The sequence below is a fragment of the Streptomyces sp. NPDC052236 genome, from assembly GCF_044548015.1.
GTDB lineage: Bacteria > Actinomycetota > Actinomycetes > Streptomycetales > Streptomycetaceae > Streptomyces.
This window is the reverse complement of the sequence record NZ_JBIUBL010000026.1, coordinates 1-111,997: the sequence shown is the minus strand read 5'-3', so window position 1 is coordinate 111,997 and position 111,997 is coordinate 1. Positions and strand designations below refer to the sequence as shown.

At 69.7% G+C, this 111,997-nt stretch carries 104 protein-coding genes and 3 pseudogenes (1 of these 107 cut by a window edge); 47 read left to right on the top strand and 60 right to left on the bottom strand.

Annotated elements, in window-relative coordinates:
- Window positions 1–506, top strand: the 3' portion of a protein-coding gene (locus ACIHCQ_RS33875) for a VOC family protein (protein WP_399671209.1). Its footprint begins 226 nt before the window's first position; 506 of the gene's 732 nt are visible here — the last part of the coding sequence; the start codon falls outside the window, past its left edge; it ends in the stop codon at window positions 504–506.
- Between the two features lie 4 nt (window positions 507–510).
- Here the strand turns inward: ACIHCQ_RS33875 and ACIHCQ_RS33870 are convergent, their stop codons facing one another.
- Window positions 511–996, bottom strand: coding sequence for an ATP-binding protein (locus ACIHCQ_RS33870; protein ID WP_399671207.1), 486 nt, complete (start codon window positions 994–996; stop codon window positions 511–513).
- 212 nt (window positions 997–1,208) lie between these two features.
- On the opposite strand from ACIHCQ_RS33870, the gene ACIHCQ_RS33865 reads away from it, so the two are divergent.
- On the top strand, window positions 1,209–1,676 hold the full coding sequence (locus tag ACIHCQ_RS33865) for a Dps family protein (protein WP_399671204.1): 468 nt from the start codon (window positions 1,209–1,211) through the stop codon (window positions 1,674–1,676).
- A gap of 31 nt (window positions 1,677–1,707) precedes the next feature.
- Here the strand turns inward: ACIHCQ_RS33865 and ACIHCQ_RS33860 are convergent, their stop codons facing one another.
- A complete protein-coding gene (locus tag ACIHCQ_RS33860) occupies window positions 1,708–2,139 on the bottom strand; it encodes a CBS domain-containing protein (RefSeq protein ID WP_399671201.1) in 432 nt (143 codons plus the stop codon).
- 69 nt (window positions 2,140–2,208) lie between these two features.
- Window positions 2,209–2,586: a DUF2795 domain-containing protein gene (locus tag ACIHCQ_RS33855; protein WP_399671197.1), complete on the bottom strand. Its 378-nt coding sequence runs from the start codon at window positions 2,584–2,586 to the stop codon at window positions 2,209–2,211.
- Between the two features lie 154 nt (window positions 2,587–2,740).
- Between ACIHCQ_RS33855 and ACIHCQ_RS33850 the strand changes: the two genes are divergently transcribed.
- Window positions 2,741–3,445 (top strand): ANTAR domain-containing response regulator, encoded by a 705-nt coding sequence (locus ACIHCQ_RS33850; RefSeq protein WP_399671195.1) that lies wholly within the window; start codon window positions 2,741–2,743, stop codon window positions 3,443–3,445.
- 43 nt (window positions 3,446–3,488) lie between these two features.
- Here ACIHCQ_RS33850 and ACIHCQ_RS33845 read toward each other — a convergent pair whose 3' ends face one another.
- The 12 genes from ACIHCQ_RS33845 to ACIHCQ_RS33790 form a co-directional block, all read right to left on the bottom strand.
- Entirely contained in the window at window positions 3,489–4,724 is a 1,236-nt protein-coding gene (locus tag ACIHCQ_RS33845; RefSeq protein WP_399671192.1) for an aromatic acid exporter family protein, read from the bottom strand.
- A gap of 3 nt (window positions 4,725–4,727) precedes the next feature.
- On the bottom strand, window positions 4,728–4,979 hold the full coding sequence (locus tag ACIHCQ_RS33840) for a DUF5133 domain-containing protein (RefSeq protein WP_399671189.1): 252 nt from the start codon (window positions 4,977–4,979) through the stop codon (window positions 4,728–4,730).
- Between the two features lie 111 nt (window positions 4,980–5,090).
- On the bottom strand, window positions 5,091–5,408 hold the full coding sequence (locus ACIHCQ_RS33835) for a gas vesicle protein K (RefSeq protein WP_399671186.1): 318 nt from the start codon (window positions 5,406–5,408) through the stop codon (window positions 5,091–5,093).
- Window positions 5,405–5,659, bottom strand: coding sequence for a gas vesicle protein (locus tag ACIHCQ_RS33830; protein WP_399671183.1), 255 nt, complete (start codon window positions 5,657–5,659; stop codon window positions 5,405–5,407). The genes ACIHCQ_RS33835 and ACIHCQ_RS33830 overlap by 4 nt, the downstream gene beginning before the upstream one ends.
- 3 nt (window positions 5,660–5,662) lie before the next feature.
- Window positions 5,663–6,475, bottom strand: a complete 813-nt coding sequence (locus ACIHCQ_RS33825) for a GvpL/GvpF family gas vesicle protein (RefSeq protein WP_399671180.1) — start codon at window positions 6,473–6,475, stop codon at window positions 5,663–5,665.
- Entirely contained in the window at window positions 6,472–6,810 is a 339-nt protein-coding gene (locus ACIHCQ_RS33820) for a gas vesicle protein (RefSeq protein ID WP_399671177.1), read from the bottom strand. The genes ACIHCQ_RS33825 and ACIHCQ_RS33820 overlap by 4 nt, the downstream gene beginning before the upstream one ends.
- Window positions 6,807–7,616: a cyclase gene (locus tag ACIHCQ_RS33815; RefSeq protein ID WP_399671174.1), complete on the bottom strand. Its 810-nt coding sequence runs from the start codon at window positions 7,614–7,616 to the stop codon at window positions 6,807–6,809. The genes ACIHCQ_RS33820 and ACIHCQ_RS33815 overlap by 4 nt, the downstream gene beginning before the upstream one ends.
- Window positions 7,609–7,956, bottom strand: coding sequence for a hypothetical protein (locus tag ACIHCQ_RS33810; RefSeq protein ID WP_399671171.1), 348 nt, complete (start codon window positions 7,954–7,956; stop codon window positions 7,609–7,611). Before ACIHCQ_RS33810 ends, ACIHCQ_RS33815 begins: the two co-directional genes overlap by 8 nt.
- Window positions 7,953–8,210 (bottom strand): gas vesicle protein GvpG, encoded by a 258-nt coding sequence (locus ACIHCQ_RS33805; RefSeq protein ID WP_399671168.1) that lies wholly within the window; start codon window positions 8,208–8,210, stop codon window positions 7,953–7,955. Before ACIHCQ_RS33805 ends, ACIHCQ_RS33810 begins: the two co-directional genes overlap by 4 nt.
- A gap of 5 nt (window positions 8,211–8,215) precedes the next feature.
- Complete coding sequence (locus tag ACIHCQ_RS33800; RefSeq protein ID WP_399671165.1) at window positions 8,216–8,932, bottom strand: GvpL/GvpF family gas vesicle protein; 717 nt, start codon at window positions 8,930–8,932, stop codon at window positions 8,216–8,218.
- Window positions 8,929–9,351 (bottom strand): gas vesicle structural protein GvpA, encoded by a 423-nt coding sequence (locus ACIHCQ_RS33795; RefSeq protein ID WP_399671162.1) that lies wholly within the window; start codon window positions 9,349–9,351, stop codon window positions 8,929–8,931. Before ACIHCQ_RS33795 ends, ACIHCQ_RS33800 begins: the two co-directional genes overlap by 4 nt.
- A 57-nt stretch (window positions 9,352–9,408) precedes the next feature.
- Window positions 9,409–9,768, bottom strand: coding sequence for a gas vesicle protein (locus tag ACIHCQ_RS33790; protein WP_399671330.1), 360 nt, complete (start codon window positions 9,766–9,768; stop codon window positions 9,409–9,411).
- Between the two features lie 116 nt (window positions 9,769–9,884).
- On the opposite strand from ACIHCQ_RS33790, the gene ACIHCQ_RS33785 reads away from it, so the two are divergent.
- The 3 genes and pseudogenes from ACIHCQ_RS33785 to ACIHCQ_RS33775 form a co-directional block, all read left to right on the top strand.
- The gene (locus ACIHCQ_RS33785; RefSeq protein WP_399671159.1) at window positions 9,885–10,910 is read left to right on the top strand and encodes a PHP domain-containing protein; all 1,026 of its coding nucleotides are present in this window, start codon (window positions 9,885–9,887) and stop codon (window positions 10,908–10,910) included.
- Window positions 10,911–11,077: 167 nt separating this feature from the next.
- Window positions 11,078–13,390 carry a SpoIIE family protein phosphatase gene (locus ACIHCQ_RS33780; protein ID WP_399671156.1) on the top strand — a complete coding sequence of 771 codons (2,313 nt, stop codon included), beginning with the start codon at window positions 11,078–11,080 and terminating at the stop codon, window positions 13,388–13,390.
- Between the two features lie 164 nt (window positions 13,391–13,554).
- Window positions 13,555–14,448: pseudogene (locus tag ACIHCQ_RS33775) on the top strand (SigB/SigF/SigG family RNA polymerase sigma factor); the annotation flags it as partial.
- A 64-nt stretch (window positions 14,449–14,512) separates the two neighbouring features.
- Here ACIHCQ_RS33775 and ACIHCQ_RS33770 read toward each other — a convergent pair.
- The gene (locus tag ACIHCQ_RS33770) at window positions 14,513–14,803 is read right to left on the bottom strand and encodes an ATP-binding protein (protein WP_399671327.1); all 291 of its coding nucleotides are present in this window, start codon (window positions 14,801–14,803) and stop codon (window positions 14,513–14,515) included.
- Between ACIHCQ_RS33770 and ACIHCQ_RS33765 the strand changes: the two genes are divergently transcribed.
- Window positions 14,771–14,998, top strand: a complete 228-nt coding sequence (locus ACIHCQ_RS33765; RefSeq protein WP_399671336.1) for a hypothetical protein — start codon at window positions 14,771–14,773, stop codon at window positions 14,996–14,998. The two genes, ACIHCQ_RS33770 and ACIHCQ_RS33765, sit on opposite strands and share 33 nt — an antisense overlap.
- Window positions 14,999–15,006: 8 nt before the next feature.
- Here ACIHCQ_RS33765 and ACIHCQ_RS33760 read toward each other — a convergent pair whose 3' ends face one another.
- The 3 genes from ACIHCQ_RS33760 to ACIHCQ_RS33750 all read right to left on the bottom strand — a co-directional run bounded on the left by ACIHCQ_RS33760 (window position 15,007) and on the right by ACIHCQ_RS33750 (window position 17,565).
- Window positions 15,007–15,261 (bottom strand): STAS domain-containing protein, encoded by a 255-nt coding sequence (locus tag ACIHCQ_RS33760; protein ID WP_399671153.1) that lies wholly within the window; start codon window positions 15,259–15,261, stop codon window positions 15,007–15,009.
- 184 nt (window positions 15,262–15,445) lie between these two features.
- Window positions 15,446–16,408, bottom strand: coding sequence for an LLM class F420-dependent oxidoreductase (locus ACIHCQ_RS33755; RefSeq protein WP_399671150.1), 963 nt, complete (start codon window positions 16,406–16,408; stop codon window positions 15,446–15,448).
- Entirely contained in the window at window positions 16,405–17,565 is a 1,161-nt protein-coding gene (locus ACIHCQ_RS33750) for a Vms1/Ankzf1 family peptidyl-tRNA hydrolase (RefSeq protein WP_399671147.1), read from the bottom strand. The genes ACIHCQ_RS33755 and ACIHCQ_RS33750 overlap by 4 nt, the downstream gene beginning before the upstream one ends.
- Window positions 17,566–17,804: 239 nt before the next feature.
- Between ACIHCQ_RS33750 and ACIHCQ_RS33745 the strand changes: the two genes are divergently transcribed.
- On the top strand, window positions 17,805–18,068 hold the full coding sequence (locus ACIHCQ_RS33745; protein WP_399671324.1) for a DUF6158 family protein: 264 nt from the start codon (window positions 17,805–17,807) through the stop codon (window positions 18,066–18,068).
- Window positions 18,069–18,100: 32 nt separating this feature from the next.
- Here the strand turns inward: ACIHCQ_RS33745 and ACIHCQ_RS33740 are convergent, their stop codons facing one another.
- Window positions 18,101–20,641: a SpoIIE family protein phosphatase gene (locus tag ACIHCQ_RS33740; RefSeq protein ID WP_399671144.1), complete on the bottom strand. Its 2,541-nt coding sequence runs from the start codon at window positions 20,639–20,641 to the stop codon at window positions 18,101–18,103.
- 105 nt (window positions 20,642–20,746) lie between these two features.
- On the opposite strand from ACIHCQ_RS33740, the gene ACIHCQ_RS33735 reads away from it, so the two are divergent.
- Together ACIHCQ_RS33735 and ACIHCQ_RS33730 are read left to right on the top strand one after the other, a co-directional pair.
- The gene (locus ACIHCQ_RS33735; RefSeq protein WP_399671141.1) at window positions 20,747–20,974 is read left to right on the top strand and encodes a hypothetical protein; all 228 of its coding nucleotides are present in this window, start codon (window positions 20,747–20,749) and stop codon (window positions 20,972–20,974) included.
- 82 nt (window positions 20,975–21,056) lie between these two features.
- A complete protein-coding gene (locus ACIHCQ_RS33730) occupies window positions 21,057–21,281 on the top strand; it encodes a hypothetical protein (RefSeq protein ID WP_399671138.1) in 225 nt (74 codons plus the stop codon).
- 37 nt (window positions 21,282–21,318) lie between these two features.
- On the opposite strand, the gene ACIHCQ_RS33725 is transcribed toward ACIHCQ_RS33730, so the two are convergent.
- Window positions 21,319–21,972, bottom strand: coding sequence for a phosphoribosyltransferase (locus ACIHCQ_RS33725; protein ID WP_399671135.1), 654 nt, complete (start codon window positions 21,970–21,972; stop codon window positions 21,319–21,321).
- A 153-nt stretch (window positions 21,973–22,125) separates the two neighbouring features.
- On the opposite strand from ACIHCQ_RS33725, the gene ACIHCQ_RS33720 reads away from it, so the two are divergent.
- Entirely contained in the window at window positions 22,126–22,851 is a 726-nt protein-coding gene (locus tag ACIHCQ_RS33720; protein WP_399671133.1) for a cinnamyl alcohol dehydrogenase, read from the top strand.
- Window positions 22,852–22,960: 109 nt separating this feature from the next.
- Here ACIHCQ_RS33720 and ACIHCQ_RS33715 read toward each other — a convergent pair.
- Window positions 22,961–23,774: pseudogene (locus ACIHCQ_RS33715) on the bottom strand (SDR family NAD(P)-dependent oxidoreductase).
- Between the two features lie 11 nt (window positions 23,775–23,785).
- The gene (locus ACIHCQ_RS33710) at window positions 23,786–24,970 is read right to left on the bottom strand and encodes an alcohol dehydrogenase catalytic domain-containing protein (protein ID WP_399671130.1); all 1,185 of its coding nucleotides are present in this window, start codon (window positions 24,968–24,970) and stop codon (window positions 23,786–23,788) included.
- Window positions 24,971–25,139: 169 nt separating this feature from the next.
- Here ACIHCQ_RS33710 and ACIHCQ_RS33705 point away from each other — a divergent pair, with 169 nt between their 5' ends.
- Entirely contained in the window at window positions 25,140–26,177 is a 1,038-nt protein-coding gene (locus ACIHCQ_RS33705; RefSeq protein WP_399671127.1) for an SDR family oxidoreductase, read from the top strand.
- A gap of 111 nt (window positions 26,178–26,288) precedes the next feature.
- On the opposite strand, the gene ACIHCQ_RS33700 is transcribed toward ACIHCQ_RS33705, so the two are convergent.
- Window positions 26,289–26,465: a CsbD family protein gene (locus ACIHCQ_RS33700; protein ID WP_399671124.1), complete on the bottom strand. Its 177-nt coding sequence runs from the start codon at window positions 26,463–26,465 to the stop codon at window positions 26,289–26,291.
- A 169-nt stretch (window positions 26,466–26,634) separates the two neighbouring features.
- Here ACIHCQ_RS33700 and ACIHCQ_RS33695 point away from each other — a divergent pair, with 169 nt between their 5' ends.
- Both ACIHCQ_RS33695 and ligD (ACIHCQ_RS33690) read left to right on the top strand, forming a co-directional pair.
- On the top strand, window positions 26,635–27,255 hold the full coding sequence (locus ACIHCQ_RS33695; RefSeq protein WP_399671121.1) for a DNA polymerase ligase N-terminal domain-containing protein: 621 nt from the start codon (window positions 26,635–26,637) through the stop codon (window positions 27,253–27,255).
- Complete coding sequence (ligD, locus tag ACIHCQ_RS33690) at window positions 27,252–28,196, top strand: non-homologous end-joining DNA ligase (RefSeq protein WP_399671118.1); 945 nt, start codon at window positions 27,252–27,254, stop codon at window positions 28,194–28,196. Before ACIHCQ_RS33695 ends, ligD (ACIHCQ_RS33690) begins: the two co-directional genes overlap by 4 nt.
- Before the next feature lie 51 nt (window positions 28,197–28,247).
- Here ligD (ACIHCQ_RS33690) and ligD (ACIHCQ_RS33685) read toward each other — a convergent pair whose 3' ends face one another.
- Together ligD (ACIHCQ_RS33685) and ACIHCQ_RS33680 are read right to left on the bottom strand one after the other, a co-directional pair.
- Window positions 28,248–29,168 (bottom strand): non-homologous end-joining DNA ligase, encoded by a 921-nt coding sequence (ligD, locus tag ACIHCQ_RS33685; RefSeq protein ID WP_399671116.1) that lies wholly within the window; start codon window positions 29,166–29,168, stop codon window positions 28,248–28,250.
- A 7-nt stretch (window positions 29,169–29,175) separates the two neighbouring features.
- A complete protein-coding gene (locus ACIHCQ_RS33680; protein ID WP_399671113.1) occupies window positions 29,176–29,601 on the bottom strand; it encodes a DoxX family protein in 426 nt (141 codons plus the stop codon).
- 232 nt (window positions 29,602–29,833) lie between these two features.
- On the opposite strand from ACIHCQ_RS33680, the gene ACIHCQ_RS33675 reads away from it, so the two are divergent.
- The 5 genes from ACIHCQ_RS33675 to ACIHCQ_RS33655 all read left to right on the top strand — a co-directional run bounded on the left by ACIHCQ_RS33675 (window position 29,834) and on the right by ACIHCQ_RS33655 (window position 34,893).
- Window positions 29,834–32,083: a catalase gene (locus ACIHCQ_RS33675; protein ID WP_399671110.1), complete on the top strand. Its 2,250-nt coding sequence runs from the start codon at window positions 29,834–29,836 to the stop codon at window positions 32,081–32,083.
- An 82-nt stretch (window positions 32,084–32,165) separates the two neighbouring features.
- A complete protein-coding gene (locus ACIHCQ_RS33670; protein ID WP_399671321.1) occupies window positions 32,166–32,873 on the top strand; it encodes a nucleotidyltransferase family protein in 708 nt (235 codons plus the stop codon).
- Window positions 32,874–32,894: 21 nt separating this feature from the next.
- Window positions 32,895–33,149: a hypothetical protein gene (locus tag ACIHCQ_RS33665; RefSeq protein ID WP_399671107.1), complete on the top strand. Its 255-nt coding sequence runs from the start codon at window positions 32,895–32,897 to the stop codon at window positions 33,147–33,149.
- Entirely contained in the window at window positions 33,146–33,928 is a 783-nt protein-coding gene (locus tag ACIHCQ_RS33660; protein WP_399671105.1) for a metallophosphoesterase, read from the top strand. The genes ACIHCQ_RS33665 and ACIHCQ_RS33660 overlap by 4 nt, the downstream gene beginning before the upstream one ends.
- An 80-nt stretch (window positions 33,929–34,008) precedes the next feature.
- On the top strand, window positions 34,009–34,893 hold the full coding sequence (locus ACIHCQ_RS33655) for an alpha/beta fold hydrolase (protein WP_399671103.1): 885 nt from the start codon (window positions 34,009–34,011) through the stop codon (window positions 34,891–34,893).
- 57 nt (window positions 34,894–34,950) lie between these two features.
- On the opposite strand, the gene ACIHCQ_RS33650 is transcribed toward ACIHCQ_RS33655, so the two are convergent.
- Complete coding sequence (locus ACIHCQ_RS33650; protein ID WP_399671100.1) at window positions 34,951–35,682, bottom strand: helix-turn-helix domain-containing protein; 732 nt, start codon at window positions 35,680–35,682, stop codon at window positions 34,951–34,953.
- 381 nt (window positions 35,683–36,063) lie between these two features.
- Between ACIHCQ_RS33650 and ACIHCQ_RS33645 the strand changes: the two genes are divergently transcribed.
- Genes ACIHCQ_RS33645 through ACIHCQ_RS33610 form a run of 8 tightly spaced genes read left to right on the top strand, consistent with a single transcriptional unit; the run spans window position 36,064 to window position 42,418 of the window.
- A complete protein-coding gene (locus ACIHCQ_RS33645; protein WP_399671097.1) occupies window positions 36,064–36,330 on the top strand; it encodes an acyl carrier protein in 267 nt (88 codons plus the stop codon).
- 20 nt (window positions 36,331–36,350) lie between these two features.
- Window positions 36,351–37,121, top strand: coding sequence for an SDR family NAD(P)-dependent oxidoreductase (locus ACIHCQ_RS33640; protein ID WP_399671094.1), 771 nt, complete (start codon window positions 36,351–36,353; stop codon window positions 37,119–37,121).
- Window positions 37,122–37,136: 15 nt separating this feature from the next.
- A complete protein-coding gene (locus ACIHCQ_RS33635; RefSeq protein WP_399671091.1) occupies window positions 37,137–37,643 on the top strand; it encodes a hypothetical protein in 507 nt (168 codons plus the stop codon).
- Complete coding sequence (locus tag ACIHCQ_RS33630; RefSeq protein ID WP_399671088.1) at window positions 37,640–38,479, top strand: SDR family NAD(P)-dependent oxidoreductase; 840 nt, start codon at window positions 37,640–37,642, stop codon at window positions 38,477–38,479. The genes ACIHCQ_RS33635 and ACIHCQ_RS33630 overlap by 4 nt, the downstream gene beginning before the upstream one ends.
- Window positions 38,476–39,726 carry a beta-ketoacyl synthase N-terminal-like domain-containing protein gene (locus ACIHCQ_RS33625; RefSeq protein ID WP_399671085.1) on the top strand — a complete coding sequence of 417 codons (1,251 nt, stop codon included), beginning with the start codon at window positions 38,476–38,478 and terminating at the stop codon, window positions 39,724–39,726. The genes ACIHCQ_RS33630 and ACIHCQ_RS33625 overlap by 4 nt, the downstream gene beginning before the upstream one ends.
- Window positions 39,726–41,042, top strand: a complete 1,317-nt coding sequence (locus ACIHCQ_RS33620) for a beta-ketoacyl-[acyl-carrier-protein] synthase family protein (RefSeq protein ID WP_399671083.1) — start codon at window positions 39,726–39,728, stop codon at window positions 41,040–41,042. The genes ACIHCQ_RS33625 and ACIHCQ_RS33620 overlap by 1 nt, the downstream gene beginning before the upstream one ends.
- A 1-nt stretch (window position 41,043) precedes the next feature.
- A complete protein-coding gene (locus tag ACIHCQ_RS33615) occupies window positions 41,044–41,742 on the top strand; it encodes an alpha/beta hydrolase (RefSeq protein ID WP_399671080.1) in 699 nt (232 codons plus the stop codon).
- Complete coding sequence (locus tag ACIHCQ_RS33610) at window positions 41,663–42,418, top strand: 4'-phosphopantetheinyl transferase family protein (protein WP_399671078.1); 756 nt, start codon at window positions 41,663–41,665, stop codon at window positions 42,416–42,418. The genes ACIHCQ_RS33615 and ACIHCQ_RS33610 overlap by 80 nt, the downstream gene beginning before the upstream one ends.
- Here the strand turns inward: ACIHCQ_RS33610 and ACIHCQ_RS33605 are convergent.
- Window positions 42,366–43,877: an FUSC family protein gene (locus ACIHCQ_RS33605; protein WP_399671318.1), complete on the bottom strand. Its 1,512-nt coding sequence runs from the start codon at window positions 43,875–43,877 to the stop codon at window positions 42,366–42,368. The genes ACIHCQ_RS33610 and ACIHCQ_RS33605 overlap by 53 nt on opposite strands.
- Before the next feature lie 57 nt (window positions 43,878–43,934).
- Here ACIHCQ_RS33605 and ACIHCQ_RS33600 point away from each other — a divergent pair, with 57 nt between their 5' ends.
- Both ACIHCQ_RS33600 and ACIHCQ_RS33595 read left to right on the top strand, forming a co-directional pair.
- Window positions 43,935–44,411, top strand: a complete 477-nt coding sequence (locus tag ACIHCQ_RS33600; protein WP_399671075.1) for a MarR family winged helix-turn-helix transcriptional regulator — start codon at window positions 43,935–43,937, stop codon at window positions 44,409–44,411.
- A gap of 12 nt (window positions 44,412–44,423) precedes the next feature.
- The gene (locus tag ACIHCQ_RS33595; protein ID WP_399671073.1) at window positions 44,424–45,692 is read left to right on the top strand and encodes an alpha-amylase family protein; all 1,269 of its coding nucleotides are present in this window, start codon (window positions 44,424–44,426) and stop codon (window positions 45,690–45,692) included.
- Here the strand turns inward: ACIHCQ_RS33595 and ACIHCQ_RS33590 are convergent.
- The 6 genes from ACIHCQ_RS33590 to ACIHCQ_RS33565 form a co-directional block, all read right to left on the bottom strand.
- On the bottom strand, window positions 45,681–48,083 hold the full coding sequence (locus tag ACIHCQ_RS33590; protein ID WP_399671070.1) for an alpha-xylosidase: 2,403 nt from the start codon (window positions 48,081–48,083) through the stop codon (window positions 45,681–45,683). The genes ACIHCQ_RS33595 and ACIHCQ_RS33590 overlap by 12 nt on opposite strands.
- Before the next feature lie 37 nt (window positions 48,084–48,120).
- Window positions 48,121–48,948, bottom strand: a complete 828-nt coding sequence (locus ACIHCQ_RS33585) for a carbohydrate ABC transporter permease (protein ID WP_399671315.1) — start codon at window positions 48,946–48,948, stop codon at window positions 48,121–48,123.
- Window positions 48,949–48,953: 5 nt separating this feature from the next.
- On the bottom strand, window positions 48,954–49,853 hold the full coding sequence (locus ACIHCQ_RS33580; protein WP_399671068.1) for a carbohydrate ABC transporter permease: 900 nt from the start codon (window positions 49,851–49,853) through the stop codon (window positions 48,954–48,956).
- Window positions 49,850–51,115 carry an ABC transporter substrate-binding protein gene (locus ACIHCQ_RS33575; protein WP_399671066.1) on the bottom strand — a complete coding sequence of 422 codons (1,266 nt, stop codon included), beginning with the start codon at window positions 51,113–51,115 and terminating at the stop codon, window positions 49,850–49,852. Before ACIHCQ_RS33575 ends, ACIHCQ_RS33580 begins: the two co-directional genes overlap by 4 nt.
- A gap of 64 nt (window positions 51,116–51,179) precedes the next feature.
- On the bottom strand, window positions 51,180–52,157 hold the full coding sequence (locus ACIHCQ_RS33570) for a LacI family DNA-binding transcriptional regulator (protein ID WP_399671063.1): 978 nt from the start codon (window positions 52,155–52,157) through the stop codon (window positions 51,180–51,182).
- Between the two features lie 75 nt (window positions 52,158–52,232).
- Complete coding sequence (locus tag ACIHCQ_RS33565; RefSeq protein WP_399671061.1) at window positions 52,233–52,523, bottom strand: DUF3050 domain-containing protein; 291 nt, start codon at window positions 52,521–52,523, stop codon at window positions 52,233–52,235.
- 273 nt (window positions 52,524–52,796) lie between these two features.
- Between ACIHCQ_RS33565 and ACIHCQ_RS33560 the strand changes: the two genes are divergently transcribed.
- From ACIHCQ_RS33560 to ACIHCQ_RS33535, 6 genes are all read left to right on the top strand, one after another.
- Window positions 52,797–53,411 carry an antibiotic biosynthesis monooxygenase gene (locus ACIHCQ_RS33560; protein WP_399671058.1) on the top strand — a complete coding sequence of 205 codons (615 nt, stop codon included), beginning with the start codon at window positions 52,797–52,799 and terminating at the stop codon, window positions 53,409–53,411.
- A 67-nt stretch (window positions 53,412–53,478) separates the two neighbouring features.
- Complete coding sequence (gene pabB / locus ACIHCQ_RS33555) at window positions 53,479–55,701, top strand: aminodeoxychorismate synthase component I (protein WP_399671056.1); 2,223 nt, start codon at window positions 53,479–53,481, stop codon at window positions 55,699–55,701.
- Window positions 55,698–57,299, top strand: coding sequence for an AMP-binding protein (locus tag ACIHCQ_RS33550; protein WP_399671053.1), 1,602 nt, complete (start codon window positions 55,698–55,700; stop codon window positions 57,297–57,299). The genes pabB and ACIHCQ_RS33550 overlap by 4 nt, the downstream gene beginning before the upstream one ends.
- A 23-nt stretch (window positions 57,300–57,322) precedes the next feature.
- On the top strand, window positions 57,323–58,969 hold the full coding sequence (locus ACIHCQ_RS33545; RefSeq protein ID WP_399671050.1) for a class I adenylate-forming enzyme family protein: 1,647 nt from the start codon (window positions 57,323–57,325) through the stop codon (window positions 58,967–58,969).
- Window positions 58,966–60,153: an FAD-dependent monooxygenase gene (locus tag ACIHCQ_RS33540; RefSeq protein ID WP_399671047.1), complete on the top strand. Its 1,188-nt coding sequence runs from the start codon at window positions 58,966–58,968 to the stop codon at window positions 60,151–60,153. The genes ACIHCQ_RS33545 and ACIHCQ_RS33540 overlap by 4 nt, the downstream gene beginning before the upstream one ends.
- Window positions 60,154–60,210: 57 nt before the next feature.
- Window positions 60,211–61,044: an aminotransferase class IV gene (locus ACIHCQ_RS33535; RefSeq protein WP_399671044.1), complete on the top strand. Its 834-nt coding sequence runs from the start codon at window positions 60,211–60,213 to the stop codon at window positions 61,042–61,044.
- Window positions 61,045–61,170: 126 nt separating this feature from the next.
- On the opposite strand, the gene ACIHCQ_RS33530 is transcribed toward ACIHCQ_RS33535, so the two are convergent.
- On the bottom strand, window positions 61,171–61,665 hold the full coding sequence (locus ACIHCQ_RS33530; RefSeq protein ID WP_399671041.1) for a carboxymuconolactone decarboxylase family protein: 495 nt from the start codon (window positions 61,663–61,665) through the stop codon (window positions 61,171–61,173).
- A gap of 212 nt (window positions 61,666–61,877) precedes the next feature.
- Between ACIHCQ_RS33530 and ACIHCQ_RS33525 the strand changes: the two genes are divergently transcribed.
- Window positions 61,878–63,647, top strand: a complete 1,770-nt coding sequence (locus tag ACIHCQ_RS33525) for a hypothetical protein (protein ID WP_399671038.1) — start codon at window positions 61,878–61,880, stop codon at window positions 63,645–63,647.
- A gap of 65 nt (window positions 63,648–63,712) precedes the next feature.
- Here ACIHCQ_RS33525 and ACIHCQ_RS33520 read toward each other — a convergent pair whose 3' ends face one another.
- From ACIHCQ_RS33520 to ACIHCQ_RS33490, 7 genes are all read right to left on the bottom strand, one after another.
- Window positions 63,713–64,291, bottom strand: a complete 579-nt coding sequence (locus ACIHCQ_RS33520; RefSeq protein ID WP_399671313.1) for a cutinase family protein — start codon at window positions 64,289–64,291, stop codon at window positions 63,713–63,715.
- 274 nt (window positions 64,292–64,565) lie between these two features.
- Window positions 64,566–65,801, bottom strand: coding sequence for a PucR family transcriptional regulator (locus ACIHCQ_RS33515; protein WP_399671310.1), 1,236 nt, complete (start codon window positions 65,799–65,801; stop codon window positions 64,566–64,568).
- A gap of 197 nt (window positions 65,802–65,998) precedes the next feature.
- A complete protein-coding gene (locus ACIHCQ_RS33510; RefSeq protein WP_399671035.1) occupies window positions 65,999–66,970 on the bottom strand; it encodes an alpha/beta hydrolase in 972 nt (323 codons plus the stop codon).
- Window positions 66,967–71,070, bottom strand: coding sequence for an alpha/beta fold hydrolase (locus ACIHCQ_RS33505; RefSeq protein WP_399671033.1), 4,104 nt, complete (start codon window positions 71,068–71,070; stop codon window positions 66,967–66,969). Before ACIHCQ_RS33505 ends, ACIHCQ_RS33510 begins: the two co-directional genes overlap by 4 nt.
- Window positions 71,067–72,881 (bottom strand): fatty acyl-AMP ligase, encoded by a 1,815-nt coding sequence (locus tag ACIHCQ_RS33500; protein WP_399671030.1) that lies wholly within the window; start codon window positions 72,879–72,881, stop codon window positions 71,067–71,069. Before ACIHCQ_RS33500 ends, ACIHCQ_RS33505 begins: the two co-directional genes overlap by 4 nt.
- A gap of 41 nt (window positions 72,882–72,922) precedes the next feature.
- The gene (locus tag ACIHCQ_RS33495; protein ID WP_399671027.1) at window positions 72,923–74,482 is read right to left on the bottom strand and encodes an acyl-CoA carboxylase subunit beta; all 1,560 of its coding nucleotides are present in this window, start codon (window positions 74,480–74,482) and stop codon (window positions 72,923–72,925) included.
- 189 nt (window positions 74,483–74,671) lie between these two features.
- Window positions 74,672–75,751 (bottom strand): LacI family DNA-binding transcriptional regulator, encoded by a 1,080-nt coding sequence (locus ACIHCQ_RS33490; RefSeq protein WP_399671024.1) that lies wholly within the window; start codon window positions 75,749–75,751, stop codon window positions 74,672–74,674.
- Window positions 75,752–76,063: 312 nt separating this feature from the next.
- Here ACIHCQ_RS33490 and ACIHCQ_RS33485 point away from each other — a divergent pair, with 312 nt between their 5' ends.
- The 3 genes from ACIHCQ_RS33485 (at window position 76,064) to ACIHCQ_RS33475 (ending at window position 79,166) form a co-directional block, all read left to right on the top strand.
- A complete protein-coding gene (locus ACIHCQ_RS33485) occupies window positions 76,064–77,137 on the top strand; it encodes a LacI family DNA-binding transcriptional regulator (protein ID WP_399671021.1) in 1,074 nt (357 codons plus the stop codon).
- Window positions 77,138–77,272: 135 nt separating this feature from the next.
- Window positions 77,273–78,286 carry an acetylxylan esterase gene (locus ACIHCQ_RS33480; protein ID WP_399671018.1) on the top strand — a complete coding sequence of 338 codons (1,014 nt, stop codon included), beginning with the start codon at window positions 77,273–77,275 and terminating at the stop codon, window positions 78,284–78,286.
- 178 nt (window positions 78,287–78,464) lie between these two features.
- Window positions 78,465–79,166, top strand: a complete 702-nt coding sequence (locus ACIHCQ_RS33475; protein WP_399671016.1) for a CDP-alcohol phosphatidyltransferase family protein — start codon at window positions 78,465–78,467, stop codon at window positions 79,164–79,166.
- Between the two features lie 27 nt (window positions 79,167–79,193).
- On the opposite strand, the pseudogene ACIHCQ_RS33470 reads toward ACIHCQ_RS33475, so the two are convergent.
- From ACIHCQ_RS33470 to ACIHCQ_RS33450, 5 genes and pseudogenes are all read right to left on the bottom strand, one after another.
- A pseudogene (locus ACIHCQ_RS33470) lies at window positions 79,194–79,610 on the bottom strand (adenylyltransferase/cytidyltransferase family protein); the annotation flags it as partial.
- On the bottom strand, window positions 79,610–81,157 hold the full coding sequence (locus ACIHCQ_RS33465; RefSeq protein WP_399671013.1) for a fibronectin type III domain-containing protein: 1,548 nt from the start codon (window positions 81,155–81,157) through the stop codon (window positions 79,610–79,612). The pseudogene ACIHCQ_RS33470 and the gene ACIHCQ_RS33465, both read right to left, overlap by 1 nt.
- A 78-nt stretch (window positions 81,158–81,235) precedes the next feature.
- Entirely contained in the window at window positions 81,236–82,777 is a 1,542-nt protein-coding gene (locus ACIHCQ_RS33460) for an oligosaccharide flippase family protein (RefSeq protein ID WP_399671010.1), read from the bottom strand.
- Window positions 82,774–84,612, bottom strand: coding sequence for a hypothetical protein (locus tag ACIHCQ_RS33455; RefSeq protein WP_399671007.1), 1,839 nt, complete (start codon window positions 84,610–84,612; stop codon window positions 82,774–82,776). Before ACIHCQ_RS33455 ends, ACIHCQ_RS33460 begins: the two co-directional genes overlap by 4 nt.
- Window positions 84,587–85,936 carry a hypothetical protein gene (locus tag ACIHCQ_RS33450; protein WP_399671004.1) on the bottom strand — a complete coding sequence of 450 codons (1,350 nt, stop codon included), beginning with the start codon at window positions 85,934–85,936 and terminating at the stop codon, window positions 84,587–84,589. Before ACIHCQ_RS33450 ends, ACIHCQ_RS33455 begins: the two co-directional genes overlap by 26 nt.
- 270 nt (window positions 85,937–86,206) lie before the next feature.
- Between ACIHCQ_RS33450 and ACIHCQ_RS33445 the strand changes: the two genes are divergently transcribed.
- Window positions 86,207–87,457, top strand: coding sequence for a glycosyltransferase (locus tag ACIHCQ_RS33445; protein WP_399671001.1), 1,251 nt, complete (start codon window positions 86,207–86,209; stop codon window positions 87,455–87,457).
- A gap of 154 nt (window positions 87,458–87,611) precedes the next feature.
- Here the strand turns inward: ACIHCQ_RS33445 and ACIHCQ_RS33440 are convergent, their stop codons facing one another.
- The 4 genes from ACIHCQ_RS33440 to ACIHCQ_RS33425 all read right to left on the bottom strand — a co-directional run bounded on the left by ACIHCQ_RS33440 (window position 87,612) and on the right by ACIHCQ_RS33425 (window position 91,763).
- The gene (locus ACIHCQ_RS33440; RefSeq protein ID WP_399670998.1) at window positions 87,612–88,634 is read right to left on the bottom strand and encodes an NAD-dependent epimerase/dehydratase family protein; all 1,023 of its coding nucleotides are present in this window, start codon (window positions 88,632–88,634) and stop codon (window positions 87,612–87,614) included.
- 74 nt (window positions 88,635–88,708) lie between these two features.
- The gene (locus ACIHCQ_RS33435; protein WP_399670995.1) at window positions 88,709–89,935 is read right to left on the bottom strand and encodes a nucleotide sugar dehydrogenase; all 1,227 of its coding nucleotides are present in this window, start codon (window positions 89,933–89,935) and stop codon (window positions 88,709–88,711) included.
- Between the two features lie 131 nt (window positions 89,936–90,066).
- On the bottom strand, window positions 90,067–91,179 hold the full coding sequence (locus ACIHCQ_RS33430) for a glycosyltransferase (protein WP_399670992.1): 1,113 nt from the start codon (window positions 91,177–91,179) through the stop codon (window positions 90,067–90,069).
- Window positions 91,176–91,763 (bottom strand): putative colanic acid biosynthesis acetyltransferase, encoded by a 588-nt coding sequence (locus ACIHCQ_RS33425; RefSeq protein WP_399670989.1) that lies wholly within the window; start codon window positions 91,761–91,763, stop codon window positions 91,176–91,178. The genes ACIHCQ_RS33430 and ACIHCQ_RS33425 overlap by 4 nt, the downstream gene beginning before the upstream one ends.
- Window positions 91,764–91,869: 106 nt before the next feature.
- On the opposite strand from ACIHCQ_RS33425, the gene ACIHCQ_RS33420 reads away from it, so the two are divergent.
- A complete protein-coding gene (locus tag ACIHCQ_RS33420; RefSeq protein WP_399670987.1) occupies window positions 91,870–92,871 on the top strand; it encodes a GDP-L-fucose synthase family protein in 1,002 nt (333 codons plus the stop codon).
- A 3-nt stretch (window positions 92,872–92,874) separates the two neighbouring features.
- Here the strand turns inward: ACIHCQ_RS33420 and ACIHCQ_RS33415 are convergent, their stop codons facing one another.
- Window positions 92,875–94,353, bottom strand: coding sequence for a sugar transferase (locus ACIHCQ_RS33415; RefSeq protein WP_399670984.1), 1,479 nt, complete (start codon window positions 94,351–94,353; stop codon window positions 92,875–92,877).
- 664 nt (window positions 94,354–95,017) lie between these two features.
- On the opposite strand from ACIHCQ_RS33415, the gene ACIHCQ_RS33410 reads away from it, so the two are divergent.
- The 5 genes from ACIHCQ_RS33410 (at window position 95,018) to ACIHCQ_RS33390 (ending at window position 98,109) form a co-directional block, all read left to right on the top strand.
- Window positions 95,018–95,485: a hypothetical protein gene (locus ACIHCQ_RS33410; RefSeq protein ID WP_399670981.1), complete on the top strand. Its 468-nt coding sequence runs from the start codon at window positions 95,018–95,020 to the stop codon at window positions 95,483–95,485.
- A 203-nt stretch (window positions 95,486–95,688) separates the two neighbouring features.
- On the top strand, window positions 95,689–96,309 hold the full coding sequence (locus ACIHCQ_RS33405; RefSeq protein ID WP_399670978.1) for an L-threonylcarbamoyladenylate synthase: 621 nt from the start codon (window positions 95,689–95,691) through the stop codon (window positions 96,307–96,309).
- Between the two features lie 47 nt (window positions 96,310–96,356).
- Window positions 96,357–97,019 (top strand): C39 family peptidase, encoded by a 663-nt coding sequence (locus ACIHCQ_RS33400; protein ID WP_399670975.1) that lies wholly within the window; start codon window positions 96,357–96,359, stop codon window positions 97,017–97,019.
- Window positions 97,019–97,588 (top strand): dihydrofolate reductase family protein, encoded by a 570-nt coding sequence (locus ACIHCQ_RS33395; protein ID WP_399670972.1) that lies wholly within the window; start codon window positions 97,019–97,021, stop codon window positions 97,586–97,588. The genes ACIHCQ_RS33400 and ACIHCQ_RS33395 overlap by 1 nt, the downstream gene beginning before the upstream one ends.
- Before the next feature lie 155 nt (window positions 97,589–97,743).
- Entirely contained in the window at window positions 97,744–98,109 is a 366-nt protein-coding gene (locus ACIHCQ_RS33390) for a hypothetical protein (protein ID WP_399670969.1), read from the top strand.
- Window positions 98,110–98,127: 18 nt separating this feature from the next.
- Here ACIHCQ_RS33390 and ACIHCQ_RS33385 read toward each other — a convergent pair whose 3' ends face one another.
- From ACIHCQ_RS33385 to ACIHCQ_RS33350, 8 genes are all read right to left on the bottom strand, one after another.
- Window positions 98,128–99,906 carry a DUF2264 domain-containing protein gene (locus ACIHCQ_RS33385; RefSeq protein ID WP_399670966.1) on the bottom strand — a complete coding sequence of 593 codons (1,779 nt, stop codon included), beginning with the start codon at window positions 99,904–99,906 and terminating at the stop codon, window positions 98,128–98,130.
- Window positions 99,903–100,961 carry a rhamnogalacturonan acetylesterase gene (locus ACIHCQ_RS33380; protein WP_399670963.1) on the bottom strand — a complete coding sequence of 353 codons (1,059 nt, stop codon included), beginning with the start codon at window positions 100,959–100,961 and terminating at the stop codon, window positions 99,903–99,905. Before ACIHCQ_RS33380 ends, ACIHCQ_RS33385 begins: the two co-directional genes overlap by 4 nt.
- A gap of 96 nt (window positions 100,962–101,057) precedes the next feature.
- A complete protein-coding gene (locus ACIHCQ_RS33375; RefSeq protein ID WP_399670960.1) occupies window positions 101,058–102,506 on the bottom strand; it encodes an RICIN domain-containing protein in 1,449 nt (482 codons plus the stop codon).
- Window positions 102,507–102,826: 320 nt separating this feature from the next.
- Window positions 102,827–105,289, bottom strand: a complete 2,463-nt coding sequence (locus ACIHCQ_RS33370) for a CBM35 domain-containing protein (protein WP_399671307.1) — start codon at window positions 105,287–105,289, stop codon at window positions 102,827–102,829.
- A gap of 106 nt (window positions 105,290–105,395) precedes the next feature.
- Window positions 105,396–106,241 carry a carbohydrate ABC transporter permease gene (locus ACIHCQ_RS33365; RefSeq protein ID WP_399670957.1) on the bottom strand — a complete coding sequence of 282 codons (846 nt, stop codon included), beginning with the start codon at window positions 106,239–106,241 and terminating at the stop codon, window positions 105,396–105,398.
- Window positions 106,238–107,164: a carbohydrate ABC transporter permease gene (locus ACIHCQ_RS33360; protein ID WP_399670954.1), complete on the bottom strand. Its 927-nt coding sequence runs from the start codon at window positions 107,162–107,164 to the stop codon at window positions 106,238–106,240. Before ACIHCQ_RS33360 ends, ACIHCQ_RS33365 begins: the two co-directional genes overlap by 4 nt.
- A gap of 32 nt (window positions 107,165–107,196) precedes the next feature.
- Window positions 107,197–108,519, bottom strand: a complete 1,323-nt coding sequence (locus tag ACIHCQ_RS33355) for an ABC transporter substrate-binding protein (RefSeq protein WP_399670951.1) — start codon at window positions 108,517–108,519, stop codon at window positions 107,197–107,199.
- A 100-nt stretch (window positions 108,520–108,619) separates the two neighbouring features.
- A complete protein-coding gene (locus ACIHCQ_RS33350) occupies window positions 108,620–109,654 on the bottom strand; it encodes a LacI family DNA-binding transcriptional regulator (RefSeq protein WP_399670948.1) in 1,035 nt (344 codons plus the stop codon).
- A 125-nt stretch (window positions 109,655–109,779) separates the two neighbouring features.
- Between ACIHCQ_RS33350 and ACIHCQ_RS33345 the strand changes: the two genes are divergently transcribed.
- Window positions 109,780–111,867, top strand: a complete 2,088-nt coding sequence (locus ACIHCQ_RS33345) for an alpha-galactosidase (protein ID WP_399670945.1) — start codon at window positions 109,780–109,782, stop codon at window positions 111,865–111,867.
- Window positions 111,868–111,997 lie beyond the last annotated feature (130 nt).

Below are 111,997 nucleotides of genomic sequence, written 5' to 3'. Positions count from 1 at the left end.
CCACCGTCGCCGTCGGGCCACTCAGCTTCTCCGTGGGCCGCGGCGCCCTGGCGGCGGACCGGGACGGCGCGGTTTTCGGCATCTGGGAGGGCGAACTCATCCCCGACTGGCTGACCTGGCGCAAGTCCGCGCCCGCGTGGCTGCGGCTGCGGACCCGGGACGCCTTCGAGGCCGCGATCTTCTACGGACAGGTCCTGGACTGGGCCTCGGATCGCGCGGGTTGCTGCCAGGTCGACTACGAGGAGGACGAAGTCGTGCTGCGCCAGGAGGGGCATGTCGTCGCCCGTCTCAGCTCCGGCGCGGCGGAGGCGGCACCGGAACCGATGATCCAGCCTCGCTGGCATGTCCACTTCCCTGTCACCGATGTGGAGGCCACTGTCCAGGCGGCACTCCACCACGGCGGCTCCGTCGTCACGCGGCGCTCGACGCCGCGGGGGCCGGAGGTGACGCTGCACGACGCCGAGGGGTGCCTGTTCAACGTCACCACCCGTACGGAGGCGGTATAGAGCCTTACCGCGTCCCGAGAAGCCCGAGAAGGGAAGGCTGGGGCAGGGGTTGGAGTTCGGGGAGGGTGAGGGTGGGTGCGGGTGTGGTGGTCAGGACGCGCTGTGCGGCCTTGACGCGGCGGCTGAACCAGATGACCTTGCCGGTGTCGGTGGCGCAGGTGCCCCAGCTGTCGCTGAGGGCCGCGACCGCGGCGAGACCGCCCCGTGCGGGGGCGGAGCTGGTGACCCGGGGCAGGCGGCGGTCCTTGTCCGCGACGGACGCGATGACGTGGCGGCCGGTCCAGCGCAGTTCGACCACGCAGGTTCTGTCCCCCTCCACGTGGGCGACCACATTGCCGACCAGCTCATCGACCGCGCGGCAGACCGGGGTGACGTGGGCCTCAAGGTTCCAGTAGCGAAGATGCGCCGCGAGAATGCGCCGGATCTGAGGAATCCGCTCGGGGGATGCCTGCACTTCCAGGGTGTAGCGGCAGGCGGCCTGGACATTCATGACCGTGGCTCCTCACCGCGACGGCTTCAGCTCTTCGCCTCCACGACCCCCGAGCACGAAGAGTGAGCACATGTCGCTTCTCAGTCACCCACCAGACTGACCCCCACCACCCACAACCGCAACACGCGGCAGGTTCGCGTGCAGGGGACTCCGGGTACCCGGAGTCAACCAGTACGCACGAAGACACCACGGCGCTCAAGGAGAAGTGCGGTATGACTACGGTGAAGAGCACCCTTCCTGATCTCGCACGCCAGGTCACCGGAGACGCGTTGCAGGACACCCTCGTGGATCTGCTCGGGCTCTCGCTGATCGCGAAGCAGGCCCACTGGAACATCGTGGGCCCGCGCTTCCGCTCCATCCACCTCCAGCTGGACGAGGTGGTTGCCACGGCACGCTCCTTCTCCGACACTGTCGCGGAGCGTGCGGCGGCACTCGGGGTCTCCCCGGACGGCCGCGCCGAGACCATCGCCGCCACGTGCGGAGTGACCGGCCCCAAGGAGGGCTGGCTGCAGGACGCCGATGTGGTGAGGCTGATGGTCGAGGCCTTGGCGACGGCGGTCTCCCGGCTGCGCGAGCGGATCGCGACCACGGAAGGGTCCGACCTCGTGACCCAGGATCTGATGATCCAGATCACGGCTTCGCTCGAGAAGGCTCTGTGGATGTTCCAAGCCGAGAACTGACCGCCGAGAACAACCGACCTGGCCGGCCCGCTCAGCGATTCGGCTCCGCCCTGCCAATGTCTCCCAGGGCGGACGCCGAATCCTGGGTCGTGTCCTGGGTCGTGGCGAGGTCGCCGAGGCTCACCATGCCGACCGGCCGCACGCCGTCGACCACCGGAAGCCGCCGAACCGCGTGGAGCCGCATCAGTGACACCGCCGTGGACACGGGATCGTCGGGGCCGATGGACACGGGGGTGGGGGTGCAGACCGACTCCACACTGACGGCAAGCGGATCCACGCCTTCGGCGACAGCTCGCGTGGTGATGTCCCGGTCGGTCAGCACCCCGATCAGTTCGCTGTCGGAAGCCACCAGAACGCCGCCGATGTCCTGGGCGCGCATCAGCTGGGCCGCTTCCACGAGTGAGGCGTCCGGCCTCACGGCCGCGACACCGGGCGTCATGACGTCCTTCACGAGCTGTGCCATCGCAGTCAGCCTTTCGAATTCGCTCAAAGCGTCATTCGTGGCTGCCCGGAGTACCCCCGCGCGAAGGGGCTATTCCTGCCGGGACGCGGCCCTGACCACGTCGTGCGCGCTGCGATACGACTCTTTCGGCGGCAGTTCGCTGACCAGGTCGATCAGCCGAGCGGGGGCGTGGCGATCGTTCAGGGCCCGCAACAGTTGCTGTGCCGTGGCGGGGAAGATCGTACGGCCCAGATGCCGGGCGAGTTCGACCCCCAGCTCGTCCTCGGGTCCGAGGGAGCCGAGCGTGGGTACAGGACCCGCGGCGATGGCCGGATCGTCGTCCGCCAAGGGCTCGGGATCATGCCACTCCTCGACCCGGGTCGGATGCCCCGAGCGGAGCAGACCCTGGAGTTCATGCTTCATCTCGTCGTCCTTGCGAACACTGAGCCGGTCGCTGCCTCGCTGCATATCTCCCTCCTCATCCCTGGGACTGAGCGCGTACCCCATCTGTCACCCCTGACACCCTGACGGGCATCGAGGGAGGACATCCATGTGCGGATGGAGTTTCCCGGCAAACAGGGCGGGAAGCCGCACCGCAGAAGCCGAGAAGGGAGGAACCCGCATGGTGCCCGCCCCGGAGTTCGCAGCCGATCTGGCCGCGACCACCCGTGAGCTGTCAAAACTGACCGAGCAGGCGATGCACTGCGCGGACGCGTGCTGCGGCGCCGTAGCGACTCTCGCCACCGGCGGCTCGGACCGCCGCGCGACGGCCACGCATCCCGACCTGACCGCGCTGCTCTCGGTGGAAATGGCTTCGGGCGAGGGCCCGACGCCGAGCGCGCTGGACACGGGCGAGCCGGTGGGCGCCCAAGACCTCCTCACCGAGGACCGCTGGCCCCGCTACCGTGCCATGGCCCTCGATTCAGGCATTCGGTCGAGCGTGACGATGCCGTTCGACCACACCGAACTCGAAGTGACGCTCAGCCTGTACAGCTTTCAGCCCGGCGCGTTCCCGCAGGTGTCGCACCACCCCGTCTACATCCTCGGCGAACACTTCACGAAAGGGTTGGTACGCGATCACTACTACCGCGCCGCGCTCGCCGAAGTAGACCAGCTGGAGACCGCGCTGCGCTCACGGGCGGTCATCGATCAGGCCAGCGGCATTCTGATGCATGTCATGGGCTGCGGCGCCGCCGAGGCGTTCGCCGTGCTCCGGCACATCTCGCAGCGCTCGAACCGCAAGCTCGCGGAGGTCGCGGCAGAGGTCGTACGTGACAAGGGGCAGGGTCTCGAAAAGGAGCTGCCGCGCCTCGCGCCGCCCCTGTAGGCCGCCCCTGTAGGGGTTCAGGAAGCGGCGTATGGGTTTCAGTTCAGGAAGCGGCGCGCTTTTCGCGTAGCCCGCGTAGCCATTGGCGCTTGCCGCGTGCCCATTGGCGCATGGCCGCCAGCTGCGGGTGGCGTTCATGCTGCTCGCGCGCGCACCGGTCCAGCTCCTCCATCAGACGCCGGGAGCGGTGCTCCGTATCCAGCTCGTCCAGCATCCGGTCGATCTCCGTGAGCAGCGCCCCTTGCAGCTGCCACTGGCGGGGGTCGTTCTGAATGCCCTGGAGCAGCAGCTCCGCCACTTTCTCGCGGCTCGCACAGGCCGCGCCGAGTTCCCCGGCCAGCCGGGATTCCGCCGCCTCGGCGCTCTCGGGTGTCTGCGTGGTGACCAGTACCGCGAAGCTCACCATGCTGTCCGCCACATGCGCGAGCAGTTCCTCGATGGCGACGCCCTGATCCTGCGGGAACAGGGCTTCGTCTCTGCGTTCCTTGGCGAGGTCGGTCAGGGTCCGCGCCAGCACCCGCAGCACCACCGCGCAGATCTCCAGGGTGTCGAGCCCGGTACGCAGCACGACCCGCTGGAGCAGCCCCTCCTTCACGCGCGGGTTGAACCGGACGCTGTCCTCCGCCTGGCGCAGCGCCGCGTCCACATCCGCGATGTCGTGGTCGAGCCGGCGCGCTTCGTGCAGCCGGGCGGCGGCGCGTTCGACGGGAGTGGGGCCGCTCAGTTCCTCGCCGATATGCAGGAGCAGCCGACGCATGCGCCGGGACAGGTCCTGGAGGGACTGCCCCGCGGTGCCGACCCAGACCGGCGGCGCGAGCAGGAAGTTGAACAAGAGCCCCACCACCGCGCCGATCAGGGTCTCCAGCACCCGGTCCCAGGCCGCGCCCCCGACCTGGGTCACCCCGAGTACGAGCATCGCGCTGATCGCGACTTCGGGTACGAACTCGCTGACGCGCACGAAGCGGCCGATGATCAGCGACGCCAGGATGATCAGGCCCAGGCTCCACCACATCAGACCGACGAGGGCGCTGAAGCCGATGGCGATCAGCACACCGACGACGACGGAGTTCACCCGGCGGATGCTCGTGGTGAGCGTGGCGTACAGGGTGACCTGCACGACGAGCAGGGCGGTGAGGGGCGCGGTCAGCGGGGCGGGTTCGCTGCTCAGCCGCAGGGCGACCGCGTACGAGATGGTGGCAGCCGCCGTCGACCGTACGGTCTGGACGACGACGGGATCCCGGTGCCGCTTGACGAATTCGGCCAGCGGGATCTGCGGCACGTGTCAGCGCCGACCGGAAGCGGACCGGCCCGACCGGCCCTCGGCACGCTGCCCGGCCGGCCGGGCGCGACCGAGGTAGCGTTCCGCCGCGATCATCGCTTCACGGGCGGTGCGCTCGCCCATCAGCACACACAATGTGTACGCGGTGTCCTCGAAACGACTCCGTGCCGTCGCGTCGTGCGGGGCGCACAGGACGAGATTCTCCTGTGCCCGGTAGCGGGCCATCAGTCCGGCGATCACAGCAGCGTCAGGCATCAACATCCGTGCCCTCCCGGAGTGTGGGACCACCTGCAGGCAGAGGCAGTCGGGCCATCACCCATTCTGAGGTGTAACCGCCGTATCCGCCATCCGGATGATCACGCACGGTTACGAGCCGTCGTCACGGAGTCTGTCCGGTGGGGAAGACGCAGGTGGGAGCAGCGGACCCAGCGGCCCGAGATCGAGGTTGAGGTCTTCGGGAGTGAGCCCGAAGGTGTCCCGCAGTACCTCCATACGGTCTTCGAGCAGCATCAGGGTCAGTCCGATCCGCTCCTCCTGGTCCTCGCTCAGGTCTCCGTCCTCCACACGGCGCAGCGCCTGGCGCTCCATGAGCTGGCGCAGCAGTTCCACCACCGTCAGGACGAGTTTGGCGAGGTCGCGTTCCACGGTGTCGGGATCCAGGTCGAGCCTGCGCGGGAGGCTCACGTGGGCTCCCTCCCCGGGGGTGTGAAGGGGGACTGGAAGGGGGACGGGACCTGCGCGTTGACCGAGCTGATGAGGGCGTTGAGGTCGATCCGTACGAGATCGACGTCGGCTATCCGCAGGGTGAGGTTCCCGGTGATCACCACGCCGCCCGCGAGCAGCCGGTCGAGCAGATCCACCAGCGCGACCTGGCGCTGAGCCAGTGGAGTCAGTGGAGCCGGGTCGGCGGCAGGCACGGGTTCAGCAGCGCTCATGGTTCACCGGTCGCCTTCCTCGCCCGCGAAGGAGTACGGGGCCCATGGGCCGGTCAGTTCGACGCGCAAGCCCGGCCGGTCGGGGCGGAGGCGGTCCAGGCGCTCGACAAAGGCCGCGCTGTCCTCGCGCGGGACGAGGTAGGCGGCGTTGAGGATGTTCTGGCCGGAAGCGTGGGAGAGCTGGGCCTGCTGCGGGCGGTGCAGCATCGCGGCTTCGGCGTGCCGGGACAGTTCCTCGTGCAGCCGGCGCGACACGGCGTCGGCGAACTCCAGGTTTCCTTCGCGGGAGTGCCGTTCGCGCAGACGCCGGCGCAGATAGTCGCGGCCGGTCGGTGCGGGCGGGGCTCCGGAGTGGTCCTGCGGTGCGGGTGCGGCAGCCGGGGCCGGGGCGGGCGCGGGGCTTTCCGGCTGCCGGGCGGGTGTCTCCGCGTACACCTTCACGCCCCATTCGACCCGCCCGTCGAGCCGCTCCAGGGTGCGTACGAACCGGTCGTGCCCGGTTTCGAGCAGTCGGCGCACCCCGTCGTCGTCCCGGCAGACCGTGGCGAGCCGGAGCGGCACCGGGCAGGTGACCTCGGTGAGCGCCGCGACCACGTCCTGGTGGGCGCGGGCGGTCGCGGCCAGCCAGTCGAGGTCTTCGAGGCGGGCCCGTAGCGGGGCTTCCTCGAAGTCGTCGGCGGGCACCGGGGACACGACGGCGACCAGATCTCCGTGGCTCAGCAGCCGCGGAGGCTCACCGGCGACGCCGTGGAGCTCTTCCGGGAGCGTTCCCTCGAAGGGGCGGGTCACCGCGTAGACGTAGCGCAACTGGTTCATCCGGGATCCCTGCGCTCCTTCGTGGCTTCGGGGGCCGCTTCCAGTTCGGCGAGGCGGCGGCGCAGATTCTCGTTCTCCTCGCTCAGTTCGCGGTGGCGGGCGCCAGTGGAGAGGGAGGGGTCGCTCTCCCACCAGTCGATTCCCATCTCCTTTGCCTTGTCGACGGAGGCGACGATCAGCCTGAGTTTGATCGTCAGGAGTTCAATGTCGAGGAGGTTTATGCGAATGTCTCCGGCGATGACGATGCCCTTGTCGAGCACGCGCTCAAGGATGTCGGCGAGATTCGAACCGCCTCCCGAGTCGTAGGGGCTCGGAAGCCTGCTCGGTGTGGTCATTGGGGGCCGCGGCTTTCGGACTGGACGTCCTCACGCCCCTCGGGCGAGTCCGTGTCGTCCTGATTCTTCTCGTTATTTTTCTCGTTACTGTCTTTGCTTTCTTTGTCTTTCTTTCCCTTCCTGTCCTTCTTACCTTCGGTGATCTCGGCGCGCACTACTTCGCCGTCCCGGATCTCACCGCGCAGGCCCTCCGCGGCCGCACCGCTCATCGCGAGCTGCCGTGCGAAGTTCCTGAGGTCGCGGCGGGCCCGCCGGCCCTGGGCCCGCCAGATGTTCGAGGCCTTCTCGCCGAACCCTTTGGGGTAGTACTCCATGACCAGCAGCACCCGGGTCAGGTTGTCGTCCAGCGTGTGGAAGGTGATCACTGCCTGCGTGTGCCCTCTGGCGCTGGAGACCTCCTGGAACCGGTTCCACTCGTCGTGCACCTGCCGCGCCGGGGCGCCGATATCGACGTTCTCCATGATGACGACCGGCTTTTTTCCGCCGGCGGCCTTCTTGCGCTTCCGGCCGAGGTCCTTGACCGCGTGTGTGATGTTCTCCTTGGCCCGCGAGGCGCCGATCTCGACCGCGCTGCGGAGTGGGCCCTTGCCCTCGAGTGCCTTGCGTCCGCCTTCCAGAGCCAGTCGGGCGAAGCCGGGGCTTCGGCCCTCCGCGACATCGGTGAGCTTGATCGTGGCCTGCCCCAGGCCGTGCCCCACTCCTACCAGCATCCGCTCGGTCTGCGCGGCGAGATAGTTCTGCAGCTCCGCCTTCAAATGCTGCGTCGCGGGGTTGTCCGCGCTCAGCGGACGCAGCTTCTCAGCCACCGTCCTCGCCCCCCTTTTCGATGGTCTTCAACCGCTCCTGTACGTTCAGCGTCCGCTGGTGCAGCCGGTCGGCGATCCCGTCGATCTGCCGGTTCACAAGACTTTCGGTAGCGGCCTTGCCGACCCCGCGAAGATCCTCGCGCAGCTGGTCGGTCACCTCCTTGATCTCCGGATTGTTCCGCAGCTGCTCGGTGACCAACTCACCGAGAGCCTCACGCCTCAGCGGCAGGCGTCTGCCCGCCACCGCCGTTCCTATGGCAAAGGCGAGCTTTGCCTTCTTCGTTCGCCCGAGCACATAACCCGCGCCCACGGCGAGGCCCATGGCCAGCCGGTTGTTCATCGTGCCGCCTGCCCTCTGTCCCGCATCTGCTGCGCATGCTGCAGCCGGTCGAGGAGCTCGTCCTCAAGCCGGTCGAATTCGTCTTCGCCGATCTCGCCCGCCTCCAACCGCTTGACGAGCCGGGCAAGCTCGCGCTGGATGACCGACGGGTCGTAGTACTGCCGCTCTGCGTCATTCACCACCTGCTGGAGCACCCACAGGGTGCCGCGCACCGGAGCGACGGGCAGCAGCAGCAGCTCTCCCAGCAGGCCCATTGGTCTCACTCCACAAAGCTGTACGGCGGAATTGGGCCGGTGACGGTCAGCACAAGATGGGACCGTTCCTGGCGCAGCTTCTCGACCGCGGCCAGGAAATCGTCGCTGCGGTCGCGCTTCACCAGGAAGGAGAGGTTCGTCAGCCAGCCGGTGGATTCTGGACCGGGGCTGATCTCCTCGGCCATTCCATCGAGCGCCGCCCTCACCAGGTCGGCGTCCTCCGCCTCGCGCGCCTTCACGGCGTTCGCGAGCTGCTGGCCGAACTGCACCTTCTGGTCGTACGAGCCACCGCCCGCGGCCTTGTTGGCCTCGGCCATGGCCCGCAGCTCGGGGTTGTCCGAGAGCACCTGGTGCAGGACGGCCTCTTCCTCGTGCGATGCCTTTACGTTGTACTCGGCCTTCCCCTCCAGCGCCTCCAGCCGCTCCAGGTAGTGGTCCTCGCGCTCCGTGAGCACGCCCGTCAGCGTCTCCTCGTCCGGTGAGACGCTGCCGAACCGCAGAGGCAGCACAGTGCCCTTCTCCCCGGCCAGCCGCAGGACCGCCTCGTGCGCGATCAGGTCGCGCCGCTTGGGCTTGAGCTCTTGGGGCGCCTCGCTGACCACCGCCATCAGCCGGCCATGCCGCAGCGTTCGCACGGGCCTCGGCGGATCGCCGACGCCCCCGCTCCGCTCCGGAAGGTCGGGGTGCGAGCTCTTGGCGATGCCGTAGACATACGTAGTCACTCCGACTCCTCCTGCCTGCTCCGCGATGCGGTGCGCTTGCCTCGCCCGGATTCGACCGGTTCGGCCTGTCCCTCCTCACGGGCCTGCTGGAACGCGTCGGCGATCGTCTGCGCGGCGCCGGAGAGCGCTCCCTTCGCCTTGCCGCGGGAACCGGACTCGGTGAGCTCTCCGACCATGTCGGGCAGGCCGGCGGGCTTGCGCGGCCCTGCCTCCAGGTCGAGACGGTTGCATGCCTCCGCGAAACGCAAGTACGTGTCGACACTGGCGACCACAACGCGAACGTCGATCTTGAGAATCTCAATGCCTACAAGGGAAACCCGCACAAACGCGTCAATGACCAGCCCACGATCCAGGACCAGTTCCAGAACGTCGTACAGACCGCTTGTTCCCCCGGCTTGCGTTACCGGTGCGACGGTCATCCTCGCCAGCCTCCTTTGTGTATGCAGCCTCTGTGTATGCAGCCTCGTTTATCGGGCTTATGCCGGACGCGGGCCGACCGGGCCGCCTTGGTCCGCCCTGCCGCGCACATAGCGACGGATTCGCCGGTAGCCGGTCAGCTCGCCCTGCGAGTCAAGCGTCACCTCATAACTCGCGAGCAGGCTCATCGTGTCCGGGATCCGGCTCAGTTCGAGCACCTCGATCTCCAGCCGCCAGCCGTCGTCCGTCTGCTCGAACAGCGAGACGGATTCAGGGCTCACGCCGGTAAGCTCCGCCAGCTGTGCACGCGCCTGGCGCTGCACCTCCATCGGCCTCGGCTTGTCAGCCACAGTCCGGTTCCTTCTTCGCTGTTGTTCTCCGTCGTGTTTTCCGGTGTCTTCCCCTAGCGGGTAACACAGTTGGCCGTCCGTAAACGTGAAAGCGGGCGTGAAGAGCGCCCGGAGTGCCGTCGTCTCCCCCTCGGGCAAGAGTGGAAGGAGCCCCGCGGTGACACCCCACAGTGCGGAGGGATGAGATGCAGCCCGTCGCGGCACTGGAACGGATCGCGTTTCTGCTGGAGCGCGCAGGCGCGGAGAGCTACCGGGCGCGTGCCTTCCGGTCCGCCGCCGAGGCCCTGAGGCAGATGTCCGACGAGGAGATCGCCGAGCGTGCGGGGGCGGGTTCGCTGGTGGCTGTGCGAGGCATCGGCCCGAAGACGGCGACCGTGGTACGCGAAGCCCTGGCCGGAGACGTACCGCAGTACCTTCAGCGGCTGGAAGGCGAAGCGGTCGTCTCGCCGACCGAGGGCGGTACGCGGCTGCGGGCGCTGCTACGCGGCGACTGTCACCTGCATTCGGACTGGTCGGACGGCGGAAGCCCGATCGAGGCCATGGGGCGCCAGGCGATCGCTGTCGGGCACGAGTGGGCCGTGCTCACCGACCATTCCCCGCGCCTGACCGTCGCCCGCGGGCTGTCCGCCGAGCGGCTTCGCGAGCAGCTGGAGGTCGTGGCGGAGCTGAACCAGCAGTGGTCCCCGTTCCGGCTGCTGACCGGCATCGAGTGCGACATCCTGTCGGACGGTTCGCTCGACCAGGAACCGGAGCTCCTCGATCAGCTGGACCTCGTGGTCGCCTCGGCCCACTCCGAGCTGCGTATGAAGTCCGCCGCCATGACGCGACGCCTGGTCAAGGCCGTACAGAATCCCCTGACCGATGTGCTCGGCCACTGCACAGGACGTCTCATCACCGGCAAGGGGCGTCCCGAGTCGCAGTTCGACGCCGAGGAGGTCTTCGGGGCCTGCGCCGCTCATGGCACGGCCGTGGAGATCAACAGCAGACCGGAGCGGCTGGATCCGCCACTGCGGCTGCTCCGTCTCGCGGTGGCCGCGGGAACCTTCTTCGCCATCGACACGGACGCGCACGCGCCGGGGCAGCTGGACTGGCAGATCCACGGCTGCGCCCGGGCGGAAGCCTGCGACGTGCCCGCCGAGCTGGTGATCAACACATGGAGCGCGACCGGCTTGCTCGACTGGACCCGCTCACGGGTCCGCCCACACGCCTGACACGCCTGACACCACCTGACCCGCCTGACCCGCCTGACCCGCCAGACCCGTCTGACCCGTCTGACCCGTCTGACCCGGGCGTAGGGGCAAGGCGACCGCTGCCGTGCCCGGTTTGCAGGGGTAGACTCCGGTTCGCGATCGCATGGCCTCCTCACGTTGGAGAAGTCATGACCAGGACCGAACAGACGCCACTCCCGGATCCCCCTCCCGAGGAGAGCGACCTCTCTGCGGCGGTCACGGAACTCACCGCCGAAGTCACGGCCCTGCGCGTCGACCTCGCCCGCCGCCACCTGCTGGATCTGGCGGCCGGAACGCTGATGGCCGAGCTGTCGGCACCGCCCGCGGAGGCAGCGGAACACCTGGCCCGCCTCGCCGTGTCCGCGGGCGTCTCCCCCGAGGAGCTGGCGGCCGACCTCGTCAACGCCGCCGCCGGGACAGCGGCACGGCACCCGCCGGAGCATCCACCGCCGCGAGACAGGCCGGACACCGCGGCTGACCTGCGGCGGGCCCGCATGGCGGAGTCGGCGGCCGAGACCGGCGACACCATCGGCGACGTCACCCAGGCGCTGCTGAACACCGGCCTGAGCCCCCTCGGCGCACAGGCCCTGTGGCTGTGGCGGCGCACCCCGACCGACTGCCTCCAGCTCGCCGGGCAGGCGGGCGCCACCGCCCTGGAGGCCTCGCACTGGCGGTGGGTCCCACCCGAGACCGCGGGCACGCTCCACCGGGTGCTGGAGCGTGCCTCGCCCGAGTGGCTCCCGGCCGGGCCGCCGCCGGGCGAGCGGCTGCCGGGGCCCGCGGTGGACACCGCCCGGGCCGTCCTGCCCCTGCGCGTCCACGGCAGGCTCTGCGGGGTGGCCCTGGTCGCCTGGCCCGGGCCGATCGGCTTCTGCGAGGCGGTACGCCGTACGCTCACGGGCCTGATGGACACGGCCGCCCGGCTCATCGAGGCGGTGCCCGCGGGCTCAGCCGAGCCCCCGCTGCTCGGCCCGCTGCTTGACCTGCTGGCGCATCCGGCCATGGTGCTGTGCGTGGACCCGAAGTCGTCCGCGCTCCATGTCGAGCACCTCAATCAGGCGGCGCTGAGCTCCTCCGGCGGGCTGCACGGACCGGTGGGCCGCCCGCTGGCCCAGGTGTTCCCGGCCGTCCACGCCGATCTCGTACGTCTGGTGGAGAGCGCGCGGTCGGGCGCGGCCCCTCGGCGCGCGGCCCGGCTTCCGGTGGCGCTCCATCCCGGGGGTCCCGAGCCGCCGCAGCCGCCGCAGCCGCTGCTCGATGTACGGGTGCTGCCGGTCGGGCCGGACCGTGCCGTCGTGCTGTGGCACGGGGCCACACACCCGGCGCTGGCGGTGGTGCGCGTCCTTGAGCGGCTGGAGAACCTGGCGTTCTTCGAGGACGACCTGGTCAGCGGCGAATCCCGCTGGTCGGGCGAGGCGTACACGATCTTCGGTCTGGCCCCCGGAGTGCCGCCGGTGCCGCTGCGGGAGCTGGGGCCGAGGCTGCACCCGGACGAGGCGGGCCGGCTGACGGAGCTGCTCACAGACCTGACCGAGCGCCGGGTGGGCGCGCAGACCGTCGCACGGACCGTACGGGACGACGGCGGGCTGCGGCATGTGCGCATCGCGGCCGAGCCACTGCTGACGGGCGGCGTCCTGACCGGGCTCACCGGCATCTACCAGGACGTCTCCGCGCAGTACCGCACCGAGCTCGCGCTCACCGCCGCGTTCGACCAGCTGACCGCGGCGCAGGCGCAGTCCACGCTCCGCCACCAGGTTGTACTCCAGCTCCAGCAGGCGATCGTGCCCGAGATGCCCGCGCTGGAGGCGCTGCCCGGACTCCAGGTCGCGGCCAGGTACCGCCCGGCGGCCGAGGAGTACCGCGTCGGCGGCGACTGGCACGACGTACTGCCGCTGCCCGACGGCCGCGTACTGCTGGCGGTCGGCGACATCGCGGGCCATGGCATCGAGTCGGCGACGAGCATGGTGGCCCTGCGCAACGCGCTGCACGGGCTGGCCTTCACCGGCAACTCCCCCGGCCGCCTCATGGAATGGCTCAACGAGCTGACGCTGCACACGGACAGCTGCCCCACCGCGACAGCGGTGTGCGGCCTGTACGACCCGGTGGACCGGTCCATCCGCTGGGCGAACGCGGGCCATCTGCCGCCGCTGCTGCTCCGCGACGGGCGGGCCCGGCTCCTCGATCCGCCGCACAACATCCTGCTCGGGGCGGAGCCGCAGGCCGTCTACGAGGAGACCATGACGCGGCTGCGTCCCGGCGACACGCTGCTGCTGTACACCGACGGGCTCATCGAGCGGCGTCATGCGGGGCTGGACGAGAGCCTGGCGGCGCTGCGGCGCGCGGCCGAGCGACTGGGACCGGGACCCGGCGGCGGACTGGACGAGCAGGCGGACCGGCTGCTGAGCGACCTCACGGGCGACACGGACGACGACACCAGCCTGGTCGTCGTCCGTGTCGTCTGATGCGTCCTGATGGGATCTGACGGGATCTGACGGGAACAGACCGGCGCAGACAAGCGCAGACCGGCGCAGAAGGACGAGAATGATAAGGCAACAAAACACCTCATTCGGGGAAGCAACCGTCGAGAAACTCATGCGACGGTCCTCCAGCCCGTCGAAGGAGCCTCATGTCCAGCCGCCCCCGCCCCGGTGATACCGCTACCGCCCCCACCGCCGCGCCCGCCGGGTCCCTCGCACCTGCTCAGCGCCCGCCCGCGGCACTGTCCGATCTCCCCGAGATCCCGGACCCACGGACCATAGGCACCATGGACGCGCGGGCCCTTTCCGTATCCCTGTTCATCAGGCTGGCGACGCTGGAAGAGGGCACACCGGAGTACGCGTATGTGCGCAATACGCTGGTCGAACTCAATCTCAGCCTGGTCAAATTCGCCGCCACCCGGTTCGCCAACCGGAAACAGTCCATGGAGGACATCCTCCAGGTCGGCACGATAGGCCTGATCAAGGCCATCAACCGCTTCGACGTCGAGCGCGAGGTGGAGTTCACCTCCTTCGCGCTTCCCACCATCCACGGCGAGATCAAGCGCTTCTTCCGCGACTCCGGCTGGGCGGTACGGGTGCCGCGCAGGCTCCAGGAGCTCCGCATCGACATCGCCAGGGCCTCCGACGTACTGGAGCAGCGGCTGGGGCGCGCGCCGACCTCGGCGGAGCTCGCCGCCCACCTGGGCGTCGACGAAGGGACGGTACGGGAGGGGCGGCAGGCGGCCAACGGCTACAGCGCGCGTTCACTCGACGCGGCATTCGAGGAGGACGTGGTTCCGAGTCCGGCTCAGCGGTGCCTCGCGGAGGAGGACCGGGCCTTCGACACGCTGGAGTGCGTCGTCGCGCTGAAGCCGTTGATCGCCGCGCTGCCCGAGCGCGACCGCGTGATCCTTTCGCTGCGGTTTGTCGAGGAGCTCACGCAGAAGGAGATCGGCCAGCAGCTCGGCATCTCCCAGATGCATGTGTCGCGGCTGCTGGCACGGGCCCTGAGGGTCCTGCGGGAAGCGCTGCTCACGGAGGACGGCGTCCCGGGATCCGAGGAGGAAGGGGCTGAAGGCGCTGAAGCTCCTCACGGTCCGGAAGGCGCTAAGGCCTCCACCCAGGAGGGTCCGGGGCGTCCGGAGACCGCTGCGGCGCCGCCACCTCCGCCCACACCGTCTTCCCGGTTCCCCGAGGTACGGACCCCCACCGCCGGGCGAGCCGCCGCAGGACGATCAGGCCGTGGCCACCAGGCACCGTCGCGGCGGACGGCCGGGGCCGCGGCGGTACGGGACTGCCGTCGGTGACTTCGATGCGCAGCCGGTTCGAGGTGCAGGTCAACGCCAGCTCCTGAGGCCCTTGGGTGTGCAGGCAGGCGTTGGTGACGATCTCGGACACCAGCAGCAGGACATCATCGACGGCCGCCTGCTGCTCCTCGTCCGCGGCGGGCAGCCACCTCCAGTCGGTCAGGGCCGCTCTGCAGAAATCGCGACAACGCCCCACCACACCCTCGGTGCCGAACAGGGCGAGCCGACGGGTCTGCCCCTGCGACGGGAGGACGTCACTCACGACCTCCTCCTCTGCATCCTCTGATCCTCTACTTACGCGGACTTACGCGGACTTACGCGGGCTGTCTGCCAGGGCCTCATCGACGCTTCCGTAGACGTGAAAGACCGCGCCCGCGCCGGTGATGTGGAACATATGGGCCACGGGCGCGCGTTGAGCCCGCTGGAGTCACAGAACCGCAGGTCCGCGCAGTCCACCAGGACCCTGGCCGTCCGTGACAGCAGGGTGTCGGCGAGCACTTCGCGCAACGCCTGGGCCGAGTCGTGCTCCAGCTCACCGGCGAGGGTCATACCAGCGATTCCTCAGCCGGCATCGGCCGCACCGCGACCCCGAGGCGCCCCCGCAGCCCGTCGGCACGCCCAGCCACGACGTACCACCTCTCGTTCCGCGCGATGGGGCCACTCTTTCGGGGGAGTGCCCGTAATGCTGTGCTCTATGCGTGGCTTTCCGCGTAGTTCTCTGCGTGCCATGCGCTCAGGCTTCCGCCCGGAGCCGGGGCAGGACATCGGTGCGGTAGAAGTCGAAGAAACCGTGCTGATCCGGTCCGATCTGGTTGACGTACACCTCGGCGAAACCGGCCTCCGCGTAGGCGCGGACGGCCTGCGCGTGCTCCTGCACGTCATCGCCGCAGACCACGGAGGAGCGCACCATGTCCTCGGTGACCAGTTCGGAGGCCTGCTCGAAGTGGGCCGGGGTCGGCAGGACCTGGCCCAGTTCGCCCGGCAGCTGCGCGTTCGGCCAGAGCCGGTGCACAGTCTTGACCGCGCGCTCCCTGTCGGTGCCCCAGCAGACCTTCAGCCCGCCGATGACCGGCTTCTGGCCGCCCCCGGCCCTGCGGAACTGCCCCACCAGGTCCTCGTCGGGGCCCATCGTGATGAATCCGTCGCCGATACGGCCCGCCAGCGCGGCGGCCTGCGGACCGAAGCCCGAGATGTAGAGGGGCGGCGGCTCCTCGGGAAGCGTGTAAAGGCGGGCGTTCTGCACCGTGTAGTGCTTGCCCCGGTGGGTGATCTGCTTGCCGCTGAAGAGGTGCCGGATGACCTGAACGGCCTCTTCCAGCATCTCCATCCGCTCAGCGGCGTCGGGCCAGGCATCACCGAGTACATGCTCATTGAGTGCCTCACCGGTGCCGACGCCGAACCGGAACCGGCCTTCGGTCAGCACCCCCGAGGTCGCCGCCGCCTGCGCGTTGAGCGCCGGATGCATCCGCACCGTAGGACATGTCACGAGCGTGGTGACGGGCAGCGAGCAGACTTGGGACAGCGCGCCGATCATCGACCAGACGAAAGGGCTCTGGCCCTGCTCGTCGTTCCAGGGGTGGTAGTGGTCGGAGATGGCAAGCACATCGAACCCGGCCTGCTCCGCCAGCCTGGCCTGTGTCAGCAGCTCGACGGGACCGGACTCCTCGCAGGACAGGAAGTATCCGTACGAGGTCATGTGGCGCCCTCCGGTTCGCGGTCCCGCTCCCGTTCCTTGTCGTCGTACGGCCACCGCAGCAGCGCTCCGATCCCGCCGGCCGGGACGTCGTCCGGCTCGCGGGGCGGCACGCGCAGCACGTCGGCGCCGGTGACGACCGCCGAGCGGAGCAGCGCGTCGTCGGCGGGCGCGGGCAAGGGCTGCCGTTCGCCGAGGTACTGGATTTCCGACCGGCGTACGGCCAGCTGGTCGGGGTCGTCGCCCACCCACACCTGGCGGTGGGCGTCGGCCCCCTCGGGCCGTATGAACAGTTCCGCGATCCGGTGCTCGCGCGCCGCCTCCACCACGGCGGGGACACCCTCGGCCGTCCTCGCGCCCCGGGAAGCCCGGAAACGGTCGAGCTCCTCCTCGGCGCGGCGCTTGAGATGATCTCTGCGGGCGCGCTCCACATCCTCGTCCAGCAGCCGCTTGTCCACACCCTCGGCCCGGCCGCCGAAGTCGGTCTCGACGACGAGCGGGCGCAGCGTGACGGGCAGCCGGTTGTGGACGGCACGCCGTTCGCGGCGGTCCCCGGCGAGAATGATCAGGTCGGCGCCGTCCGCTTCCTGGCGTGCGGCGATCGCGTTGGCGATCTCGGCGGCGTTGTGCTCCCAGGTCTCCTCGACGCTCCGTTCGAAGTGGCTCGCGGACCAGTCGGCGCTCGGAGTGCGGTGCAGCGGCCAGGTGTCGCCCTCGGCCAGGCCGGTGGCGGCGGGGTGGCTGGACACCGGACTGCGGAGTTCCAGGTCCGCACCCGCGCGATCGATGTACGCGACCAGGCAGACGGGTTCCTGCACGGCGAGGTCCAGCAGCGGGGCGACGTGTGGCAGCGCCGCCCAGGACACCTCGGAGGGCGCGATGGGACGGGTGGCGAGCGGCGGATCGAGGACGACTTCCCCACCTGCGGCGAAAACCGCGCGCCCGAGTTCTCCCGGCTCATGGGGCCGGTCGGTCAACGCATCGAGCACCGCACGGGCGGTTGCCTCGTCCGCTCCCTGCCGGAGCAGTTCACGGCACGCCTCCTTGGCCTGGAGCTCCCGGCGGGCGGGGGTGGACTCATCGGTCCACATGGTGTCGAGATGGACGCTGGCCCACGGGCCAGAGCGCTCATAGAGCGGTGCGAGATGAGCGAGTTGCATGACTTCCTCCCGGATAGCCGGGTATTGCTTCAGCGGCGGGTACCCGCAAGGTCATGAGTCACACAGGACAGCGCACCCGCCGCCGTACGGAAGGGAGGACGGCCGTCATGTCCGAGACCGTAAACCGGTCGGATCTGCCAGACAGGTCAGACCGGCCAGACCTGTCCGAGGCATCCGAAGCATCCGAGGCGCCGGAGGCGCCGGAGGCGTCCGAGGCGTCCGAGGCGCAAGACCAGTCCGTGGCCGAGCACCGGCGCGGAGGCAGGGGGGTCGACCCTGCCGACCTCGACGAACAACAGCTGCTGCGGGAACTTGAGACGATCCACCGGAGCCGGCACGACACGCTGCTGTACGGGTCGGCCGCCGCGCTCAGTGCGCACAACGTCCGGATGGCGGAGCTCGAGGGCGAGTATCTGCGGCGCCATCCGCAGCGTTCCGCGGCTCTTGGCCGGACCCGCGCCGGGGCCCGTGCGAGGCAGGCACCTTCCGACGAATCGGCCTGACCGGCCGGGGGCTCCGCCCCCGAACCCCCCAGTTACGGCCGGTCGGACGGCCGGCGGGCGGCGAGCAGCAGCACGATGTCGTCGGGCCGGTCGGGCGCGGCCTCGCGGATCAGACGGTCCGCGGTGTCGGCGAGCGAGGACGAGCCCACTTCGGCGAGTGCTCCGCGCACCTGCTCGATGCCCAGGTCGATGTCCACGCCCGCACGCTCCACCAGCCCGTCGGTGAAGAGGGCGAGGATGGCGCCCGGCTCCAGCCACAGTTCGGTGACGGGGTAGTCCGCGTCGCCGTCGACCCCGAGCACCACACCGCCGGGCAGGTCCAGGACCTCGGTCCGGCCGTCGGGATGGCGCAGCAGCGGCTGGGGATGTCCGGCCCGGACGGCCTGGGTGGCGCCGGACTCCGGGTCGAGCGCGATATAGCAGCAGCTGGCGAACTGGCCGGGGTCGAGGTCGATGAGCAGCCGGTTGGTGCCGCTCATCACCTCGCGCGGGTCGTGCCCGCTGAGGGCGAAGGCGCGTACCGCGCTGCGCAGTTGGCCCATGGTGGCGGCGGCCGACACGCCGTGCCCCTGTACGTCGCCGATGACCAGGGCAAGCCCGCGGCCGGTCTCAATGACGTCGTACCAGTCGCCCCCGATGTCCATGTCCTGGGTCCCGGCGAGGTACCGCGCGACGGTGTCGATGTGCGGTACGACGGGCAGCCGGTGCGGCAGCAGGGCGTCCTGCAGGCCGCGGGCGAGCGCGGCCTCGGTGTCGTAGCGCTGGGCGCGTTTGAGTGCCTGGGCGATGAGTCCGGCGAGGGCGGTGAGGACGGTGCGCTCTTCGGGGCTGAAGCCGCGCGGCCGGTCGAAGCCGAGGATGCAGGAGCCGACGGGACGGCCGGAGGCGATCAGCGGCAGGAAGGCCCGGGCGCCGACGTGGGCGTCCATGGGGATGCCGGGGTAGGCGGCGGCCAGCTGTTCCATGGACTCGAAGAAGATGGGGCGGCCGGAGGTGAGCGTCTCGACGCCGGGCAGCCGGGCGTCGAGCGCGACGCCGTCGAAGCGGTTGAGGAAGCCCTGCGGGAAGCCGGTCTCCCAGGCCAGGTAGAGGTGTCGCTCCTTGAGGAGGTAGATCGCCAGCTGACGGCCGCCGAAGGCGGGCAGCAGCTCGTCCGTGACCACGGCGGACACCTGGCGGGCCGTGACGGCCTCGGTCAGCGCGATGGCCAGGGCGACCGGGCGGTACAGCGCCGCCGCGCGGTCCGCCGTGGATCCCAGGCCCGCGCCCGGCGTGGCGACCGACCCGGGCGTGTACGTGGGTTCGGCGGGGGTGACCGTGGCGGACAGGCCGTCGTGGCCCGGGTAGAGGGAGACCGAGAGCCAGTCCTCCACGCCGCGGCGGGCCAGGAAGTGGACCGGTTCGTGGGAGAGCAGCGCGGCCCGGAAGTAGTCCTCGTGGGCGGGGTGGCCGAGCCAGGGCAGGACATCCCACAGGACCTGCCCGGCCAGGGCCGTCCGGGGGTGGCCGAACAGGGTCTCCGCACTGTGGTTGACGTAGGTGACGCGGCCGAGCCGGTCGATGGAGAGGATGGCCCGCGGGAGCCGGTCGGTTGCCTCGGCGACGATCGGCCCGGTGCCGAGGTCGACCAGGAAACCGGTCAGATGGCTCCCCCGGCTTCCCTCGGTCGGGTCGGTGCGTCTGCCCGAGACTTCGAGCAGGTGCGGTTGGCCGTCGGGGCCGCGCAGCCGCATGCGGCGCGCCACCGGCCGGCCCGACTGGGACGCTTCGCGGGCGACGGCCCACAGTCCGTACATGTCCTCCGGCGCCAGCCGTGCCGCCAGCGCCTCGATGGTGCCGGGGAAGACCGCCGGGTCCGTGCCGAGGATGACGCACAGCCCCTCGTCGGCGGCCACGATGCCGCTGTCGAGGTCCCAGTCGAAGTGCCCGAACCGTACCGGCGGGGTGGTGAGCGCGGGCATCTGGACGGACAGCGGTTCGCCGTCCCACTCGACGCGTGTGCCGTCCGCGTCCAGCTCGGCGAGGGCGGTGCCGAGCCGCCGCGCGATGTTCTGCATCCGGTTGCGGTCGGCGGTGTCGACCGGATGGCCGGGGGTGGCCGGGCGCAGCGCCGTCAGCACCCCGTACGTCTCACGGCCGCCGGCGACCGGCACGTACAGCGAGCCGAAGGGGAACGGCAGACCCGCCATGAGCTGCGGAAACTGGCGCATGGCCGCCTCGGCGTCGGCGAGGAGGACGATGCGGCCCGAACGGTAGGCCTCGGCCACCGGGAACGGGCGGTTCACATGCATACGCCACCAGGGGCGGAACAGCTGGCAGGGCAGCCCGCCGAGGACGGCCAGCCGCAGCAGGCCGGGTGTCCGCGAGCGCAGATAGACGCCGGCGGCGTACCCGCCGACCGCCTCGACGGCGCCGACCACGGCCCGGGCGAGCGCCAGGTTCAGTTCGTCCGGGACTCGCCCGCCGCCGTTCGGTCCGCCGGTCATCGCCCCACGCTCACTGGGCGGGGGGTGCCGGGCCGCGCCGTGCCAGGTCACACAGCCAGCATGCGCCCCGGCTGTCGTGCCACGCATCTTCCCGGGCCACTGCTGCGGACCAGCCGTCGGAAGGCAGCGGCGGATGCGGCCGCCGAGCCGCGTCCGGATGCCTCGGGGCCGTTCTGGATGGACGCTGGAGGCATGTCCGCAAACGCGCCGATCGTCGTGCACCGGATCTCCGCGTCGGGTGGCCGCCGCGTCACGGTGCGGGATCAGATCATGGGCCTGGCCCACTCCGACGAGGATTTGCTGGAGTTTCTCCGCCAGGCGGGGCTGCCCGACGCCGCCGATCTGCTGGACGACCCGACCTGGATCGAGTGGGTCGGCGACCGGCGGCACGAGTACGACCCGCTGGAGATCATTCCGTGACGGTCCACGCGCCGTTCCGCCGTTGTCAGTGGGCCGCGAGATGCTTGACGGTCCGACCTTCCTTCCCAAGGGGGAATCTGACATGACCGATCCCGAACTCGCCGCCGCGCAGGCGTACGTACGGCTGTTGCAGACCACCCGGGCGGTCCTGGCCGATCCACAACAGCGCGTCCTGACCCTGCCGTTGCTGACCGCTCCGATCGCCGAGGCGGACGAGGCGCTGCGGGCCATCGGACTCGCGGGCAACGAGGCGGACTTCTTCCGCCTTGTGGCCAGGTGTCAGCCCGGGCCGCCCGGTCAGCCCTGATTCGGCGCGGATTCGGCCTGCTTCGGCCTGCTTCGGATCAGACCGTGGAGGACATGCTGCGCAGGGTGTCGAGCACCTCGCTGTCGGATACCTGCTCGAAGTCGGCGTACCACTCCCCCACCGACCGGAGCACGGAGGGCTGGTGGAGGCAGATCAGGTCGTCGGCCTCCTCCCTCAGTTCCGCGGCGATGCGGGGGCTGCAGACCGGCACGGCCAGGATCAGCCTGCCTGGCTCCTGGCGGCGCAGATGGCGCAGCGCGGCGCGCGCGGTGATACCGGTGGCGAGGCCGTCGTCCACGACGATCACGCTGCGGTCGTGTATCCGCGGCGCGGGCCGCCGGCCGCGGTAGAGCTCGTCGCGACGGTGCAGTTCGAGGCGTTCTCTGGCCACATCGGAGGCGAGATCCGTCTCGTCCAGGCCGAGGGTTCCCAGAGCCCCACGATCGAAGACGGGCGGGTCCTCGCCCGCGATCGCGCCGATGCCGACTTCCGGAGTGCCCGGGACGCCGATTTTGCGGACTACGAGCACGTCCATGGGTACGCCCAGGGCGCGGGCGATCTCCGCCGCGACGGGTACGCCACCGCGAGGCAGGGCGAGCACGACGACATCGGCGAGATCTCCGGCCGCGGCCCACTCCAGCAGCCTGACGGCGAGTTCCTGGCCGGCGTGCCTGCGGTCGTCGAATCGCATGGCGTTGCTCCTCTCTTTGCCGCCCGGATACCCCTGGCGACTTCCGCCATGCCCGCCGATGCGGCGGAATTGGCCTGGACCATTGCCAGGGAACCCGGTCGTGCGCTTGGCTGACGCCAGGTCCGCGCCCACCCCCACAAGGAGCGTATTGTCATGCGCAAGACAGCAAGCTCTCTGACGACCGTTCTCGCCCTCTGCGGCACAGCGGGACTGTTCCTGACCCCGTCCGTCTCATCCGCCGCCGCCTCCACTCCTTCCGTTTCCTCGGCCTCCTCGGCTTCCTTAGCCTCCTCCGCCCTGGCCGAGTCGCCGACGACCGGCTGGCGGCAGACCTCGTTCACGTACTCCATGCAGAAGCCCTGGAACCTGAGCCTCTCCCAGCGCTACACCTACAGCGACTCCATCCACCGCATGTGGGTCAACGACACCGACGAGCCCATGTCCCAGGGCAGTGGCACCGACCCACGCACCGAGATGCGCTGGCAGCAGGAGTACACGGGCGGACAGCACATGTGGGACGCCGACGTGTACATCCCCACCGGTACCAACAGCGCGAGCTTTATGCAGATCCTGCGGGTCAAGCACCCCGCGGGCACGCCGGCCACGGACATCATGTTCAACGCGTACAGCGCGAACGGCGGCACCGTGAAGGCGTACGACGGCACCGTCCTCAGGACCGGGGTCTACAACACCTGGTTCAACCTGAAGGTCGAGCACAACGCGAGCACCGGCACCATCCGGACGTACATCAACGACACTCTGGTGCTCACCAGGGCCGACCGCGGCCCCGCCACCCGTCACTTCAAGAACGGCGTCTACCACCACGGCACCGGCCGCGCCGAGGCCCGCTTCCGCAATATCCGCTACTGGACGCGGTGAGCCGCCGGCGACGCCCTCGCCCGGGCCCGCGCGCTCACAACTCTCCGAAGCCGAGCGCGACAAGCTCGCCAATGCCCTGGCCGGGCTCACGCCGGGTTGAGGCGGCGGGCTACCGGCCGTCGTCGTCCGCCGTGCCGGAGCCCGGTTCCGCCATCCGACGGTGAGCGGCTGCCTTCACACTGTCCGGGAGGATCTTGTTCGCGAGTCCCTGTGCCCTGGTCTTCGCCGAGCCCGCCACGGTCTCCTTCCGCCCGGCCATGAGCGCCTCGAACCCCTGCCGCGCCACCAGTTCCGGATCGTCCTTCGGCTGCTGGCCGACCTTCGTGTCCTCCATCCCGGCCCGGCGGAAGAAGTCCGTCTCCGTCGGGCCGGGCATCAGTGCGGTGATCGTCACGCCCGTGTCCTCCAGTTCGTTCGCGAGGGCCTGGGCGAAGGACTGGATGAAGGACTTGGAGGCGTTGTACACGGCCTGGAAGGAACCGGGCGTGGTCGAGGCGATGGACGAGGTGAAGAGCAGCTTGCCCTCGCCGCGGGCGACCATGTCCGGCAGCAGCCGCTTGGCCAGGTGCACGCTCGACGTGATGTTCAGGTCGATGACGCGGACCTCGTCGGCCAGGTCGGTGTCGAGAAACGCGCCCCCCCCGGCCGACGCCCGCGTTGAGCGCGGCAGCCGCGACCGGCCGACCGGTGGCGGAGATGGCCGCGCAGAGCTGCTCCACGCCACCCGGTACGGCCAGATCGGCCTGGACAGCCCGCACCGCTTCGGCTCCGTACGCCCGGATCTCGTCCGCCGCGAGTTCCAGCCCGCCGTCCTCCGCCGCCAGCACCAGGTCGAAGCCGTGGTCGGCGAATTGCTTGGCCAGTTCGAACCCGATGCCGCGCGAAGCGCCTGTCACGACGGCCAGTGGCCTGCTCTCGTTCATGCGCCCACTCCCTAAGGTTTCAGCAGCGTCTTGACCATGCCGTCGCTCTTGTGCTGGAACATCTCGTACGCCTTCGGCCCGTCCGCGAGCGGCATGGTGTGCGTCGCGAACCCCTCCACCCCGAGCACGTCCTCGTCATTGAGCAGCGGCAGGATGTCGTCCACCCAGCGTTTGACGTTGGCCTGGCCCATCCGGAGCTGGATCTGCTTGTCGAACATCGTCAGGAGCGGCAGCGGGTCCATCGCGCCGCCGTACACACCGGCCAGCGAGATCGTCCCGCCACGCCGTACGACGTCGATCGCGGTGTAGAGCGCGCCCAGCCGGTCCACCCCCGCGTGTTCCATCACCCGTCCGGCGATGGCGTCGGGCAGGTGGCCGGTGAGCCACTGGGAGGCCTTCACCACGGGTGCGCCATGCGCCTCCATCCCGACGGCGTCGATCACGGCGTCCGTTCCCCGCCCGTCGGTCAGTTCCCGGATGGCGTCGGCAAGCCCCTTGCCGTACGTGCGCAGGTTCATCACCTCCACCCCGCGGGCGGCGGCGCGGCTCAGCCGGGCGGGCACCAGGTCGACCCCCACGACCAGGCTCGCGCCCCGGTGCAGGGCGACCCGGGCGGCCATGTCGCCGATCGGGCCGAGACCCAGCACGGTGACCGTGCCGCCGGGCGGGATGGCCGCGTACTCGACCGCCTGCCATGCCGTGGGCAGTACGTCGGACAGATACACGTAACGCTCGTCGCCAGGCCCCTCCGGCACCTTGATCGGGAGGGTGTTGCCGAAGGGGACCTTCATGAACTCCGCCTGTCCCCCGGGCACCTGGCCGTACAGCTTGGTGTAGCCGAACAGCGCGGCACCCGTGCCCCGCTCGCGGACCTGTGTGGTCTCGCACTGCGACTGCAGACCGCGCTCGCACATGAAGCAGTTCCCGCAGGAGATGTTGAACGGGATGACGACCCGGTCGCCGGGTTCGAGGGAGGCCACCTCCGCGCCGATCTCCTCCACGATGCCCATGGCCTCGTGGCCGAGGATGTCGCCGGGATCCAGGTAGGGGCCCAGCACCTCGTACAGATGCAGGTCCGAGCCGCAGATGCCGGTGGAGGTGATCCGTACGATGATGTCCGCCGGATCCTTGATGTGCGGGTCGGGCACCGTATCCACCCGCACGTTCCGCTTGCCCTGCCATGTCAGCGCGCGCATGCCGTCGTCCTCCCGTCGCCGCGAAGGTGAAGGTCTGGAGCCTTCCGGGTCCCCGCAAGCTGGGCGGTCATGCCGTGCGGCGACGCCACGGTGAGCGAGACAGCTGTTTCGTCCACTGTGATCGGGAGACTCGAAGCTCACAGGTCCCTTCAAGGACACGGAGTACCCCATGAGCCCGAAAACAGGACTGCGGGTGGTTGTCACCGGGGCCACCGGCAATGTCGGCACGAGCGTGGTGCGCGCTCTGGTGAATCAGCCGCGGATCGACTCAGTTCTCGGGCTCGCGCGCAGGATTCCCGACCTGACTCTCCCGAAGACCGAGTGGGCCGCTGTGGATCTGGCGCGGCAGGAGAACACTCAGCAGCTCAGACGGCACTTCGCCGGAGCGGACGCCGTCGTCCATCTCGCCTGGCGGTTCCAGCCGACGCACGATCCGGTGACCACCTGGCACACGAACGTACTCGGCTCGCTGCGGGTGTTCGAGGCGGTCGCGTCCGCCGGTGTGCCCACACTGGTCCACGCCTCGTCCGTCGGCGCGTACGCGCCGGGGCCGAAGGAGAGCCCGGGAGTCGACGAGGCATGGCCCACCCATGGCTGGCCGGACGCCGCGTACTGCCGGGAGAAGGCCTACCTCGAACGGATTCTGGACACCTACGAGCGGGAGCACCAGGACATCCGCGTGGTGCGGATGCGGCCCGGCTTCATGTTCAAGGAGGGGTCGGCGAGCGAGCAGCGCCGTATCTTCGCCGGCCGGTTCCTGCCCGGCTCGCTGATGCGGCCCGACCTCCTGCCGTGCGTACCGGATCTGGAGGGCCTGCGCTTCCAGGCGCTGCACACCGACGACGCCGCGGAGGCGTACTGCTCGGCGGTGCTGGGGGATGTGCGCGGCGCGTTCAATCTGGCCTCCGAACCGGTCGTCGACGCGCGGGCGCTGGGCGAACTGCTCGGGGTGCGTGTGGTGCGGCTGCCGCGGCGGGCGGTGCGGATCATGCTGGCGGCGGCGTGGGGGCTGCATGTGGTTCCGGCGTCGCCGCATCTGTTCGACGCGGTGCTGCGGCTGCCGCTGCTCGACAGCTCTCGTGCGCGTGAGGAGCTGGAGTGGAAGCCGACCCGGACGTCTCTGGAGGCGATCGAGGAGTTCCTGCACGGCGTACGTAAAGGCGCGGGCGAGGCCACGCCACCGCTCGCGGGCCACAAGGTCGGCTGAGTGCTGAGTACGGGAGGAGCAGGTGTGCGGGCCGTTGTACGGGCCCTGGCGGGACGGGGCCCGTACAACGGCCCGCGGCTTACCGGTCTGCCGGTCTACCGGTCGCGGGAGCTACCGGCCGCGGGACTTCTTGACCCGCTCGCTGCCCTTCGCCACCGCTTCCCGAGCCTTGCCCATCAGCTGCTCGGCGCGCCCTTCCGCCTGCGTGCGCTTGTCGTCGGCGGCGTCGCCGATCTCTTCCTTCATCTTGCCCTTGGCCTGCTTCGCCTTCGCCTTGGACTTGCTCATCACGGTGCCTTTCACAAGCGGGGTCGTACTGGTTGAACTGGTATTTCCAGCTTGCGCCCAACTCTGGGTGGCCGCAATCGGACGCTCAGCGATCAAGTCGGGAGCCCGGCCGTACGTGCCTGAACGCAACCGGGACGGGTACCCGCGGACCCCGCGTAAGGAGGCAGCGATGGGGCACGGCAGCGACGCTCTCGCCACGTACCGCCGCAAGAGGGATTTCCGTCGCACGCCCGAGCCGGGCAGCGACCGTAAGAGACAGCGGCAGGAGGAGTCCGCGGAGAGCTCGCCACAGTTCGTCGTACAGGTCCACGACGCGAGCAGCATGCACTTCGACTTCCGGCTGGAGGCCGACGGCGTACTCAAGTCCTGGGCGATACCGAAGGGTCCTTCGGCCGATCCGAGCGAGAAGCGGCTCGCAATGCCGACCGAGGACCATCCCCTGGAGTACGGCGAGTTCGAAGGGGTCGTCCCGCCCGGCCAGTACGGCTCCGGGACCGTGATTGTCTGGGACCAGGGCACGTACAGCAATCTGTCCGAACGCGACGGAGAGCCGGTCCCCGTGGCCGAGGCTCTCGCCAAGGGGCACCTGTCCTTCGCGCTCCACGGCAAGAAACTGCACGGCGGCTATGCGCTGACCCGCTTCCGGGACGGCGAGGACGAGGCGTGGCTGCTGGTCAAGCGCGCCGACCGGCGGCAGACGAAAAAGGGCGGCCGGTCCGAGCCCGTACCGGCGCGGCTGCGGTCGGTACTGACGGGCCGCACCCTGAAGCAGGTGGCAGCGGGCCAATGAGTCCAGCCGGCCCGATGCTCGCCGTGCTGAGCGACCGCCGGGACTTCGGCGGGGAGGTCTGGCTCTTCGAGCGCAAACTCGACGGCGTCCGCGCCCTCGCCCGCCGCGACGGAGACCGGGTCCGGCTCTTCTCCCGCACCGGGCAGCCGCTCGACGCCACCTACCCGGAAATCATCGACGCACTGGCCGCACAGCCGTGCCACGACTTCGAGGTGGACGGCGAAGTCGTCGCCATGGAGGCCGGTCGTACCAGCTTCACCCGGCTTCAGCGCCGGATACAGATCGGCGACGCCAAGGCCGCCCGGGCGAGCGGCGTACGCGTCGACTTCTACCTCTTCGACGTGTTGCGGCTCGACGGGCGGGACACCACAGCACTCCCGCTGCGTGAGCGCAAACGGCTGCTGCGGGGCGCGCTCCGCTTCGGACGGCCGCTGCGCTTCACTCCGCACCGCAACGCCGGTGGGCAGGAACTGCTGGACAAGGTGTGCGGTTCCGGCTGGGAGGGCCTCATCGCGAAGCGGGCCGACAGCCGGTACGTACGCCGCCGCTCCACCGACTGGCTCAAGCTGAAGTGCTCGGCCGGACAGGAGATGGTGATCGCCGGATTCACCGATCCTGCCGGCACCCGCACCGGTTTCGGCGCACTGCTGCTGGGCTACTACGAAGGCGGCCGGCTGCGGTACGCGGGCCGGGTCGGCACCGGCTTCGACAACGCGACCCTGCGCCGGCTGCGGAGCCGGCTGGACGCCCTGGAACAGGACCGGCCCACCTTCGCAGCTCCGGAGGAGCTGCCCGCCGCGGAGCGCTCGGCCCACTGGGTGCGTGCGGAACTCGTCGCCCAGGTGGAGTTCACGGAGTGGACGCGGGACGGCAGGCTGCGCCATCCGCGGTTTCTGGGCCTGCGCGAGGACAAGCGGGCGAAGGACGTCGTACGGGAGTGACCGGTCGTACGGGAGTGACCTCGGGGCCTGGCGGGCTCAGCAGGCACTGGCTCAGCCGGTCCCCGTCAGCGCCCGCAGCCTCCGCCCGGCCGCGGACACACTGTGCCCGTGCCGCCCCAGACCCGCCCACGGGTCGCTCTCCAGCCGGTCCCCCAGATCGGTCACTGTCCAGCGGCGCGCCGTCAGTTCCGGCGCGTCCAGCTCGTCCCAGGCCAGGGGCGCGGCGACCGGCGCGCCGGGCAGCGGCCGGACCGCGAAGGGGGCGACGGCGGTCTGGGCGTAGCCGTTGCGGGCGGTGTCGATGAGCAGCCGCCCCTCGCGGGCGTCCTTGCGCGGCTCGGTCGTCAGCTCGTCGGCGTACCGTGCCGCGAGCGTGTCGGCGACAGCGCGCGCGAACGCGAGTACGTCGTCGGCGTCGTCGCCCCGGTTGAGCGGGACGAGGACATGCAGGCCGCGCGACCCCGTGGTCATCAGGGCCGAGGGCAGCTCCAGTTCGTCGAGCAGCTCGTACAGGCGGTGGGCGGCACGGCGTACGGCTTCGAAGTCATCGGCGGACGGGTCCAGGTCGAACACCACCCGGTCCGGGTTGCGCGGCCGGTCGGCGCGGCTCAGCCAGCGGTGCGGGGTGATGCACGCCTGTCCGGCGAGGTAGACCAGGGTCGCCGTGTCGTCGCAGGTCACATGGGTCACCTCGCCGCCCTCCTTGGCCACGGTGGCGCGGTGGACCCAGTCGGGGAAGTGGTCCGGGACCTCCTTCTGGATGAAGCGCCGGCCACGGATGCCGTCGGGCATCCGCTCCAGCATCAGGGGCCTGCCGCGCAGTTCCGGCACCATGCGCCGGGCCACGCGGCGGTAGTGGTCCGCTAGGTCCGCCTTGGTGATGCCGTCTTCGGGGAAGAGCTGTTTCTCGGGCCTGTTGACGCCGACCTTGTGGCGTCCGACGTGCAGTTCCAGGGTGGGGCTCACCTGCACTGCCTCCTCAGTTGATGTCGAAGAGCGGGCCGGTGATGGTGAGTCCCAGCTCGTGCCCGGCGTACGAGAAGAACGCGATGAGCATGAGCGCGGCCCCGGCCAGCGCGATGTCCTTGAAGAACATGATCATCTCCAGCTGGCGGGTCTCGGCCTCCGGCTCCTTCCAGAAGGGGTGCATCAGCAGCGCCGTCGGGATGAGGAAGACGACGACGAGCAGTGCTCCGAGGTCCGCCCAGATGCCGAGCAGAATGCTCAGCGCGCCGGCGAGCAGAAGGATGCCGCTGCCGAGGACGGTGGGCGCGGCGGGCACAGCGACGGGGACGCGGCTGGAGACGTACCCCGCCATGGCCTTCGTCTGCGTCAGGTGGTTCACGCCCGAGCTGAGGAAGAGCACGGCGAAGAGGATACGTCCGATGAATACCAGGATATCCACGGTGACCTCCGGTACAGAGGAAGTTGAACCTGGAAGTTGAACCCAGAACTACCTACCGGTCAACGTACCCACCCACTGTCTCCCTGTCACCGTCCCGGTGCCAGCCGCGCGTCAGTACCGCGTCAATACCGCGTCAGTACACGGAAGCGTGGGCGCGCGCCGCACGCGTTTGTCAGCTTCCGGATCGGTTACTCCTGCGAGGTACGCCCGTCCCGGATTCAGGAGATTTCCTATGGCCCAGCGCAGTCCCCGCGCCGACGACACCCCCGACGGCGACGGCACAGCCCTCCCCGGCCGGCCCGGCAGTGAGTCACCCTCGTTCAGCGAACCCACCGAACCGCGTGAGCCGCTGCCGCCCAAGCCGGACCAGGCGTGCCCCGAGGCTGTCTCCCCCACCGGCAAGCCGACCGGGGCGAACGCCTCCGCCCGCGCCCAGGGCGGCTCCTACCTGACGACGGCGCAGGGAGTCCGGCTGTACGAAACGGATCACTCGCTCAAGGCCGGGCCGCGCGGTCCTGTACTGCTGCAGGACCACCATTTGCGTGAAAAAATCATGCACTTCGACCATGAGCGCATCCCGGAGCGCGTGGTTCACGCGCGCGGAGCCGCCGCGCACGGCGTCTTCCGCGGCTATGGCTCGGCCGCCTCCGTGACCAAGGCCGCGTTCCTCGCCCGGGACGTGGAAACACCGGTGTTCGTACGGTTCTCGACCGTCCTGGGGTCGCGCGGATCCGCGGACACGGTGCGCGACACGCGGGGCTTCGCGACGAAGTTCTACACCGACGAAGGCACCTTCGACCTCGTCGGCAACAACATCCCGGTGTTCTTCATCCAGGACGCCATCAAGTTCCCCGACATCATCCACGCCGGCAAGCCGCATCCGGACCGGGAGATCCCGCAGGCGCAGAGCGCCCACGACTCGTTCTGGGACTTCGTCTCGCTGCACACCGAGGCGACGTTCCACACGCTGTGGGCCATGTCGGACCGCGCGCTTCCGCGCTCCTTCCGGATGATGGAGGGCTTCGGCGTCCACACCTTCCGTCTGGTCGACGCCGAGGGCGCGACGACGCTGGCGAAGTTCCACTGGAAGCCGAAAGCGGGCGTCCACTCCCTGGTGTGGGAGGAGGCACAGCTGATCGGCGGCATGGATCCCGACTTCCACCGCCGCGACCTCGCGGACGCCATCGAAGCGGGCGCGTACCCCGAGTGGGAACTCGCCATCCAGACCTTCCCCGACACTCCCGAGCAGACCTTCGAGGGCATCGATCTGCTCGACCCCACGAAAATCGTGCCCGAGGAACTGGCGCCGGTGCAGCCCGTCGGACTGCTGACACTCGACGCGAACCCCACGAACTTCTTCGCCGAGACCGAGCAGGTCGCCTTCCACCCCGGCCACCTGGTCCCGGGCATCGACATCACCGACGATCCCCTGCTGGCCGGGCGGCTGTTCTCCTACCTGGACACCCAGATCTCCCGGCTGGGCGGACCCAACTTCGCGCAGATCCCGGTCAACCGCCCGCAGACGTCCGTCAATGACATGCTGCGCGACGGCATGCACCAGACCGCCGTCCACACCGGCGTCGCGCCCTACCGCCCGAACTCCCTGGACGGCGGCTGTCCCTTCCTCGCGGGCACGGGCAACGGCGCGTACGTCGAAGTCCCCCAGCCGACGCCCGCCGCGGAGAAGGTGCGTGAGGCTCCGACATCGTTCGCCGACCACACCAGCCAGCCCCGCCTGTTCTGGCTGAGCCTGACACCCGTGGAGCGGGAACACGTCACCGCCGCCTACACCTTCGAGCTCGGGAAGTGCTACGAGACGGCCGTCAAGGAACGGGTTCTTCAGGTGCTCGCCGAGATCGACCCCCAGCTGTGCGAGCGGGTCGCCGAGGGTCTTGGCCTGCCCGCCCCGAAACCCGCCGAATCGCTCGCCGCGGTCGAGCCGAGTCCCGCGCTCTCCCAGCTGGGCAACACCTGGCCCACGACCGGACGTGTCATCGGCATCGTGGCCGACGAGAGCAGCGACCTCGACGGCGTACGCGCCGTACGGCAGGCGATTCTCGACGGCGGCATGGTGCCGCTGGTCATCGCCCCGGCGGGCGGACAGCTGGGCGGCAACGGCGCCGGCAACGGCACGGTGGCGGTTCAGCGCAGTTTCGCCACTGCCCGCTCCGTCGAGTTCGACGCCGTCCTGCTCGCGAGCGCGCCCGCTCCGGGTGGGGACGCGTACGGCGCACGCGATGCCAAGGCGGCTCAGCTCAACACCGCGGAGGGGGTCGATCCCCGGGTGCTGCTGCTGGTCGGTGAAGCGTTCCGGCATGCCAAGGCCATCGGCGGCTGGGGGCGGGGACGGCTCGTGCTGAGCGCGGCGGGCGCCGAGGGCGCGGCAGGTGTCGTGATCGACGACGATCCGCGGGCTGTCCTTGGCTCCGTCGTGGAACTGCTGGGCAAGCATCGCGTGTGGGACCGCTTCCCGCCCGCATGAGTACGCCCGCATGAGGACACTCTCATTTCCGGTTTCAGAACCCCATGGGCAGGAGGCAGGGATCAGTCAGCAGCCACCGGGTATCCGAGGACCACACGACCGCGCCGATGACAAGGACGGTGCATCCGTGAGCAGGACCGTGGCGAGCGAGAGAGACGAACCGGGGGGCACACCGGTGCGCGAGAGTGCCCGGCCGCTGCCCCTGGACCGTACGCAGGCGATCTTGGAGGCCGCCAAACAGGTGGCCGCCAGGCTGAAGAGCCTGGGGCTGCCCTTCGCGCTGGCGGGCAGCGTGGCCGCCTACGCGCACGGCGTGCCGGTCAGCCTTCAGCACGACGTCGACTTCTGCATCCTGCGCGAGGACGCGGAAGCCGTGACCGAGGCTCTGGAGAGCGTCGGCATCGAGGTCCATACGCCGCCGGAGGACTGGCTGCTCAAGGCCCGGAGCCATGGCGAGCAGATCGACCTGATCTTCGAGCTGGCGAAGCAGTGGGAGACCCGGGAGCTGCTCGGCCGGGCCGAGATCCTGCCGGTGGACTCGGTGCGGATGCCTGTGCTGACGCCCACAGACCTGCTCAACAGTCTGCTCGCGGCGTTCTCCGAGCATCACTGCGATTTCGGGCCCGTCCTTCCCATCGCCAGGGCACTCCGGGAGAAGATCGACTGGGAGCTGCTGCGCCGCCAGCACCAGGATTCGCCGATGCCGGACGCCTTTCTCTATCTGCTGGAACGTCTGGGTGTCATCGAGAAACGTGTCGCCAAGGAACAAAAGGAAGAAAAGGAAGAATGAGGAACAACGGGAGGCAGAGCCGTGACGCACACCGGCAGCACGGAGTACCGCATCGCCCACCTGCGGGACCGGCTGGCGACGGGGCCGACCGCCGAAATGGGCATACGGATCGAGATGCGCGGGGACAGCGTCCTGCTGTCGGGCACCGTCCCGAGCTCGGCCTGCCGTGACGAGGTTCTGCGCATCGCCGAACACCACCTGGCCGGGCTGTCCCTGCGCGAAGACCTGATGGTGGTGTCCTCCAGCGCCCCCGACCATCCCGAGGAGCTCACGTGATCCGAGTAGCCGCAGTCGGCGACATCCACCTGGGGCCGACGAGCGCGGGAACGCTCCGCCCGGCCTTCGAAACCCTGCGCGCGAGCGCGGATCTGCTGCTGCTCGCCGGTGACCTGACGCGGCACGGCACACCCGACGAGGCCCGAGTGGTCGCCGGGGAGGTGGCCGGTCTGGGGGTGCCGGTGGTGGCCGTCCTGGGCAACCACGACTACCACAGCGACCAGCAGGACGAGGTGACGGCGACACTCGGCGAGGCCGGTGTGACCGTGCTGGAGGGCGCGTCCACGGTCCTGGACCTCAACGGGACGCCGGTGGGCGTCGCGGGCGTCAAGGGCTTCGGCGGCGGGTTCGCCGGACGCAACGGCGGCGAGTTCGGCGAACCGGAGATGAAGGCGTTCATCCGCTACACCCGGCGCTGCGCGGACAGCCTGCGCCGGTCCCTGGAGGGGCTCAAGGAGCGCGGCTGCGCCGTACGCATCGCCTTGACGCACTACGCGCCCGTGCCCGACACCCTGGCGGGGGAACCGCTGGAGATCTTTCCCTTCCTGGGCAGTTACCTGCTGGCCGAGGCGGTGGACGAGGCCGGTGCCGACCTGGCCGTACACGGTCACGCGCACCTGGGCACGGAGCACGGGATGACGAGCGGCGGGGTACGCGTACGCAATGTCGCCCAGCCGGTGATCGGCCGGGCGTTCGCCGTCTACCACCTGCCGACGGCGGCCGACAGGGACACCAGGGGGGCCTCGGCGGGATCGCGACGCGCCGCCGCGATCCGCTAGACGATCACGATCGGACCGTCCGATTCCGGGCTCCAGCCTTCACTCCAGAGCCTTCACTCCGGCCTTCAGGGAGCACTCTCATGTCCGTTACGCTCGCGCCCGTCGCCCATCGAACCATCGAGATCGACGGTGTGGAGATCTTCTACCGCGAGGCCGGACCCCCCGACGCGCCCGTCGTCCTGCTGCCGCACGGCTACCCGTCATCGTCGTTCCAGTACCGCAACCTCATGCCCGCGCTCGGCGACCGGTGGCGTTCGGTCGCGCCGGACTTCCCGGGCTTCGGTTACAGCCAGACACCGGACCCGGCGAGCTTCTCCTACTCCTTCACCGGCTACGCCGATCTCCTCGACCGGTTCGCGGACGCTCTCGGCCTCCGCCGGTACGCGCTCTATCTCTTCGACTACGGTTCCCAGGCCGGCTTCCAGCTGGCCATGAAATACCCCGAGCGGGTCACCGCGCTGATCATCCAGAACGGCGACGCGTACGAGCACACGCTCGGCCCCAAGTACGCGGCTCTGCGGGAGTACTGGGCGGACCCGACGCCCGAGCGCCGCGACGCGCTGGCCACCGCGGTGAGCCCGTCCGGCCTGCGCGAGGAGGTTCTCGGCGAGGTTCCGCGGCACATGGCCGAGCGGATCAGCCCGGATCTGTGGGAGCTGTCCTGGCCGCTGATGAGCCGGCCGCGGAACCGCGAGATCATGGTCGACCTCTTCGCGCGCATCGAGTCCAGCGTGCGACTGTTCCCGGACTACCAGGCGTACCTGCGCAGCCACCGGCCGCCGACGCTGATCGTGTGGGGCCCACACGACGGCTATATGCCCGAGGAGTCCGCCAGGGCCTACCTCACCGACCTCCCCGACGCCGAGTTGCACATGCTGAAGGACGCGGGTCACTGGGCGCTGGAGACCCACTTGGACGAGATCGTGTCCCTGATGAGGGACTTCCTCGGCCGTATCGCGGCATGACGGAGACACCCGGCCCATTCACCCGCCGGGCGCGCGGTCAACCCGCCGGGCGCGCGGTCAACCCGCCAGCTGTACCGCCTCCTCCGTGCGCCGGACAGGGGCCGGGGCCGGGCCCTGCGCCCGTACCGGCATCGCCGGCGGGCGGCTCGTGCGGTGCCACGCGGCCCTCCAGGCGCTGATGCGGTGGTCCCGCTCGCCGCAGGCCCGCACGTACGACATCAGCAGCGCCTCGGAGGGCATGCGTAACCCGGCCAGCACATCCGCCAGCGTGGACCGCGGCAACGGGCCCGAGTCACCCGCGCGGGCACGTTCCTGCAAGGTACGCAGCGACGGGTTCCCGGCGTCCATGCGAAGCCGGTGCATCGCCTCCAGCAGGTGAGCGGGCTCGTAGACCAGCTCCAGCGCCCGGCCGCGGCGGCGCGTGTGCGGCGGCGGCGCGGCAGCCGCGGCGGAGCGGATCGTCGGCTCCCGATACTCCCGGCACTCCCGGTCCTGTCGGTCCTCCCGCTCCTCCCGGTCGCGGGCGGCGCGGACCGCGCGTTCCCACATCACCCAGGCCTGCCGCGCGGACGCGCCGCAGGCCGCGGCGTACGCCTCGACGACCTGGCGGCGGGGCAGAATCAGCCCGCTGTCGGCCCGCGAGAGCGTCACCGCGGAGCAGCCCGGCCGCCCGGTCCGCTCGGCCATCTGACGGTACGTAAGTCCAGCGAGCCGGCGCAGCGACCGCAGCCACTGCGCCAGCTCACGGTAAGGGGCCGACTCCTCGAGAACCCCCTTGTGGCGCCCCATTCCTTCCCCCTCCTTCTCGTGCCCGGTCCACTTTCCTTGTGGGTCGGCCTTTCCCTGTGTCTTCCGGTCAATTGGCTGCGGTCGGACAGCCGGTGACCCAAGCGAAATGATGGATGATTCACTGCCTACGGTCCATACGGCATCCCCATTGATTCAGATTGTCCGAGAACCCGTGGAACAATCAACTCCCCGGCGTAACGCACTGTCCATTGGAGCACTGCCGTCCGCACAGCTTGCAGGCGCACACGGTACGGACCGTTGAATTCAAAGACGCCCGCTGTCCGGCACGGCGGGGCAGGTTGGCACTTGCGCCGGACAGTTGCCGTCTGGTGGCATGGCCCCCACGACCAGCACGGATTGACCATGACTGGAGGTACACCAATGCCTGATTCCACCGAAGAGCAATTCTCCATCCTGATCGGCTTGATCAAGGATGTGAAGCCGAGCCTCAAGGACACCGAGATAAAGCCGGAGCATTCCCTGGTCGAGGATCTGGGGCTGGACTCGCTGGACGTACTGCAGCTCGCCCGCAAGGTGAACCGCGACCTCGGCGGGGCATTCGACCTGGAGTCGTGGGACGCCGATTCGGATTCCCACAACAGGTCGGTGGAATCGATTCTGAAGCACCTCGAGACCGCTGTCGTATAACTCGGCCAAGGGGGGACGACATGACCTCACAAACGCCGCCGAAGCGCGTCGCGGTGGTCACCGGCGGCTCGCGCGGAATAGGTGCCGCCATATGCAGGAGACTGGCGCGCGACGGTCTGACCACACACCTCGTCTACCGCGACGCCGATGAAGCCGCGGAACGGGTCGTCAAGGAAATCACCGCCGCGGGCGGGCATGCCTTTTCCCACAAGGCGGACGTCTCGGACGAAACGCAGGTGCGTCATCTGGTCGACCGCGTGCTCAATCAGGACGAGGCCGTACATATTCTGGTCAACAATGCGGGCGTCATCGACGACCGTCTGCTGGCGCTGACCAAACTGCCGCAGTGGGACCACGTGTTGCGCACCAATCTGAGCGGTCCGTTCCTCATGTGCCGGGCCGTCCTGCCCGTCATGCTGGAGCAGTCCTGGGGCCGCATCATCAACATCTCCTCCAACTCGGTGCGCCGGCCCGGCCCCGGCCAGACCGCGTACGCCGCGTCGAAGGGCGGCCTGGAGGCACTGACCCGCGGTCTCGCCTCAGAGGTGGGGCACAAGGGCATCCGGGTCAATACCGTGGCGCCCGGCGCGATCCGCACCGATATGACCACGCCGCTCGCCACCCGTCTCGGCCTTTCCACGGCGGGAATGGGCTGGGGGCTTCCGGAAGACATTGCCGGGCTCGTCGGATTTCTGGCGACCGACGATGCGGACTACATCCAGGGCCAGACGATCACGGCCGACGGCGGACGCCTGGTGATGCGTCCACGCAGCTCCACAACCAGCCTCTGATGGAGGGAGGGACACGTGACCGAGACCGAAGCGACTTCTGACACCGTCCCGAGGGAACAGCGCGCCATAAGATACTGGGAAGATCTTCAGGGAGCCCCGCCCCGTACTTACGGCCCAGTAGTGTTCACCAGTGAGCTGCTGGATCAATTGCTCGACCTTCTCGGCGAGAAGCATCCGATCCATGACAGCGGCGCCTTCGCGCGGATGGCGGACCGCAAGCAGCGCATCGTTCCCGGTGGGTTCATTCACGCCATCACCTCCGGCTGGGCCGTACAGCACGGAAATCCCGCCGCGATTATCGGGCTGCGATCAATGAACTGGGACTTCGTCAGGCCCCTGTACCCCGACACGCCGTTCTACTTCACGACCGAAACCGAGCACACCGAAGCGATCAACGAGCGCTGCGGTCTGGTGAAGAACGTACGGCGGGTACGCGACGCGGACAACCACGTCTACGCCATCGGGCGGATGAGTGTGGTCATGCTGCGCCGTTCGTACCGTGGCAAGGAGGTGTCCCGATGAGCATCGAGGAATGCCGGCCGCTGAAGGACAAGGTCGCACTGGTCACCGGCGGGTCCCGGGGCATCGGCGCGGGCATCACCCGCAAACTGGCCTCTTGGGGCTGCACGGTCTGTATCAACTACGTCGACCGCGTGGGTCCGGCGCGCAAGCTCGCGGCGGAGCTGGAGGAGCAGGGCACCAAGGTCACCCTGCACCGCGCGGACCTCGGCGAGCCGAGCGCCGTCGAGGGGCTCCTCGATGAGATCCAGTCACTCCACGGCGATCTGCACATTCTCGTGCACAACGCCGCCGCCACGAAGTTCATCTCGCTGGAGGACGCGACCCTGGACCAGTGGCAGTTCGTCCAGGACACCAACGCCCGCTCGACCTGGCTGCTGGCCAAGCACGCCGTACCGGTGATGCGTGACCGCCCCGGCGCCCGCTTCATCACCATCACCAACTCCACCACCCAGCGCATCATTCCGCGGGCCGGGCTCTTCGGCGCGGCCAAGGCGGCACTGGAGACGCTGACCGACTATCTCTCGTACGAACTCGCGCCGTACGGAATCGTGGCCAACTGTGTCCGCCCGGGGCTGGTGCAGACCGACGTGTTCGCGGTGCGGCCGGACTTCGCGCACGGCGTGAAGCATGAAATGGCCATCTCTCCTTGGGGCGAGGGCCCGATGACCACCGTGGAGAACAGCGCCGACGTGGTGGCCATGCTCTGTCTCGACGAGGCGAGCTGGATCGCCGGCCAGACCATCACCGTGGACGGCGGTTACCGCCTGTGGGGCAACACCGGCATGCGGGCCAAGGCCGGCCCGCGAGCCCCGGTCGCGGAACCGGAGGCCTCATGACCGGCATCGTCATCACCGGCACCGGAGTCATCACCGCCGCCGGTACCGGGCCCGGGCCCGTCCTGGACGCCATGGCCTCGGGCGACACCCTCTTCAACCGGCCGAACAGCCAGGGGCAGAGCCCGCCGTCGTGGCTTCCCTGGCCCCTCGCCCACATGGGGCTGTCCACGATCCCCTGGCCGAGCGGCGACCCGTGGGTGAACAACCAGAAATACGCCAGCGCCACCGCGCACGCGGCGGTCGCGGCGGCGCAGCTGGCGCTGGCGACCGCGGGCTGCGCGACGGAGGACGACGCGGTGCGCTGCGGCACGGTCCTGTCCACGGGCACCAGCGGCGGGGACGAGCTGAACGAGGTCATCCCCAAGCTGGCGGTGCTGGCCGAAACGGACCCCCGGCCGCTGGCCAAACTCCTCTACGAGGAGGTCCCGGACTACTCCTATCTGCGCGGCATCCCCTCCCAGGTCGGCCAGTTCGTCTGCATGGCGGCCGGATTCCTGGGCTCCAACGTCGCGGTGTACGGGGAGTCCGGAGCCGGCGGACTCGGCGGGGTGTCGGTGGCCGTGCGGCTGCTCGAAAGCGGGGAGCTCGACCGTGTCCTCGTCGTCGGGGTCCAGCCACCGCTGTCCGGCACGGTGCTGGCGGCCCTTGACCGCGAGGAGCCGTTGGCCACCCGGGCGCAGGCCGGCCGCGGCCCCTTCGACCGGGGCCGGGCGGGCACCTTCCTCGGCGAGGGAGCGGCGGCCGTCATGCTCGAACGCGCGGACGTGGCCCGCGCCCGCGGGGCCGGCGTGCTGGCCGAGGTGCTGGCCTGCGAGACGTTGTGCGCCACCACCCGCACCGCCGCCGTCGAGCAGGCGGTCGGCCTGGTGACGGAACAGGCGGGACGGCGTCCGGACCTGTGGTGGGCCCACGGCTCCGGCTCGGTTTCCTCGGACCGCGATGAGTGCCGAGCCGTCGGCCCGCAGGTGGCCGGCGCCCCGGCCACGTCGAGCAAGGGCACCATCGGCAACGCCTTCGAATGCGCCGGCCTGATCGACCTGACGCTCGCCGTCGAGGCACTCGACCGCGAGCAGATGCCGCCCGTGGGGCTGTTGAAGGAACCTGATCCCCAGCTCGGTGACATCGACTTCGTCCATGGTTCCCCGCGCCCCCTCCCCGGGACGGGGAGCGTACTGATCACCACATTCAGCCCCGGCCCGCGCGCGACCACGGCCGGGGCGGCCATGATCACCAAGGGAGGTCAGTGATGGTCCATCAGGTCGTGATCACCGGCATGGGCGTCGTCACCCCCAACGCCGGCTCGGTGGCACCCTTCTGGGAGGCCAATCTGACGGGCAAGTCCGGTCTTTCCCTGGAGCGGCGGATGGATCTGTCCGCGCTGCCGTGCGGCTGGGTGGCCGGGATCATTCCCGATGACATCAAGAAGTCCGTCGAAGCGCGGACGGGCAGGCCGGGCCGCCCCTGGGTGGACATGCTCCTGCACGCCACCGTGGACGAGGCCCTGAAGGACGCCGGGGTCGAAGGACCGCTCGAGCGCCCGGCCGGACTGCTCTGGTCACGGGTCTGGCCGGGGCCCAGCGGCTCCTTTCCCGACGACTACGTCGCGTACATGAAGAACATCGCGGAACGGCAGAAGATGGTGGGCGACGACCGGGCGGCGGCCCTGGAACGGCTACGGGCCGAACCCGCTCCGCCGGGACTCTCCGACCTGTCCGCCTTCCCCACCGACATATCGAACCGGCTCTCCACTCCGCTGGTCACCATGGGCCTCGAAGCCACCTGCGCGGGCGGGCTCCGCGGCGTGGCGGAGGCAGCCCGGCTGCTGCGGTCGGGGAAGATCGGGCTCGCGATCGTGGCGGCCGGTGTGTCCCGCAACAACCACTATGTGCTCTCCCAGTACGCGCAGCTCATGGCGCTCTCCCGCTGGCAGGGAGCGCCGGAGCAGGCGTCGATGCCCTTCGACAGGCGGCGCTCCGGCATGGTGATCAACGAGTCCGCCGGTGCGCTCGTCCTCGAAACCGCGGAGCACGCGCGTATGCGCGGGGTCGATACGGTCCATGCCGTCGTCGGCGGCTGGGGGCTCGCGGTGGACATCAGCCATGTCACCGCGCCGCGCATCGAGACGGTCGAACGTGTCATGCGCGGCGCCCTGAAACACGCGGAGGCTATGCCGGAGGACATCGACACCGTCAACGCCCATGGCACGTCGACACGGCTCAACGACATCACGGAGGCGCGCGCCCTGCACCGGATCTTCGAGGGGCGCATGAAGTCGATCGACGTCTGCGCCGTCAAGTCCCTCACCGGCCACGGCTCGGCGGCCTCCGGCGTCGTGGAGTCGGTCGTCGCGGCGCTGACCCTGTGCCGCGGCGTCGTACCGCCGGTGGTCACCTGCACCGAGCCGGACCCCAAGTGCGACGTCAAGACCTCTCTGCAACCGGTCGAACGGCCCGTGCGGACCGTCCTGAAGAACTCCTTCGGTTTCGGCGGACAGTACGCGTCGATGGTCTTCAAACGGCCGCTCAATCCACGGCTCGAGGCGGCTGCGGTGGCCGTCGACTGACATGGAGCTCGAATACGACGTCCTGAACCCGGAAGGATCCGAAGGATCCGAGGGCGAACCACGGGCGACTGTGATCTGGCTGCACGGCATGGGCCAGGACTCCGACTCCCTGATTCCCGTGGCCAGGCAGGCGGAGCTGGAGCGCGCGGGGGTACGCAGTGTGTTCCCCCGCGCTCCCCGGCAGTCCCCGGCGCTGAGCGGGAACGGGGCCGCCCGTGCCTGGTTCCGCCAGCGGGTCTTCGCGCTGGAACACGCCGACCTGACGACTCTGCTCGCCACCGAGAGGAGCCTGCGCGGCCTGGTGGCGGCGGAGTGCGCGGTGGCCGGGTCGAAGCGGGTGGTGCTCGCGGGCTTCTCCCAGGGCGCGGCCATGGCGCTGATCGCGGGTCTGCGCTACCCGGAGAGGCTGGGGGGCATCATCCTCTACGACCCGTACACCCCGGCCGAACTGCCCCTCGCCGATACCCGCTCACCGGCGAACGCGGACCTCCCCGTCTGGATCGGACACGGTCGGTACGACTGGATCATCCCGGCGGTCGTCGGCGAGGGCGTGCGCGATCTGCTGCGCTCCTGGGGACACCCGGTGTCCTGGCGTGAGTACCACGACTATCCGAACACCCATGAGCCGTTCAGCGGTGCGGCCGGTGACCTGCGTGCGTTCCTCGACGAGGTGGTGGCGGGCGGGGACGGCGGTGGGTGAACAGCCGCCGCGGCGCGGCGAGATCCATGTGTGGTCCGTCCCGCTGTCCGTGCACGCCGAGGACATGCCCGCGCTCCGCGGGGTGCTCTCGGTCCGCGAGCGGGCGCGGGCGGACCGCTTTCAACTGCCCGCCGACCGCCGCCGGTTCACGGTCAGCCGGTACGCGCTGCGCTCGGTGCTCGGGGACTGCTCCGGGCTCGCACCGCGGAGTCTGGAGTTCCGCTACGGCCGGCAGGGCAAGCCGTACCTGGACAGCCCCGGCGCTCCGCATTTCAGTCTTTCGCATTCGGGCGAACTGTCGCTCATCGCTGTCTGCCGTGACGAACCGGTCGGCGTCGATGTCGAGTACGCCCTGCGCGTGCCGGATGTGATGTACGAACTGGTCGACGCCTTCTTTTCGCCCACGGACCGGCGGCAGCTGCTCGCACTGCCTGCCGAGTCGCAACGGGACGCCTTCTTCCGCTGCTGGACCCGGAAGGAAGCGCTGGTCAAGGCCCTCGGGGTGGGTCTCCTGTCCAAGGACGGCCGCGCCGACGGTCGCTGGTCGCTGCATCAGATCGAGCCGGCGGCCGGGTACGTCGGCGCGGTGGCCGTGGCCGTGCGGCGAACCGGCTGGACCGTCGTCACCCGCCCCTTTGCCAGGGCGGCGGGGGCGGTGTCGGCGGAAAGACCGTAGCGATCCTCGCCAGGGCGGCATCGATGTCGGCGACAGCCCGTACGGCCGGAGCCGGCTCGTCTTCTCCGCGGACCCGCACCGGTTCGTACGCGGGTCCGCTCACCCGTGCGATCGCCAGCCGTACCGCGGTGATGTTGGCCAGCACCGCGGCGACATCGGGCGGTCCCGCGGCCCCGGTGATCGTACGGAGGGGATCCACGCACGCACGTACGGCGTCGATGGCGTCGGCGAGGTGTGGCCCCGTACGCGTACGCCGGTGATGGCGGCTCAGCGCGCGGCGCGCCTCCAGCGGCCGGGCTATCTGGCCGAGCAGCTCCACGGCCTGGTCGAAGCGGGCCCGGTCAGCGAGCTCACCATGCTCCCCGTGCTGCCCGCCGAGGACGTCGGCGAGCGCCCCCAGCGCGTCGGCGACCCGGCGGCGTACGACATCCACGGTCCGCACCGGAGCGATCAGCCACGACGCCACGATCCCGATGGCCGCGCCGACGACGATCGCCTGGAGCCGCTCGCGCATCAGCCCCGCATCGGTCTGTCCGAAGTAGCCGTACAGCAGCGAGAACGCGGCGGTGACGCAGCCGGCCCAGTAGGCGTAACTCAGCGAGCGGAGCCACGTCGCCAGGGCGAGCACCACGAAGATCAGCACGACCGCCCACGGCTCCCGCGGGCCGAACAGACCGGCGATCCAGGTCGCCACCACGGTGCCGAGCGCCGCGCCGAGCGCGCGGAGCAGTCCTTTGTGTACGACGTCGCCGCGTCCTCGCGCTCCGCTGCACACGATGAACGCGGTCAGTACCGCCCACGTCCAGTGGTCCGGGTAGCCAAGGTGCCCGACGGCGAAGGCCGCGCCCAGGGCGACGCCCATCTGGAGCGCCATCCGGGTGCTCGGAAGCATGCGCGCACGCCCCGACCCCGCACCGGTTTTCCGCGCTGCCGACGGTGCTGCCGTAGGCTCCCCGAGCCCGGCCAGGCCCGCGGAGACCTGGACCACGACGACCCAGGCGGCGGCCATCAGCGCTACGACGGCCAGCCACAGAATGTGGCCGTCCCGGGGGTCCGCGGACGCGGGATGGCCGATGGGCCCCTGGACGACGAGGATCGCGACGAAAGGCAGCGCGGCCAGGGTTCCGGCCCTGGTGGCCCTGGGTCCGAAGCGGCGGACCCAGATGGAGAAGCTGACGGCGCACACGAAGACCGCGTCTCCGGCGGCGGAGTGCTCGCCCATGAGCGAGTCCGTCCAGGCCGCCGCCATGGCGATGAGGGGCAGCAGGGCCAGGCTGACGATCCGGTCCGTGAGGTCCGCCGTCCGCTGCGTCCAGGCCAGGGTCCAGGACAGGGCGACCGACTGGATGACCACGTCGACATGAAGGTGGGCCGCGTCTTCGAGGAGCAGCGCCGAGCCATAGCTCAGGAGCACCGCGGCCATGATCACCAGCGTCGCCCGCAGCTCGGCCAGTGTCATCTCCACGCTCGATTCCGGCAGGGCCAGCGAGGGAATAGTAAGTGATAACGTAACATCATGACGAGGGAACAGCCACGCCCACCCCTCGGGGACGCCGCGGAAATCCGCCAGGGCGTCACCCGTCTCGGCCGCCGCATGCGGGCCGTACGCTCACCCGGCGCACTCAGCAACAACAAGCTCGGCGTGCTCGGCGAGTTGCACCGCCACGGGCCGGCCTCACCGGGCGAGCTCGCCGCCGCCGAGCGCCAGCAGCCCCAGTCGCTCACCCGGGTCTTCGCGGAACTGGAGGCGGACGGCCTGGTATCTCGTGAACGCGACCCGCGCGACCGCCGCCAGTCGGTACTCTCCATCACACCGTCGGGTGCCGAAGCGCTGCGTCGCGACATGGGCGAACGCGACAACTGGCTGACCGAGGCGATGGCCGGGCTGACCGAGACCGAGCGCCAGGTCCTGCTCCTCGCGGGCCGCTTGATGGACCAGCTCGCCGACAAGAATTCCGTACCCACCTCACATTATTCAGAGAACACTTACTGACCGGAGACCGGAATGCGCTGGTCGGATCACGCTGTCTGGTGGCACGTCTATCCGCTGGGCTTCCTCGGCGCCGAGCGCGAGGCCCTGCCGCCCTCCGCTCCCCCGGTGCCCCGGCTGTCCGGGCTGGTGAACTGGCTCGACTACCTCGTCGAGCTCGGCTGCAACGGACTCGCGCTCGGTCCGGTGTTCGCCTCCGAGACCCATGGCTACGACACCGTCGACCACTTCCGGATCGACAGCAGGCTCGGCGACGAGAGCGATCTGCTGCGCCTGGTCGAGCAGGCCTCGGCGCGCGGGGTGCGGGTCCTGCTCGACGGCGTCTTCAACCATGTCGGCCGGTCCTTCCCCGCGCTGGACAATATGGCGGCGCGCGGCCCGGACGGCAGCCCGCGCACCTTCGAGGGCCATCAACGGCTCGTCGCACTCGACCACGGCGATCCGGCCGTCGCCGAGTATGTGACCGAGGTGCTGACGTACTGGCTGGACCGCGGCATCGACGGCTGGCGACTGGACGCGGCCTACGCCGTCCCGCTGCCGTTCTGGCATTCGGTCACTTCCCGGGTGCGGGCCAGGTTCCCGGACGCGTGGCTGGTGGGCGAGGTCATCCACGGCGACTACGGCGCGTACGTCAGCGAGGGCGGGCTGGACTCCGTCACCCAGTACGAGCTGTGGAAGGCGGTCTGGAGCTCGCTCAACGACCGAAACTTCTTCGAGCTCGCGTGGTCGCTCGACCGGCACAACGCGCTTCTCGACACCTTCGCCCCGCTCACCTTCCTCGGCAACCACGACGTGACCCGGATCGCCAGCCTGCTGGACGACGAACGGCAGCTGGCGCACGCGCTCGTCGTCCTGTTCACCACCGGCGGCATCCCGTCGGTGTACGCGGGTGACGAGCAGGCGTTCCGTGGCGTCAAGGAGCATCGCGAGGGTGGCGACGACGCCGTACGCCCGGCCTTCCCCGACCGCCCGGACCAGCTCGCGCCGTACGGCCGCGCGCACTGCCGGCTGCACCAGTCCCTCATCGGTCTGCGCCGCCGCCACCCCTGGCTGGTACGGGCCCGTACGGCGGTGACGACCCTGACGAAGGAGACCGTGGGCTACACGGTCGGGGACGGCGAGCACGCCTTGGCGGTCGCCCTCAACCTCGGCGAAGGACCGGCGGAGATCGCGCTGCCCGACGCCGACTGGCTCCGCGCCGCGGGCAGCTGCGAGTTCGGCCGCGACCGGGCCGTACTGCCGCCGCGGGGCTGGGCGATCGCGACCCGCGCGTCAGCGCGCTGACCCGTCCGGACCCCCGAGGGCGTCCGCGTCGAGCCGGTCGACGCGGACCACCTCAGTGCGAACGCCGTCCAGTTCGGCCGTCACAGGAGGCCCGGAAAAGCCGAGGAGCGCGATCCGCAGCCGCGACGCCAGCTCCCGTCCCGGCCGCTCCGGTCCGTACTCCTGTGTGCGCACCCACAGCCGGTCTCCGTGCAGGGTGGCGCTGACGGCCGTACGCGCGCCGCCCACGTCGTGCAGGAAGGTCCTGGCGGTGTCTCCCGGCCGTGCCCATACGGCGGTCACCTCCTCGAACGGTTCGTCCCCGGCGCGGTCGGCGGGGGCGGTCAGGAGCAGCAGCGCGCCCGCCCTGATCCACAGGGGCGCGGTGGCGAGCGGCAGTTCGACGTCGTGCCACGCCGGTCCGGTGATGCCCGCGCCGTCACCTGAGTACGGCAGCCATTCGCCGGGCGGGAACCAGACCGGCCGCCGCCCGCCCTCTCCGTAGAAGGGCGCGACCAGCAGATCCGGCCCCAGCAGGTACTGCAGGTCCGCGCCGTGGGCGTCGGGCCGGTCCGGGTGGTCCAGGACCATGGGGCGGGCCAGCGGTTCGCCCGTACGCGCGGCTTCGGCCGCCGCGGAGTAGAGGCAGGGCAGCAGTGCCATCCGGAGCCGGGCGATGTGCAGCACGGCCGCGTACGCCTCCGGGCCGAAGTCCCAGGGCATCCGCGAGGTCATCCCATGGAACCGGCTCAGCGGTGAGAGCAGCCCGAACTGTGCCCAGCGGACGAAGAGTTCGGGGGTGGGGGTGCCGTGGAAGCCGCCGATGTCATGGCTCCAGAAGGGGTGTCCGGTCAGCCCGAGGGAGAGCCCGGCACGCAGCGTGGCGGCGAGGTCCTGCCGGCTGGAGTCGGGGTCCCCGGTCCATTTCGCGCCGTGCCGCTGGCCACCGGTCCAGGAGGAGCGCCCCCAGGTGAGGCCGGTGCCGCCGACGGCCTCCCGGGTGGCCTCGGCGACCATGTCGTTGTAGAGGAGCGGGTAGAGGTTGTGCAGGCGTTCGCCGGTCATGCCGTTGTGGGCGACGGCGTCAGCCGGCACCGCCTCGCCGAAGTCGGTCTTGATGACGGCCGCTCCGCTGCGCAGGGCATCGCGGATCCGGTCCTTGAACCAGGCGACGGCGCCGGGGTGGGTGAGGTCGAGGAGCGCGGTGTCGGGGTGGTGTCCGCCCCACAGTTGTCCGACCCAGGTGCCGCCCGCCCGGGTGCGCAGGAACCAGCCGTTCTTCTCGGCCTGGGCGTAGTAGGGGCTGTCGACGCCGAGATACGAGTTCATCCACAGCGATGTACGGAAGCCCTGTGCGGTCAGGTCGCTCACCAGGCCCCGCGGGTCGGGGAAGGCGTCGGTGTCCCAGCGCATGTCGGACCAGCACCCGTGCGGCTGCCAGTAGGTGTCGAGGTGCAGTACGTCGCAGGGGAAGCGGTGTTCGCGGATCTGCCGGGCCCGCTCGCGTACCCTTTCGGCCGTGTCCGGGACGAAACCGCCGGAAATCCACGGCCCGAAGGCCCATTTGGGCGGCAGCAGCGCAGCCCCGGTGAGGTCGCGGTAGGCGGTGAGGCACTCGCCGGGGGTGCCGGTGATCAGGTAGTAGTCGAGCACCTCGTCGGGGACGGTCATCGACCAGGCGCCGACGTTGCTGTGCGCGAGGTCGAAGGAGGCGGCGGCGGTGGTGTCGACGAGGACCGCGTAGCCGCGGCTGGAGATGAGGAACGGGCTGGCCTTGTAGGAGCGGGTGCCGGTGGAGCCCATGGAGTCCTGGATCCAGCAGTCGATCTGCTGCCCTCGCAGGTCCAGTCCGGTGAAGCGTTCGCCGAGGCCGTAGAAGTGCTCGTCGGGCTCGGCGAACCAGCTGTCGTGGTAGGCGAGGCCGCCGTCGCTCAGTTCGGTGACACCGAGTGGCAGCACGGTGAGGGCACCGCTGGAGTCGCGTACGTCCGTGGCCTGCCGCACCACCCGGCCGCGGCTGTCCGTCAGCTCCATCGCCCAGGGCTCCAGTGCCACCCGCAGCCGCGCGCCGGGCAGGTCGAGGACCACGGCGCGGTCGGCCCGGGTGACGGCGCGGGTGCCGGTCCCGGCCGCGCCGCCCGCGTACTCGGCGGGCTCGACGAGTTGGACTCTGGACGTGGCCGGTACGCCCGCCATGCGCAAGGTGACGCGCACGGCTCTGCCCATGGTGGGCCGCAGCCGGAGCGTGCCGGTGCGGCAGGCGGCGGTGCGCACGTCCAGGAGGATGCCGTCAGGTCCGGCCCGTACGACGGACGCGGCCTCGACCGGGTCGAGCGCGGCCGGGCCCGCCGGGGTGAGCTGCGGGGGCGGCGCGACGAACGGAAAGGAGGCGCGGGGATGCAGTGCGGACATGGCTCTCCTGGAGGGGACGAAGAGAAGGAGGAGGTCGTCACGGGCTGCCACTGCCCGCGATGAGGCCGCCGGCGACCAGCCGCCGGAAGATGGCGAAGACGCAGACCAGGGGAAGGCTGATGACGGTGGCGGTGGCCATCAGCGGTCCCCAGGCCGCGCCGTGCCGCCCGACGAAGCTGTTGAGCAGGACGGTGACGGGCTGTACGTCCGGGCTCTGGCCGAGGGTGAGCCCGAAGACGAACTCCCCCCAGCCGAGCAGGGAGGAGAGCCCGGCCACGGCGACCAGGCCGGGCGCCATGACGGGCAGAACCACGCGCACCAGCGCCCCGACGACGCCGCAGCCGTCGACCAGCGCGGCTTCCTCCAGTTCGGTGGGGACGGCCCGGAACAGCGGCCGGAGCACGATCACCGCGAAGGGCAGCGTCAGCGTGGTGTCGGCGAGGATCAGGCCGAGATACGTGTTCGTCAGGCCGGCCTGGTGCTCAAGGATGAACAGCGGAGCGGCCAGCACAATCGCGGGCAGCAGCTGGGCGATGAGCAGCGCGAGCACCATGGCGGAGGAGCCGCGCATCCGGATCCGGGCGATGGCGTAGCTCAGCGGGACGGCGAGCAGCAGCGTCAGCGCGACCACTCCGCAGGAGATCGCCAGGCTGTTGAGCAGCGCCCTGAGCAGTGTGCCGCCCGCGAACGCCGCCGCGTAGTTGGCGCCGGTGACGGGTGCGGGCACCCACTGCGGAGGTACGGCGAGGACCTTGTCGGGTGCCTTGAGACTGGTCGCGACCATCCAGTAGACGGGCAGCAGGAAGACAGCGGTGATCAGTGCGGCGCCGGCAGTGCGCGGCCAGGCGCGGCGGGCCGGACTCATGGCACTCACGTGGACGCACCTTCCCGGCGCGGCCGCCATACATAGAGGACCGCTCCGATCAGGGGCAGGACGAGCAGCAGCAACCCGGCCGCGGCGCCCTCGCCGAACTCGAAGCGCTGGAAGAAGACCTGGTAGACGTAGAGCGGCAGCACGGTGGTGGAATTGACGGGACCGCCGCCCGTCATGACGAACACGATGTCGAACACCTTGAAGATGTAGATGAGGCCGAGCAGCAGCACCACCGCCGACACCGGCTTCATCAGCGGGAGAGTGATCCGGCGAAAGCGCTGCCAGGGGTTCGCGCCGTCGAGGGCCGCGGCTTCGTGGAGCACCGGGTCGATGCCGTGCAGTCCCGCCATGAGCAGAACCATGTTGAAGGGCACCCCCACCCACACATTGGCGAAGACCACGCCGAGCAGCGAGGTGGCGGGGTCGGTGAGCCAGCCGTGGGCGAGTGTCTCCAGGCCCACCGCGCGCAGCAGGGCGTTGTAGGCGCCCGCGTCCGCGTCGAGCATCCAGCGGAACAGGGTGCCGCTGACCACGGGAGGCAGCAGCCACGCCACCAGCAGCAGCGACTGGAACAGGCCGCTCAGCGGGAAGGGCCGGGCGAACAGCAGGGCGAGGGCGAAGCCGATGGTGAACGGGAAGAGCAGCGACCCGGCGGTGAAGGCCGCCGATACGCGTACGGCATGCCAGAAGGCGGGATCGGTGACGATGGCGTCGTAGTTGGCCGCGCCGTTGAACGGGGTGGGCACGGTCCCGATAAGACCGGCCAGGCCCACGTCGTGGAGGGACGTCCATACGTTGTGGAGCAGCGGATAGGCGACGAGCAGGGCGAGGAAGGCCAGGCCGGGCAGGGACAGCAGATAGCCGCTCCGCTGCCGGCGACCGGCGAGCACGCTCACTGCTGCTCCAGCGCCCTGGTGATCTTGGCGGCGGCGGAGCGGGCCGCGGCTTCGGGGCCGGCGGCACCGGTGAGGGCCGCCTGCTCGGCCTCGGACACGGCCAGCGAGATATCGGCGTAATGCCGTCCGTACAGGCGTGGCTTGGCGACGGCGAGCTCGCTGAGGAAGACCTTGAGGGCGGGGTCCTTCGCCCAGTTGCCTGAGGTGGCGAGATCTTTGCGGGCGGGGAGGTTGCCGAGGGCATCCAGATACGGCACGAGGGTCGCGGGCTGCTGGGTGCGCTCGATGACCTGCCAGGCCGTGTCCACGTGCTTGCTGGTTTTCAGTACGACCCAGTTCTCGCCGCCGAGGCAGGTGGCGGCGGTCCTGCCGCGGGGCAGCGGGACGACGCCCCACTTCAGCCGGGAGGCCTTCAGGGTGGGGATCTGCCAGGGGCCGTTGATCTGTATGGCGGCCCGTCCGGCGATGAACTGGGCGTTGACGTCCTGCTGTGTCCAGCCCACACACTGGCGGGACATGGAGCCGCCGTCGACCAGGTCGTGCAGGAAGGCCAGCGCGGTGGCGCCGTCGGTGGCGAAGGTGTCCAGGTCACCGCCGGTCTGCCAGAGGAAGGGCAGGAACTGGAAGGTGCCCTCTTCGGTCCTGACAGCGCTCAGCGCCAGCCCGAAGCGGTCCGCGCGCGTCAGCTGATGTGCCGAGTCGGCCAGTTCGTCCCAGGTCCGGGGTGGCCGCACACCCGCGGACCGGAGCATGTCGGTGTTGTAGTAGAGGGCGAGGCAGTTGCTGTTGTTGGGGATGCCCATGGTTTTTCCGTCGACCTGGCAGCCGTCCCAGGGGCCCTCGTAGTAGCTGTCCGCCTGGCCCCACTCCTTGACCTGGTGGGTGAGGTCGGCGAGCAGGCCGTTGCCGCCGAGGGGGTTCATGGCGACGTTGTCGACGATGGCGATGTCGGGCAGGCCACCGGTGAAGGCGCCCCGGGTGAGGGCGTCCGTGAGGGTGGCGAAGGGGAAGGTTCTCCGGCGGATCGTGACGCCGGGAACGTGTTCCTGGACATCCTTGATGACGGCGTTGATGCCCCGCTGGAAGTGGGGCTGGTCCCAGTAGTCCCACCAGGTGAGCGTGACCGTGCGGGTCGGGCCGGGGGTGCCTTCGGCGGAGGGCTCGCCCGCGCCGCACCCGACCGCCGTCCCGCCGAGGCCGAGGGCCACCGCGCCCGCGCCCGCTGCGCGCAGGAAGTCACGGCGGTCGATGGTGTGCGGCACGGTTTCACTCCAGAGTGTGCGGTCGGGGGTGGAGTCGGGTGCGGGGGGTCGTGTGCGGGGTGACTCAGAGGTCCGCGCCCGGCGTGGACCGGCAGGGGCCTGTGCTGGCGCGCAGCGAGATCAGCGGCCTCAGCAGGACATGCCGGGGAGGTGCGTCGGGCTTGGTCAGCCGCTCCATCATCAGTTCGACGCCGACCCGGCACATCTCACGGGCGGGCACATCGGCGGCGGTCAGCGCCGGGTGCACCCGCTCGGCCCAGGGCCCGGCGGCCACTCCGGCGACCGAGAAGTCACGCGGTACGACACGCCCGGCGCGGGTGAGCCCGCGGTACAGACCGCCAAGGCCAGCTTCGTTCATGGTCACCACGGCGGTGGTGCCCGGGTCCTCCAGCAGGATCCGCTCCAGACACGCTTCGCCCGAGGCGACATCGTCGTCGCAGAGGTACGCCTGCCCGGAGAGGTCCAGCTCGGCCATGCCGCGGGTGAACCCTTCGAGCCCTCGGTGCGCGGACTCGTACCCGGTCTTGAAGAGCTCCTCCGACCGGTTGATGAAGGCGATCCTGCGGTGGCCCAGGCCCGCCAGGTGGCGCACGCAGGCATACGCGAGGGCCGAGTGGTCCAGGTCCACCCACCAGGACTTTTCCAGGCCGGTCCGCCCGATGGTGACGAAGGGGAAGCCCAGCTCGTTGAGGTAGTCGACCCGGACGTCCTCCAGGCGGATCTCCATGAGGATCACGCCGTCGACCCGGTGTCCGCTCAGCAGCCGCTGGAAGCCGAGGTCGGTGACCTCGCTTGCGGGGGTGATCAGTACGTCGTAGTCGTGTGCCTGGGCCGCTTCGATCACGCTGCCGATGAAGTCCAGCTGCATGCCCGTGTAGTGACGGCCGCTTCGCGGAAAGACGAGCCCGAGCACGCGCGTCCGGTCCGTCGGCCGGGTCTCGGCATCCGCCTCGTACTGCCGGTCTGTCTCGTCGGGGCCGCGCCGAAGAGGGGGATGCCGGGTCTCTTCCGTGGCCGGCGGGACGATCTCACCGACGTCCACTGCTCTCCTCTCTCGCCCCGCTCTGCGCGCGCCGTCTCAGTGCCGCCCGCCGGTGATCGGTTCGCTTGTGTCCAGTCACCGCCCACCACACCCCACCATAGCGTGACAAATTACCCACATACCGCAGAGGCCTCGCGGCACGGCGCGGCACGGGTTCCGGGACTTGGGCGGCCCGCAACGCCCCGGCACATCGTCTCCGTCGGCGAGCCCCGCGAGGAAGCCGTTGATCCGTGCGGCGCCCGCTCCCGCCTCGGTCACGCCCGCGCGGCAGAGCTCGAAGTGGCTGATGAAACCACCGCCCAACTCGTCGCTCTCCTCCACCAGAACGATGCCGTTGCCGCCCGCCGCGCGCATTCGGCAAGCCATTCCCGAAATCACCGAAATACCCGCAGGGCAAATTAACCAAGGTGCATCATATTTCAACAAAAGCAGCCACACCGGACATTGGTGGATCATCGTGGTGCGGCGTGCGGGTGGTTCTCTTCCGGTGTTCTCGCAGATCAGGGGATCGAGATGAGTTCAGGCCTCAAGTTTCACGGAAAAATCTCATTGACCGTTGAACAGACGGCATCGCCACTTCGTATTCACAGGCATCCTGCTTTGCGGAACAGGATCGGAACGAAGGAGGTCCTTACCGGAGTGCGCGAGGAATCTGTCACTGTCGCTGTCGCCTACCGTGTGGCACCGGGCCGCGAGAACGACTTCCGCTCATGGGCGACCGATGTACTGGGCTCGGCTGCCCAGCTCCCGGGGTTTCTGGGCGGCGGCATCCTCGCCACCAGGGCTTTTGACGCGGCCGGCTCGGAATGGCACGTCGTCCAGCGCTTCGACAGTGAGGAATCCGCCCAGGCCTGGGAGTACTCCGAAACCCGGATGCAATGGGAGGACTATGCGAATCCGTTCGCCCAGCAGACAGAACGCCGGAGCATTCGGGGCCTCATTGGCTGGTTCGAGTCACCGTCCGCACCGGAAGGCGCAGCACAGCCGCCGAATCCGCCTCCGTCGCCACCGCCGAAGTGGAAGCTGTGGTTTGTGAATATGAGCGCAGTTTTTCCGCCGGTGCTCATATTCAACCTGGCAGCGCTCCCTTACCTCGGCAGCCTGAACCCGCTCATCCGCACCCTGCTTCTGTGCCTCTCGGTGACCGCGCTGGTCACCTGGGTTCTCATGCCGCGCTTGCAGCGTTTTCTCAAGAAATGGCTGTATCCACCGCTGCAAGCTCTCCGCGGGCGGCACAAGCGGCGGTCCATATAAGGCCCGTCAGGGCCGACAGGCCCGTGCAAAGCCCTGGGCCAAGAAAGACGAAAGGGAGGTGGGCCGGGTGAAGACTCTGCTCATCGACAATTACGACTCGTACACCTACAACTTGTTTCAGCTGATCGCCGCGGTCAACGGCGAGGAGCCGGTGGTGGTCCTCAACGACGCGCCGACCGGTTCCGACCTGGATCTGGGACAGTTCGACAACATCGTGGTGTCCCCGGGTCCCGGCCATCCCTCCGAGCCCCGCGACTTCGGCATCGGCAGCGCGCTGCTGGCCCGCTCCGGGCTCCCGGTCCTGGGAGTGTGTCTGGGGCACCAGGGCATCGCGGTCGGTGAGCATGCCCGGGTGGCAGCCGCGCCACAGCCCCGGCACGGCCATCTCTCGACGATCAGACACGACGGCCGGGATCTGTTCCGCGGACTCCCCCAGAACTTCACAGCCGTCCGCTACCACTCGCTGTCCGTACAGGATCCGCTGCCGGCCGGCCTGGAGGCGACCGCCTGGGCCGAGGACGGCGTGCTGATGGGGCTGCGGCACCGCACCCGGCCGCTGTGGGGGGTGCAGTTCCACCCCGAGTCCGTCCTCACCGAGTTCGGACACCGAATGCTCGCGAACTTCCGGGACCTCACTCAGGAGCATGTCCCGGGCGGGACCCAGGGCCACGCACATGAGCGGTCGCGCGAACGCACACGCGACCGGGCGCGCGGTGCGGCAGCTCCTGGTACGGCGACCGGTACGGCGACTGGTACGGCGACTCGACGCGTGATGACGCCGAGAGGGATACGGCCGGCGCCCCGGCTCGGCTACCGCCTGCACACACGGATGATCGACACGCCCGTGGCCACCGAAGCGGCCTTCACCAGGATGTACGCCGACGCTCCCCGCGCGTTCTGGCTGGACAGTTCCCACGTCGAGGCCAGGCAGTCCCGTTTCTCGTTCTTCGGGGACGGTACGGGCCCGCTCGCCGAGTTCGTACGCTACGACGTCCAGACCGGTGTGTGCGAGGTCGAGCGGCCCGGCCGACCCGTACGAAAGGTCCGGAACAGCGTCTTCGACTACCTGAAGCGGCAACTGGCGACCCGCCGGGTGGACGCCCCCGACCTGCCCTTCGACTTCACGGGCGGCTATGTCGGCTACTTCGGCTACGAGCTGAAGGCCGACTGCGGCTCCCCGAACCGTCACAGCGCCCAAACCCCCGACGCCTGCTGGCTTTTCGCCGACCGGCTGATCGCGGTGGATCACCAGGAGGGCGCGACCTACGCCGTCTGCCTCGCCGAGGACACCCCGCGGGGTCTACGGGAAGCCACTGACTGGCTGGACTCCGCGGTCGCTCAGCTGAGCTTCGTACCGTCCGCGCCCGCTGTGGCGACCGCGCCGCTTCCCCCGGCCACTGCGCGGGAACTGGCCGCCGCCGAGCCGTGGCTCGCTCGGGACCGTACGACGTACCTGGCCGACATCGAGGCCTGCAAACAGGCGCTGAACGCCGGTGTCAGCTACGAGATCTGCCTGACCAACGCCGCCCGGTTGCCCGCACCCCGCGACGGTTACGAGTTCTACCGGGTGCTGCGCCGCCACAACCCGGCGCCCTACGCGGCCTATCTGAGGTTCCAGGACGACGTCGAGGTGGCGTGCTCGTCCCCCGAGCGCTTTCTCCGCATCACCCGGGACGGCATCGCCGAGGCCAAGCCGATCAAGGGCACCGCACCGCGCGGCGGAACCCGGGCGGAGGATGCGCGGCTGCGGGCCTCGCTCGCCGCCGACGACAAGACCCGGGCCGAGAACCTGATGATCGTCGATCTGCTCCGCAACGATCTGGGCCGGGTCTGCGAAACGGGGACGGTCACGGTGCCCAGCCTGATGGCGACCGAGACCTACGCCACCGTGCATCAGTTGGTCTCCACCGTCCAAGGGCGGCTCCGTGAGGGCACGGGCGCGGTGGACTGCGTACGCGCCTGCTTCCCCGGGGGCTCGATGACAGGAGCGCCGAAGCTCCGGACGCTGGAGATCATCGACTCACTGGAAACCGAGGCCCGAGGCGTCTACTCCGGTGCCATCGGCTACCTCAGCTGCAACGGTGCCGCGGACCTCAACATCGTCATCCGCACCGCCGTGATCGACGGCGAACGGATGCGTCTCGGGGCGGGCGGCGCCATCGTTCTCGGCTCCGACCCGGACGCGGAGTACGACGAGATGCTGCTGAAGACCGCCGCCCCGATGCGGGCCTACCACGATCACATGACCACCCCAAGTGCCGTACCCGCAGCAGAGGAGCCGGTCCGATGACGCCGTCCCGGTCGACGCTTGCCTCCCCCGAAGCCGGCGTTGCCACTGCCGAACGCGCGGAACACGGCAATGTCGCGGGCGATCTCGCGGCGCTGGCCGAGCGTCGCGGATGGACGGCCCGGCCGGCCTTCCGCCAGGGCCATCAGGTCTGGACCCACGGCGAGGTGCACGACCTCGCCAGGCGCACCGCCACGGTGCTGGCAGATCACGGTGTCGGGCCCGGCGACCGGGTGCTGCTCGCACTCCCCGACTCCATCACGTGGGTGACGGCCTTCCTCGGCGCCGCGCGCCTGGGGGCGGTCGCGGTCCTGGCCAACCCTGAGCTCACCCCCGCCGAGCACGAGTTCATGGCGGACGACGCGGCGGTCGCGCTGTGCGTGACCGGTCCCGGCCTGGAGGACCGGTTCGCCGCGAGGCGCCGGCTCGGCGCCGACCAGCTGCTCGCGCTGGCGCCCACCGCGACACCCACCGCCGCCTGCCGTCCGGCCGGGCCGCGCACCCCCCTCTACATCCAGTACACCTCCGGAACCACGGGTCGTCCCAAGGGAGTCGTGCACTGCCACGGCGATCCGGCGACCTACCACGCGCTCATCGGCGAGCGGCTGCTGCGGATCACCCCCGCCGATGTGGCCCTGTCCGTCTCCAAGCTCTATTTCGCCTACGGGTTCGGCAACGCGTTCGTCTTCCCGCTCTTCTCCGGGTCCTCGGCCGTGCTGGTGGACCGCCGTCCCTCCCCCGCCGCCGTCGACGAACTGGTCGCCCGCCACCGAGTGACCCTGATGTACTCCGTACCGTCGGCGTACGCGGCCCTGGTGACCGACCGGGGAGACGGCGGGCACGCGGCCTGCTTCGCCTCCGTACGTGCCGCCGTCTCGGCCGGGGAGGGCATGCCCGCCGGGCTCGGCGAACAGGTCACCGAGCTGCTCGGCGCGCCCGTCCTGGAGCAGATCGGCTCGACAGAGGCCGGCCACGCCTTCTGCGCCAACAGCCTCACCCACCACACTCCGGGCACGGTCGGCCGCCCGGTGCCCGGCTACGAGGTGGAGCTGCGGGACCGCGCCGGACGCCCGGTGGCGGAGGGGAGTGAAGGCGACATGTGGGTACGGGGGCCGACGGTGACGCCCGGGTACCTGAACCTGCCCGAGGAGACGGCCCGCACCCTGGTCGGCGGCTGGCTCGCCACCCGGGACCGGGCGCGCCGCGAACCGGACGGCAGCTACCGCCACTTGGGCAGGGCGGACGATATGGAAATGGTCGGCGGCATCACCGTGTCACCTCTTGAGGTGGAGGAGGTACTGCGGGCCCACCCGGCGGTACGAGAGGTCGCCGTGGCAGCCGTCACCGACGACCGCGGCGCCACCCGGCTGCGGGCTTTCGTGGTCACATCCACCGACACCACCGACACCATCGACGCCACTGCCGCCGACGATACGACCGACACCACCGTCGCCACCCGCATCGAGGCCGCGCTCATCGCCCTGGCGCGGACACGCCTCGCCCCCTTCAAGGTCCCCAGAACGGTGACCGTCGTCCGGTCGCTCCCCCGGACATCGACCGGCAAACTCCGCCGCCACCTGGTCCGTCAGGGCACCTGGTGAGCGCCACAGGAAGGTACGGCCACATGCGACAGAACCTGCTCTTCAACTCCGCGCACCGCGGGTTCTACCTGGGGATGATGTTCCGGCAGGCTGCCTCCCAGCACTCCGACGTCTCCGTCACCCTCGACCGGCCGCTGGACGTGAGCCCCGACTCCGGCCTCGCCCTCAGCTACTCCGTGCTGGCCGATCTCGTGGACGAGCTGTCCGGCCGGCTGTGGGCGGCCGGGATCCGGCCGACGGAACGGGTGGTGATTCATAAGTCGGACAACTTCGACATTGTGCTGCTGACCTGTGCCGTGGCCCGTATCGGCGCGGTCCCGGCCCTGCTGTCGCCCGGTCTGGACGGCACCGTCGTCGGTGAACTGCTCGGCCGGCTGCGGAAGCCCTGGCTGATCACGGACCGCGCCAAGCTGGAGGGACCGCTGCTGAGCGCGAAGGTCGACGTATCAGGTCTCGTACGGGAGACACTGACCATCGGCCCCGCCCCGACTCCGGCCTCCACCGCTTCCGCCGGCGCCGTGCCTCTGGACCAGTACGAAGGTGCCCCGCCGCACGGGCCGGTACGGCTGCATCCCCGCGAACCCTCTCTGATCACCCACAGTTCGGGTACTACCGGAATTCCCAAGCTGGCCGTGCACTGCGCGAACACGATGTGGAACCGGCTGGTGCCGCAGAAGGCGATGGGCTGGCCGACCCGCGGCGAGACCGCGGCGCTGCACATGTCCTTCGTCCACTCCCGCTTCTACCATCTGCTGGGCGTGCTGCTGCACTTCGGCAGCCCGCTCGTGATGATCGTCGATCCGGACCCGGCCGGCGCCGGACCGCTGCTCGCCAAGCACCGCCCCGGCATTGTCGAGACGCACCCCAACACCTTCGTGCTGTGGGAGGAGTTGGCCGACGCACCCGGTGCGCCGCTGGCACACGTCCGCTCCTACGGCAGCACCTTCGACGCCATCCACCCGCGTACCGTGCAGCGCCTGCTCGGCGCTTCCCGCAGGCGCGCGCCGTGGCTCATCCAGCTGTACGGGCAGAGCGAGACCGGGCCGGTCGCGTTCCAGTGGTTCACACGGCGCAGTGCGGCACGGGCGGACGGCCGCCGTGTGGGTACCGCGATACCCGGTTTCACCCGGGTCCGCGTCGTCGCCGACAGCACCGGAAAGCGTGCCGAGCCGGGGACGCCCGGCCGTATCGAGGCCCGCACCCGGGGCAGGATCCTCGCCTACTTCGGCGCCCGGAAGCAGTACGACGACCAACTCCGGGACGGCTGGTGGCAGATGGGTGACATGGGCTATCAGAGCCGCTGGGGCGGGCTCCATCTGATCGACCGGGAGATCGACCAGATCGATTCCATGGACAGCAACCTGGAGGTCGAGGACGTGCTGATGTCGCGTCTTGAGGAGCTGCGTGAGGTCGTCATCGTGGCAGGCGCGGACCGGGAGCCGGTTCCGGTGGTGTGCGTACGGGGCGACCGGCCCCTCGAAGCGCGGCGGTGGGAGAAGGCCACGGCGGATCTGCCCGCGATGGCCGCCCCGTTGCAGTGGCGGTTCGAGGATCTGCCGATGACCTCCACCTGGAAGATCAAACGGGTGGAGCTCACGCGCCTGCTGACTCAGCGGGACGCCCTCGCGGTCACGGCCGTCCCGGCCGCTACGGGCCGGGTAGCGAGGTGACCCCCGTCCTCGTGGTGGGAGCCGGTCCTGTGGGCATGGCCGCCGCGCTGGCGGTACGGGCGACCGGCCTGCCGGTCACCGTGCTGGAGGCGGATCCGAAGGGCCGGGAACGGCCCGGCAGCCGGGCGCTGTTCGTACACCGGGAGACGCTTCAGCTGCTCGACGGGATGCGGCCGGGGCTCGCTGCCGAGATCACATCGTACGGACAGACCTGGCACACGAAGCGCACCCTGTACCGGGGACGCGAAGTGTACGCGCGCTCCTTCCCCTCAACCTCTGTCGGCCTGCCGCCGTTCACCAGCCTGCGCCAGGTCGACACCGAACGGTTTCTGCTCGCCGCCTGCGAATCGGCCGGAGTGGACTTCGCATGGGGCGCGGAGGTGAACCGGGTACGGGTGACCGACGACACCGGCCCGGTCGTACTGACCACCGAGGACGGCCGGAGCTGGACCGGCAGTCATGTCATCGCCGCCGACGGCGCCCGCTCGGCGGTGCGGCGGGAGCTGGGCATCCCCATGGAGGGCACGCATGCGAGCGGATTCCACGTCGTCGTGGACGTCGCCGACATCCCGGGCGCCGAACTGCCGCGCGAGCGGGTGTTCCACTACGAGCATCCCGGGGTCGGCGGACGCAGTGTGATGCGCGTGCCCTTCACCGGGGGCTTCCAGGTCGACCTCCAGTGCCGCGACGACGACCCCCGCGCGTTCTTCGGGACCGAGGAGGCGGTACGGAGCTGGCTGCCGGATGTCGTGGGTGAGGGCTACTCCGACCGGATCCTGTGGGTGTCGACGTACCGCTTCCTGCGCAAGGTCGCGGCTGACTTCGCGGATCCGCGGCGCAGGATCCTGCTCGTGGGCGAGGCCGCGCATCTCTTCCCGCCCTTCGGCGCCCGTGGAATGAACAGCGGCATCGCGGACGCCGCTGCGGCGGCTGAGGCGGTGGCCGCGGGGACGGTGGAGGCGGTCGGCTACTTCGCCGCGACCCGGCGGGTGGCGGCGCTGTTCAACAGTGCCGCCGCCGGTGCGGCCCTGGAACATCTGCGGCCACAGCGGCGCATCGTACGGGCCAAGCAACGCGCGGCTGCGGTGCTCGCCCCCGTGGTGCCATGGTGCGGCGAGTGGCTGGAGCAGGCCCCGTACGGACCACGGCACGGCTCTTCTGCCGGCGCGGGCCGGAAATACTGAGGGCCCGGACATACCGAGCACAGAGCACCGAACACCAAGAGGAGGCACGAGCCCGGCATGACAACAGCAACGACTGCGGAACGGCTTCTGGCCTGGAATCCGGGCCATGGCCTGGCCCCCATGGAAGACCCGTCGTCGGACATCCGGCTCCTGGTCGCGGACTCATGGCTGGTCCGCGACGGCCGGGTACGCGGGCTGACCCGCCACCGGGAGCGGTTTCTGCACGCCTGCGTCGACGCCGGCGGACCGCCCTTGGAGCAACTGACCGATTTCTGGCGGGATATGACCGCCGCGCTGCCGCGTGGCGAGGGCGCGTGGTTTCCGCGCGTCGAACTCGTCCCCGGCGGCCGGCAGCTCCAGTTGCGGCTACGGCTGCGCGCCGCGCCTGCCCTCGCCCCGGGGGTACGGGTGTGGGCGGCGGGCCAGCCCGACCCGAGAACCGTCCCCCGCCGCAAGGGCCCGGACCTGGCCGTCCTCGCCCGCGTGCGCCGCCTGGCGTCGATTTCCGGCCGGGGCGCCGAGGAAGCGGTGCTGACCACACCGTCCGGCCTGGTGCTGGAGGGGGCAACGTCCAGCGTGCTGTGGTGGGAGGACCAGACCTTGTGTCTGCCCTCGCCGGCACTGCCGATCCTGGCCGGGGTCACCACCGGGCTCATCCAGGCACGGGCGGCGCAGTCCGGTATCCGTCTCGTCCACCGCGAGCGGAGCGTGGAGGATCTCGACGGTCGTGAGGTGTGGCTGGTCAACGCCCTGCACGGGATCCGCCCCGTGACCGACTGGTCGGGGACGGGGACGGGCACCGGGCGGCCTATGCGAGCGGGACCCGCATCGCACGCGGCCGAATGGCGGAAGTGGCTGCAGGACATCATGGAGCCGCTGCCCACCGACTGAATACAACCAAGAATCGAGGTTTCCCGGGGAGCGCCGGGAAAAAATACAAGAGACGCGCCGGGCCGAATGCAGTGGCCCGGCGCGAAATCTCGTTTTTCAATGCTCGGTCTGTCCTGTCAGCCTGCCCTATTGGACTTCTTTTGGAGCGGGCTGATAACCCCCCGGCGCCATACGGGTTGCTATCGCGATGCGGTTGTAGGCGTTGATGACGGTGGCCGCCCAGATCAGTGCCGCAAGCTGGGCCTCGTCGAAGACTTCGGCGGCCTCGCGGTAGACCGCGTCCGGGACCTGACCGTCGTGGACCAGGGTCACCGCCTCGGTCAATGCGAGGGCGGCGCGCTCTCGTTCGGTGAAGAACGGCGTCTCGCGCCAGGCGTTGAGCGCGTAGACGCGCTGCTCGGTCTCGCCCTGGGCCCGGGCGTCCTTCGTGTGCATATCCAGGCAGAACGCACAGCCGTTGAGCTGCGAGGCGCGAATCCGGATCAGCTCCAGCAGTTCCGGTTCGATCTTGGCGTCAATGGCCGCCGCGACCGCTGCACGGTGGAGGGCGCCCATTGCGCCGGAGACCTGCGGGGTAACTTTTTTGAGGGCTACGCGCGGTGCTGGTTCGCTAATAGTCATACAGACATCCTATTTGCAGACGGCGGGCGGCGGTGGCCGAATGCAAAGAAATATCCGCTACAAAGAAATATCCGCGCCGTGCCCTGGACCCCGTGGGCCAGAGGCTCATGGGGTACCCCGCCTGTGCGCCGATGACAAAGCCGACCACCATCACCTGCATCTTCGTCAGCGACGCCTGAACCACGCGGCGTTCCGCCCGTACCGTCCAAACCATGGATACGAGCCGCACGAAAAGCCGCACGAAGAGACAACGCCAGAAGTGGCGCGGGGCCGTGCTCGCGGGGGTGCTCGCCGTGGCGGCGCCGACGGTGGGCGCCTCGCCCGCCGAGGCGGGCCCGGACCGGTCCACCCCACCGGCCACGCGGGTGGAGACGCCCGTGGCCTCCAGGTCCCCGGTCGCCGGAATCACCGAAACCATGGTCCGCGTCGAGGTGCCGCTCCCCGCGTCGGCGGGCGCGCACCCGGCGGCCTGCGACTGGCTGTCCTATCTGCGCTACCGGAGCAGCGACGGCCCCGCGCGCTCCGCCGACGCGGACAGGATCCTCATCGCCCAGCCGGGCATCCTGGAGGGCGCCGGAGCCTTCGACAGCGTCGCCAGGAACACGCTCACGCGGGCACGCGCGCGTGGCGAGCACATCGAGTTCTGGGCCCTGGACCGGCGGTCCAACTGCCTTGAGGACCGTACGGGCGTCCAGGCGGGCCTGGAATCGGGCGACCCGCACGACGCGGTCGACTACTACTACCGGGGCGCGGCCGTGGACGGGAAGACGTTCCCGGGCTTCCTCACCAACGGGCAGGTGGGCTGGCTGTCCAAGGTCGGCCTGGAACAGACCGTACGCGACCAGTACGACCTGATGGCCGCCGAGCTGCCGTCACAGGCGCTGCGTAAGCAGAAGGCGCTCTGCGGCGGACACTCGCTCGGCGGTGTCGTCACCGGGTTCTTCGCCACCTGGGACTTCGACGGCAACCCCCGGACGACCGCCGACGCCGGGTACAACCAGTGCCGCGGCTACTTCGCCCTCGACACGACCATCTCCACCTCTCTCGACGACCTCCAGGGCAGCCTGCCCAGCGACATCAACCTGCCGGACGTCGGCCTGGGGTACGCCGCCATCGAGGCCGGGCTGAACACCGGGCTGCTGCCCCGTACCGTCTCCGCGCCCGCCGTCATCAACGCCGAGACGATGACACTGCTGTCCCTGGCCGGGCTGTGGGCCACCGTCGCGCCGGACGCCGAATCCGACCTGGCCGCCTCGGTCCCGCCGCAGTTCAACGTGGACGCGACCAACCGGCTGCTCTTCTCCAAGGATCTCGCGACCTTCCTGGCCGGGACGCCGACCGTCGAGGACTTCCGGCTCAGCAACGAGGCCGCGCTCGGGGCGCTGATGGACGACCATTCCGTACCGCTGTCCTTCATCCAGTCCAGCGTCGGCTTCTTCGACGGCGGACCGGTGGCCGACAAGAACTTCCCGGCGGCCAACGGGAGCGCCACCAGCCCGGCCCTCTTCGGCACCGAGTACAAGGCCATACCGGAGAAGCCGCGCGGGCCGCTCTACACCTGGCGCAATTACGACCGGGTGGGCGCCGCCGACGATCCCGGGTACAAGGCGGCGGACGGTACGCCGTACACGTCGGCGGGCAAGGAGGTCACCGACATCCAGGAGCTGGCCCGCAGCCTGTCCGAACAGCCTCTGGATTTCACCGAGAACTACTTCCCGACCAAGCTGGTCACCGATATCCAGCAGGGCGCCTCACCGCAGATCCGCAGGTTCATGGTGCACAAGGACGGCATCACCGCCAATCCCACCATCACGCTGCTCGCCGGAGAGGGCCTGCTGGGCGGCCGTCCGCCGGCCGAGCTGAAACCGGTCGTCGTGCCCGGCTACCAGCACCTGGATGTGCTGACCGCCGCGCCCGTACAGAATGGCGGGAAGCCGGAGCTGGTCTCCGTGAAGCTCGCCGAGTTCGCCGTCACGCGCTGAACTCGTCGCCGGACATGTGAGGTGCCCGGGAGCCGTGGCTCCCGGGCACCTCGATCTGTTGCGGGTCAGACCTTGCCGGCGGCGAAGACAGCCGCCTCGTTCGCGTTCGAGCGGTAGCTCAGATGCGCGAGAGTGTCACCGCCGCCCTGCTCGCAGACGGGGTCGCCCTTCGCGCAGATGTCGAACGTGCGGCTCTGGTATGTGCCTGTGACGCTCTTTCCGATGGACCGGATCGGGTTGCCGAACAGCAGCACCGCGGAGACCTTCGGCTCAAGCTCCTTCGGAATCGTCGCGACGATCGGGCTGCCGACCACCGCTCCCGCGCTGCTGATGCCGATCGAATTGTCGACCACATTCGCGCCCTGCGAATAACCGACGAGAATGAACCGCTGATTGGGGCAGGACGCGGCCTGGCTCCGTACCCGGTTCACGAGTTCGGCATTTCCCTGAGCGGCCGAGGTGAGGCTGAGATCCGCCGGGTAGTCCACGCGGTAGCTGGAGAGAGTCTTGCCGCTGATCCGCTGCCGCAGCGCCGAGTACACCGGATCGCCGACGATCAGGCCGAGCGAGCCCGGCTCGAAGGTGCCGCGGGCCGACAGGACCTCGATGTCCGAGCAGGCGGCCGAGGCGGTGGGAGCGGTCATCGCGACCACCGCCGTGGTGCCCGCGAGGAGCGTGGCCACGACGGAGAGGCGAGTGACTGTTCGCCTGCCGCGGCTCGATAAGGATGAACGCATGGGGGGACTCCTCCGCACGTCATGCGCGGCCATATTGTCCCGGACGGCCGCGCAACCATTGGGATTCCCCGAAGGTAAGCGAGCGCTCAGTCAGAGTGTTATGGAACAGAACAACAAAGCGCGGACGAGATTACGTCCGGAGTTGAGCAAGAGACGCGCGGCTCCCGACATGAACGGATTCTCAGCGGCCCGCCGAAGGCAGCCGGTGAGACGGCGTGGAGGCCGCGGCCTCTCGCACATGTGCCTGCGCCCGTTCGCCACGCTCCTCGCGTACGGAGTCGGCCGCCTGCGCCCGCAGGGCCAGTTCGAGCTCGAAACGGCTCTCCGGATCGCGCAGCCGGTCCCCGAACAGCTTCTCCAGCTGCCGCAGCCGGTAGCGCACGGTCTGCGGGTGGACATGCAGCCGCGCGGCGACGTCCCCGACGCTGTTGCCGCTCTGCAGCCACGCCAGCAGGGTCTCCGCCAGCCGGTCGCGCTGCGGCGCCGACACCGCGGCCAGCGGCGCCAGCACCCGGAGCCCGAGCGCGCGCAGCAGCGGCTCGTCGGCGTACAGCAGCAGCGTCGGCAGGTGGTCGGAGCACCGGACGACGCCGGTGCCGGGCGGCAGCACTCCACGGCGTACGAGGGTCAGGGCCCGCGTCGCCCAGCGCAGCGAGCGCGCGGCCTCGCCGAGCGGCACCGTCGGCCCGATCGCGGCCGGACGCTCCCGCAGCGCCCGTAGCAGCACCCGGCCGCGCGAGGGGCCGGGCCCGTCCGGGTCCGGCACCAGCAGCCTGGCGGGGCGGGCACCGGTGTCGGCGAGGACCCCGGCCGGGAGCAGCATCCCGTCCTCCTCCCGCCCGTCCAACCCGGCCGGCCCGTGGAGCGCGATGACGGCGACGCGCCGCGGCAGCGGCCACCGCGCGGCGTGCGCGAGCTCCTGTACGGCCTCGGGCGAGGCGGGCGGGTCGGCGAGCAGCAGATCAAGGAGGCGCTTGCGGCGCCGCTGCAACTCACCGTCGCCGCGCAGGAGTTCCTCGGTGTGGCCCGTGGTGGCCGCCTCGGCGATTTCGTGCATGTGCACGAACGCCGCCTCGCCCAGCGCCGCTACGATGTGCGGCTCCAGCTTCATGTCCTCCGCCAGCTCGCCCATCCGCCGCCAGGCGACCCTGCTGCCGAGCCGCAGCGCCGCCTGGAGGGTGTCCAGGCTGCGACCCTCGACCGCCTCGCCCCGGCCGATCTGCTGATAGGCGCGGGCGACCCGCTCCCAGCCCCGTCCGGGGTCGGCGATCCGCTCGATGAAGAGGCCCAGGGCGTCCACGACGCCCGATCTCAGCGTGCGCATATACGTGTCGTCGGCGGGGCGGGAGTACTCGGGCACGCACTTCTGTACCTCCCGCTCCACCTCCTCGGCGACGTCATCCAGCGTCCGGCGCATGCGCTCGGTGATCTGTTCAGCGAGTGCGCGCGGTACGGCGGCGAAGGGATCCCTCACGGACACTCCTTCCGCGGGGGCGGCTCGACCCGGGGCGGCTCGGCCGTAGACACTATCCGGTACGGAACGCGGGCGGCCCTGTCTCACCGGTGTCATGGACGGACAGTGGCTCGATCCCGCGCTGTCCGCCGGCGACAACGTCACCCGGGGATGCCCAGACCCCGGGCGAGTACGGGCCAGGAAGCGGTGAACTCCTGCCGCCAGTAGGCCCAGCTGTGCTCGCCGCCGGAGTAGAAGTGTTCGGTGGCCGGTATCCGCCGCAGCTGGAGGAGGGTCGCGAAGGCCCGGCACGCGGGCCACAGCAGGCCTTCCAGCACCCGGGGCAGCAGCTCGTCCCCGCCGCCCGGAGACTGGCCGAACCCGCTGCCGCCCGAGATGTAGAGGGCGGTGCCCTGCAGACCGGCGGCGCGCGCCCGCGGGTTGAAGTCGCGCCAGGTCCAGAAGTCGGCGATCGGGCTGCCCCACAGTGACCGTGGATCCAGGTTCTCCCGGGCGACGATCGCGTCCACGACCGCCGGGATGCCCGGCACGCTGGTGTCGAGGATTCCGCTGTACGAGGCTGCCGCCGTGAACGCGCCCGGATTGCGGGCGGCGTGCGCCATCGCGCCGTACCCTCCGGTCGAGATCCCGGCGACGGCGCGCACCCCCGATGCTCTGAAGCCGCCGCCGAGTACCGCGGGGACCTCCGTGAGCTGGAACTTCTCGTAGTCGGTGCCGTCGCGCCACGTGGAGGGGATGCCGGTGGGACCACCGTCCGGCATGGCGACGATCAGGTTCCGGCCGGCGGTGAACGCCTCGATGTCCGTCTCACGGGTCCATGAGGTGTAGTCGTCGTGCGCGCCGTGCAGCAGATAGAGCACCGGCCAGGTCCGGTCGGGAAGCGCGGCGTACGACGTGGGCAGGATGATCCGTACGGGTGCGGTCCGTCCGAGCGCGGCCGAGGGCACGGCGAGGTCGTAGGCGCGCGCGCTGAGTTGGGTGACGCTCACTCCGGCGGTCGCGGTCGCGGTCGCGTTCGCGCCGAGGGCCGGGCGGGCGCCCGCGACCGCGGCGGCGAAGCCCAGGGCCGTTGCCTTGGTGACGGTCCTGCGGGAGGGGACAAAGGGTTTCATGAGGCTGCGGCTCCTTCGTGAACTGGCGTGAGGGCTCGCGTCAGGTGGGCGGCGATGACCTCGGCGTGCGGCGGGTCGAGCAGCGACAGGTGGTGCCCGGGGACATGGACGACCTCAAGGTCCGGACACACCTCGTCCCAGCCCAGCGCGTCGTCCTCGCGCTCGTAGGCGCGGTCGCGCACGGTGTGCGGGGCCGGTTCGGCGGCCCGGTAGAGGATCACCCGCCCGTCGTGGCGGCCGGGTGTGTGGGACTCGCCGATCCGCAGATCGAGGTACGAAGCCCGCTGGTGCTCCAGGGCGGCGGCCGGGATGTCGGCGATGACGCGCAGTGCCTGGAGTACGAGGTCGACGCGGGCCGGGTCGTCCAGACCGGCCAGTTCGTCGTAGGGCAGGTCGAGCCGCGCGCCGTAGGTGCGGGCGACGTGCTCGGCGAACCCCTCGAAGTACGCCCGTGCGGTGTCCCATTCAGACCGTTCGGCCTGGCCGGGGCGGGGCAGCGGCCGGATGGAGTCGATGAGTACGACGGTGTCCACCCGGCCGCCCCCGGCGGCGAGCAGCCGCGCGGTCTCCTGCGCGAGGAAGCCGCCGAAGGACCAGCCGCCGACGTGGTACGGCCCGTCGGGGCACAGCTCGCGGATGGCCGCCGCGTACTGGCGCGCCTTGGCGCTGACGCTGTCGGCGCTCTCGATCCGGTCCAGGCCGTACACCGGCTGCTCGGGTCCGAGGAGCTCGGTCAGCGGCCGGTAGACGTCGGGGGTGCCGCCCGCGGCGTGGGCCAGGAACAGTGGGGGGCGGCTGCCGCCGGGGCGCAGCGCGCGCAGCGGCGGCGGCGTGCTGTTTTCAGCGGCGGACTGGGCCCGCTTGTTGATGGCGTCTGCGGCGGCTTGTACTGTGCCCGCCAGTAGCAGGTCGCGCAGCGGGGGCGCGACGCCGAACTCGCGTTCCACGGCTGCCCGGATGCGTGTCGCCATGAGGGAGTCCAGGCCGAGGTCTGCCAGCCGGGTGTGCGGAGCGATCTGGCGCGGGAGGTGCCCGGTTACGGCGGCGATATGGCCGATCAGCCACTCGGATGCCCCGAGCGGCACGCTGCCTTGTTCTTGTTGTTCTTGTTGTTCTTGTTGCTCTTGTTCTTCTGTGTGTTCCATCCACCAGTGGCGGGTGTGGCGCCAACGGGACAGCGGTACGTCGCTGACCTCGCCGTCCGGATGCAGCCTGCGTGGCGACAGGGGTTGCCCGGCCACATGCAGGGCGGCGAGGTGACTGCGGAAGGCGAAGGTGGAATCGGTCCCGCGCCGCAGAGTGGGCACGACCAGGGCGTCCGGCACCGTCTCGGCGAGGGGATGCGGCAGCACCGGGTGCGGCGAGACCTCGATGAAGGCGGTGAGACCGTCCGCCCGGGCGGCGGCCACGGCCTGGGCCAGCCGCACCGGTCGCCGTAGATTCGCCGCCCAGTGGGCCGCGTCGCACGCCGTGGCCGCCCTGGGGTCGTCGTACACGGTGGAGTACAGGCGTACGGTCGCGTCGCCCCGGCCCCGTACGTCCGCGAGAGCGGCGGTCAGTTCCGGCAGCAGCGGGTCGACCTGCGGTGAGTGCCCGGCGCCTGTGACAGGCATGGTGCGGACGACGCGCCCGTCCGCGGTGAGCGCACGGTCGAGGCGGGCGACGGCGGCGGCCTCGCCGGTGACGACCTTCTGCCACGGCGAGGAGTGCACGGCCAGATGCACGCCCGGGAAGTCGCGTGGCAGCGCGTCCAGTTCGTCGTCGGTCAGGTCCGTCACCGCCATGGCCCCGCCCCGCAGCGTGGACAGGAGGCGTGACCGTACGGCGATGACGCGCGCGCCGTCGGCGGCGTCGAGCGCTCCGGCGACCACGGCTGCCGCCACCTCGCCCATGGAGTGGCCGATGACGGCGGCGGGCTCTACGCCGTACGACCGCCAGACGTCGGCGAGGGCGACCTGCGTGCCGTACAGCAGCGGCTGGGAGACCTCCAACGGCGTCAGATCGGCTTCGGTGCCATGGGCCAGCAGTTCGTACAGCGAAATGCCGCACGCCGCCGCCAGGGACGGTTCGAATTTCTCCACGGCGGTCGCGAAGGCGGGCTCGGTGTCGAGGAGTTCACGGCCCATTCCGGCCCACTGTGTGCCGTACCCGGAGAACACCCACACCGGGCCGGGGCCGATCAGTCGGCGGTCGTCGGCGGTGACGCGCGGGTCGGGGTGCTGGGCGGCCAGCGCGGCGAGTGCGTCGGCGAGGCCGTCGTGGTCGTGGGCCACGACGGCGGCGCGGGCCGGGCCGCGGCCGGTCCGTCCGGCGAGGGTGCGGCCGAGGTCCGGCAGGCGGGTGGCACGGCCCTGCGGTGTGGCGAGCCAGTCGGCGAGCCGGCCGGCGGTGTCGCGGATCCGTGCCGGGTCGGCGTCGCTGAGCGGGAACAGGGCGGGCGCGGCGGGGGCGGGGACTTGTGCCGAGGGCCCGTACAGGGGGTACGGGGCGGGCTGCCACTCCTCCAGTACGGCGTGGGCGTTGGTGCCGCCGAAGCCGAAGGCGGAGACGCCCGCGGTCGCCGTACCGCTGTAGCGGGGCCAGGGTTCGAGCTCGGTGACCACCCGCAGCCGGGGATCGTCCAGGGCCGGGCGGTCGCAGTGGAGTGAACCGGGGATCACGTCGTGGTGCAGGGCGAGGACGGTCTTGACCAGCCCGGCGATCCCGGCGGCGGCCTCCAGGTGGCCGAGGTTGGACTTGACCGAGCCGAGCAGCAGGGGCTGGTCGGCGTCGCGGCCCCGGCCGAGGACCTCGGCGAGCGCTCCGGCCTCGATGGGGTCGCCGAGGGGGGTGCCCGTGCCGTGGGCCTCGACGTGGTCGACGGTGGCGGGGGCGACGCCGACGCGGGCGTAGACACTCTCCAGCAGGGCGCGTTGGGCGGCGGGGCTGGGCGCCATGAGACCGTTCGAGCGGCCGTCGGAGTTCACAGCCGTGCCCCTGATGAGGGCGAGGACGCGGTCGCCGTCGCGCAGCGCGTCGCTGAGCCGCTTGAGGACGACGGCCGCACAGCCCTCCGCGCGGCCGATGCCGTCCGCGGCGGCGGAGAAGGCCTTGCAGCGGCCGTCGGGCGCGAGCGCGCCCGCCCGGCCGAAGGCGACGGTCACGGCGGGCGAGAGCAGCAGATTGATTCCGGCGGCGAGCGCCGCGTCGCACTCGCCGCCACGCAGCGCCGCGCACGCCTGGTGGACGGCGACCAGCGAGGACGAGCAGGCGGTGTCGACCGCGACGCTGGGGCCGCGCAGGTCGAAGGTGTAGCTGAGCCGGCCGGCCGCGACGCCGGAGGCGGCGCCGGTCGCCGCCCAGGGGTCGACGGCGGCCGGGTCGGCGCCGGTGAGCTGCCCGTAGTCGTGCCCGGAGATGCCGACGAAGACCCCGGTGGGCGTGGCGGCGAGGGAGGCGGCCGAGAGGGCCGCATGGTCCAGGGCTTCGTGCGCGACTTCAAGGAGCAGCCGCTGTTGCGGGTCCATGGCGGCGGCCTCGCGCGGGCTGATGCGGAAGAAGTCGGCGTCGAAGCCGGCGATGTCGTCGAGATAGCCGCCCCATCGGGCGACGGTGGGCGGGGGTTGGGCGAAGCCGCGCCATCGCTGCGGCGGGACGCGGCGTACGGCGTCGGTGCCTTGGGTCAGCAGCCGCCAGTAGTCGGCCGGGCCGTGGATGGCGCCGGGGAGTCGGCAGCCGACGCCGATGACCGCGACGGGTTCGACAGCGGCGGCGGGCGGCTTGTCGGAGGCGGAGGGCTCGGGCGCGCAGCCGTCCTGCGGCGCGGGCGCGCGGGTGGCGAGAAGTGCCACCAGGGCGTCGACGGTGGGCGTCTCCCACAGGAGGGTGGCGGGCAGTGGCTCGCCGGTGATGCGGCCCAGTTCTCCGGCGAGTGCGACGGCGTCGCGGGAGGCCATCCCGAGCTCGGCCAGCGGGCGGTTGCCGGGGATGTCGGAGGCGGGCAGGCCGGACCATGACGCGACCCGTTCGGTGATCAGCCGCCGCAGGCTCGTCGTGTCGGCCCGTTCCGGGTGGTCCAGGTGGTCCGGGTGCTCCGGGTGGTCCGGGTGGTCCGGGTTCATGCCTCGCCTCCGTCGATTGCGTAGGCGCCGTCGAGGTAGCGAGAGCGGGTGAGGGAACGGGACACCTTGCCGCTGGAGGTGCGTGGGATGCCTCTCGGCGGGACGAGTACGACGTCGGCGAGGCGGACGGCATGCCGGGCGGAGACAGCCGCGCGGACGGCTCTGGTGACCTCCGCGGGGTCGCGCTCGGCCGGGAGCAGCCCGCGTCCGTGTTCGGCGACGACCACGGCCGCCTCGGTGCCGGAGGGGCCGGGCACGGCGAAGGCGGCGAGCCGGTCCGGGCGTATGGCCGGGTGCGCGGCCTGGGCGGTGGCTTCGATGTCCTGTGGGTAGTGGTTGCGGCCGTCCACGATGATGAGGTCCTTCAGACGGCCGGTGATCAGCAACTGTCCGTCGAGCACCGTGCCGAGGTCGCCGGTGCGCAGCCAGGTGCCGGGGTGGTCGCGCAGTTCACCGCCGAACGTTGCCCCGCTCTCGTCCTCGCGATTCCAGTACCCGCGGCCGACGTTGGGCCCCTGGACGAGGATCTCGCCGATCTCGCCGTCCGGGAGAGGCATGTCGCCGCCGGGTGCTGCGATCCGTACGCGCTGGCCGATGGGCGCGCCGCAGCCCGCCAGCAGCACCGCCCCGCGATCGCCGGGGCCGGCGGGCAGCGCCTTGCCGCCCGCGAGCGCCTCGCGGTCGAGGGCGTAGCGGCGCGGTTCCGCGCCCGGGCGGTGGGCGGAGACGAAGACGGTGGCCTCGGCGAGTCCGTACGAGGGGCAGTGCACGGTCGCGGACAGTCCCTGGTCGGCGAAGGCGGCGTGGAAGCGGTCGGCGGTCGCGGGCCGTACCGGCTCGCTGCCGTTGATCAGTGCGACAACACGGTCCAGGCGCAGGCCGGTCTTCTCCGGCGCGGTGATCGTGGCGGCGCAGTAGTCGTACGCGAAGTTGGGCGCGGCGCTGATGGCGTGCGGGTGGGTGGAGAGCAGGCGCAGCCAGCGGACGGGCTGCTCAAGGAAGGCGGCCGGGTCCATGAGGACGGACAGCAGGCCGCTGACGACGGGGGCGGCGAGGCTCAGTACGAGACCCATGTCGTGGTAGAGCGGCAGCCAGCCGACGGTGGCGCTGTGGTGGCTCTCGGCACTGTAGGCGGCAAGCGCTTGGCGGGCGTTGGCGACGACATTCGCGTGAGAAATTTCGACGCCGGTGGGAACCCGGGTGGACCCGGAGGTGTATTGAAGGTAGGCCGTGGCTGCTTCGTCCAGGTGAGGCGGGATCCATCCGTCGTCACCCGCCTGGTCGTCGGGGATCAGGTCGGTGATGAGCAGTTGGGGCCGCAGCCCGTGCAGCGCGAGGAAGGCGCGCACGGTCTCGGCGGCGCCGCTGGTGGTGAGGACGACAGCGGGCCGGGCATCGGCGAGGACGGCGGCGAGACGATCGCCATGACCGGGGAGGTCGGGAGTGAACATGGGTACGGCGACGGTGCCCGCGCTGAGCGCGGCGAGGAAGCCGACGACGAAGCCGGGTCCCTGCGGGCAGAGCAGGGCGACGCGTTGGCCGGGGGCGGCGGAGAGGGCCAGCCGCGCGGCGACGGTGCGGGTGCGCTCGGACAGCCGCCGCCAGGTGTGGGTGCGGTGGATACCGCGCGAGTTCGGAAGGGGGTGTTCGACAAAGGTGAAGGCGGGGCGGTCGGGGGTATGGCGTGCCCAGTGATCGAGGTGGGCGGGAAGGGTGGCGGATCCTACGGGTGCTCCTGCTGCTACGGGTGCTCCTGCTGCTCCTGCTGCTCCGGGTAACGGGTTGGGCGTGGGGGTGTCGGGCGCGGGCATGGGGACGGCTCCTCATGTGGCTGGGCGGTTCACAGAAGGGATCACAGGGGGATGTTGCCGTGCCTCCGATCCGGGACAGCGGCGCGTTTGGTGCGCAGCGCGCGCAGGGCGCGGGTGATGTGCGCGCGTGTGGTGTGCGGGGCGATGACCGCGTCGACATAGCCGCGTTCGGCGGCCGCGTAGGGGGTGCCGCAGGTGACCTCGTACTCCTCGATGAGTTTGGCGCGCAGCGCCTCGGGATCGGCGGCCTGGGCGAGTTCCCTGCGGTGCACGACACTGACCGCGCCCTCCGCGCCCATGACGGCGATGCGGGCGGTGGGCCAGGCGAAATTGACGTCGGCGCCGAGGTGCTTGGACCCCATGACGGCATAGCCCCCGCCGTACGCCTTGCGGACCACGACGGTCACCTTGGGCACGGTCGCCTCGGCGTAGGCGTACAGCAGCTTGGCGCCGCGCCGGATGATCCCGCCCTGTTCCTGGCGGGCGCCCGAGAGATAGCCGGGCACATCGGCGAAGGTCAGCAGCGGGATGCCGAAGGCGTCGCAGCAGCGCACAAAGCGGGCCGCTTTCTCGGAGGCGTCGATGTCCAGGACACCGGCGGTGTGCATGGGCTGATTGGCGACGACGCCGACGGAGCGCCCCTCGACGCGGGCCAGTGCGCAGATGATGTTGGGCGCGAAGAGTTCGTGGACGTCGAGGAGTTCACCGTCGTCGACGACGGCGCGCAGGACCTCGCGCATGTCGTACGCAAGGTCGGGACGATCGGGGACGAGACTGTCCAGCCGCTGATCGGCAGGGCGTGGCGTGAGGGTGTGCGCGGGGGCGTATTCGGGCGGATGCTCCTGGTTGTTGGCCGGGAGGTACGACAGCAGGACGCGTACGAGGTCGAGGGCGTCGTCCTCGTCCGCGGCGAGGAAGTGCGCGTTGCCGTTGTCCGTGTTGCTGGTGCGGGCGCCGCCGAGCTGCTCCGCGGTGGTGCGCTCGCCGGTGACGGCCTCGATGACGTCCGGTCCGGTGACGAACATGTGGGAGGTGCCGTCGACCATGATGGTGAAGTCGGTGATGGCGGGAGAGTAGGCGGCGCCGCCCGCGCACGGCCCCATGATCACGGAGATCTGAGGGATGACGCCGGACGCGGCGACATTGCGGCGGACCAGCTCGGCGTAGAGGGCGAGCGAGACCACGCCCTCCTGAATGCGCGCGCCGCCGGAGTCATTGAGGCCGACGATGGGGCAGCCGGTCTTCAGCGCCAGGTCCATGGTCTTGATGACCTTCTCGCCGAACGCCTCGCCCATGCTGCCGCCGTGGACGGTGGCGTCCTGGGCGAAGACGCAGACCCGCCGTCCGTCGAGGGTGCCGTAACCGGTGATGACGCCGTCGCCGTAGGGCTGGTCGGTGCCGCCTGCCCGGGAGCGTACGAACGCGTCGGTCTCGGTGAAGGAGTCCGCGTCCAGCAGCCGGTCCATCCGCTCTCTGGCCGTGAGCCGGCCGCGGGCCGTCTGTCGGGCCACGGCGCGCGCGGAGCCGCCGGCCCGGGCGCGCTCCTGCCGTGCCGCCAGCTCCTCGATACGTCGACCCGTCGAATCCGGCTCCGTTTCCATTTCCGCTTCCGCTTCCGCTTCCGCTTCCGGCACGGATGGTTCGTGGACTTCGGCAAGTTGTGTCACTGCCCACCTCCGAAGGGGCTTGCGAATATGGCAGAGGCGGCGCGTACGAAGTCGGACTTCCGGTTCGGATGTGGGGTTGTTGAGTGGGAGAAGGGCTCACTTCATCAGTTACGTGACAAGGCGTCAGCCCCGGCGGCCGGGGCTCGGGCTGGGACTCAGGCTCGGGCGGCGGCGCACCGAGTCGCGTACGACGATGTGCGTGCCCAGCACCAGATGCTGGCTCTCGGGGAGTTCATGGCGGTGCAGCGCGAGCCGTACCGCGGCCCGGCCCAGTTCCTCGTGCGGGATGGACACGGTGGTGAGCGCCGGGAAGACGTCCATGGCCAGCGGAACATCGTCCGTGCCGACCACGGACACGTCCTCGGGCACCCGCACCCCGGCCTCGCGCAGGGCGAGCAGGGCGCCCGCGGCCACCATGTCGGTCGCCGCGAACAGGGCCGTGAACGCGGCACCGGACGCAAGGAGCTCCCGGGTGCCCTGATAGCCGTAACTGCGCGCGTAGGCGCCGTCCAGGACGAGCGCGGGGTCCGGGCTCAGCCCGAGCATCTCGTGGGCGCGCCTGAAGCCGCTGACGCGCTGGGTGCTGGTGATCATGCCAGGCACTCTGCCGAGATACGCGATGCGCTGGTGCCCGGAGGTGAGCAGATGCGTGGTCATCGCGAAGGCGCCGCCCTCGTTGTCGTAGTCGACGACGGTGGCGGGCACGCCCTCGCCCAGCGGCGGCCTGCCGACGAGCACCAGGCGCGACCCCGCCCGGTCCAGGGCGTGCGCGAAGTAGGTCATCCGGTCGAGGTGGGCCTTGTCCTCCCAGGCGCCGCCGACGACGATCACGGCGTCGGCACGCTGTTCGCGCATCGTCTCGACGATGGTGAGGACGCGCTGCGGGTCGCCGTGGGTGGTGCACAGCATGCACAGCCGCCCCTCGGCGGCGGCCTGTTCCTCCACGCCGCGCGCGACGTGCGCGTAGAACGGGCCCGTGACGTCGTCCACGATGAACGCGACTGTCTTGTTGGTGGAGCCGCCCAGCGCACGGGCGTGCGCGTTGACGACATAGTCCAGCTCACGCATGGCTTTGAGGACCCTGGCCCGGGTCGCGGCGGCGACCGGATACGTACCGCCGAGCACCCGCGAGACGGTCGACGCGGAGACTCCGGCCCGCGCGGCGACGTCACGCACGGTCGAGGCGTCGTTCCCGGGCAGCACCGGGGGACGGTGAGGCACAGTGAAGGGATCTCCCACTCTGCGAGGAAAAGGCGTAGCAACCGGTCTCTACGTTAGGCAGCGCCGAACGGAAGGGTCAATGGACTCGCCGCCCCGCGCCCGCGCAACGTGTACGGCACCCGTCCCAAACGTCTACGGCACCCGGCCGCCCGTCTACCCGTCCACACGGGCCTCCCTTGTTCGATATTTCGAAAATTCGGGGCGGATCGGAAGCCTTAAATCGCAGGTCTTCACGTCGGGTTGAGGCGGCTCTAAGGTAGAAACCGGTTGCTGACTCTTTCCGGAAGGACACCCATGACCCGAACGGGCAGCGCCTCGGGGCCGACCCTCGCGGTGGTCGCCCGCGAGGCGGGCGTATCGGTTCCGACCGCCTCGAAGGTCGTCAACGGCCGGGCGGACGTGGGTGCCGACACCCGTCGCCGGGTCACCGAGGTACTGGACCGGCTGGGCTATGTCCGCAGACCCCGCTTCGACGCGACCACCCCGCCCGGCCTGGTGGACCTGGTGGTGCACTCGCTGGACACCTCCTGGTCGGCAGCGGTGCTGCACGGAGTGGAGCAGGCGGCGCACGACGCCGGCCTGGAGGTGGTGGTCTCCGCGGGCCTGACCCGCACCGGCGGCGGGCCCGGGCGCGGCTGGCTGGACAGGCTCACCGCCCGCGGGTCCTCGGGGGTGCTGTTCCATCTGGCCGAGCTGACACCGTCCCAGTACGCCTGGCTCACGCACCACCGCATCCCGTACGTGATGATCGACCCGGTGCTGGAGCAGCCGCCGGGTGTGGTGTCGGTCGGCGCGACCAACTGGCAGGGCGGGCTGAGCGCCACCGAGTATCTGATCTCGCTCGGGCATGAGCGGATAGCGGTGATCGGCGGCTTCCGGCGCAAGTCGTGCAGCAGCGCGCGCGTGGCGGGTTACCGCTCGGCGCTGGTGGCCGCCGGGATCGCCCGGCGCCCCGAGTATGTGCGCCACGGTGAATTCAGCGAGAGCGGCGGGCGGCGGCGCATGCGGGAGCTCCTCGATCTGGCCGAGCCGCCGACGGCCGTTTTCGTCTGCTCGGACGGCATGGCGCTCGGCGTGTACCAGGCGCTCGCCGAGCGCGGTCTGCGGGTGCCCGAGGACATCAGCGTGGTGGGTTTCGACGATCTGCCGGAGTCCCGCTGGGCCACCCCGGCGCTGACCACGGTGCGCCAGCCGCTCTCCGAGATGGCGGCGACCGCGCTGCGTCTGCTCGTACTTCTCATGGCGGGAGAACGGGCGGAACAGGCCGAACAGCCGGGGTGTCCGCGTACTGAGCTGCCGACGCGCCTGGTGGTTCGGGACAGCACGGCTCCCCCGAACGCTCTTGCCGGGCGAAGGACACATTCCTGAGCCACCCTCACCACGTCCTGCCCGTCCCGCACCGCTGTCACCACTGTCACCGCTGTCACCGCTGTCACCGATCACCGCTGTCACCGATCACCGCTGTCACCGATCACCGCTATCGCGGAGAAGGGCTGCACCCTCGTGGCTCAGTTCGACATACCACTGGATGAGTTGCACGCCTATCGGTCGAAGTCGCCGGAGCCGGACGACTTCGACGCGTTCTGGGCCCGGACCCTGAGCGAGGCCCGGGACCATGACCTGGACGCGCGGTTCGAGCCCGTGGACACCCCGCTCGCCACGGTCGACATATTCGACGTGTCGTTCGCCGGATTCGGCGGCCACCGCGTCAGGGCGTGGCTGATCCTGCCCGCCGCCACTGGCGCTTCCGCCGCTGAGCCGCTGCCGCTCGTGGTGGAGTTCATCGGCTACGGCGGCGGGCGCGGCCTGCCGCACAGCCATCTGCTGTACGCGTCGGCGGGGTGCGCGCACCTGGTGATGGACACCCGTGGGCAGGGCAGCGCCTGGTCTCTCGGCGCCACGCCCGACCCGGTGGGCAGCGGCCCCGCCCACCCCGGGTTTCTGACCCGCGGCATCGAGGACCGCGACGCCTTCTACTACCGCCGGGTGATGACCGACGCCGTACGCGCGGTCGAGGCGGCCCGCTCCCATCCCCGTACGGACCCCGCGCGCACCGCGGTCGTGGGAAGAAGCCAGGGCGGCGGCCTCGCGCTGGCCGTCGGCGGGCTCGTCCCCGATCTGGCGGCTGTCGGGCCCGATGTGCCGTTCCTCTGCGACTTCCCGCGGTCCACCGCCCTGGTCGACCGCGATCCGTACCGCGAGGTCATCAACTACCTGAAGGTGCACCACGGCAGGGCGGACGAGGTGTTCCGCACCCTGTCGTACTTCGACGGCGTCCACTTCGCGGCCCGGTGCGGGGCGCCCGGGTTCTTCTCGGTGGCGCTCCAGGACCAGACGTGCCCGCCGTCCTCTGTCTTCGCCGCGTTCCACGCGTACGGGATCGAGGACAAGCACATCGAGGTGTACCCCTTCAACGACCACGAGGGCGGCGGTGCGGTACAGGAGGCGGCGCAGCTGACCTGGCTGGTGGAGCGGCTGAAGCCAGGGCGGCAGGACCCGGTGATCGTGCCCGGCTGACGGGCCGGGGGCCCCGGGTGCCGGCGGCCCCCGGGGCCCACGAGACGGGTCACATCGCCACGGGTTTGTGGAGGCGAGAGGAATCGCCTCACCAGGCACAGGTGTCTACGGGGTAGATGAGGCATCCCCTCTGTCACAATTGCCACCTTGCCGTGGCTTTATTCGTGATGAGGGTTAAATGTCGGAACTTGCTGACGTGTTCGGACGCCTGTCGACAGCCCAGAAATCCTCGAAGGGGGTCCCGGTCTACAGCCGGTTTGTGAATCGGCCGGCAGGCCGCGTGCTCGCCGCGGTGGCGTACCGCGGCGGGATCACGCCGAATCAGGTGACCGCGCTCGGCGCCGTGTCCACCTTCGCGGCGTTGGCTGCCGTGGCGCTGTTGCCGCCTGGGCCGGTCATGTCGGTCTGTGTGTTCGCGGCTCTGGCGCTGGGCTTCGCCCTGGACTCGGCGGACGGGCAACTGGCACGGAGTCAGAGGCTGGAAAGCGCCTCGGGTGAGTGGCTGGACCATGTCGTCGACGTCGCCAAGATCGCGGGCATCCACATGGTGGTCCTCGTGTCGTTCTACCGCTTCTTCGACCTGCCCAGTGAGGCCTTCCTGCTCGTGCCGATGGTCTTCCAGCTCGTGGCCGTCGTCATCATCGTCGGCGGGATCCTGACAGAGAAGCTGAAGCCGCAGGCAGGAGGAGAAGCCTCGGCGGCGTCGCCCTCGACGCTGCGGTCCGTACTGCTTCTTCCCGTCGACTACGGCACGGTCTGTGTCAGCTTTCTATTCCTGGGGAACCGAGATCTCTTTCTCGGCGTGTACTGTGCGCTGCTGGTGGCTCATGTGCTGTTCATGGCCGCGTTCCTTGTGAAGTGGTTCCGCGAGCTGTCCTGAATATGACCCCGCCGGATTTTGCGGGGCAAGCAGGTTGAGCACATCGCGCAGAAGAGTGCTTGAGGTGTGCGTGGTGTGAGGGAAGTAGACGACCTCCACACCCACCTTCGCGAATTCGGTTTCGAAGGCTTTCCAGACGTCTGTGCCGAGCCAGTCGTCACCCTTGAAGATGACGTCGAAACCGACCTTCTTCCAGATCTCGACCTTGTCGTCCACAGTCGCGACGAAAGTCTCGTCGACGTAGCGTACGCTGCGGACGATCTCCAGTCGTTCGCAGAGCGGTACGACGGGTGCTCTGCCTTTCAGGTGCACCACCAGATCGTCGGAGCAGATGCCCGCGATGAGGCGGTCACACTGCTCCCGGGCCCGGCGCAGGATGTTGAGATGGCCCACGTGGAAAAGGTCGAAGACTCCCGGTGCGTAACCAAGACGGTCCACTCCCATCATTCTCCTGTCGGCTGCTTGTCGGCGACAGCCGCGGTCACTTCAAGCGGCGCGGACTTGGCCGATGCGTTCTCACCGTCGGTCACGGCGATCGTGTACTGATGGCGAGAGCCGGACGGGATGGAATCCGTGTATTTCATGTTCGGGCGGTCCCACGCGGCGGACCGCTGCGTCCGCGAGGCCACGCGCACGCCGTCACGGTAGATCAGATACGTCAGCACCGCGTCGTCCCGGTCCCATGCGGCACGCCACGCCAGCGTGACCTTGCCGGCGCGTGAATCGGCGATCCTGAGCTGGGGAGCCGCTTCCGGGGCTCCGGTGTCGGGGGCGGCCGCGAAGCGAGTCAGGCTCTGCTGCGGCCTTTCGTTGACAGCGGTGAATTCGCCACCCGCCCAGAGGATTTTCCCGGCCATCACCAATGCCCGGGGGCCCTGACCTTCACCGGTCCCTCCGTTCGTGTCGGGGAACCAGTGCAGGATCTTCTTGTCGCGGAGCGAGTTGGCCAGAAAATGCTGGCGATCGTTGAGTTCGGGGAAGCCCCCGGGGGTGTTGTTGCAGTCGTGGGCGTGGGATCCGCTGTAAAGAACGCCGTTGTACGGGACCACCGCCTGTGTGGCGCCCCAGCAGGTGTCTTTCCACACCATTTTGTCATCGGACAGACGGCCGGCGATGCGTCCGTCGAAGATGCCTGTCCCGTTGCCCTCGGCTCCCACATAGAAGTTGGTGCCGTCGCGTCCCAGTGCCTTCACCACCGAACGCCTCGGGATCCAGCTGGGGTACGAGGACACCGTCGACCCGGTCGAAGGATTCAGGCCGACCAGCGCATGCGTCTTGGCGCCGTTGACCTTGTCGAAGTCGCCGCCGACGATAACCTTTCCGTGTTTGTGTGCGGCCGCGATGGCCCGGACCGGTCTGTCGATGGCCGCCTTGAAAGGCAGGAGCGAGCCGCTGGGGCTGAGCGAGGCGATGTAGTTCCTGGTCTGGCCTTTGACGGTCGTGAATTCGCCGCCCAAGTACACCGCGGTATCGGTGGTCTCGATGGCTCGAACGGTCGCCGACACGGCGGGGCGGAAATCATTGCGCAGCGAGCAGTCGGCCGTATTGAGCGCGACCGTATTGGCTACGGCGGCCCGACCGACCCTGCTGAAGGAGCCGCCGACGAACAGCACCTTGCCGTCGGGCGACGCCTTGAGTGCCCGTACGGTGTCTTCGGCCCCCCAGAAGGAGTGGGTGCACGGGAGCAGTTTGCCCGTGACGGCGTCGAACGCGGCGAAGTTCTTGCGCGCGACCTCTTTCTCACCGGGCTTCGCGCCGGGCGGGCGGACGTTGCCGAAGGTACCGCCGACGTACACGACACCGCGCGCGTACGCGAGCGACCAGACGATGCCGTCCGTCTGCCATGTCGCCAAGGGATCGGCGGTCAGGGTTTCTTCGCCGGTGGCCGCCGAACCGGAGGCGGTCAGGGCGGTCGTGAGCGATGCGGCCGCGAGGACGACCAGCGCGGAAGCGGTGGTGACGATCCTCGTTGTGCGAATTCTCAGGTGCATGGAATATCCCGTGAAGAGAAGTGGTACTGGTGGACGAGAAGGGGCGGTGTTGAAGGCGGCCTCGGTTGTGCGACGGCCTTACACGGGGCGTTTGTTCAGTACGCCGACGAGCTCACGCATTCCCAACAGGGTGCGAAAACGCCACAAACTTATACCAAATACGCAAATGCCCAAGGTGATTCCCACGGCGAGTCCCATCACCGTGTCGCCTGCCAGCAGCCTGGCGGGAAGAACCAGAGCCGCCGTGAGGCAGAGGCCGGCGCCGGTTGCGGCGAGGTACCCGCGGTCGACGGTCGCGAAGCCCGGATGACGCCGCACCAGGGCGGCTGCTGTGAGGTTCTCGACGACAATCGCCACTCCCCAGGACAGGGCGGCTCCCAGGACACCCCAGCGGGGCACAGTGAGGATGCCGGCGGTCAACTGCACCGCGAACGCGGCGCCGGTGACCGCGAGATGCCATGAGCTCTTGCCGGCCATGAGCAGCACCGTCTGGGCATTGCCCGCCCCGACGTTGACCGCCGAGGCAACACAGAGCAGAACCAGCGCATCCGCCCCCAGCTTGAACTCCGGTCCGAACAGAGAGAGGACCGTGCCGGGGAAACTCGCGAGGAACACGAGCAGCGGCCAGGAGAACAACACGCTCCAACGCGTCGAGATGCGATGCAGATGGCAGGCCTGCTCGAACTCGTTCAGGGCGAGCAGGCGGCTGATTTGCGGACCGACAGCCAGCCGGATGGCAAGCTGAAGCAGGGTCCCGGCGACGATGACACGGCCGACGGCCGTATAGATGCCCGCCTCTTCACTCGTGGCCAGGCCCGACAGCAGGATCACGCCCACCCACACCCCGCTGATGTCGAAGACGGAGGAGACCGCGCGGGGTGCGACGAACGCCCAGAATCCCCGCCGGGCAGCGGCCGCTTCAGGCCCGGGAGTAGGTTTCCCGCTCGCACGGCACCGGCGCAGCGCGAGCCACGCGAGGAGGGCGCCGGCCAGGGAGGGAATGAGCCAGGCGGCGGCCAGGCTCAGCACCCCCGGAGCCAGCAGCGCGACCGGTACGGCGATCAGGACACGCAGCACCGGTTTGCCGATCTGCTCGACGCCGACGAACGGAATGACAGTGCCGTAGCCCTGGGTCGCGCCGAGCAGAATCAGGGTGACCGTGGCCAGGGGGAGGAAGAGTGCGAAGAGCCGGACCAGAGTGACCGCGTCTTCCGGGGCCAGATTCGGCAGCAATGAGATAGCCGTCGAGGGAGAAAGGAACAACAGCGCGGCGGTCACGGTACTCACCGCGGCTCCCGGTACGACGGCGGCGCGCAGGAGCGCGCTCACCTGCCGGCCGCCGCCGGTGGCCACGTCGCGGGACACGAAGCGCACCAGTCCGGTGTCGGCACCGAGCTTGCAGGTGTTGCTGAGGATGGTGAAGACGGCGACGCCTGTGAACACCGCTCCCGAGCCGTGCGCGCCAAGGGCGCGCGTGACCAGGGCGACGAGGAGGTAGCCGAAGACCGCGTTGACCGTCGAACCCAGGAAGCCCCACCATCCGCCACGCGCCGTGGCGGCGACCCCGCTCCGGGCAGCCACCCCGCCGGCGGCGGGAACGGCCGTTCCGGAGGCGCTCATCCTTGGGGGGCGGTAAGCGTGTTGTCCTGCGCGGACGAGTCCTGCTCCGGTGGGGAGGGCGGGGACGCTTGCTGCTCGCGTGGGGTGGGTGGGGTGGGCTTGTTCTTCTTCGTGGACGAGTTCCGCCGGGATCGGGTGGGCTTGTCTTTCTTCGTGGACGAGACCTGTGGGGGTGGGGTGGGCTTCCCTTCCCGCGTTGTGCTGTCGGCGTGATCCACGGTCACGGGCAGGTCCACGGTCACGGGCAGATCCGCGGTCACGGGCAGATCCCGGGCCCCGTCTCCACGGGCGGCCGGCGTCGCGGACGAGCCCCGCTTCCTCAGGCGGCGGACCAGGCCGCCGTCCATGGCATCGCGGAGCCGGCTCCGCCGGGTGCCCGTGATGAGCACCGCGCCCACGATGCGTCCGCCCGAGACGCTGATCAACTCGCGAACCCGCTTGAGATCGTCGCGCCTGCTGTCGTCCAGGACGCCCACCACGAGGACACCGTCCACGCGTTGGGCGATCGCGAGACCGTCGGTGTGTTCAAGCAGAGGCCGAGTGATGACGAGCGACGTCGACCTTCCGGAACCGGCGCACTTCAGGACGCGAGTCACGGTGCGGGACACCGGGACGTCGTCGGTGGTGGTGTCACGTCTGTCGGAGCAGAGCGCGAATCGCCCCGCCATGCCCGCGTCGACGACGACCCGGCCCTCAGGGAGGCCGGCCAGCTCGGTGTCGGCACCGGAATTACCGGTCACCAGCGGCAGTCGTGCCGCGAGGCCGGATGTGCTCGCGGTGATGTCCCACAGCAGCATGTCATCACCGGACTCGGCGAACGCGGCGGCGAGGTTCACTACCGCGGCCTCGGCGTTGTGGTCCTGCTTCGGCGCCACGACCAGCAGTGTGCCGCCGACCGCGAGACCCTCGCCGTGCCGGAGGCGGAGGGCGAGAGTACGGTACGCCTCCGCGCGGCCGCAGCCGACCCGGCCGACCTCCAGCAGTTCGCTCTCCGTGTCGGTGGCCGGGAGGATGCCCAGCACGGGAGCGCCCAGCACTCCTTGGACATCGTCGACCGAACGGACCCGCGGTTCGAGGGCGGCTCGCAGCCAGGCGAGCACGATACCGAGGAGGAGACCGCTCACCAGGCCGACTCCGATGAGTGACGCCACTCCCGGCCCCGAGGGCTGCGCCGGCGGCTCGCCCCTGCGCACGATGTCACCCCCGTTGGTGTCGCGGGCCCTGATGTCCGAGATCCGCTTCTGCAAGACGTTCCTCTGGTCCCGCAGCGCCGCTTTCGCGGCCGGGTCCGCCTTCTCCGTGTCCCGCTTGTCCAGCACGGCGATCTGCTGCTCCAGCCCTCTCGTCATCCGCGTCACCGAGTCCTCGGTCCTTTCCCTACGATCAGCCAGGTAGGCATCGATGAACGCGTTGGTCACCCGGGCCGCCCGCTTCGCGGTGCCCGCTGTGTACTCGAACCTGAGGACGTGAGTGTCCGGCGGATTGCTGACGCGCAGGTCCTCCAGCAGCGCGTCTCCACGGGACGGTTGGCGCAGCGCCTTCGCCACCCGATCCGCGACGGTGGCGCTGAGCGCGATCTGCCGCTCCGTGCCCATGCTCATCTGGTTGTCGATGGACACACCGAACGTGCTGAACGGGTCCACTGTCGAGCGGACGAGGACCTCACCGGTGGAGGTGTGGCTGCCTGCGCGGAACAGCACCAGCAGCAGTCCGCCGATCAGTCCCAGCACGATGCCCAGCGCGATGGTGGCGCGGTACCTCAGCAGTTGGCGCAGTTGGGCGCGGAGCTGGTCCGGTTCGTCGTACCGGTCATCGAAGCGGGTGGGACTGGTCACGGATGTCTCCTGTTCCGGGGATTGTTGCGTGGCCGGCGGTCGCGGGCGGCAGCGCCGGTGCAGGGAACCGGGACGACCGGGCGGCGGCGGGGGCGGGGGCGGTGATGAACAGCGGAATGGTCAAGAGCAGCAGCAGCGGCCCCGCGATGCCCAGGAGGCTGCCGCGCAGGAAGACCATCTGATAGAAGGCGAAGGCCGGGACCAGCAGAACCGCCAGCGTGGCCCGCCTGTCCCGCAGCCGTTCCCGGATGTCGTCCATACGGCGTCCGGCCGCACCCAGCAGGCAGAAGACAGCCACCACGCAAGGAACACCGGCCCACAGGTAGCTCTCGATCCACAGCGGTGACGAAAGATTATGGACGTCATAGCCCGCGTACTGGGCGAGTGTGCTGCCGGTCGCCTGCGGTTTGTCGGGCCACACAGAGCGCGGAACCATGAACAGGGCGGGCCCGAGTGCGGACGACGGCGAGAGGCCGTTCTCTTTCGCGTAGTCGATACCGGTCTGCATTTGCTGAAAGGCGTCGTAGTCCATGTTCGTGGTGAACTGTTCGGTCAGGGCGACAACATGGACGGGTTCACGTTCGTCGTAACGGAAGTAGTCGCTGTAGGGGAAGACGAGCAGCACCACGGCCATAAGCGCCGCGGCGGCGAGGCGAAAGGCCCGCGGGCGGCTGAACCGGCTCGTTGCGAAAAGCAGGACAAGCAGGACGGTTCCGGCCCAGAAGCGCGGCTTGCTGATGGGGTTGTTGACGACCACATTGAGCCCGATGAGGAGCGGGAGCAGCATCCAGCGGATGCCGCGCAGCAACCGGTCACCTGTCGTCCGGCGGGGCAGATGCACCAGGGCCACCAGCGCCCAGAAGGCGGGGACGGCGAGGGCCCAGGCACGCAGCACCCGCGCCGAGTCCGACGCGGCGCCCGACTCTCGCACGGCCTGTCTGCTGGTGAAGAAGGCATCCCATCCTCCCAGCCGGGGGATGAGCACGACCGCGAGAACGAGCGAAAAGCCGCACAGGAGGAGCACAGGGATGGGTGCGAGCCTGCGGGAAAGCAGCGGTTCGAGAACGACCGACCGGCCATGGGTACGCCTGGCGGCGAGTGCCGCCCCGACGCTGTAGGCGAGGAGCCCGAGTTCGATCAGGGCGCCGGCGGCGAAAGCGGTCTCGTCGCCGGTCCGGTATGCAAGGGGGTAGGTATCGGTGGCGAGCATGGCGAACGGTGCCAGTCCGAGCCACACATAGGCGAAGAGCCAGAAACCGAGTGCGACGAGCCGCACTGACGTATCGGTGAGTACCCGGGTGAGCGCCCCACCGGTATGTGCCACGACGACACACTGCACAGCGAGTGCCGCCCCGAATCGCGTATCGGGGATCTGCAGGATCAGCCCTGGCAGCAAGGCGATGAGTACGACAGCCCAACCAAATACCGCAGCCGCGCAACGCTCTTGACTGCCCCGCACCAGCACCCCTCATTGAAGCGCATAAATAGCCTGAATCTTCTTCAATGGAGTTATAGCTCAAATACAAGATATATCGGGCGCGCCTGGGAGTGTGTCGCTTGAGTATTTGCGGCATTTGGATCGTATTATGCGTAAATGGCTGAGCTATTCGCGGGTCGCCGCGTACTCCTCGTGTCCACCAACTACGCGCCCGAGCACGCCGGGATCGCGCCCTACTCGACCCGGACCGCGGAGCACCTGGCCGCGCGCGGCGCCCATGTCGATGTCCTCGCAGCAATGCCTCACTATCCGGCCTGGCGGGTTCACGACGACTACCGGGGGCGCTGGCGGATGGTCGAGAGCCGGGGAGGTGTTCAGGTCCACCGCCGCCGCAGTTTCGTCCCGTCGCGTCAAACAGTGCTGCTGAGAGGGCTGCACGAGGTCAGCTTCCTTGCGCATGGATCGCTGGGACCACCGGCCGGACGGCCGGACCTGGTGATCAGTCAGATGCCGACGCTCGCGGGAGGCGTTATCGGCAGCCGGCTCGCCCGTCGCCACGGGGTGCCGCACGCGGTCATGGTGCAGGACCTCATGGGGGCCGCGGCCGAGCAGGGCGGCATCAGGGGCGGCGACCACGTGGCCTCCATCGTGGCCGGCATGGAGGCGAGAATCCTGCGCTCGGCCACCCTGATCGGTGTGGTGCATGAGTCGTTCATGGACCGCGTCACCGCGACGGGTGTGCCGGCGACACGTGTGAGAGTTGTGCCCAACTGGACCCATGTGACGCCCCCGACCGGCGACCGCGGGGCAACACGGGCGCGGCTCGGCTGGGGAGAGGAGGAATTCGTCGTGCTGCACTCCGGGAACATGGGGCTCAAACAGGGGCTGGAGGTGCTGGTCGACACGGCGCGGATCGCGGCCCGTGACACTCCGCGCATGCGGGTCGCGATCATGGGGGACGGCAGCCAGCGGACACACCTCGGGCGTCTTGCCGCAGACCTGCCGAACGTGGACCTGCTGCCGCCCGCGGCCGACGAGGACTTCCCCGACGTGCTGGCCGCCGCGGACGTCCTCGTGGTCACCCAACGGACGTCTGTACTGGACATGAGCCTGCCCTCCAAGCTGACGTCCTACTTTGCGAGCGGACGTCCAGTTGTGGCCTCGGTGGCCACGCACGGAAGCACGGCTCAGGAAGTGCGTCGCTCCGGAGCGGGAATCGTCGTACGCCCGGAAGACCCCGAGGCGCTGCACAAGGGTGTCGGGGAACTGATCCGGGATCCCGGCCGATCGGCAGCGCTCGGCGCTCGCGGTCCCGCGTACGTTCAGGAACGGCTGAGCCCGCAGGCCGGGCTGGGGCGGATCACCGCGATGCTGTCCGAGGCGCTGACGCCTTCCTCCACCAGGTAGCCCGTCCCGACAGCACCGAATAAGGCACCATATAAACGCAGGGATAAATCAAGGTCGACGCCGAAATAGAATACGCGGTGGCGCGGGTCACCGATATGTTCCCGTTCCTCGGCTATTTCGATCCGGCGCCGGCTGAGCCCGGCCGGTGGGGCGGTCACAGGCGGCCTTCGGCAATGGCCTGGCGTACCCACGGGATCAGCTTCTCGAGGATCTCGTCCAGCGTGGTCGTCGCGGTGAAGCCGAGCATGTCCCTGGCCTTGGACACGTCCGGGGTCCGGCGCTGCACATCGTGCTCGAACGGCTCGTCGGTCGTGCAGCGGAACGGCTCGTCGTCACCCTTGATCTTGTGCCAGATCCGCTCCGCCAGTTCCAGGATGCTGGTGGGCTCCGCGTTCGCCAGGTTGAAGTCCTCGTTGAGCGCGGCGGGGTGGAAGATCGCCGAGCAGATACCACTGGCCAGGTCCCCGCCATAGGTGAAGTGCCGCACTTGAGCGCCACTGCCGAGGATGTGCAGGGGATCCTGGCCCTTGAGCACTTTCTGCACCAGGTCGGGAACCACATGGGATGTGGCGACCTTGATATCGCCCGAGCGCTCCTCGCCCTGGCCGACCGTCCGTTCCTCCCCGACGTTCACGCAGTTGAAGGGCCGCACAATGGTGAAGGGGAGGCTGTACTGGTCCCACGCCGCTCTGGCGAAGTATTCCACCGCCAGCTTCTGGAAGCCGTACGAGGACGACGGCGGCGGGATGCGGCGCTCGTCCCCCTCCCGGGACGGCCAGAAGTCGGTGTTCTCGTACACCATCGAGGAGCTCAGATACGTCACCTTCTGCAGCGGCCCGTCGCCGTAGACCCGGATCGCCGCGTCGCAGGCGGCGGCCGTGATCCGCTCATTGGTGGCGAGGAGGTCGTAGGCGTAGGTGTGGAAGTAGGAGATCCCACCGATCATGGCCGCGCCGGCGACAAAGTGATCGCAGTCGGCCAGCAGTTTCGCGACGAGATCCGTGTCGCGGGCGTCTCCCTCGACCAGCCGGTAGTGCGGATCGCCCAGGGTGCCGCGGCGGGCCGCGCCGTACTTGGAGAAGTTGTCCAGACCCACCACGACATGACCCTGGTGGAGCAGTTCTTTCACGAGGTAACTGCCGATCAGACCGGATGCGCCGGTGACGAGAACCTTCACAGGAGACCTTTCTGCTGAGGTCGCCCGGGGCCGGTGCTCGGGCGGGTGGTGAGGGGAGCCATTCGCACTGCCGGTCAGGCCCGTACGCCCCTGCCGGCGATTCCCCACAGGTCCACGACGGGTTTCTCCGTGGCCAGATTCCGGTACTCGGGGTGCGGCGTGGCGACGACGAGCACATCGGCCCGGCGCATGACCTCATCCAGCTCCACGAAGCGCGGGTCGCTGACGTACGGATCGGTGCACAGGGTTTCCCGGGCCTTGGCCATCAGGATTCTGCGAAGCTTGAACGACAGGCTTTCGCGCACATCGTCGCTGCCGGCCTTGAAGCCCATGCCGAGAACTCCCACCCGCGTTTCCGCAAGGGGGAATCTGCACTCCAGACGCGACACAAGATAGAGCGGCAGTCCCTCGTTGATGAGCATGGCCGCGTGTCCCAGGACGAAATTGTTACCGGTGAATGCCGCCAGTTGCAGGGTGTCCTTGAGCAGGCAAGGGCCGGCGGCGAATCCCGCTCCTGGCATATCGGATGCCCGCGGATAATCGTATGTGATCGCAGCGCGGATGCGCTCGAAGTCGAGCCCGAAGTCGTTCGCCATCATCCAGAACTGATTGACGGTGGCAAATTTGATGTACCGCCAGGTGTTGGCGAAAAGCTTAGCGAGCTCCGCCTCCTCCGGCTCCATACGGACAATTTTGTCCGTGAGGGTGCGGAAGAACTTTTCCGCCCGGTCGCCGGCTCGTTCGGAGCGAGCGGCCACCAGCTGCGGCAGCTCGAACAGCTCGGTCATGGCCGCGCCTTCGGCGATACGCTCGGGACAGAAGGCCACATCGACATTCCTGCCGAGCCGTTCGAGCAGCCGCTCGGTCAGCGCTGTGACCCCAGGGTGAACGGTGCTTCTGAGCATGACCAGTTGTCCGTCGCGCAGATGCTCCGCGCAGCGTTCCAAAGCCCGTGGGACCGCCCCGAGATCCGGATTGAGGTGCTCGTCCACCGGCGTCCCCACCACTACGATGAGGTTCTCGGTGGTGGCGACGCTCGCACCATCGGTTGTGGCACGCAACAGGCCCTCGCGTACGGCCTCGCGCAGCGGCTCAGCAGCCCCTCTCTCGGAGAACGGAAGCTTTCCCCGATTGACCGTGTCGACTGCTGCGGCGTCAATGTCGTAGAGCGTCACCGAAAGCATGCCGTGAGCGGCGAGCGCGACACCCAGGGGAAGTCCTACTCGCCCGCAGCCGCCGATGACAACCACATCCGTGACGGGCCGTGAATTGTCCACTCCGGTGCAGGATTCCAGAATCATGGGTAGAACTGATCTCCGTTTTGTTCAAACACCGGCGGGGGCAACGATGCACGGAACCTTACAAGGCGGATTCCGACGAGAATGATTTGAAAACCGGCCGCACGGAACAGTTCCTCCGGACAGCCCAGGTGTCAGACACCTCGATAGATCTCTTCCAGCCGGTCTGCCACCGCATGGATGGAAAAGGCTTCTTCGACGGCACGGTAGCCCGCTTCCACCAGTACACCGCGCTTTTTCTCGTCGGCCAGCAGGTCGCACACCGCGTCGGCCATGGCCTGCGGGCTGCCGTCGGTGACAATCGCCGCCCCACGGCGCGCCAGCTCGTCCGCCGTACCGCAGGTGTCGGTGCACACCACGGGCGTGCCCACGGACAAGGCTTCGATCACCGTCATGGGGAACGCCTCACTGACGCTCGGCAGCACATACACTGCCGCCCTTGCCTGAGCGCGGGCCGCCTCGGCGTACTCCAGTGCCCCGCCGTAGCCGACGACCTTCTCAAGGCCGTGAGCGGCGATGAGCTGACGCACCGTCGGCAGTGACCCCTCGTCCGTCCCATGCAGGGTAAACCGTGCGTCGGGCACCTTCCGGTGGACCAGTGCGGCCATCTCGACGAACGCCTCCGGGCGCTTGTGCGGGTGCAGCCGGGCGAGGAAGAGCACTTCCCGGTCGCGCCGCCGGTGCTCCGCCTCAGCGCCTCGCTGCGGTCGCACCCCGTTGCGCAGTATCAGCAGGGGCGGACCGTCCTGGCCGATGACTTCGGCCACCGCCCGCCGTTCCCGCTCGGTGAGCACCAGGCAGCCGCGTGCCCGGCGCAGGAGAGGCACGTACACGCGGTCGAAGACTTTGGCGACGGCCGTGAGCCGCGGCTCCAGCATGCCGTGCGTCTGCGCGAAGAACCTCTTGCGCCGCAGCGCGGCCACGGCGAGCGCGGTGAGGGAGACGAGGTCACGCCCCGCGTGGATGTGCACCACATCGGCCCCGCCCATGGAGCGCCACATGTCCCTGACAAGCAGCGGGTGCATGAGCCCGCTGAAGCGCCCGGGGAGCAGAGCGCGCGCCGGGCGCGTACGCAGCGGGACCGAGCCGATACGTGCCGGTGCCCGGGATCTGCCTCGCCACAGGGACACCAACGTGACCTCGTGGCCGCGCGCGGCGCACTCTTCGAGCTGCCTGGTGGCCACGCTCGTCGGGCCGCCATACGCTCCGTCGTCGCTGACGAGCACCACCACATGGACGAGCCTCATGCCGCGGCTCCCGACGTGAGGAGCGCGCCCGGGGCGATGTCGCGGTGGGCGACCGCCGAGGCACCCACCACCGCGCCGCGGCCGACGGTGACGCCGCGCAGCACGACAGCCCTCGCCGCGACCCAGGCTCCGGGCTCCAGGCGGATGGGCCCGTTGTCGAACTCGAAGGTGCGATGGTGGCGTTGGTGGCTCCCGGTGCACAGCAGCGCACCCTGAGAGACGCACACGTTACTGCCGATCGTGATCTGCTCCAGGTTCAGCAGCCACGCGCCCTCGCCGATCCACACGTCGTCGCCCACTTCCAGCCGCCACGGCCAGTGCACACGTACACGCTGACGGATCAGTACCCGCTGCCCGACCCGCGCACCGAAGGCCCGCAGCAGAGTCGGCCGCCAGCGGGCCGGGAACCACCATTTGACGAAGGCAAGATTGAGTACGGCGAACCAGGCTGCCTGGACGAGCAGGGGGCGCCCCTTGGCGTAACCGGCTCCCGTGAAGCCCCGCAGGGAGCGTTCCACGGCAGCGCTGTGGCCGGATTCACCTGTGTGGTCGCCGGTGCCGGGCGGCGCTGCGGTCTCCGCCATGAGAATGGCCCTTCTTAAGGTTGCCAATTTCTCCATATATACGACCTTTCTTGCATTCCTGGTGTAATGCGGTGCATACGGGCGTGTTGCTGGCAGACTCGGCCTCATGCAAGATCTGCTCCCCGCACCCGCGCGCGTGTACGTAGCCGGCCACCGCGGGCTCGTCGGTTCCGCGGTGGTCCGCCGCCTGACGGCCGATGGGTATGAGGTCCTCGCGCGGCCCCGGTCCGGACTGGACCTTCGCGACGCGACCGCCACGGCGGCCTTTCTGCGTGACAGCCGGCCGGACGCCGTCGTCCTGGCAGCGGCCAAGGTGGGCGGCATCATGGCCAACAGCACCTATCCGGTGCAGTTCATCGAGGACAATCTGCGGATCCAGCTGAGCGTGATCTCCGCGGCGCATGCCTCCGGAGTACGGCGCCTGCTGTTCCTGGGATCGTCGTGTATCTACCCCAAGCTCACGCCCCAGCCGATCCGGGAAGAGGCCCTGCTCACGGGTCCCCTGGAGCCGACCAATGAGCCGTACGCGCTTGCCAAGATCGCGGGCATCGCGCAGGTGCGGTCCTACCGGCGCCAGTACGGGGCCTCGTACATCTGTGCGATGCCGACCAATCTCTATGGGCCTGGCGACAACTTCGACCTGGAGTCCTCACACGTCCTGCCGGCGCTCATCCGCCGTTTCCACGAGGCGACACGGTTCCGCCTCGACGAGGTCGTGCTGTGGGGAAGCGGCACGCCGCGCCGGGAGTTCCTGCACGTCGACGATCTCGCCGACGCGTGCGTGACGCTGCTGCGTCGCTACGACGGCGACGCCCCGGTCAACGTCGGCTGCGGTGAGGACTTGACGATCCGCGAACTGGCCGGAATCGTCGCAGAGGTCGTCGGCTATGACGGGCGGATCGTCTTCGACACGACGAAGCCGGACGGCACACCCCGCAAGTTGCTGGACGTCTCCCGCATGACCGCCCTCGGCTGGAAGCCGAGGATCGCCCTGCGGGAGGGAATCGCTTCCACCTACGCGTCATGGCTGAGCACAGGAGAGTCCGAGTCCGAGTCCGACTCCGAGTCCTTGCCCGAGTCCGTGCCCGAGGCCACGGTTCGCGCCTGAGTCTCAGTAGGCTCCGCGTCCGTTCAGCACAGCGCGGACGGTGCGTGCCATGACGGTCATGTCCGAGGTCCATGACCAGTTGTCCACGTACCGCAGGTCGAGTGAGACGGTCTCGTGCCAGGACAGGTCCGACCGGCCGCTCACCTGCCACAGCCCCGTGAGGCCGGGTTTGACGCTCAGTCGGCGCAACTCCACCTGGTCGTAGTGGGCAACCTCCTCGGGGAGCGGCGGGCGGGGCCCTACCAGCGACATATGGCCCAGCAGAACATTGACCAGCTGGGGAAACTCGTCCAGCGAATAGCGGCGCAGAAAGCGGCCGACCGGGGTGACGCGCGGATCCTGGCGCAGCTTGAACATAAGGCCGTCGTGCTCATTCGCCGTCGCCAGATCACTCTTCAGCCGGTCCGCGCCCACAACCATCGTCCGGAACTTCCACATGGCGAAGGACGTGTTGTTCAGGCCGACACGCGTCTGACGGTAGATGACGGGCCCGGGCGAGCCCGCGCGCACGGCGAGCGCCAGGAGTGCGAACAGCGGAGCCAGCGCGATGAGCAGCAGGAGAGCGCCCACCCGGTCCGTGGCTGCCTTCAGGAGCGTCGGCACGCCGCTGCGCGTCGGCGGTGCGATGTCCAGCAACGTGAGCCCGGCCGCCGAGGTGAGCCGGACCCTGCGCCGGGCCACCTCGATGATGCCCGGCAGGACCATCAGCGGGCAGCCGCGGTCGTACAGGGCCCAGGACAGCCGCCGAAGCCGGTCCCCGGACAGGTGCCTGCTCGTAGCGACGAACACCAGGTCGGCACCGAGCACCCCGGCCGCTTCCGCCACGGAGGGGGCATCCTCGCCCCGGCCGATTGGCTCATCGGCCTCGGCCCGGAGCCGAGCGCACACCCGTACGCCGGACAACACGTCGCCTTCGCCCACCACACAGGCCCCGACCGCCACGTACCCGTGGTCGGTACGCTCGGCGAGTTGTCCGACCACGGCGTCCACCGCCTCGGCCTCACCGATGACGAGGACGCGCTGGAGCGCCCGGGCGCGGCGGCGCACGGCCAGCAGATGGCGGTGGATCGCCTTGCGGCAGATCACGGTGACCGCCAGCGACGGACACAGCGCGGCGAGAACCGCCGCGGGCGCGCTGCCGAGACCGGACGCGGTACGCAGAGCGGCCAGGGCGCCGAGCAGCACCAGCCAGTCCCGCACGACCGGTCCGACCGGGGCGCCTTCGTCCCACGCCCAGGGCGCGTACCGCCTGGCCATGACGCCCATGAGCACCCAGGCGACGGTGATCACCACCGCCTGGTGCACGGGGTGGGCCTCTCCGATGGCGATGAACGTCGCCGCCGTCGGCAGCGCCACTCCGGCGGCGTCGACACAGACCGCGACCGGTACGTACCGCCCGGCGCTCGGGCCTCTGCGCGAGGTTGCTCGGGGCGGCGTGAGAGCGGCCGTCTGCCGTGATGCCGCGCTGATGGACTGCCGCATGGCTCTCCCTGTGACCCCGATGAAGACGTAGGGCGCGGCTGCGATGGCGGGACACGAGCAGCAGACACGCCTGATGCGATGGTTATATCAACCCAGTAGCACTATGTCCTACTTTCGGCATGTATCAACGGATGCGGTTGCTCCCCGAAGGACGAGAGCGTCACAGCGCGAGGCCCGCAGCGTGATGTGAGCTCGCGGATGGACGGGACCGGGCATTCGAGGTCGGCGGCACCCCAGGCGGCAGAAGCCGCACCCGCAGGCATTCGCCGCCGTCTTCGCCCCTCATTGAATGTCCGCGGCGCTGCGACGGCGCGTCACCTTTCCGGCTCTAATCAATCCCGGATGGCCCTGGTATGACGAGTCGTGGAGCGCGGCGCCGGTCCGATTATGTAAATGTTTGGACGCCCGGCGGCGGATGGATGTGCAGAACTCGCATTGCCGAGGGAAAAGGCGCGAGGGTCCGCGAGGGCGAGGTCTGGTACATCCAAGAAACAAGCCCAAGAAACAAGGAGGAGTGCTCGTTATGCGAGTAGCTACCCTAACAAGAACGCAATCGAGACGGGCCCGTTGGGGAGCGCGGCTCGCCGGCGTCGGCCTGTCAGCAGCAATGGCAGTCGGCGTCGCCGGCAGTCCCGCATCGGCAGCGGAGGTGCCGCCCATTTTCGTGCCGGGCAACCCGGCCTGCGCCGATGTCCTGCCCGGCCAGCCGGCGCCCTACCTGTTCTCGTTCAGCGTGGCGGGGGGGCTTGTGCCCGACGCCCCCGAGACCTACACCTTCCCCGCGCCGTACGCCGACGGATCGGTCACCATCGACGTCGACTCCAGCAACCTGGGACCAGTGTTCGACTTTACGATCAACGGTCCCTACGCCGCCCGCGGCGTCATCGCCAAGGGCGGACCGAACGCCAACTTCTACAACTACGCTCCGCCCACCTACCCCAACGGCATTGGGGCCGACGACAACCTCCACGCCCCGGTCAACCCGGCGAACAACACGTACTACGGCCTCAGCCGCATCGACTTCTGCGTCGTCCGCGACCGTTACAACTACAACAACGACAACAACAACGTCAACGGCGCCGCCGTCGTCACCAGCAACGGCGCCGCCATCGCCAACGGCAGGAACGCCTGACAGGCGCCCAAGGGCGGGTGCGGGTGGAGGGCCAAGTGCCCGTTGTGACTGAGTCCACCGACAACTGCAGCATCGTCGTCGGTCCATAGCCTCGCCGCGCAACAGAAATGTGGGGGCCCGGGATGTCCCGGGCCCCCACACGCCTGAGCTTCTCAGCAGCAAGATCAACATGTGGGCGATCTGCAAACCCTTAGACTCCGCGAATGGCGAAATATTTTGACGTGCACCCCGAGAATCCTCAGCGGCGCACCATCAGCAGTGTGGCTGACAGCATCCGGTCCGGCGCGCTCGTCGCGTACCCGACTGACTCCTGTTATGCGCTGGGATGCCAGCTGGGCAGTCGTGACGGCATGAACCGCATCCGGTCGATCCGGAACCTCGACGAGCGTCACCACTTCACCCTTGTGTGCCAGAACTTTGCGCAGCTGGGCCAGTTCGTGCAGGTCGACAACGACGTATTCCGTGCGATCAAGGCAGCGACGCCGGGCCGCTACACCTTCATCCTTCCCGCGACGAAGGAGGTGCCGCGCCAGCTGCTGCACCACAAGAAGAAGACGGTCGGAGTCCGGATTCCCGACCATGCCGTCGCTCAGGCGCTGCTCGCCGAGCTCGGTGAGCCGCTGCTCTCCAGCACCCTGCTCCTGCCCGACGAGGAGGAGCCGATGACACAGGGCTGGGAGATCAAGGAAAGGCTCGACCACGTGGTGGACGCCGTGGTCGACTCGGGCGACTGCGGCACGGTGCCGACCACGGTCCTCGACTTCTCGAGCGGCGAACTCGAGATCGTACGCCGAGGGGCGGGCGACACCGCGCGGTTCGAGTAACCGCGTCGATGGCATCGCCGCGTGCGGGTCGTAGCAGACTGTCGAGCATGACCAGCTCAGTACAGACACACCGCGTCCCGTACTACTCGCAGTGGGAATCCGCCGACCTGGTGCCCGAGTTCGTCACGGGCGCCCGGTCGTCGGCCGACGATCCCCTCTGGCAGAAGTCCGGCGCGGACAGCCGGGAGGAGTACGCGTTCTGGGCGCCGCGTATATGCGGCATGGCGTGCCTCCGGATGGCCCTGGATTTCTGGGGGCATCCGGTGCCGCCCTCGGTCCCGCTCCTGCGTGACGCCCTCGACGCGGGGGTGTACGTACGCACCGGCGAGACCACGGTCAAGGGCCTGATCTACGCGCCCTTCGCCGACTGGGTCACGCGCCGCTGGAGCCTCCACGCCGAGGCGCGGCCCCAGCTGACGGCCGAAGACATCATCGCGGAGTCCGCGCGCGGCCATCTGCTGATGGTGTCGGTGCACTACACGATCCGCACCCTCGACCCGACGCCCCCGCAGCGCGGCGGACACCTGGTGCTCGCCGTCGATTCCGGTCCCGAGGGCGTGGTGCTGAACAATCCGTCCGGGCTACCCGGGCACTCTCAGGAGTACCACCACGTGCCCTGGGCGGAGTTCGACCGGTTCTTCGCCGGTCGTGGCGTTGTCCTGGGCCGTTCGCGCGCAAACCCCGGACTGGCGACTGAGTCGAGGACCTGATGAGGAAGATCATCCTGATGATGTCGTTGTCCCTCGACGGCTTCATGGAGGGACCGAACCGCGAGATCGACTGGCACCTGGTCGACGACGAGTTGCACCGGCACTTCAACGAGGAGTCCAGGAAGATGGGCGCCTTCCTGGACGGACGTGTCACCTACGAGCTCATGGCCGACTTCTGGCCGACCGCCGACACCGACCCCTCAAGTACCGAGCCCATGGTGGAATTCGCCGGTATCTGGCGGGACATGCCCAAGTTCGTGTTCTCCAGAACCCTGGAACGGGCCGACTGGAACACCACCATCGTCCGGGACGTCGTAGTCGAGGACATCATGGCGCTCAAGGCACAGCCGGGCGGAGATCTGGCACTCGGCGGCGCCGACCTCGCCGCGACTTTCATGCGCCACGACCTCATTGACGAGTACCACCTCTACGTCCATCCGGTCGTCATCGGCCGGGGCAAACCCCTCTTCCAGCCGTCGGACCGCAGGATCGATCTCCGGCTCGCCGAGACACGGACCTTCGGCAACGGAGTCGTCCTCCTTCGCTACGAGGTGCCTCGCGATCAGTGATCAGTCGCGCCTGAACGGGCAACCTTCCAGCCGGCTTACAGCCTCAGCCGTCACCCATATGGGCTAATTCCATACGGTTGGTCCCTCCGGGTGGACGTACCGTCGAACCGGCGTGTGGTCAGCCATACCCGAGGCCACCCTGACAGGAGGCAACCATGCGTACGGGAGCAACAACCACCCTGCTCGCAGCGGCAGGCATCGCCCCGCTGGTCCTCTCCGCACCGGTCGCGGACGCCGCGCACCTCCGCGTTGTTCCCGCTGTCGTGGCCGTGGACTGCGGTCCCGGCTGGCGCGGACTGGCCGTCTTCGCGGTGACCGCGAAGGGCAAGTCCGCCTGTCCCACCGCCCAGAAGGTGGCAACCGCCTACGGCAGGGCAGTGGCTGCCAATAGAGCCCAGCCGGTCACCGTGTACGTCGGCAGGACCGCCTGGAAGTGCCAGGAGCGCCAGGGCGATCCCAACCCCTACGGAGAGTGCGTCAGCCTCGACACCCCGGGCGAGAAGGTACGGCTGTCTTCCTGATCAGCAGAACCGCCCACATCACTGGAGGTCTGTGCTGCGCACCTCGCCTCGCACCTCACCTCGCACCTCGCGGCCACCGACCCGCACCCGCCGTGTCGTGCCGTCCTCCCAGGTGACCGTCACCTCGTAGCCGTCCCCGCGCCACTCGATCCCCACCGCCGCCGTGTCCGCGAGCGGGCGCGGGCCCGGCTCGGCGGTGAGGCGGGCCAGGGCGACGAAGAGCGTACCCGCGGGGTCGCGTGTGGTCTCACCCGTGAGGGTGGGGATGGACGCCCGCGACGCCCCCGGGGTGTACGCGGTCTCCCCCGACCCGGCTGCCGCGGCCAGCAGGCCGTGTACCGGCAGGAGTTCGGACGTGACGTCCGCACCGGCCGGCCAGCCGGTGTGGCGTACGAGGGTGCCAGGCACCGCACCCGTCACCAGGTGGACACGTACCTCCGTCGCACCGCGCGCCAGGACCACGCTGGTGATACCCACCTCACCCACCATGTGCCGCGAGGCCGCCCAGCCGTCCCCCGCCCCCAGGGGCTCGATGCCCTCACGGGGAGAGTCGGCCGCGTCGCCCACCAGGCCGAAGTGGTTGTCCCCCGCCGCCGTCGCGGTCGGGCCCGTCACCGTCGAGTACGCCAGCCGTGAGTAGTACGGGTCGTACCGCGGGTCCTCGCTGCCATGGTTGTGCAGGCGTACGACACCATCGGCCACCGTCGACTGGAGCAGCCAGTTCGGCGCGGGCAGTGCGGTGACCGCGTCCTCGCGTTCCGCCGGGCCCGGTTCCTCCCGTGCCGTCCAGACCTCGTGGTCCGCGGGCAGCAGCAGGCCGATGAACGCCTTGCTCGCCCAGTACGGGGATGCCGGGCCCGAGTACTGCTGAAGCACCCCCGCGTACGGGCCGTGCCAGCCTTGTGTCAGCAGGCCCTCCTCGTTCGTCGCGCCCCGGTCGAGGAAGTAGCGCAGCGCGCCGGAGGCCAGGCGGCGGGTGGTGCCCGGGGTCAGCGGGGTGTGGCCGGTCATCGCGCCCAGCCACAGCGGTGCCGTGCTCGCCATCCGGTACGTGAGCGAGCGGCCCTGGTGCATCGGGGCGCCGTCGCCGCCGAACAGTCGCTGGTAGTCCGCGAGGTGGGTCCGCAGCCGGCCGCCGTACAGGTCGAGCAGTTTCTCGTCGTCCGAGAGCCACGCCTCCAGCATGGGGTAGAGGTGCATGGCCCAGCCGTTGTAGTAGTCGAACTTGCGGCCGTCACCGTCCGTGTACCAGCCGTCGCCGACGTACCACTGCTCGATCCGCTCCAGCGCGCGGTCGCGGGCTGGTACGTCGCCGAGGAACCCGGCGACCACCGCCGGGAAGAGCTCCCAGTTGCAGGGCCAGGCCGCGACGTCGAGGGCGTCACCGAGCCAGGCCGTGGCCCGTTCCCGTACGCCGTCGTCGAGCCGGTCCCACAGCAGCGGCCGGGTCAGCCGCAGGGCGAGGGCGATCGAAGCCGCCTCGACCAGCGGCTGGCCGCGGTCCTCGATGCGGGGCCAGACACCCGACGTGCCGGCCGCGAGCCCGTCCGCGTACCGGCCCAGGGCGGTTTCGTCGCGGCGGAACGCGGCGAGCAGCAGGGTGCGGGCGTACCCCTCCAGGCCGTCGGAGAGCGTTCCGGCCCAGCTGGTCCGCCCGCCGGGGAGGTGGTACAGCGCGCCGTCGGGGGTGGCATACGGGGCGGCGGCGGCCAGCAGTTGATCGGCCGCCGCCTCCCAGTGGGAGCGGGTCCAGCCGGTGTACGGGCTCAGGTCCCGGTCCTCTTGGGGCAGTCTCATCGGATGAGTTTAGAGGGTATGAGGCGCTGGGCCCTCAGTTCGCCGAGGACGAGGGCCGCGTACTCGGTGGCGCCGCGTACCGAGGTGTGGGTGTTGTCCTTCTTCTCGTTGGTCAGGTAGAGGGCCTTCGACGCCTCGACACCCAGGGATTCGACGCGTGCCTTGGTGAGGGCAGTCAGGTCGATGAGCGGTACGCCGAGGCTTGTGGAGAGGTTCCGGATCTCGGCGGGGTGGTCGACGCCCAGGCCGTTCACCAGGAGTGCGGTGCCGTTGTTGAGTGTGGCGTCGGCGTTGAACCAGCGGCGCACGATGGGGGTGACGAGCACCGGTCGGCCGCCCTTGTCCCGTACGCCCTGCACCAGCGCGGTGAGGTTGGCGCGGTAGGCGGCGGCGTCGGTCTGCTTGTCGTTGTGGGCGAACTGGATGAGGACCAGGTCACCGCGGCCGATCCGGGCCTGGAGGCGGGGGAAGAACTCCGCTCCCGCGAGGAAGCTGGCGGTGCTCTCGCCGGAGTCGGCGTGGTTGGCCACCGAGATGCCCTGCTTGAGGTACTGCGGCAGCTGCTGGCCCCAGCCGGTGTACGGGTCGGTCGCCTGGTCGCAGACGGTCGAGTCGCCGGCCAGGAGGATCTTCGGGGTGGCGCGGGGGGCCGGGGTGACCCGGATCGAGGCGAGCTGTGGCGCGGCCCCGGCGAAGGTGAGGTCGAGGCCCTCGCTGCCCACCGGTCCGGTCGGCTCGCCCTCGGGCGTACGGACGTCGACGGTGAAGCCGCGCCGTACGGTCTCGCCCGCCGCGCTCGGCGTCTCGGCCAGGACGGTACGTCGGGCCTCGGCGGCTGTCGCCGTGGAACCGGCTGTCGGTCCGCCGAGGCCCACGGTGACCTGGTAGGTGCCGGGGGGCACGTCGAAGTGGCAGACGATCGGCGAGGTTCCGGTGCAGTTGTCCGCTCGGTTGCCCAGGCCGTGGCCGTTGCCCGCATGGGCGGGCGCGGCGCACAGCGCGGCGGTGGCGGTGGCGGTGACGGCGGCCAGCAGGGCGGTACGGGCACGTCTCATGAGGGCTCCTCGGTGGGGGGCGGGGAGGGCGACGGCCGGGCCCTGGAAAGCGTCTGGCAGACGCTTTCCAGGGCCCGGCACCGCTCAGGGTGTGGGTCAGACCGCGCGCTTGAACTGCTGGTTCGTGGCGCTGTTGCACGCGTACGTGATGAGCCTGGCGGCGTCGAGGACGGACGCGTCCGACACGTCGAGGCACTCACCGCTGGCGCGGGCGGCCAGGGTGACGTACCCGGCCGCGTTCTGCGTCACCTTCCACTGCTGCGCGGGCGCGGTGGAGCATGTCTCCTGGCTGACCCCGGCACTCCCGTCGCTCAGACAGAGCGAACTGTGCCGCGCCATCAGCTGGACGTAGCCGTCGCCCGTCGCCTTGAACCAGAACTTCTGGTTGCCGCCGCCGTTGCAGGTGTACTGCTTCAGGGCCGTTCCCTCGGTGATCGACGCCGAGGGGATGTCGGCGCACTTACCGCTATGACGGGCTGTCAGCGATTCGAAGGGGCCCCCGTTCCCGGTGACCGTTCCGGCCGCGGCGTCGATGGTGAGCTCCGGCAACCAGGCCATGGACAGCGAGGTCGCGCTCGGGAAGGCCAGCGGCAGCCACACATAGCGCGAGTCGTTGACCGTCTTGCCGAAGGAGTTGCCCCAGCGGTCGCCGAGGTAGAGGTATGAGGTGGCGCTCGTGCCCTGCACGGGCAGGACGAAGGTGGTCTGCGAGCCGAACGCGGTCGCGTCACCCGTGTTCTGCATGGCGGACCAGGGTCCGGCCAGGGAGGTGGCGGTGGCGTACTTCTGCTGGTTGGGGCTCCAGCCGGTGGCGCCGGAGGTCAGCATGAAGTAGACGTTGCCGCGCTTGAAGAGCGCGGGGGCTTCGCGGTGGCCGCCGGGCCACGGGTTGGCGACGAGGCCGGCGATGCCGGTGAAGTCGGCGGTGAGCCGGTAAATGTGCAGGTCGTAGTTCTCCCGGGCGGAGGAGATCATATAGCCGGTGCCGTCGGTGTCGGTGAAGACGGTGATGTCACGGGACATATGGAGCCCGAGCGGCCGGAAGCTGCCGCGCCAGGTGTAGTTGCCGTCAACTGTGTCCGAGACGGCGACGGCTGCCCGCGCCTCGCCGTAGTCGACGCCGTTCTCCTTGTGCATCCACATTACGAACTTGCCGGTGGCCTGGTTGTACATGACCTTGGGCCGCTCGATGTTCGCGACCGCGAGCTCGGGGTTGGTGGCCTCGGTCAGCACATGGTTGCGGAACTGCCAGTTCTTGAGGTCCGTCGAGCGGTAGGCGGAGACATAGCGGAAGGTGTTGTCGGCGTTGCGGTTCTCACCGAACCAGTAGTAGTACGCGCCGACCTTGATGACTCCGCCGCCGTGGGCGTGCACCGGGTTGCCGTCGGTGCCCGTGAACTGGGTGCCGTTGGTGATGGTGACGGGCGCGGCGGCGGCAGTGGGGGCTGCGGGCGCCGCGGACTGGGCGTGAGCTCCGGAGACGGGCAGGAACGCGCCGGCGAGTCCGAGGCAGAGGGCGAGCAGGACCGTCCGTATACGGCTCATGAGGCGGCTCCCATGTGATTTCTTGCCTGCATATGGGGAATTCTGTTGAGAGCCTAGGACCTCAGGCCCCCGGCGGCACTCCCCACGACGCCCGCGAAACTTTCGCTCGGGCCACGGCCGGTCGGGCGGGGAAGTGGACGATGTCGCAGAACTTCGAGCTCCCGGCGAGCCCGCGCCACGGCACCGTACTGCCGGTGACGAAGGCGGAGCACGACCGGCTGCTCGCCGCGTACTCCCCCACCACCGCCTCGGAGTGAACACGGCAGCGGCACGCCATGACATATGGCGTGCCGCTGCCTCTCTCACCTGTACCGGATGTGTCAGCCGCGGACCGGAGCGACCTCGATACGGTCGATGTTCGGGGCCCAGGCGGTCGCGTTGGAGAGCGTCAGCGTGTTCGCGCCGCCCTTCAGCTCGACCGGTACACCCAGGGTCCAGTAGTCGTCCCAGCTCCAGGTGTTCTTGAAGGTCACCTTCTTCGTCACGCCGCCGACCGCCACGTCCGCGGTGCGGGACATGATGTCGGTGTTGTACGCGTGTCCGTTGTCGCGGCGGTCGTTGTGGCCGTAGTGCACCACGAGGACATACTTGCCCGTGCGCGGCGCGTCGACGGTGAACGTGGCCTTGCCGGCCGCGCTGTTGCCGAGCCAGCCGATGTATGTCCCGGCCGAGGCGTGCGCGGAGTCGACAAGACGTGCCTCGCCCTCCAGCTGGGCCTGTGCGCCCTCGTAGGCGAGGGTGCCCGACGTCGAGCCGGAGCCCGCCACATCGAGCGCGCGCAACGAGGCGTGGCCGGTGGCGGTGATGCGGTTGTTGCCCGCCACCAGGTAGAGCCGCAGTGCCTTGTTGGGGGCAGCCGCCACCCTCTCACCGTGCAGTGAGAGCTGCAGCGCCGCGGACGCGCGCGAGGTCACGGTGAAGTAGCCGTCGCGCGGCGCGTACACGTCGAAGATGGCCTTGGAGCCGGTCCCGAGCACCAGCGCGCCGGTGCCGGTGCCGGTCGCGTTGCCGTAGTCGTACGAGACGCGGCCGGAGACGTCGGCGAGGGTGGCCTCGTACGCGGTGAACGGTGTGGTGTGCGCGGTCAGGTCGATGCGGTCGAGGGTGGCCTCACCCGTGTCCTTGGCCAGGGTGAGGGTGTGGGTTCCGGCGGTGAGCTGGACGGTGAGGTCCTTCTTCGCGCGGTAGAGCCAGTTCTCGGTGGACGGGTAGCTGACGGTGGTGACCGCGCCGCCGTCCACGGAGAGCTTCTGTGTGGAGGGTGCGCCGGACTGGTTCCCGTACAGGACCGCCAGGTCGTAGGTGCCGGTGCTCGGTACGGAGACGGTGAAGTCGACCTTGCTGCTGGCGAGCTTGAGAGAGCCGACGTCCTTCGTGCCGGAGGCCGCGTAGCCGTTGGCGTTGGACACCGTGCCCTGGGTGTAGACGGTGCCGTCGGTGATCTCCGCGCTCTCCGCTTCGTACGAGGCGCTCCACGGGACGGCGGCAGCGGCGGGCGTGCCGTACCCGGCCGGGGTGAGCACGACCCGGTACGCGGACATCTGCTTCATGCCCTTGAGCGGTACGGTCACTGTGCCGTCCGCCGCGACCGTGGCCTTGGCGCGGGACAGGACGCGCGGTGCGGCGTGCTGGCCCTCGTAGCCGGACCAGGCGGCCTCGGCGACGGTCGCGGTGACCGACCTCCCGAAAATCTTCGGGTCGACGTGCTGCACCACCACATCGGTGTCGCCCGACGATCCGCCGAGCAGCACCTGTGCCTGCTTGCGCGCGGGGTCGAGCGAGGCGAGGCCCTGGAGTGTGTCAATGGTGTTGGCCTGCGGCGGGGTGACCTTGACGGTCTGGCCGGTCATTCCCGCGTACCAGCGGAAGAACCACCAGCCGCCGTTGGGGATGTTGGTGCGGACGACATTGCCGTCGAGGTTGCCTGCCGCGTCCCAGTACGCCTGGTCCGCGTAGACCTTGTTCCGCTCGAACATCGAGACCCACTGGACCAGCTGCCCCGGTACGGACAGGTCACGGCGGTTGGCGTACTCGTTGATGTTGACTTCGAGCGGCTTGATGCCGAGGTTCTTCTCGATCGACCGGTAATTGTTGAAGTGCCCCTGGAAGTCGCGCAGGGAGTTCGAGCCGAGCTCGTGCCAGGTGGTGACCTCCGGCAGGACGTTCTCCCTCTTGGCGAAGGTGAGGAAGTCCGTCAGCAACCGGGTGTGGTACGAGGATTCATTGGGGCCCGCGATCCTGGCGTCCGGGTCGATGGCGCGGATGCGCTGGTAGACCGTTTTCCAGTCCTTGAAGAAGCGGTCGCGGTTGACCTCGTACTGCGCCTGGTTCGCGGTGCCGAGGTTGTACCAGATCTGGTCGGGTTCGTTGAAGGGGACGTAGACGAAGTGCTGGCTGTTCGGGGCGTTCGCGACGTCCTTGGCTATCTTGTCGACCTTGGGGAGGTAGTCGGCGATGCCCAGGTCCTCGTACGGCCACTTGGCGTAGATGTCCTGCATCATCACCAGGACATCGCCGCCGCCGTTGCGGAAGAACGACTTCGAGACGGTGACGGCGTCGCCGTTGGGGTGCTGCGCCCCGCCTTCCGCCTTCTGCGAGATGGTGGTGACCTTCAGCGGGGCGAGGATGGCGTCGCTCGGTACGCCGTCGTCGCTCAGCCCGTAGAGCGCGCCGTTCGCACCGAGTTTGACCTTGCCCTCGGGGGCGGCGAGGTCGACGGTGATGCGTGGTGCTGCTGCCTCTTGCGCTTCCGCGGCGGGCGCTGCGGGCAGGAAGCCGGCCATGAGCGCTCCTCCCAGCAGGCTGGCCGCGATGGCGGCTGAGGTGCGTGGCTTGCGCTTACCGGTCGTGTGGCACGTGCGGATGGTGCTCACGTAAGTAGACCTCCGGTTACTTGACGGCTCCACTGGTGATTCCGGACACGATCTTTCGCTGGGCCACCAGGAAGATGGCGACCATCGGCAGGCTCATCACCACCACGTACGCGAAGATGAGATGCCAGTTGTTGAGGTAGAGCTGAGCGCTGGCGACCTGGTAGAGGTTGATCGGCAGGGTCGCCGCATCTCCGCCGCCGAGGACGAAGAAGGCATAGAAGACGTCGCTCCAGGCGTAGAGCATCACCATGATCGTCGCGGTGGCGATCACCGGCCGCAGCAGCGGCAGAATGATCCGCAGGAAGATCCGCAGCGGCTTCGCCCCGTCGATCCGGGCGGCTTCCTCCAGCTCTCCGGGGATGGTGCGGATGAAGCCGGTCATGAAGAAGATCGCTGTGGAGAGATACATCCCGGTGTAGACGGCGATCATGCCGGGCCTGGTGTTGGCCAGTCCGAACTGCCGCAGCTCCATGACGATGGTGATCACGGCGGGCGGCAGCAGCAGTCCGCTGATGGTCAGGGCGTACGCGGCGGTGACGAGCCTGGACTTGCGGCGGGCGAAGACCCAGGCCGCGCCGGCGCCGAGGATCAGCACCAGCGCCACCGAGGGCAGCACCACCAGCAGGGAGTTGAGGAACCCGCGGAACATCTCGCCCTGGCTGACGGCGTCCGCGTAGTTGTCGGCGGGCTGCCACTGGTCCGGCGGGTCGAGGTTGGGCTTGACGGCTTCGCCCTGCGGCTTGGCCGAGGTGACCAGGACCAGCCACAGCGGTACGCCGACGGCGATGGCGGCGAGGATCAGTACGAGGGTGGGCCGCCCGAAGCGCCAGACACGGCTGGGGCTTGGTGAGTACGCGGTCACAGCAGCTGCTCCCTTCGCCGCAACCCGATGACGAGCGGGATCGCGACGGCGACCACGATCAGGAACAGGATCAGGCTCATCGCCGACGCCTGCGCGTACAGACCCTGTCCGAAGACGCGGAACATATAGATGTTGAAGACCTCGGTGGAGGCGGCGGGGCCACCGCCGGTGGTGGCCTGCACGATGTCGAAGGTGTTCATCGAACCGATCAGGGCGGTCGTGACGTTGAAGGTGACGGCGGGCGCGAGCATCGGCCAGCGCACGGACCAGAAGGTCCGCCAGGGTCCGGCGCCGTCCACTTTCGCGGCTTCCAGCATGTCGCCGGGAATGCCCTTGAGCCCGGCAAGATAGATCAGCATCGACAGGCCCATCCACTTCCAGCCGTGGATGACCGAGACCAGGACGACGGTCCAGGTGGTGGAGCCCAGCCAGGGGATGTCGGTGCCGAGGAAGCCGTTGACCGCGCCGTCCTGGTCCAGGAGCGCCTGGAAGACATAGCCGACGGCGAGCGCCGAGATCAGGACGGGCAGGAAGAAGACGGCGCGGAAGAACCGGTTGAAGCGGCTGTCCTGTTCCAGCAGCAGGGCGAGGCCGAGGCCGAAGCCGTTCTGGAAGAGGGCGGCGAGCGCCGCGTAGACGAGCGTGGTCCTGATGGCCCGCACCAGCGAACCGTCGTCCGCGATCGTCTTGAAGTTGTCGAGGCCGGTGAAGGCGATGTCCGAGTGGTACGAGGACCAGTTGGTGAACGGGTAGTAGAAGTTGAGCAGGTTCGGCACCAGGAAGAAGGCCACGAAGGCCACGACGGCGGGGAGCGCGAACCACCAGGGGTGGTGGACGGCGGCGCGGGGCAGCCGTCCCACCTTCTGACGTTTCTCACGGGCCGTCGGCGGCGGCTTCCGCGTGGATACTGCGGTGTCTGTCACGGGTCGTACCTCGTACTCCTCCTACCCCTGGCTCAGAAGCCCGGCGCGCCCTGGGCCTTCGCCACCTGCGCGAACTGGTTCTGGATCGCCTGGGCCACCTGCTCCGGCGTCTTCTTGCCGTAGATCATCTCGGCGAGATACAGGTGCGTGTCCGGGGCGACGATGGCCTTCGCCTGGAAGACGCCGTTCGCCGTGGGCAGCGACTTGAGCTGGGCCAGCGAGGTCCCCGGCAGCCCGGCGGGGGTGGGCACGGAGGGCTGGACGGAGGGGATCTTCATCGCCTTGATGTACGCCGCGTAGTCCGTGTCGAGCCAGAAGGCCAGGAACTGGCGGGCGGCGTTCTGCCGCTTGGTGTCACCGGTCTTGAAGGCGACCACGCCGTTCGTCTGGTCCGGGGAGTACATGCCGGTGGCGTCGGAGTTGGAGACCGGGAACCAGCCCAGCTTCTTGTCGATCTGCTCGGTGGAGTACTTCGCCTGGAGCTGCGACTGGAAGGAGGTGACATTGAGGACCATGCCCGCCTCGCCCTTCCACAGCGCGTCGGCGGAGCCGGTGAAGGTGCCGGTCTTGTAGTTCTTCTGCGCGAGCCCGGCGTCGAGCAGCTTCTCCTTGTATGTGGTGATGGCCTTGACGACGACCGGGTCGGTCCACTTCTGCTTGTTCTGGTTGAGGTCCGCCCACCACTGCTTGTCGAGGTCGGTGAGCTGGAGCTGCATCTGCCACTGCATGGGCCACTTGTCGCCGCCGGACTCGTAGAACGCGGCGGCGTCCGTCTTGTCCGTGATCGTGTGGCCGAGGGCGAGCAACTCGTCGTAGCTCTTCGGGAACTGAGCCTCGGTGATGCCCGCCGCCTTGAAGACGTCCTTGTTGTAGTAGACACCGAGCATGGCGGGGCTGGTGACGATGGCGGCGTAGCGCTTGCCGTTGATGACGCCGAGGGACTTCTCCGTGTCGCCGAGCTTGCTCACCCAGGGCTCGCTGTCGAGCGTCAGCAAATTCTGCTGGGGCTGGATGAACGGCAGGGTGGAGATGGACGGCTGCCAGAACATCAGGTCCGGCTTGTCGCCGGCGGCGAGCTTGGTGGGCACGTTCTGCTCGTACAGATCGGGGATGGCCTGGGCGTCGACCTTGGCCCCGGTGGCCTTCTCGAAGGCGTCGATGACCTGCTTGGGCGCGTTGACCGTGTTCTGCGCGGTCCACATGGTCAGCTTCACGCCGTCGAGCTTGGCCGTGGGGTTGACCTTCGTATCGGGCGCGGAGCCTGTGTTGTTGTCGGCCGCGGTCGGGTCGCTGCAGGCGATGGCGGTCAGGGCTGTGGCACATATCAGCACCAGAGCTGGGAGGACTCTCTTCATGGCGGGCCTGCCTCGCTGCGTGAAAGGGCATGGACACTTGCTGTTGCTGCCGTTGGTGCCTTGCTGTTGGTGCCGTTGGTGCGGGGGGTGCTGTTCGTTCTCAAGTCGTCGGCGGCGGGCCCGAGCTCTCTCTGACCACCAGCTCCGGTACGGATACGGGATGCGGGGCCACCGACGCGGACTCCTCGACCGCGCCGTGCAGCAACCCGAACGCCGCGCGCCCGAGGCCGGTGAAGTCCAGCCGTACGGACGTGAGTGACGGGGTCAGATACGCCGAGTGCGGCGCGTCGTCGAAACCGGCCACGCTCACTTCGCCGGGGATCGCCCGGCCCGCCTCGTGCAGTGCCCGGATCACACCGAGCGCCAGGTCGTCGTTGCCGCACAGGATCGCGGTGACGGACGGGTCGGCGGCCAGCTTGTGGCCCGCCGCGTGACCGCCCGCCGGCCCCCAGTTCCCCTGTACGGGACGGGGTTCGGGGGCTCCCGCCTCGCGCAACGCGGCGCGCCAGCCCGCCGTACGCGGCGCGGTGCGGCGGGTGCTGGAGGGGATGGCGACGTAGTGGACGGTCCTGTGGCCGAGGCGCAGTAAATGGCGCGTGGCCTCATAGGCGGCCACCCGGTCGTCGGTCCACACCCAGGGGCGGTCGTCGCCGGGCGGGCTCGCGGGGGTCTCGACCACCCCCACCACGGGCAGTCCGGCGGGGACGGACTGAAGCGCCCGTACCCCGGCGGGATCGTACGCGATCACGATCAGCCCGCCTCCGGCGTCGGCGGCCCGCTGGACTTCCGCCCGCACCGCGGTCTCCTCGACCGATTCCAGGACCCCGATGCCGACGGCGTACGAGGCTCCGCGGGCGGCCTCCTCGATGCCCTGCAGGAGCGCGGCGTAGCCGTAGTGCGTGGTGTTGGCGGTGAGCACGGTGACCGACCGGGAACGGCCGCTGGCCAGCGCGTGCGCGGTGGCGCTGCGCCGGAATCCCAGCTCCTCGATGGCGGCGAGGACGCGGTCGCGGGTGGACGGCTTCACGCTGGGGTGGTCGTTGATCACGCGGGAGACGGTCTGGTACGACACGTTCGCCGCGGCGGCGACGTCCCTGATACTCGCCGTCTTCCTTGTGTGACCGGTCACATTCATGTCAGGATTGTGACCGGTCACACCGAGCGCGTCAAGAGACCGTAACCACGGATTCACGCGTTGGACGCAGACCGCCTGGTAAGGGCGCGTTGATGGAACTGATTCATTGATTTCGAGGAGACACGTTGACCGGTCAGGCAGCCAACGGGCCCCAGGTGAAGTTCGACTGGGGCCATTCGGCCCTCAATGCCCAGTTCGCCACCGCCCCCGACGGAACGCTGAGGATGACCCGGCTGGCCGGACCAGGCGACACCGCCGTCGCGCCCGCGGGCCCCGAGTCGCCGCTCCCCCTCGTCGAGATCACGGCCCTGGGCCACGGCAGCGGCTGGTCGGGCCCGCGGTTCACCGACTCCGCGGTCGGCGGCCGGCTGCGCCACCGCGCCCACCGCTCGGAGCGCGACGGCGACTGGCACCGGCTGTACGTCGAACTCGCCGACGAGACCACGGGGTTGACCGCCGAGGTGGTGTACTCCTCGCCGGACGGCGTGCCGGTCCTGCGCTGCGAGGTCCGGCTGCGCAACGACGGAACCGAGCCGCTGGTGATCCAGTCCGTGAGCAGCCTGCTCCTCGGCGGCCTGCCCTCCCCCGACGTCCTGGACGTCCACCGCGCCCGTAACGACTGGCTGGCCGAGTGCCGTTGGTCCGCCGAGCCGTTGCGCGCCCACATCGCCGACATCGGCCGCGACAGGCACGAACACGACAGCCGCGCCTGCCTGGCGGTGAGCAGCCGGGGCAGCTGGCCCACCGACGGCCACCTGGCGATGGGCGCCCTCACCGACCGTACGGACAACCGGACCTGGCTGTGGCAGATCGACTCCGCTGCCGCCTGGCGCTGGGACACGGGCGAGACCGGCCACGGCGCCTACGTAGCCCTCAGCGGCCCGACCGACGCCGAGCACCAGTGGCGTGAACGGCTCGCGCCCGGGGCTGAGTTCACCACCGAACCGGCGGCCCTCGCGCTCGGGGACGGCTTCGAGGGCGCGCTCGCCGCGCTCACCGCGTACCGCCGCGCTGTGCGCCGCCCGCACCCGGACCACACCGCGCTGCCCATCGTCTTCAACGACTACATGAATACGCTGATGGGCGACCCGACGACCGCCAAGCTGCTGCCGCTGATCGACGCGGCGGCCTCGGTCGGCGCGGAGTACTTCTGCATCGACTCCGGCTGGTACGACGACGACGCGCGGGGCTGGTGGGACAGCGTCGGCGAGTGGCTGCCCTCCGCCCGGCGCTTCCCGGACGGCGGGATCCGCCGCGTCATCGACCACATCCGCGGGCGCGGCATGGTGCCGGGCCTGTGGCTGGAGCCCGAAGTCGTCGGCGTACGCAGCCCGGTCGCCCGCTCCCTGCCCGACGAGGCCTTCGTCCGCCAGGACGGGATACGTGTCACCGAGTACGGCCGCCACCAGCTGGACCTGCGCCACCCGGCGGCCCGCGCGCACCTGGACGCGACCTTCGACCGGATCGTCGGCGAGTGGGGTGTGGGCTACCTCAAGCTCGACTACAACATCACCGTCTCGCCCGGCGGCCCGCTGCTCGGCCACGCCCGCGCCTGGCTGGAGCTGCTGTCGTCGCTGCTCGACCGCCACCCCGGGCTGGTGATCGAGAACTGCGCCTCGGGCGGCATGCGGATGGACGGGGCGTCCCTGGCCGTCGCCCAGCTCCAGTCGACCAGCGACCAGCAGGACCCCGTGCGCTATCCGCCGATCGCCGCGGCCGCGCCCACCGCGGTGGTGCCGGAGCAGGGCGCGGTATGGGCCTATCCGCAGCCGGAGTTCGGCGCGGACGAGATCGCGTTCACCCTGGGCAACGCCCTGCTGGGCCGGGTTCATCTCTCCGGGCACCTGGACCGCATGTCGCCGGATCAGCTCGCGCTCGTACGACACGCTCTGGCGGTGTACAAGTCGCTGCGCGGGGACCTGCCGCGGGCCGTGGCCTGCTGGCCGCTCGGGCTGCCGGGGTGGACCGACGAGTGGCTGGCACTGGGCCTGCGCGCGGGCTCGACCACGTATGTGTCGGTGTGGCGCAGAGGCGGCGGCAGTGACTGCGCACTCCCCCTGCCCCACCTGGCGGGCGGCACGGTGACCGCCGAGATTCTGCACACCTCGGCACCGGCCGCGACGGCGGTCTGGCGCGCGGACGGCTCGGAGTTGGCGATCGGGCTGCCCGCCGCCCCTGCCTGCGTTCTGGTCAGGCTTACGGAACAGGGGTAGAGCGGCAGCTCACGACAGCGCCGTGGGGGGGCGGGCCCGGGCGGGCGGGCCCCCCCCCGGGGGGGGGGGGGGGGGGGCGAAAAAAAAAAAAGGACAAAACAAAAAACCGGCCCCCCCCCCAAACACACCG

Bases quoted from the DNA above. Each gene is read 5' to 3' on its own strand.
- ACIHCQ_RS33870 (WP_399671207.1), bottom strand. From the start codon at position 996: ATGAATGTCCAGGCCGCCTGCCGCTACACCCTGGAAGTGCAGGCATCC.
- ACIHCQ_RS33865 (WP_399671204.1), top strand. From the start codon at position 1,209: ATGACTACGGTGAAGAGCACCCTTCCTGATCTCGCACGCCAGGTCACC.
- ACIHCQ_RS33860 (WP_399671201.1), bottom strand. From the start codon at position 2,139: ATGGCACAGCTCGTGAAGGACGTCATGACGCCCGGTGTCGCGGCCGTG.
- ACIHCQ_RS33855 (WP_399671197.1), bottom strand. From the start codon at position 2,586: ATGCAGCGAGGCAGCGACCGGCTCAGTGTTCGCAAGGACGACGAGATG.
- ACIHCQ_RS33850 (WP_399671195.1), top strand. From the start codon at position 2,741: ATGGTGCCCGCCCCGGAGTTCGCAGCCGATCTGGCCGCGACCACCCGT.
- ACIHCQ_RS33840 (WP_399671189.1), bottom strand. From the start codon at position 4,979: ATGCCTGACGCTGCTGTGATCGCCGGACTGATGGCCCGCTACCGGGCA.
- ACIHCQ_RS33830 (WP_399671183.1), bottom strand. From the start codon at position 5,659: ATGAGCGCTGCTGAACCCGTGCCTGCCGCCGACCCGGCTCCACTGACT.
- ACIHCQ_RS33825 (WP_399671180.1), bottom strand. From the start codon at position 6,475: ATGAACCAGTTGCGCTACGTCTACGCGGTGACCCGCCCCTTCGAGGGA.
- ACIHCQ_RS33820 (WP_399671177.1), bottom strand. From the start codon at position 6,810: ATGACCACACCGAGCAGGCTTCCGAGCCCCTACGACTCGGGAGGCGGT.
- ACIHCQ_RS33810 (WP_399671171.1), bottom strand. From the start codon at position 7,956: ATGAACAACCGGCTGGCCATGGGCCTCGCCGTGGGCGCGGGTTATGTG.
- ACIHCQ_RS33805 (WP_399671168.1), bottom strand. From the start codon at position 8,210: ATGGGCCTGCTGGGAGAGCTGCTGCTGCTGCCCGTCGCTCCGGTGCGC.
- ACIHCQ_RS33795 (WP_399671162.1), bottom strand. From the start codon at position 9,351: ATGACCGTCGCACCGGTAACGCAAGCCGGGGGAACAAGCGGTCTGTAC.
- ACIHCQ_RS33785 (WP_399671159.1), top strand. From the start codon at position 9,885: ATGCAGCCCGTCGCGGCACTGGAACGGATCGCGTTTCTGCTGGAGCGC.
- ACIHCQ_RS33780 (WP_399671156.1), top strand. From the start codon at position 11,078: ATGACCAGGACCGAACAGACGCCACTCCCGGATCCCCCTCCCGAGGAG.
- ACIHCQ_RS33760 (WP_399671153.1), bottom strand. From the start codon at position 15,261: ATGACCCTCGCCGGTGAGCTGGAGCACGACTCGGCCCAGGCGTTGCGC.
- ACIHCQ_RS33755 (WP_399671150.1), bottom strand. From the start codon at position 16,408: ATGACCTCGTACGGATACTTCCTGTCCTGCGAGGAGTCCGGTCCCGTC.
- ACIHCQ_RS33750 (WP_399671147.1), bottom strand. From the start codon at position 17,565: ATGCAACTCGCTCATCTCGCACCGCTCTATGAGCGCTCTGGCCCGTGG.
- ACIHCQ_RS33740 (WP_399671144.1), bottom strand. From the start codon at position 20,641: ATGCGTGGCACGACAGCCGGGGCGCATGCTGGCTGTGTGACCTGGCAC.
- ACIHCQ_RS33735 (WP_399671141.1), top strand. From the start codon at position 20,747: ATGTCCGCAAACGCGCCGATCGTCGTGCACCGGATCTCCGCGTCGGGT.
- ACIHCQ_RS33730 (WP_399671138.1), top strand. From the start codon at position 21,057: ATGACCGATCCCGAACTCGCCGCCGCGCAGGCGTACGTACGGCTGTTG.
- ACIHCQ_RS33725 (WP_399671135.1), bottom strand. From the start codon at position 21,972: ATGCGATTCGACGACCGCAGGCACGCCGGCCAGGAACTCGCCGTCAGG.
- ACIHCQ_RS33720 (WP_399671133.1), top strand. From the start codon at position 22,126: ATGCGCAAGACAGCAAGCTCTCTGACGACCGTTCTCGCCCTCTGCGGC.
- ACIHCQ_RS33710 (WP_399671130.1), bottom strand. From the start codon at position 24,970: ATGCGCGCGCTGACATGGCAGGGCAAGCGGAACGTGCGGGTGGATACG.
- ACIHCQ_RS33705 (WP_399671127.1), top strand. From the start codon at position 25,140: ATGAGCCCGAAAACAGGACTGCGGGTGGTTGTCACCGGGGCCACCGGC.
- ACIHCQ_RS33700 (WP_399671124.1), bottom strand. From the start codon at position 26,465: ATGAGCAAGTCCAAGGCGAAGGCGAAGCAGGCCAAGGGCAAGATGAAG.
- ACIHCQ_RS33695 (WP_399671121.1), top strand. From the start codon at position 26,635: ATGGGGCACGGCAGCGACGCTCTCGCCACGTACCGCCGCAAGAGGGAT.
- ligD (WP_399671118.1), top strand. From the start codon at position 27,252: ATGAGTCCAGCCGGCCCGATGCTCGCCGTGCTGAGCGACCGCCGGGAC.
- ACIHCQ_RS33675 (WP_399671110.1), top strand. From the start codon at position 29,834: ATGGCCCAGCGCAGTCCCCGCGCCGACGACACCCCCGACGGCGACGGC.
- ACIHCQ_RS33655 (WP_399671103.1), top strand. From the start codon at position 34,009: ATGTCCGTTACGCTCGCGCCCGTCGCCCATCGAACCATCGAGATCGAC.
- ACIHCQ_RS33650 (WP_399671100.1), bottom strand. From the start codon at position 35,682: ATGGGGCGCCACAAGGGGGTTCTCGAGGAGTCGGCCCCTTACCGTGAG.
- ACIHCQ_RS33645 (WP_399671097.1), top strand. From the start codon at position 36,064: ATGCCTGATTCCACCGAAGAGCAATTCTCCATCCTGATCGGCTTGATC.
- ACIHCQ_RS33640 (WP_399671094.1), top strand. From the start codon at position 36,351: ATGACCTCACAAACGCCGCCGAAGCGCGTCGCGGTGGTCACCGGCGGC.
- ACIHCQ_RS33630 (WP_399671088.1), top strand. From the start codon at position 37,640: ATGAGCATCGAGGAATGCCGGCCGCTGAAGGACAAGGTCGCACTGGTC.
- ACIHCQ_RS33625 (WP_399671085.1), top strand. From the start codon at position 38,476: ATGACCGGCATCGTCATCACCGGCACCGGAGTCATCACCGCCGCCGGT.
- ACIHCQ_RS33620 (WP_399671083.1), top strand. From the start codon at position 39,726: ATGGTCCATCAGGTCGTGATCACCGGCATGGGCGTCGTCACCCCCAAC.
- ACIHCQ_RS33615 (WP_399671080.1), top strand. From the start codon at position 41,044: ATGGAGCTCGAATACGACGTCCTGAACCCGGAAGGATCCGAAGGATCC.
- ACIHCQ_RS33610 (WP_399671078.1), top strand. From the start codon at position 41,663: ATGAGCCGTTCAGCGGTGCGGCCGGTGACCTGCGTGCGTTCCTCGACG.
- ACIHCQ_RS33605 (WP_399671318.1), bottom strand. From the start codon at position 43,877: ATGACACTGGCCGAGCTGCGGGCGACGCTGGTGATCATGGCCGCGGTG.
- ACIHCQ_RS33600 (WP_399671075.1), top strand. From the start codon at position 43,935: ATGACGAGGGAACAGCCACGCCCACCCCTCGGGGACGCCGCGGAAATC.
- ACIHCQ_RS33595 (WP_399671073.1), top strand. From the start codon at position 44,424: ATGCGCTGGTCGGATCACGCTGTCTGGTGGCACGTCTATCCGCTGGGC.
- ACIHCQ_RS33590 (WP_399671070.1), bottom strand. From the start codon at position 48,083: ATGTCCGCACTGCATCCCCGCGCCTCCTTTCCGTTCGTCGCGCCGCCC.
- ACIHCQ_RS33585 (WP_399671315.1), bottom strand. From the start codon at position 48,948: ATGAGTCCGGCCCGCCGCGCCTGGCCGCGCACTGCCGGCGCCGCACTG.
- ACIHCQ_RS33565 (WP_399671061.1), bottom strand. From the start codon at position 52,523: ATGGCTTGCCGAATGCGCGCGGCGGGCGGCAACGGCATCGTTCTGGTG.
- ACIHCQ_RS33550 (WP_399671053.1), top strand. From the start codon at position 55,698: ATGACGCCGTCCCGGTCGACGCTTGCCTCCCCCGAAGCCGGCGTTGCC.
- ACIHCQ_RS33545 (WP_399671050.1), top strand. From the start codon at position 57,323: ATGCGACAGAACCTGCTCTTCAACTCCGCGCACCGCGGGTTCTACCTG.
- ACIHCQ_RS33535 (WP_399671044.1), top strand. From the start codon at position 60,211: ATGACAACAGCAACGACTGCGGAACGGCTTCTGGCCTGGAATCCGGGC.
- ACIHCQ_RS33530 (WP_399671041.1), bottom strand. From the start codon at position 61,665: ATGACTATTAGCGAACCAGCACCGCGCGTAGCCCTCAAAAAAGTTACC.
- ACIHCQ_RS33525 (WP_399671038.1), top strand. From the start codon at position 61,878: ATGGATACGAGCCGCACGAAAAGCCGCACGAAGAGACAACGCCAGAAG.
- ACIHCQ_RS33520 (WP_399671313.1), bottom strand. From the start codon at position 64,291: ATGACCGCTCCCACCGCCTCGGCCGCCTGCTCGGACATCGAGGTCCTG.
- ACIHCQ_RS33515 (WP_399671310.1), bottom strand. From the start codon at position 65,801: ATGCGCCGGACGCTGGATGACGTCGCCGAGGAGGTGGAGCGGGAGGTA.
- ACIHCQ_RS33510 (WP_399671035.1), bottom strand. From the start codon at position 66,970: ATGAAACCCTTTGTCCCCTCCCGCAGGACCGTCACCAAGGCAACGGCC.
- ACIHCQ_RS33505 (WP_399671033.1), bottom strand. From the start codon at position 71,070: ATGAACCCGGACCACCCGGACCACCCGGAGCACCCGGACCACCTGGAC.
- ACIHCQ_RS33500 (WP_399671030.1), bottom strand. From the start codon at position 72,881: ATGCCCGCGCCCGACACCCCCACGCCCAACCCGTTACCCGGAGCAGCA.
- ACIHCQ_RS33495 (WP_399671027.1), bottom strand. From the start codon at position 74,482: ATGGAAACGGAGCCGGATTCGACGGGTCGACGTATCGAGGAGCTGGCG.
- ACIHCQ_RS33485 (WP_399671021.1), top strand. From the start codon at position 76,064: ATGACCCGAACGGGCAGCGCCTCGGGGCCGACCCTCGCGGTGGTCGCC.
- ACIHCQ_RS33475 (WP_399671016.1), top strand. From the start codon at position 78,465: ATGTCGGAACTTGCTGACGTGTTCGGACGCCTGTCGACAGCCCAGAAA.
- ACIHCQ_RS33465 (WP_399671013.1), bottom strand. From the start codon at position 81,157: ATGCACCTGAGAATTCGCACAACGAGGATCGTCACCACCGCTTCCGCG.
- ACIHCQ_RS33460 (WP_399671010.1), bottom strand. From the start codon at position 82,777: ATGAGCGCCTCCGGAACGGCCGTTCCCGCCGCCGGCGGGGTGGCTGCC.
- ACIHCQ_RS33445 (WP_399671001.1), top strand. From the start codon at position 86,207: ATGGCTGAGCTATTCGCGGGTCGCCGCGTACTCCTCGTGTCCACCAAC.
- ACIHCQ_RS33435 (WP_399670995.1), bottom strand. From the start codon at position 89,935: ATGATTCTGGAATCCTGCACCGGAGTGGACAATTCACGGCCCGTCACG.
- ACIHCQ_RS33430 (WP_399670992.1), bottom strand. From the start codon at position 91,179: ATGAGGCTCGTCCATGTGGTGGTGCTCGTCAGCGACGACGGAGCGTAT.
- ACIHCQ_RS33425 (WP_399670989.1), bottom strand. From the start codon at position 91,763: ATGGCGGAGACCGCAGCGCCGCCCGGCACCGGCGACCACACAGGTGAA.
- ACIHCQ_RS33420 (WP_399670987.1), top strand. From the start codon at position 91,870: ATGCAAGATCTGCTCCCCGCACCCGCGCGCGTGTACGTAGCCGGCCAC.
- ACIHCQ_RS33415 (WP_399670984.1), bottom strand. From the start codon at position 94,353: ATGCGGCAGTCCATCAGCGCGGCATCACGGCAGACGGCCGCTCTCACG.
- ACIHCQ_RS33405 (WP_399670978.1), top strand. From the start codon at position 95,689: ATGGCGAAATATTTTGACGTGCACCCCGAGAATCCTCAGCGGCGCACC.
- ACIHCQ_RS33400 (WP_399670975.1), top strand. From the start codon at position 96,357: ATGACCAGCTCAGTACAGACACACCGCGTCCCGTACTACTCGCAGTGG.
- ACIHCQ_RS33395 (WP_399670972.1), top strand. From the start codon at position 97,019: ATGAGGAAGATCATCCTGATGATGTCGTTGTCCCTCGACGGCTTCATG.
- ACIHCQ_RS33390 (WP_399670969.1), top strand. From the start codon at position 97,744: ATGCGTACGGGAGCAACAACCACCCTGCTCGCAGCGGCAGGCATCGCC.
- ACIHCQ_RS33385 (WP_399670966.1), bottom strand. From the start codon at position 99,906: ATGAGACTGCCCCAAGAGGACCGGGACCTGAGCCCGTACACCGGCTGG.
- ACIHCQ_RS33380 (WP_399670963.1), bottom strand. From the start codon at position 100,961: ATGAGACGTGCCCGTACCGCCCTGCTGGCCGCCGTCACCGCCACCGCC.
- ACIHCQ_RS33375 (WP_399670960.1), bottom strand. From the start codon at position 102,506: ATGAGCCGTATACGGACGGTCCTGCTCGCCCTCTGCCTCGGACTCGCC.
- ACIHCQ_RS33370 (WP_399671307.1), bottom strand. From the start codon at position 105,289: ATGGCCGGCTTCCTGCCCGCAGCGCCCGCCGCGGAAGCGCAAGAGGCA.
- ACIHCQ_RS33355 (WP_399670951.1), bottom strand. From the start codon at position 108,519: ATGAAGAGAGTCCTCCCAGCTCTGGTGCTGATATGTGCCACAGCCCTG.
- ACIHCQ_RS33350 (WP_399670948.1), bottom strand. From the start codon at position 109,654: ATGAATGTGACCGGTCACACAAGGAAGACGGCGAGTATCAGGGACGTC.